This window comes from Variovorax sp. (genome assembly GCF_035634955.1).
Taxonomy (GTDB): Bacteria; Pseudomonadota; Gammaproteobacteria; order Burkholderiales; family Burkholderiaceae_C; genus Variovorax.
The window spans coordinates 56,495-144,845 of record NZ_DASQBZ010000010.1 but is presented as its reverse complement, the minus strand read 5'-3'; the positions used below and the strand labels follow the sequence as shown (position 1 = coordinate 144,845).

Here is an 88,351-nt window from a genome sequence, read left to right as displayed (position 1 = left end):
GGCGCCGACGAAGCGCACGTCGATGCGGTCCAGGCGCCTGCCGTTGACCAGGATGTCCAGGTTGTAGACGCCGGGGGCCACCTGGTTGGCGCGCGAGAAGCGCGCCACGTCCACGGTCTCGTTCGGGCGCGTGCGCAGGAACGTGGTGGGAAACGCAATGTCCTCGGCGGCGGTGGCCGAGGCAGCGGTGGCCGAGGCAGCGGTGGCCGAGGCATCGGCCGTGCTCGTGCTCGTGCTCGTGCTGGTGCTGCTACTCGTGCTGGTACTCGTGTTCGCGTCCGCGGGCATCGGAGCGGCCATGACGCCCACCAGCACCGACAGCGCTGACAGCACCGCCGGTGGCGCGGGTGACAACCGGCCCGCGTCGGTGCGCACCCGCGGCGCCTTCAGGCGCGCAGGTGGCAGACGATGACGGGACCGGAGCTTCATGCTTGTGTTCCTGGTGGGTGCGTGCACCGGCACGCAGCCGTCCTCGCGGGCGTGCCGCAAGGCAGCGGCCGCACGGATCGGCAACGGGAAAAACGACGGTTCAGGCGATGCGCGGATCGCTATGCCGGCCGGGCGCCGGCGGGCCGCAGCGCAGCGCTACCTGGCGCTGATCGGCGCCTCGCCGGGCAGGGCCGCGGCGTGGTCGCTGATGGCCACGTAGTGCACCTTGGCGCCCGCGTCGGCGCCGGCCAGGTCGGGAATGCGCAGCACCGTGGCGCCTTCGGGGGCCACCATGCCGCCCATGTCGTTCTTGAACGTGCGGCTGCCGTCCTCGACGCCGAACTCGCTGAAGGACACGTGGTAGGGCGTGGGGTTGGTCACCCGCAGCGCCTGGCCCTTGCCGTCGGGCGCGGGCACCAGTTGCCAGGTCAGCTTGGCCGGTGCGTCCTCGGGCCTGCCGTCGAGCCGGGCCGGGCGCACGAAGATCTTGATGCGCGTGCGAAACGCAAACTGCAGCGTATTCGCGCGCGAGGCCTTGGCCGACTTGGGCGGAATGTCCAGCACGTTGAGCCAGAACACCGACTCGCGGTCGCTTGGCAATGCCTCGCCCGTGTACATGATGCGCAGCGTCTGCGACTTCTGCGGCTCCATGCGAAAGATCGGCGGCGTCACCACGAACGGCACCTTCGACTGGCCCGGGTCGGCATCGGTCTTGCCGTCGTCCACCCACACCTGCACCAGCGACGGCGCGCGGCTGTCGTTGTCGACCTTGACGTTGACCTCGCGCTCGGCCATCGGGTAGATCACCCGGGTCCCGCCGATGGTGACGCTGGCGTGGGCAGGCCCGGCCAGCAGCGCACCAGCGAGCGCCGCGGCGAAAAGGAAGCGGGTTGGCAACTTCAAGTCAATCTCCCTGGAACTGAAAAATCGAACACGTCGGGGCGCCCCACGCGGGGCGCCCTGCCCCTGGCCGGCTCGGGCTTATTGATAGTCCATCGTGTATTGCACGGAGGTGTCGACCGCGCCGGCGGTGGCGGCGCCGGTGGCGTAGTACTGGCCGTAGTAGGTCAGGTCGGCATTGGTGGCCAGGATCGCCGCGCCGTTGAGGGCGACGTCGTTGTTCGAATTGGTCGTGATGTTGATCGGCTGGAAGTTGCTGTTGAGCAACTGCACCTGCACGTTGTTGGCGCCGCCGACGCCGGCCTGGTTGACCAGGTTGCCGCTGGTCGGGTCCACCGTCGGGCCGTTCTCGAACCGGGCGACGACCTTGGTGGCCGAACCGGTGCAGCCGCTGAGCGAGAAGACGATGTCGGACGGGCCCGACACGCCGGCAGTGTCGCCGGTGTTGACCAGCGAACCGGCGGACACCGTCGGGAGCGTCACCGTCACGTCGGCTGGCGTGCCGGAGGCTGCGCCGTTGATCGAGCAGGTGCTGTCCGTGACGCTGCCGATGAAGGTGATGGTGCCGTCGGACGCGAAGGCGGCGGATGCGCCCAACAAGCCCAGGGCCAGCGCGACTGCAGTTTTCTTGATCATGTCTTTTCCTTTCAATGAATAGAAGGTTGCGAAGGAGATCTCGGCCCTGCGGGCGTACCGAGATTTTCAATTGCAATTTTTTGTCAATAAAATTGCAACGTTAGCTCCGAGGACGAGGACGACCAGCGGAGATGTATCGCCGCCCTGCGATCAACCACGCATCAATGTATCGATGCCGTTACAAGTTGATTGCAAGGCGGTCGCTTACCCGTGCGGTCCGGAAATCGGACGCTGGCTGCACTGAAAGCGGGCACCCGAAACAATCGCGATCGCGCAGCCGCGAACCGCGTCAGTTCGCTGGCGCGCAGGAGGCGATCGCCTCTTGATACGAGGGAACAACGCCACCCGAAAGGGTTGGCGACAGGCCGGCCAGCAAGCCGTACCAGAGATTCAACGGCGACGGCCGCCGCTGATGCATCAATGGTTGCTTATTGAGGCTCAATTCGCTGCTTGCAGTAAAGGTTGCGCCCTTCATTGCATCTCCCTTGAAACCAGTATTGCCACGAACTTCGTAATCGTAGCATTCAGGAACGATAGGTAACAAGAGAACTTGACACTTCCAGACGGAAATTGATAAGTCGCGAATAGGTTTACTTTTGACGAAACCCTCCGTGATTGTTAATCAAACGTCACGCAAATCGCATTTGCGAGTAAATTAACAATTCATTTAGATTTGGAGAGGCATTTGCATCGCGATCGATGCGCGGCCGGGCGTCGCGCCAGGTCGAGTCGGCGCGCCGGCGGCGAGGGAGAAATGCAACAGTGGGCGCGCCCATGTGCGTCCGGCGGCCTGCTGCCGCCTGCTGGACGATCAAGCCCAAAGGCCGTCAGCGGTGCGGCAGCTTGCGTTCTTGCGGATCCTGCGGATCGAAGCGCGCGCCGTCGGGTCGTCGCTTGCCCCTGAGCGAGCCGTGTTCATGGGCGTAGACCCAGGTGAACTCGGCGCCCAGCAGGAAGATCTGCGCCGAGTAGTACACCCAGACCAGCACCACCACCAGCGAGCCCGCAGCACCGAAGCCGGAGGCGACACTGCTCTTGCCGATGTACAGGCCGATGAGTTGCTTGCCCACCGAGAACAGCAGCGACGTGACGGCCGCGCCCACCCACACGTCGCCCCACTCCACCTTTGCGCGCGGCATCAGCCGGTAGATGGCGGCGAAGCCGACGGTGCTGATGATGAAGCCGAACACGAAGTTCACGACCTGGCCCAGCATCGCCCAGCCGCCGAACACCGGCTCCCACCACTTGCTGAGCGCCGCGAAGGCTGCGCTGGCGACGAGCGACACGGCCAGCAGGAAGCCGATGCCCAGGATCAGCCCGAACGACAGCAGGCGCGTGTGCACCATCTTCCAGACGCCGCCGCTGCGGTCGCGGGCCGGCGCCCGCCAGATGCGGTCGAGCGCGTCCTGCAACTCGCGAAACACGGTGGTGGCGCCCAGCACCAACAGCAGCAGCCCGGTGACGGTGGCGATGATGCCTTCGGCCGGCTTGTTGACCGAACTGAGCAGGCCCTGGATTGCCGACGCCCCCTGGGCGCCCATGAGTCCCGAGAGCTGGTCGAAGATGGCACCGCGGGCCGCCGCCTCGCCGAACACCAGCCCGGCCACGGAGATGACGATCAGCAGCAGCGGCGCGATGGAAAACACGGTGTAGTAGGCCAGGGCCGCGCCCATGCTCGGCGCGTAGTCGTCCAGCCACGACGTGACGGCCTTCTTGCACAGATCGAAGAGTTCTCTCAAGGTCATCGGCCTAGTGTCCCGTGTGCTGCATCGGCTTGCAACCTGGCGCCCGGCGCATTGGCGCGTCGCGGCCTATGATCGCGCCGCCATGCACCCGACTCCCGACGATCCAGCGCACGACCCGCACCCGCGCCCCCAATCCATCGGCGATCTGTTCTGGACGTTCACATGGATCGCCATGCAAGGCTTCGGCGGCGTGCTGGCCATCGTGCAGCGCGCCCTGGTCGAGCAAAAGCGCTGGCTCACGCAGGACGAGTTCGTCGAGGAATGGGCCGTGGCCCAGGTGCTGCCCGGCCCGAACGTGATCAACCTGGCGCTGATCCTGGGCGACCGCTACTTCGGCTGGCGCGGCGCCGTGTCGGCGCTGGCCGGCATGCTGGCTTTTCCGACGGTGCTGGTCCTGCTGCTGGCGCTGGTGTATTCGCATTTCGCGGCCGATCCGCGCCTGGAGGGCGCGCTGCGCGGCATGGGCGCGGTGGCCAGCGGGCTCATCGCCGCCACCGCCATCAAGCTGGTTCCCACGCTGCGGCGGCATCCGCTCGGCCGGCCGGTCGGACTGGGCTTCATGGCGCTGGTGTTCGTGGCCGTGGCACTGCTGCACTGGCCCTTGCTCGCGGTGCTGGCGCTGTTCGGCGGCGTGGCCTGCGCGTGGACCTGGCGGCGGCTACCGGCATGAGCATCCACCTGTCGCCCATGGACTGGCTGGGGCTGTTCGCCCAGTACATGTTCCTCTCGCTCATCTCCATCAGCGGCGCCATCACCACCGTGCCGGACATGCACCGCTACCTGGTCGGGCAGCACGGCTGGCTGACCGATGCGCAGTTCACCTCTTCGGTGGCGATCGCGCAGGCGGCGCCCGGCCCGAACGTGCTCTTCGTCGCGTTGATGGGCTGGAACGTCGGGCTCAATGCCGGCGGCGGGGCGGCTGCAGGCATGCACGCGTGGCCGCTCGGCCTGCTGGGGCTGGCCGTGACGCTGGTGGGCATCATGCTGCCGAGCACCACGCTGACCTACATGGCCACGCGCTGGGGCCATCGCAACCGCGACCGGCGCGGTGTGCGCGCCTTCAAGCAGGGCATGGTGCCGGTCGTGATCGGCCTGCTGCTGGCCACCGCATGGGTGCTGGCCGCGGGCAACGGCGCCGCCTCCGCCACGCCGTGGCATCTGTGGCTGCTGACGGCGGTGGCCGCCTTCGTGGTCTGGCGCACCCGCGTGCACCTGCTGTGGCTGCTTGGCGCGGGCGCGCTGCTCGGTGTCTTCGGCCTGGTCTGATCGACTCGTACTTCAAGGAGAAAGTGATGCAACTGCGTTCCCTCGGCCGCTCCGGCCTGCAGGTGTCGCCGCTGGCCTTCGGCGGCAATGTGTTCGGCTGGACGGTGGACGAAGCCATGTCCTTCCGCCTGCTCGATGCCTGGCTCGACGCCGGCTTCAACTTCGTGGACACGGCCGACGTGTATTCCGCCTGGGTGCCTGGCCACACCGGCGGCGAGTCCGAGACACTCATCGGCAAGTGGCTGCGAAAGAGCGGCCGGCGCAACCAGGTGGTGCTGGCCACCAAGGTCGGCAAGCCGATGGGCGAAGGCAGGAAGGGCCTGTCGCCCGCCTACATCCGTCAAGCGGTCGACGCCTCGCTGCGGCGGCTGCAATGCGATCACATCGACCTGTACCAGTCGCATGACGACGACAGCGACACGCCGCTGGAAGACACGCTCGGCGCCTTCGGCGACCTGATCCGCGCAGGCAAGGTGCGCGCCATCGGCGCCTCCAACTACAGCGCGCCGCGCCTGGCCGAGGCGCTGGACGTGGCCGAACGCGCCGGCCTGCCGCGCTACGAATCGCTGCAGCCGCTCTACAACCTTTACGACCGCAAGGTGTTCGAGGAGGCGCTGGAGCCGCTGTGCCTGGAGCGCGGCGTGGGCGTCATCAACTTCTACGCGCTGGCGGCCGGGTTCCTGACCGGCAAGTACCGCAGCGAAGCCGATGCGGCCAAGAGTGCACGCGGCGCCAAGACCACCGCCACGTACCTCAATCCGCGCGGCCTGCGCATCCTCGCCGCCCTGGATGCGGCGGCCGCGCAGCATGGCGCAACGCCGGGCCAGATCGCCATTGCGTGGCAGATCGCCCGCCCGTCGATCACCGCGCCGATCGCCAGCGCCACGTCGCCGGCGCAATTGCAGGAACTGGTGGCCGCGGCCGAACTGAAGCTCGATGCCGCCACCCTTGCCGCGCTGGATGCAGCCAGCGCCGAGGAGTAGCGCCATGGCCACGCCGGAAGATGCAGCCCTGGCGCCGCCGCGCCTGGAGCACTTCGCCCACCTTCAGGTCGACGTCGCCGCGCCGGTGGTGCTCGGCCATGGGCCACAGGGCCTGCGCCGTGTGGTGCCGATCCTCGGCGGGCGCGCCCAGGGCCAGGGCTGGACGGCACGCGTGCTGCCCGGCGGAAGCGACTTCCAGCTGTTTCGCAGCGAGACGATGTCGGAGCTCGACGCGCGCTATGCGCTGGAGACCGACGCCGGCGACATGGTCTACGTGCGCAACCGCGCCATCCGCTCGGCGCCCGCGGACGTGATGGCCGCGCTGATGCGCGGCGAACCGGTGGACCCGGCGCAGATCTACTTTCGCTGCACGCCCGGCTTCGAGACCGCGTCGCAATCGCTGGCCTGGATCAACGAACGGCTGTTCCTGGGCGTGGGCATGCGCCGGCCCGAGCAGGTGCTGATCCGCGCCTTCACCGTGCTGTAGACGGACGGCCGCGCCGGGCGGCCCGCGCCCTGCGCTGGCGTCAGTTCAGCGAGATGCCCTTGTCGCGGATCACCTTGCCCCACTTGTCGTAGTCGCCGCGGATGCGCGCGGCCATGCCCGCCGGATCCTCGTAGTGGCCGATGGCGCCTGCGGTGAGCAGCTTGTCCTGCACATCCTTGTCCGCCAGGATCGCCTTGACCTCCGCGCTGACGCGGTTGACCGCCTCGGCCGGCGTGCCGGCAGGCGCCAGCAGGCCGCCCCAGGAGACCGCCTCGAAATCCTTGAAGCCCTGCTCGGCCACGGTCGGCACGTCCGGCAGCTGGACGACGCGCTGCGGCGAGCCCACGGCGATGGCGCGCAGCTTGCCCGCCTTGATGTGCGGAAGCGCCGCGACCAGGTCGGCATACATCACCGGCACCTGGCCGCCCAGCAGATCGGTCACGGCCGGCGTGCCGCCCTTGTAGCCGATGTGCTGCATGTCGAAGCCGCCCATCTGCTTGAGCAGTTCCATGCTCAGGTGCCCGAAACTTCCGGGGCCCGAGCTGGTATAGTTGAGATGGCCTTTCTCGGCCTTGGCCTTGGCGATCAGGTCCGGCAGCGTCTTGACGTCCGGCAGCACCGTGGGATTGACCACCACGACGATCGGCAGGTCGTACACGGTGGCCACCGGGGCGAAGTCCTTGACCACGTCATATGGCGTGGACTTGTACAAGTGGGCCGCCAGCAGCGTCGGCGTGGCCAGCATCATGAACGTGTAGCCGTCCGGCGCGCTCTTGGCGACGAAAGCGGCAGCGATGGTGCCGGACGCGCCGGCGCGGTTCTCGACCACCACCGCCTGCTTCAGGCGCTCGCCCAGTTGCTGGCCGATCACGCGCGAGGCGGTGTCGGTCGGGCCGCCCGGCGGGAAAGGAACGATCAGCTTGATCGGCTTGGCAGGCCAGGCCTGCGACAGGGCCGGGCCGGCGAAGGCCAGGGCCAGCGTGCCGGCCGCGGCGGCAATGAGTTGGCGGCGGTGCAAACGTGACAGCGTCATCTGATGCTCTTTGGTTGTTCGGTCGAAAGGAAGATTCAAAGCACGCCGGCCTGGCGCAGCGCGTCGATGGCGGCGGCGTCCATGCCGAGCACGCCGCCCAGCACCTGGTCGGTGTCCTGGGCCAGCAGCGGCGGCGCGCTGCGCACGGGCATGCGTTGGCCGTCGATGCGGTACGGTGGCGCGAGCACCTGCACGCGCCCGGTTTCGGGATTGGGCATTTCGGTGACCAGGCCGGCCTCGGTGCTGCGGCGCGACTGCAGCGCCTCCAGCAGCCCCAGCACCTCGCCGCACGGAATGCCCGCGGCGGCAAGGCGCTCGAGCAGCAGCGCGCGCGGCCGGCTCGCCAGTTCGGCGCGCAGCTGCGGCAGCAGCTCGTGCCGGTGCTTCGAGCGGCCCACGTTGGTGGCGAACCGTTCGTCCGCGGCAAGGTCGGGGCGCTCGATCACCTCGGTGCAGAAGCGCTGGAACTGCGCGTTGTTGCCCACGGTGATCACCACCGGCCCGTCCGCCGCATCGAACACGCCGTACGGCACGATGGACGGATGCGCGTTGCCGTACTTGGGCGGATCGCCGCCCATCAGCAGCGCCTCCATGCCGTAGTAGGACGTGATCATCAGGCCGCAGTCGTACAGCGCCATTTCCACGTGACGGCCCACGCCGGTGCGCTGGCGGTCGAACAGCGCCGCGAGGATGGCCTGCGCCGAATACATGCCGGTGAACATGTCCACCGCGGCCACGCCGAACTTCAGGGGTCCCTGGCCTTCCTCGCCGGACAGTGCCATCAGCCCGGCCTCGCCCTGCACCACCAGGTCATAGCCCGGACGCGCAGCCTCGGGTCCGTCGGTGCGGTAGCCGGTGATCGAGCAGTACACCAGGGCGGGGTTGACCGCCTTGAGCTGCTCGTAGCCCAGGCCCATCTTGTCGATGCCGCCGAACTTGAAGTTCTGGATGACCACGTCGCATCTGGCGGCCAGGTCGCGCACCAGCTTCTGGCCCTCGGGCTTTTGCAGGTCCACGCCGACCGACTGCTTGTTGCGGTTGGCACTGTTGAAGTACGCGGTATTGCGCGATCCCACGCGCTGGCCCCAGTCGCGGGTGTCGTCGCCGCGGCCGGGATGCTCGATCTTGATGACCTCGGCACCGAGGTCGCCCAGCGCCTGGGCGCACATGGGCCCGGCAAGGACGCGCGACAGGTCGAGCACGCGAACGCCTTCCAGCGGCAAGCGTGCGGCGGACGGATGGCTCATGGCTTTCCCCGCAGGCTGGCAAAGTCGGCGCTTCGCTTGCCCAGGAACGCGGCGATGCCCTCGGCGGATTCGCTGTCGCCCTGCGACTCGACCATGAACTGCGCCTCGCGGTCGAGCTGCGCGTCGAGCGAAGCAGAGACCGACTCGCGGCACAGCGCCTTGATGCGTGCCATGGCGCGCTCAGGGCCGCCGGCCAGTCGCGTGGCCAGGGCCACCGCTTCTGCGTCGGCGCCACCAGGCTCGGTCAGGCGGTTGACCACGCCCAGCGCGTGCAGTCGCTCTGCGCCGATGCGGTCGCCGGTCAGGCACAGTTCTGTCAGCAACTGGCGCGGCAGCACCTGCGCCAGGAAGGACGTGGCACCGCCATCGGGCGTGAGGCCGACCTTGACGTAGGCCACCGAGAAGGTGGCGTCGCGCGCGGCCACGAGCAGATCGCAACCCATCGCCAGCGACAGGCCCGCGCCAGCGGCGCCGCCTTCCACGGCTGCCACGACCGGCTTGGGAAAGTCGCGCAGCAGGCGCACCAGCCCATGCAGCCCTTCGAGGATGCCGCGGCGTACTTCGGGCGGGTGTTCGCGCCGGGTGGCCAGCACGTTGAGGTCGCCGCCCGAGCAGAAGTAGCCGTCGGCGCCGGTCAGCACCACGGCGCCGACCGAAGGCTGGCGCCTGGCGTCCTCGAGCGCTTCGCGCAGCGCGTCGTAAAGGCCGGCGCTGATGGCATTGCGCTTGCCCGGCGTGTGGATGGCAAGCACCAGCACGGGGCCTTCGCGGCGCAGGAGGATCGGGGGTACGGTGGAGTCGGTCATCTTCCGGGTCCTGTTGGTTTCGATCAGGCGGCCAGCCGGCCGAGTGCGATATAGCGGGCCAGGTGATGGTCCTCGTCGCCGAACTGATGGTCGATCATGACCAGCCGCTTGGCGTAGTGCGGCAGCGGCAGCTCCCAGGTCATGCCGATGCCGCCATGCAACTGGATGCTCTCCTCGGCCACCAGCGCGCCGATGCGGCCGATGCTGTACTTGGCGGCCGACAGCGCCTTCTCGCGCGCCACGCGTTCGCTTGCGATGGCCGCGGCGGCGTTGATCACGGCCGAACGGGCCTGCTCCACTTCGAGCAACAGGTCGGCCATGCGGTGCTGCAGCGCCTGGAAGCTGCCGATCGGCACACCGAACTGCTTGCGGGTGCGCAGGTATTCCAGCGTGTCGCGCTTGGCCACCTCCATGGCGCCGAGCGCCTCGGCGCACAGCGCCAGCACGCCCCAGCCGGTCGCGTGCTCCAGGATGTCCGCGCCCTGCCCTTGCCCGCCGAGCAGTGCGCCGGCCGGCAGGCGCACGGCGTCGAGCGTGACCTCGGCCGCACGGCCGCCGTCGATGCGGCCGTAGCCACGGCGCGAGAGCCCGGCGGCGTCCGCGGGCACCAGGAACAGCGAGATGCCTTGCGCCTCGTCGACCGCGCCGCCGGTGCGGGCCGAAACCAGCAGCAGGCCGGCCTGGTCGCCCAGCGGCACGACCGCCTTGGCGCCGCTGAGGATCCAGTCGTCGCCCTCGCGCTCGGCACGGGCAGCCACGCGCGTGGCTTCATGGTGCGAGTCCGGCTCCTCGTGCGCCAGGGCAGCCACCAGGCTGCCGTCGATGATGCCGGCCAGCGCTTCCTTCTGCGCGTGGTTGCCGGCGTGCGCGATGGCACGGCCGACGACCAGCGCGCCGAGGAAGGGCTCGACCACCAGGCCGCGGCCGAGGCTCTCGAAGACCACCGCCACGTCGAAGCCGCTGCCGCCGAAGCCGCCCACGTCCTCGGGGAACAACGCGCCGATGGCGCCGATCTCGGCCAGCTGCGCCCAGTGCGCGGGCGAGAAGCCTTGCTCGCTGCTGGCGATGCGGTCGCGTTCGGCGAATGCGTACTGCTCGGCAATGTAGCGATCGAGCGAGTCCGCCAGCATGCGCCGGTCTTGCGTGTGTTCGAAGTTCATGACGTTCGCTCCCTCACAGTCCGAGGATCATCTTGGAGATGATGTTTTTCTGGATCTCGTTGGATCCGCCGAAGATCGACAGCTTGCGGTTGTTGAAGTATTGCGCCGCCAGCGGCGCGGCCTCGGGCGGGCCGACCGGCTCCTCGTCGAATCCGTCGTGCAGCGCCGCCTCGATGAACGGCTGAGCGTACGGCCCCATGGCGCGCCGCGCCAGCGACGACAGCTCCTGGCGGATCTCGGTGCCGCGGATCTTGAGCATGGAGCTTTCCGCGCCGGGCACTCCGCCGCCCGCGACGGCGGCGATCACGCGCAGGTTGGTGGTCTTCATGTTCTCCAGGTCGATCTCGACGCGCGCCATGCGTGCAGCGAACAACGGGTCCTCGGCCAGCGGCCGACCGTTGCGCCGGACCGTGGCGGCGATGCGCTTGAGCTTCTCCAGCGCGGCCATCGAGAAGCCGACGCCGGCGATGTTGGTGCGCTCGTAGGTCAGCAGGTACTTGGCGTAGGTCCAGCCCTTGTCCTGCTCGCCCACCAGGTTCTCGGCGGGCACGCGCACGTCGGTGAAGAACACCTCGTTGACCTCGTGCTCGCCGTCGAGCGTGATGATGGGGCGCACCTCAACGCCGGGCGAGTTCATGTCCACCAGCAGGAAGCTGATGCCCGACTGCGCCTTGGCTTCCTTGTTGGTGCGCACCAGGCAAAAGATCATGTTGGCGAAGTGGCCCAGGGTGGTCCAGGTCTTCTGCCCGTTGACGATGTAGTGGTCGCCCTGCGCGTCGGTCTTGCGCACGGCGCTGGTCTTGACCGACGCCAGGTCCGAGCCCGAGCCGGGCTCGGAGTAGCCCTGGCACCACCAGTCGCTGCCGTCGAGGATGCGCGGCAGCCAATGCTTCTTCTGCGCTTCGCTGCCGTACTTGATCAGCACCGGCCCGAGCATGCTCAGGCCGAACGGCACGATGCGCGGCGCGCCGGCCAGCGCGCACTCGGTCTCGAAGATGAACTTCTGGACCGCGCTCCAGCCCGGGCCGCCCCATTCCCGGGGCCAATGGTTGGCCAGCCAGCCGCGTTCGTTCAGGATCGCGTGCCACTGCACGATGTCGTCGCGCGTGAGCAGCACCCCGTTCCTTGCCTTGTCCGACAGCCGGCTGGGCAGCTTGTCGCGCAGGAACTGCAGGACTTCGGCGCGGAAGGCCTCTTCCTCGGCGGTGAAATTCAGGTCCATGGCAAGTGACTCAGAAGATTTCGAACAGTCCGGCCGCGCCCATGCCACCGGCGATGCACATCGTCACGACGGCCCACTTGGCCTTGCGGCGGCGGCCTTCGAGCAGGATGTGGCCCGCCAGCCGCGCGCCGGTCATGCCGAACGGGTGGCCGATGGAGATGGCGCCGCCGTCGACGTTCAGGCGCTCGGACGGAATGCCGAGCTTGTCCTGGCAGTAGATCGACTGCGAGGCGAAGGCTTCGTTGAGCTCCCACAGGTCGATGTCCTCGACCTTCAGGCCATGGCGCGCCAGCAGCTTGGGCACGGCGAAGACCGGGCCGATGCCCATCTCGTCGGGCTCGCATCCGGCCACGGCGAAGCCGCGGAAGGCGCCCAGCGGCGACAGGCCGAGGCGCTCGGCCTCCTTGGCCTCCATCATCACGCAGGCGCTGGCGCCGTCCGACAACTGCGAGGCGTTGCCGGCGGTGATGAACTGGTCCGGCCCCTTGACCGGCGCCAGCTTGGCCAGCCCTTCGTAGGTGGTGCCGGCGCGGTTGCAGGTGTCGTGGTCGATGGTGACTTCGCGCTTGCTGACCTTGCCGGTTTCCTTGTCGGTGACCGCCATGACGGTGGTGACCGGCACGATCTCTTCCTTGTAGCGGCCAGCCTCCTGCGCCTCGGCGGTCTTGCGCTGGCTTTCGACGGAGAAGCGGTCCTGCGCCTCGCGGCTGATGCCGTAGCGGCGCGCCACGATGTCGGCGGTGTCGATCATCTCCATGTACAGCGCCGGCTTGTGCTCGACGATCCACGGGTCCATTCCGTTCTGGCCATCCTCGCGGGTGCGGATGCCCGAGATGCTCTCCACGCCGCCGGCGATCATGGCCGGCGCGCCGTCCACCACGATGCGCCCGGCCGCCACGGCGATCGCCTGCAGGCCGGAGGCGCAGAAGCGGTTGATGGTGGTGCCGGCGATCGAAAGCGGCAGTTCGGAACGGATGATGGCCTGGCGCGCGACGTTGCGGCCGGTGATGCCCTCGGGGTAGCCGCAGCCGAGGATCGCGTCCTCGATCAGCGCCGGATCGATGCCGGCGCGGTCTACCGCGGCGCGTACCGCGAACGAGGCCAGCGTCGGCCCGGAGGTGATGTTGAGTTCGCCGCGGTGCGACTTGGTCAGCGGGGTGCGGGCGGTGGAAACGATGACGGCCTGGCGCATGGGGAAGTCTCCTGGGGGTTGGTTCGGGTGGAGCGACGCCCTCCTCCCACGAGGATGGGGCGCGCGGGGTGATGCGTTTTCAGCCCTTGGCAGGCTGGTTCAGGGACGAGAAATCCTTGCCTTCGGCCACCAGCTTCTCGAGCAACGGCGAGGGCTTCCAGAACAGCGGGTCTTCCTTGGCGAAACGCCGGATGTCGTCCAGGATCCGGGGCAGGCCCACCGTGTCGGCGTACTTCATGGGGCCGCCGCGGTGGCGCGGGAATCCGTAGCCGTAGAGGAAGGTCACGTCCACGTCGAGCGGACGCAGCGCAATGCCCTGGTGCACGACGTTGGCGCCTTCGTTGATCATGGCCGCCATGTAGCGCGCCATGATTTCCTCGGGCGTGAAGCGGCGCGGCGCCATGCCGGCGCGCTCGCGCTCGGCATCGACGATGGCCAGCACTTCCGGGTCTTCCTGGCCGGCGCGCGCGCCCTGCGGGTACAGGTACCAGCCGCGACCGGTCTTCTGGCCGAACCAGCCGCGCTCGCAGATGCGGTCGGCAATCTGCACGTAGCGGGCGTTGGGGTCGCGCGTGGCGGCCTTGCGCTTGCGCGTCGCCCAGCCGATGTCGCCGCCGGCGAGGTCCGACACCTGGAACGGCCCCATCGGGTAGCCGAAGGCGCGCACCGCGGCGTCGATCTCGTAGGGGCTGGCGCCGTCCTCCATCAGGTAGTCGGCGGCCTGGCGGTACACGGCCAGGATGCGGTTGCCGATGAACCCGTCGCACACGCCGGCGCGCACCGGCACCTTCTTGAGCCGCTTGGCCAGCGCGAAGGCGGTGGCCACCACGTCCGGCGCCACCTTGGCCGGCACCACGATCTCCAGCAGCTTCATGATGTTGGCCGGCGAGAAGAAGTGCAGCCCGATGACGTCCTGCGCGCGCGGGATGCTGGCGGCAATGGCGTCGATGTCCAGGTACGAGGTATTGGTGGCGAGCACGGCGCCCTTCTTGCACACGCGGTCGAGCTCGGCGAACACAGCCTTCTTCACCTCGATGTCCTCGAACACCGCCTCGATGACCAGGTCGACGTCGCCGAAGGCCTCGTAGCTCGTCGAGCCGGTGAATCGCGCCATCACCGCGGACTTGGCGTCCGCGCTCATCCGGCCCTTGGCGATCAGGCCGTCGTAGACCTTCTCGACGTTGGCCCGGCCGCGCGCGATGGACGCATCGTCTCGCTCGACCATCACCACCGGCAGGCCGGCGTCGAGTGCCGACACCGCGATGCCCGCGCCCATGGTGCCACCGCCGACGATGCCGATGCGCTCGATCGGCCGCGGCTGCGCCGCCTTGGCCTCGGGCACTTTGGCGACTTCGCGCTCGGCGAAGAAGGCATGGATCAGACCGGCGCGTTGCGGGCTGTCGATGCAGGCCATGAAGGCCTCGCGCTCGCGCCTGATGGCTTCGTCGACGGGCTGATCGAGCGCGGTCTGCACCGCATCGACGATCTTGCCCGGCGAGAACAGGCCGCGCGACTTCTTCGCCACGTCGGCCCTGGCGGCGTCGATGGCGGCTTGCGCGGCGGCACGGTCCGCCATGCCCTGCGCATCGCGGGTGCGGCGCACCGGGGCAGCCTGCGCCAGCAGCTCGTTGGCATACGCCAGGCCGGCGGCCAGCGCATCGTCGCCGTCGGCCAGGCGGTCGACCAGGCCCAGCGCCAGCGCTTCCTTGGCCTTCACGTGGCGGCCGGTGAGCATCAGGTCCAGTGCGGCCGGCGCGCCGACCAGCAGCGGCGCGCGCACGGTGCCGCCGGCGCCGGGCATCAGGCCCAGCTGGACTTCTGGCAGGCCGGCCTTCAGGTCGCCCAGCGCGATGCGGTAGTGGGCCGCCAGGGCGATCTCCAGGCCGCCGCCGAGGGCCGCGCCGCGCAAGGCCGCGATGACGGGTTTGCCGCTGGCCTCGATCCGGTTGCAGACCTCGGGCAGCGACGGCGGCTGGGGCGCCTGGCCGAATTCGCGGATGTCGGCGCCAGCGATGAAGTTGGCCCCTTCACCCACGAGCAGGATGGCCTGCACGGCAGCGTCCGCATCGGCGGCCTGCACGGCCGCCAGCAAGCCGGCGCGCACCGCGCTCGACAGCGCATTCACCGGGGGGTTGTCGATGGTGATGCAGGCCACGGGACCTTGCGTGCGGCTGCGCACCACGGAATCAGGCGTCGTCATGTCTTGTCTCCGGCAAAAGGAAATCCAAGGCCGCCGGGGCGCCGGCAGCGGGTCCCGCATTCTGATCTGCCCACTGTCCAACGACAATTGAGAACCTGTTTGACATACTGTCAATTCCAATTTGACAATAGCACCTGCCGATGGACTTGAACGCCCTGACCCTGCTGGTGGAGATCGTGGAGGCCGGCAACCTCAGCGAAGCCGCCCGGCGGCTGCGCATGAGCCGCGCCAACGTGAGCTTCCGGCTGGCCCAGTTCGAGCGCAGCCTGGGCCAGCAGTTGCTGCGCCGCACCACGCGACGGATCGAGCCGACCGAGATCGGCCAGCGCCTGTACGCGCACGGCTGCGCCATCCGCGACGAACTGCTGGCCGCGCGCGATTCGGTGGCCGCCCTCGGCCAGGGGCTGCAGGGGCAGGTGCGCCTTTCCGTGCCCAGCGGTTACGGCCAACTGGTCATGTCGGACTGGCTGATTGCCTTCAAGCGCGCCTACCCGGGCATCGTGCTGGACGTGATGTTCGAAAACCGCGTGGAAGACCTGCTGCGCGACGAAGTGGACATCGCGGTGCGCGTGATGGCCGCGCCGCCGCAGAACCTGGTGGCGCGCGACATGGGGCCGGTGCACTACGTGGCCTGCGCGGCCAGCGGCTGGGCGCGCGAACACGGCATGCCGGTACAGCTGGAGGACCTGCGCGCCGCGCCGCTGATCACCTCATCGGTGCAAGGGCGCCAGGTGCGGGTGTCGGCCTACCTGGAGCAGGAGCGGCACCAGGTGCTGATCGAGCCGACCATCATCTCGGAGAATTTCCTGTTCCTGCGCCAGGCCATCCTCGCCGGGCTGGGCGTGGGCATCGTGCCTGACTACGTGGTCGCGCCGGAGGTGGAGACCGGCGAGGTGGTCACGGCGCTCAACGAATGGCGCCTGAGCATCTTCGGCGTGCACATGTACATGCTCTACATGCCGGGCCGCCACCGCACGCGGGCGATCACCACCTTCATCGAGTTCATGCTGGAGCGGGCGGGCGAGGCCGGGCGGCGGCACTAGCGGCCGCGGAACTGCCGGCAGGCCTAGTTGTCTTCCGGCAGCGAAGGAATGTCGCCCATCGCCTCGTCGTTGCGCAGCGCATTGGCGGCCTTGAGCACGCCGATCGACAGGCCTTCGCCCTGTCCGGCGAAGCCGCCGGCGATGCCTTCGAGCACGTCGCCCAGCGGGCCGTCGCCCTCCTCCCGCGCCGACAGGCTCAGGTTGAGGACGCGGGCCGCCATCTGGCGGTAGCTCACCACGCCGGAATGCTCCAGCAGCGCGACCAGGTCCAGGTACAGCGCCAGCTGGAGATCGAACACCAGCTTGTCGGTGATCTTGAGGCCATCGAGGTTGTCGTGATGTTGCATCTTGCTTGCTCTCGCGGATGGGTACTGAAAATCGGTGCGGCGCCTCAGGCCTGCGCCGCCCGGCGCTGGCGCATCGCCTCGTACAGGCACACGCCGCTGGCGACCGAGACGTTCAGGCTTTCCACCGCCCCGGCCATCGGGATGCTGACCAGTTCGTCGCAGCGCTTGCGGGTGAGCTGGCGCATGCCGGTGCCTTCGGCGCCGAGCACCAGCGCCAGCGGGCGATCGAGGTCGGCGTCATAGACGGTGCCCGGCGCATCGTCGCTGGTGCCCACGCACCAGATGTTGCGCTCCTGCAGCTCGGTCAGCGTGCGCGCGAGGTTGGTCACCATGAAGTAGGGCATGGTCTCGGCCGCGCCGCTGGCGACCTTGGCCACTGTGGCGTTGATGCCGGCGGCATTGTCCTTGGGGGCGATCACCGCATGGGCGCCGGCGCCATCGGCCACCCGAAGGCAGGCACCCAGGTTGTGCGGGTCGGTCACGCCGTCGAGCACCAGCAGCAACGGCACCTTGCCGGCGGCCTCCAGTTCGTCGAGCAGGTCGTCGAGCGAACGGGCCAGCTCGATCGGGTGAACGCGCGCGGCCACGCCCTGGTGGCCGTGGCTGCCGGCCAGGCGAGCCAGCCGCACGCCGTCGGACTCGATCAGGCGCGCTCCGGCCTCCTGTGCGCGGTGCACGAACTGGCGCATGCGGGCATCGCGGCGGCTCGGGTCGAAATACACCTCGATCACCGAGGCCGGCGCCGACTTGAGGCGCACGCCCACTGCGTGGAAGCCGAAGATCACTTTGGGGGAAGACATATTCGCCGCATTATCGACGCCGGGCCGCAGCTGCCGGTGTCAGACGCCGACCTCCTCGCCCGCCGCGACCCGCCCGGCCTCGATGGTGATGCGCCGCTCGCAGCGCGCGGCAATGCCGCGGTCGTGGGTCACCAGCACCAGCGTCGTGCCCAGTTCGCGGTTGAGGTCGAACATCAGGCGCATCACCTGCTCGCCGGTGGCGAAGTCCAGGCTTCCGGTGGGCTCGTCGGCCAGCAGCAGCGCCGGCTGCACGACGAAGGCCCGCGCCAGCGCGACGCGCTGCTGCTCGCCGCCTGACAGCACCTTGGGGTAGTGGCCCAGGCGCTGGCCGAGGCCCACGCGGGCCAGCATCTCGGCGGCGGCCGGCCTTGCATCGCGCCGGTTGGCCAGTTCCAGCGGCAGCATCACGTTCTCGAGCGCGGTGAGGTTGCCCAGCAGCTGGAAGCTCTGGAACACGAAGCCGACCTTCTGCGCGCGCAGCGCGGCACGCGCGTCCTCGTCCATGGCGAACAGGTCCTGGCCCGCCAGTCGGACTGTGCCGCGCGTGGGCGTGTCCAGCCCGGCGATGATCGACAGCAGCGTGCTCTTGCCGGACCCCGACGCTCCCACGATGGCCGCGGTCTGGCGCGCGCCCAGGGTGAAGTCGATGTCCTGCAGAATGTCAAGCGTGCCGGTGGAATCGGACACCGACTTGAACACGTGCTCGACCGCCACGATGGCGTCGCCGGGCTGGACGTCTGCTGAAGGGATTGAGGACATGAAGGCTTCGATGAGGAGATGGGACCGGCGCCACTTTATCGTGGCCGGCGCGGCGGCGGCCCTTGCGGGTCTCTCGCGGGCGCAGGCCACCCGGCCGGGCGACCAGTCGGCGGTCATCCTGGTCGTGGGCGATTCGCTCAGCGCCGAATACGGCCTCAAGCGCGGCGAGGGCTGGGTCCCGCTGATGGAAAAGCGCATCGAGCAGCAGAAGATCGCGGCCAGGGTGGTCAATGCGAGCATCAGCGGCGACACCAGCTCAGGCGGCCGCTCGCGTCTGCCCGCCCTGCTGTCGAAGCACCAGCCCACGCACGTGGTGCTGGAGCTGGGCGCAAACGACGCATTGCGCGGCCTGCCGATCCAGGGCACGGAGGACAACCTCACGGCCATGACGCGCGCTGCGCAGGCCGCCGGGGCAAAGGTGCTGCTGGTCGGGATCCAGGTGCCGCCCAACTACGGCAGCGACTACACCCGCCGCTTTGCCGCGATGTTCCGCACCGTGGCCGACAAGACGAACGCGGCGCTGGTGCCGTTCCTGCTGGACGGCGTGGCCGACGCCCCCGATCCGGCGCCGCTGTTCCAGGCCGACCGCATCCATCCCAACGCCACGGCGCAGCCGCGGATCCTGGACAACGTCTGGCCGCAACTGCGCAAGCTTCTCTAGTACCGGCGCGCACGCAGCGCGTCTGACCTCCTCCGCCCCGCTTTACCGCAGCCGCAGGCCGCGGGCGTGCGCGTGCGCGTGCGCGTGCGCACCTGCTTGCCAGCCGCGGATGATGCATGCAGAATTCGTCGTTCTTGGTTTTGAATGAACGTTCACCCCGTTGAACGAAAGAATGATGAGTGACGTCAAGAGCGCGCGACGCGTGCTGGACATCCTTCGGTTCTTCTCCGAGGAGAAGGCCCCTGCCTCGCTGGCGCGCGTCGCGGCAGCGCTGGAGCTTCCGAAATCGAGCTGCCTGGGACTGCTGGAGACGCTCGTGGGCGAAGGCTATGCCTATCACGCGGATGGCCGCTACTACCTTACCGGCCGCTGGGCCCGCGAGGCCGAGCAGGTCGCCCGCCACGACCGGCTGGCGCCGCGCTGCCGCGGCGCATTGCAGGCCCTGGGCGAGCAATTGGGCGAGACGGTGATCCTTGCCCAGTTGTCGCAACGCAAGGTGGTGTACCTGGATGTGATCGAGGGCAACCATGTGCTGCGCTTCTCCGCCTTCGTGGGCCAGCGCAAGCCCATTCACGCAGCCGCTTCCGGACGGGCCCTGCTCGGCATGCACGACGACGCGGAGATCCGCCGCATCGCCGAATCGCTCGAATACGCAGCCTTCACGCATGCCACCCTGGCAACGCCTGATGCGCTCGTCAAGGCGGTGCACGCCGGGCAGCGGCGCGGGTGGCACGTCAACCTCGGCGAGCACCAGGCCGACACGGTCTCGATCGCTGCGGGCTTCCTGCTCGACGGCACGCCCCTGGCATTCGTGGCCGGCGCGCCGCTGAGCCGCACCCGGCACCAGGTGGACGCGATGGGCGCGGCCGTCAGGGACGCCGCCGCCGCCTTCGGCAACTGAACCCTCATATCAAGGAGATAGAAATGGCAGGCTTGTATTTCGAGCAGTTCGAAGTGGACCAGGTGTTCGAGCACGAGTGGACTCGCACCGTCACCGAGATGGACAACGTGCTGTTCAGCACGCTGACCATGAACGTGCAGCCGCTGCACATCGATCATCATTTCTCGGCGAAGACCGAATTCGGCAAGCCCATCGTCAACAGCCTGTTCACGCTGGGCCTGGTGATCGGCATGTCCGTGAACGACACCACCTTCCGGACCACCGTCGCGAACCTCGGCATGAGCGACACGCGCTTCCCGGCGCCGGTCTTTGCGGGCGACACGATCCGCGTACGCACGAAGGTCCTGGCAAAGCGCGAGAGCAAGTCCCGGCCGGCGGCCGGCATCGTCGAATTCGAGCACGTCGGCCTCAACCAGGACGACGTCGCGATCTGCGTCTGCCGACGGGCGGCGCTCATGCACAAGGCACCTGCCGGGGCCGCCGCATGAACGCGTCGATGCTGTTCGTGCCGGGGATCGCCCGGGACAAGTTCGTCAAGGCATGCCAAAGCGAGGCCGGCGCGCTGATTCTCGACCTGGAGGATTCCGTCGCCGGCGACAGGAAGGCCGACGCCAGGGCCGCCGTGGTCGACATGCTGCGCCAGGGCTCGGGCCGGCAAACCTTGTGGGTGCGGGTCAATCCGCAGGCATCCGGCCTGCTCCTGCAGGACCTGGCCGCGGTCCTGCCGGCGCGGCCCTTCGGCATCATGCTGCCCAAGTGCTGCGGGCGCGAATCGCTGCTGCAGGTGGCGGCCTATCTCGACGCGCTCGAGGTGGCCCATGGCATCGAGCCCGGACAGACGCGCCTCCTGCCGATCGTGACGGAGACCGCGGCCTCGCTGTTCCGGCTGGGCGAACTGGCCGGCGCCACGCCGCGCCTGTGGGGCATGGCCTGGGGCGCCGAAGACCTGGCCACCGACGTCGGCTCCTTGTCGAACGCGGATGCGCAGGGCTATACGGAGCCCTTCAGACTGGCGCGGTCGCTGTGCCTGTTCGCCGCTGCCGCCGCGGGCGTGCGGCCGGTCGATACCGTGTGCGTGGCCTTGCGCGACGAAGCCCGCGTGCTCAAGGAATCGCAGGACGCCTGCCGCGACGGGTTTGTCGCGAAGATGGCCATCCACCCGGCGCAGCTGGCGCCCATCAACGAAGGGTTCACGCCCTCGCCCGAGCGTGTCGAGTGGGCGCGGCGCGTGGTGGCCGCGTTCCAGGCGAACCCGGGCCTGGCCGCGCACCAGCTGGACGGGAAGATGATCGACGAACCGCACCTCAAGCTGGCTCGCCGCATCCTGGAAGGCAATCGGTGATGGCCGGCGCGCTCGCCGGCGTTCGCGTGCTGGACATGACCACCGTGGGCATGGGGCCCATGGCGACGCAGCTGCTCGGCGACTTCGGCGCCGACGTCGTCAAGGTCGAGCCCATGGAGGGCGACATCTTCCGCCACGTGATGCCGCAAAAGCACGCGGGCATGAGCCACGCGTACCTGAACCTCAACCGTAACAAGCGAAGCGTCCAGCTGGGCATGAAGGCGCCGGGCGACCATGACCGGCTGATGGCGCTCCTGGCCGACAGCGACGTCTTCATCTCGAACATGCGCGCGCCTGCCCTGCGACGCCTTGGCCTCGACGCCGAGACGCTGCTGGCGCGCTTTCCGCGGCTGATCCATTGCAGCTGCTACGGGTACTCGGAAAGCGGCCCCTACGCCGGCCGGCCAGCGATCGACGACACGATCCAGGCCGCCTGCGGCCTCGCGTGGCTTCAGGGCGGCGCCGGCCAGGACGCGCCGGCGTACGTCAAATCGGTGGTGGCCGACAAGGCGGTGGCGCTGTACGTCACCTCGGCCCTGGGCGCGGCGCTCTATGCGCGCGAGAAGACCGGCGAGGGCCAGGCCATCGAGGTGCCGATGTTCGAATGCATGGTGTCCTTCATGGCCGTCGAGCATCTGGCCGGCCGTACGTTCGTGCCGCCTCAGGGCCCGGCCGGCTACACGCGCCTGCTCAACGAGTTCCGACGGCCGTTTCGCACGAAGGACGGCTACCTCACCGTGGTGCCCTACACCGACGGCCAGTGGCACCGCTTCTTCGAACTGGTCGGCGAACCGGCACTGGCCGACGACGAGCGCTACCGGACGCAGGCCGCGCGAAGCCACCACTTCGGCGAGCTGTACGCCTACGCGGAACGGATGGTGGCATCGAAACCCACGGCCGAATGGCTGGCCTTGCTGGAGAGCGCCGACATCCCCTTCGCCCGCGTCAACTCCATCGACGACCTGCTGGTCGACCCCCACCTGCAGTCCGTGGGCTTCTGGCGGGAGGTGGAGCACCCGACCGAGGGCCGCCTCATGCAGGCGGGCCTGCCCGTGCACTTTTCCCGCACCCCGGCCACCGTCCGCCGCCATGCACCCGCTCTGGGCGAGCACAACGCGGCGCTTCTGGCCGGACGCCCATCCAACGACAAGGAGACGACATGAACAAACTATTCATCACGCTGGCCGCTGCCGCGGCGCTCGCTGCCGCGCCATTGGCCAGCGCGCAGGACTATCCCGCCAAGCCCATCAGGTTCGTGGTGGGCTTTCCGGCGGGCAGCAGCATCGACACCGTCTCGCGGGTGGTGCTCGACGACATCCGCGAGCGAACCGGCGCGACCATCGTGGTGGAGAACCGGCCTGGGGCGCTCGGGGCGCTGGGCATCGAGAACGTCCAGCGCGCCGCTGCCGACGGCTATACGCTCATGCCCAGCTCCAGCGCCACCCATTCGTCCGGGCCCGGCCTGTCGGTCGCGCTGCAGCGGCTCGACCCTGTCAAGGCGCTCACGCACGTCGGGCGCGTGGCCCGATTCGACATCGCGGTGGTCACCCGCGCAGCCGGCTCGTACGGCACCGCCCGCGCGCTGGTCGACGCAGCCAAGGCCAAGCCGGACGCCCTGACCTATGGCTACGGTTCGGGAACGGGCCAAGTCAGTTCGGCCGCGTTCAGCAGCGCGACGGGCATCCAGGTTCGGCCGATTCCCTACAAGGGCCAACCGGCCGCCATCACCGACATGCTGGGCGGGCAGATCGATTTCGTCAGCTCCGACCTGGGCGCCGTGCTGCCGTTCGTCCGGCAAGGCTCGCTCAAGGCGATCGCGCTGCTGGCGGAACGCCGATCGAGCATGCTGCCTGACGTTCCTACCGTGGGAGAACTCGGCTTCAAGCCGGTCGAACTCAGCGGCTGGCTCGGCATCGATGGTCCGGCCAACCTGCCGCCCGAGGTGACCGCATGGTGGACCGCGCAACTCAAGACCAGCCTGGCCGACAAGAATGTCCAGGAAAAGATGCGCTCGCTCGGCATGGAGGCCTGGCCGCTCGCGGGCAGCGAGTTCGGACAATTCGTGGATGCTCAGCAGGCGCTCTGGGGCGCCCACGTGCGCGACGCCGGCATCAAGCCCGAGTGACGAACGCGCCGTCCGTCGGGGCCGGCGGCCCCGGCACGGCTCAGAGCGCGTCCAGCGCCTGCGCGAGGTCGGCCCGCAGATCCTCGACCGCCTCCAGACCGATGGAGAAGCGCACCAGCGTGCCCTTGTGCGGCCAGGGCGCGACCGCGGCGTCGCGCATCAGGCTGATGTCGTAGGGCACCACCAGGCTGATCGGGCCGCCCCAGGAATAACCGAGGCGGAACAGTTGCAGCGCATCGCAGAAGGCATCGACCTGCTCGGTGCCGAATCGCTCGTCGAACACTACCGAGAACAGCCCCGCCGCGAGGTCGGTCGCGCCGCACAGCGCGCGCCAGTTCTCGTGGCCGGGCGAATCCGGCAGGGCCGGATGCAGCACCTGGGCGATCTCGTCGCGCTGCTGGAGCCATTGCGCCAACGCGCGCGCGCTCTGGTCGTGCGCCTGGTAGCGCAATGCGACGCTGGGCAACGAGCGCATGATCGCCTGCACGTCGTCGACGCCCACGCCCAGCCCAAGCCGCATGTGCGTGAGTTTGATCTTCAGGTGCAACGCCGGGTCGCGCGTGACCACGCTGCCCATCAGGACGTCGCCGCCGCCGCTCGGATACTTGGTCAGGGCGTGCACCGACACGTCCACCCCCCAGCCCTCGCCTTCCAGGTCGAAAGGGCAGAACGCCAGGCCGGCGCCCCAGGTGTTGTCCAGCGCACTGGTCACGCCGCGGTCGCGGCACAGTTGGGCAAGCGCCGAGACGTCCGGGAACTCCATGGTCACCGAGCCGGCCGCCTCGATCCACACCAGCCGGGTGCGCGGCGAGAGCTTGGCGGCCAGGTCCGACGGATCCATGGCGTCGTACAGCCGGTGCGTGATGCCGTAGTTGGCCAGCTCGCCCGCGGCCAGCGCCTTGTTGGGGCCATAGACGTTGTCCGGCAGCAGGACCTCGTCGCCGGCCTTGAGCAAAGCGAGCGACACCAACGAGATGGCGGCCAGGCCGCTGGACGCCAGCAGGCATTCGGTGCCACCCTCGAGCGCGGCCAGGCGCTCTTCGAGCATGAAGGTGGTCGGCGTTCCGTGCAGGCCGTAGGTGTAGCCCGCCTTGGTCTTCCAGTCGCGTGCGCGCATCGCGGCGACGTCGCTGAAGAACACCGTCGACGCCTTGTAGACGCCCGGTTGCGGTGCCGCGAAACTCGCCGGAGGCGCGTACGGATGATGGATGAGGTCGGTGATGGGCTTGCTCATGGCCCGATGCTAACCCTGCAGCTGCAAGCGGTTCTGCAGAGAACTTCCTTATGCCGCTTTTCATGCGACGGGTTCACAATCGGCCTGCAACGCCCCTCCCGGGTGCCGCGAGGAGAGTCATGGCACGAGAGATGTTTCCCTACCTGTGCGTCAACGACGCGAACGCCGCCGTGGAGTTCTACGGCAAGGTATTCGGCATGACCGAGAAATTCCGGCTGACCGAGCCGGGCGGCCGAATCGGCCACGTGGAGCTGGACTTCGATGGCGCGACGCTGATGCTCAGCGAGGAATACCCAGAATACGGCATCCGCGGACCTCGCTCGGTGGGCGCCACCACGGTGACGATCCACCTGCATGTCGACGACGCCGACGCGGTCGTCGCCCGCGCGCTGGCGGCCGGCGCCACCTCGCACATGCCGCTGGCCGACCAGTTCTACGGCGAACGCTCCGGCAGCTTCTTCGACCCGTTCGGCCACCGCTGGAACGTCGGCCATTCGATCGAGGAAGTCAGCCCGGAAGAGATGCAAAAGCGCTACGAAGCGTCGACTTGAGCGCCGGACGGCCGCGCCCTGTTTCGCACAGGGCCGCAACCACGCAAGCGGCGCTGCCCGGGGTGCGGGCGCGGCCGCTGCGCATTTCCTACACCGACCACTTCTCCAGCAGCTTCTCGGCGCCCATGGAGTCGTAGCCCTCGAACGGCTGGTGGATCCATGGGTTGGTGGCGAGAAACTCGACCGAGTAGTCGGCGGTGAAGGTGGACAGTTCCTTGGTCCAGATCACCGCGCTGCGCAGTTCGGTGATCGGCTTGTAGTTGTTGCGCAGCATGTCCATGACGGCATGCAGCGTGTGGCCCGAATCGGCGAGGTCGTCGACCAGCAGCACCTTGCCGGCGATCTCGCCCTTGGGCGTGGTGATGTAGCGGGCGATGTCCAGGTGGCCCTGCTTGGTGCCCGCCTCGGCCCGGTACGAGCTGGTCGACATGATCGCCAGCGGCTTGTCGAAAATGCGCGAGAGCACGTCGCCCGGCCGCATGCCGCCGCGCGCCAGGCACAGGATGGTGTCGAACTCCCAGCCCGACTGATAGATCTTGATCGCGAGCTTCTCGATCAGGTTGTGGTATTCGTCATAGCTGACGTACAGGTGCTTGCCGTCTTCGGTCAACATGGGATGGTGGCCTTTTTCGAAACTCGTCGTGGTGGGTCGGGGCAGTGTCGGCTTTCAGTCGGCCAGGTACGGGTGGCGCATCATGATCGTGTGATCCCGATCCGGGCTGGTGGACACGACGTGGATGGGCACGCCGGTCACCTGTTCGATCCGCTGCAGATAGAGCCGCGCATTCATCGGCAGCTTGTCGTACTGGGTGACGCCGACGGTGCTTTCGCTCCAGCCTTCGAGCGTCTCGTAGACGGGCGTGCAGCGCTCGATCTCGTCGGCGCCCATGGGCAGGATGTCGGTGTACTCGCCGTCGAGCGTGTAGCCGGTGCACAGCTTGATCTCTTCCAGCCCGTCCATCACGTCGAGCTTGGTGATGCACAGGCCCGACAGCCCGTTGACCTGCGCCGAGCGCTTGAGCAGCGCGGCGTCGAACCAGCCGCAGCGCCGGCTGCGCCCGGTGGTCACGCCCTTTTCGGCGCCCACGGTCGACAGGTGGTAGCCGACCGTGCCGGGCGTGGCCCAGTCGAGTTCGGTGGGGAACGGGCCGCCGCCGACGCGGGTGCAGTAGGCCTTCGTGATGCCCAGCACGTAATGCAGCATGCCCGGGCCCACGCCGGAGCCCGCCGCCGCGTTGCCGGCCACGCAGTTGCTGGAGGTGACGTACGGATAGGTGCCGTGGTCCACGTCGAGCAGCGTGCCCTGGGCGCCTTCGAACAGCAGGTTCTCGCCATGCCGGTGCGCTTCGTTCAGTTCGCGCGAGACGTCGGCCATCATGGGCTTGAGCAGCTCTGCATGGCGCATCGCCTCGTTGTAGACGGTGTCGAAATCGACCGCTTCGGCACCCAGGACTTCCACCAGCACGTGGTTGTGCAGTTCAAGCAGCACGCGCAGCTTGGCGGCAAAGCGCTCGGGGTGCTTCAGGTCCTGCACGCGCAGGGCGCGGCGGGCGATCTTGTCCTCGTAGGCCGGGCCAATGCCGCGGCCGGTAGTGCCGATCTTCTCGACGCCGCCCTTCTCGCGGTAGGCCTCGCGCGCCAGATCGAGCGCCGCATGGAACGGCAGGATCAGCGGGCATGCCTCGCTGATGCGCAGCCGCGAGCGCACTTCGACACCGGCCTTCTCCAGGCCTTCGATTTCCTCGAACAGCTTGGCCGCCGACAGCACCACACCGTTGCCGATGTAGCACTTGATGCCCGGGCGCATGACGCCGCTTGGAATCAGGTGCAGCGCGGTCTTGACGCCGTTGATCACCAGCGTATGGCCCGCGTTGTGCCCGCCCTGGAAGCGGACCACGCCCTGGGCGCTTTCCGTCAGCCAGTCGACCAGCTTGCCTTTGCCTTCGTCGCCCCATTGGGTTCCGACGACGACCACGTTTCTTCCAGTGGTTGCGCTCATGTTCACGTTCCGGATTGCTGAGTCAGATGGATTTCACTTGCCATTGGCCGTCCTGCTCTGTGAGCTCGCGGTCGCAATGGAATTCGTCGATTTCGCTGTCGTGGCCAGGCAGCACGCACACGACCGTCTCGCCCTGCTCGCGCAGGCCGGCGATGGCGGCACGCAGGCCGGCCGCATCCCGCCAGGGGGCGCGGATGGCGGCGCGCAACGGGCGCGGTGGCAGCACGCCGACGAGTTCGCGCACGTCCAGGCTGAAGCCGACCGCGGGGCGGTTGCGGCCGAAGACGGCACCGACCTCGTCGTAGCGGCCGCCGCGCACCAGCGCGCCGGCCGCGCCTGGCACATAGATGCCGAAGCGCATGCCGCTGTAGTAGGCCCAGCCGCGAAGGTCGGCCAGGTCGAAGCTGATGGCCGCCCCATCGACCAGACGGGCCATGCGGCGCAGTTCGTCGAGCGCGGTGGCCACGCCGGGCAGGTGGCCGATTCGGCGTTGCGCCTCGTCCAGCACGGCGGCGTCGCCATAGAGTTCGATCAGGCCGCGCAGGCCATCGCGCGAGGCGGCCGGGAAGTCCTTCGTGAGCGCCCGCAGTTCGCTGGCGTCCTTGGCCGCCAGGGCGGCGTGCACGCGGCCCAAGACCAGCGGATCGACGGTGGCGCCGGCAAGCAGCGCACGCACGATGCGCGCGTCGGCCATGTCGAGGATGACACCGTCCCGGATGCCGGCGGCGCGCAGGCAGTCGAGGGCCAGGCGCAGGCTCTCGATGTCGGCCTCGATGCCGGCATGGCCGTACGTCTCGGCCCCGAACTGCAGGGGTTCACGCGTGGCGTGCGGGCGATCCGGCCGCGTGTGCAGGACCGGGCCGCAGTAGCACAGGCGCGTGACGCCCTGGCGGTTGAGCAGGTGGGCATCGATGCGGGCCACCTGCGGCGTGGTGTCGGCGCGCAGGCCGAGCGAGCGACCCGACAGCTGGTCGACCAGCTTGAAAGTCTGCAGGCCCAGCGCCTCGCCGGTGCCGGACAACAGTGATTCCAGGTGCTCCAGCAGGGGCGGCATGACCAGCTCGTAGCCGTAGCCACGGGCGGTGTCGAGGAGTTGGCGTCGGAGTTCCTCGATGTGGCGGGCCTCGGAAGGCAGCACATCGGCGATGTGATCCGGAAGGACCCAGGCGGACATGTGAAGACGAAGGAACTTGTGTCCCTGCGGTTAAAACAGGGATTCTACAGGGGTGGTGCGGGCCCGGGACCGGACTAGCTGCCGGTCAGCCAGAACAGCATCAGCCCCAGCACGATGCTGCACAGGCCGAAGAAGCGCAATTGGCCGTCGCGCAGCTGCATCAGCTGCGAGAAGCCGCGGCGCCAGCTGCCCGGTGAGAGGAACGGCAACAGCCCTTCGATGACCAGGACCAGGCCCAGCGCGCTCCAGAAGATGTCGCTCACGCGCAGTCCTGCCGCATGCCTCGGTTGACGGCCCGCACTTCAGCGCCGTGGCGCCGCGCCGGATTGCGCTGAGCCGGCCCCCTGCATGGCGCCGAAGAATTCCGAGCTGCGCGGATCGATCACGAGCAGGTCGCCCTTCTTGGCGAACGACTGCCGGTAGGCCTCCAGGCTGCGGTAGAACTGCGCGAACTGCGGATCGCGGCCGAACGAATCGGCAAAGATAGAGTTGGCCTGTGCGTCGCCCTGCCCCTTGATGTTCTGGGCATCGCGGTAGGCGTTGGAGATGGTTACCTCGCGCTGCCGGTCGGCATCGGCGCGAATCTTCTCGCCGTCGGCGAAGCCGGTCGAGCGAAGTTCGTTGGCCACGCGCTTGCGCTCGGCCTCCATCCGGCGGTAGACCGACTCGGTGATGTCCTCGACGTAGTCCACGCGGGTGATGCGCACATCGACCACGTCGATGCCCCACGGCTTGGCGCCCTTGACCACGCCCAGCACCTCGTGCTTGACGTCTTCCATCAGCTGTTCGCGGCGCACCGAGATGAGATCCTTCACGGTGCGCTTGTTGACGTTTTCCTGGAACGCGTTGCGCACGACACGGTTGAGCTGGCTGGCACCGGTGTTCTCGTCCAGCCCCACGTTGCGGATGTAGGCGGACGGGTCGGTGATGCGCCAGCGCACGTACCAGTCGATCACCACACGTTGCTTCTCGGCCGTCAGCATGGGCTCGGTGTCGACGCTCGACAGCATCAGCAGCCGCTTGTCGATGTACGACACGTTCTGGAAGGGTGGCGGGAGCTTGAAGTTCAACCCCGGCTCGGTGATGACCGACTTGATCTGTCCCAGTGCATAGACCACGCCGAACTGGCGCTGGTCGACCACGAAGAGCGTCGAGCTCAACAGCATGAGCGCGATCAGTATGGAGGTAGCAATGAATCCGATTCTGTTCATATTCTGCAGCGCCTGTCTTTGCCCGGCTCAGCGGGTATCACGGTCGCGCGAGCGGCCGTCGCGGATACGCGAATCGTTGTTGGCCGGATAAGCGGGCGGCGCCGGCGTGGCACCGGAGGATGCGGTCGCGCTGCTGTCGCCGGCCGCGCTGGCGCCAGCGGCCTGGCCGGACTGCTGAATCAGCTTGTCCAGCGGCAGATACAGCAGGTTCGAACCTTGCCGAGAATCGATCAGCACCTTGGAGGTATTGGCGTAGATCTGCTGCATCGCGTCGATGTACATCCGGTCGCGCGTGACCTGCGGCGCCTTCTGGTACTCGGCCAGCACCTGCTCGAAGCGTTGCGCATCACCCTGGGCGGACGCGACCACCCGAGCCTTGTAGGCCTGCGCCTCCTCGATCAGGCGGGAAGCGGCACCAGTGGCGCGCGGCACCACGTCGTTGGCATACGCCTGGGCCTCGTTCTTGGCGCGCTCGCGCTCCTGGCCGGCCTTGAGCACGTCGTCGAAGGCGGCCTGCACCTGCTCGGGCGGTCGTACGCCGCCTTGCTGCAGGTTGATGTTCACCACTTCGACGCCCACCTTGTAGCGGTCCAGGATGTTCTGCATCAGGGCGCGCACGCGCGGGGCGATCTGGTCGCGCTCATCGGCCATGGCAGCATCCATCTTCATCTTGCCGACCACTTCGCGCACCGCCGTTTCGGCCACCTGCACCACCGTTTCGGAAGGCGCCTTCGATTCGTAGAGGTAGGCGCGCGCATCGCTGAGGCGGTATTGCACGGCGAACTTGATCTCGACGATGTTCTCGTCCTCGGTCAGCATGGCCGACTCGCGCAGCCCGGTGGAGCGCACGATCGCGTCACGGCCGACGTCGGTCGAGCGGATCTGGGTCACCACGACGACCTCGTGGCGCTGGATCGGGTAAGGCAGGCGCCAGTTGAAACCGGCTCCCACGGTCGACTTGTAGCGGCCGAACTGGGTGATGACGGCCTGCGAGCCTTCCTGCACGATGAAAAAGCCGGTGCTCAGCCAGATCAGCAGGGCCACGATGACCACGAGGGCCAGGCCGAAGCCGGCGTTCTTCATCTCGGGCTTGAAACCACCGCCATTGCCGTTGCCGCCGCCGTTTCCGCCGGAAGACGGCCGCTGCGCGCCGCGCCCGCCGAACAGGCCGCCAAGCTTGCGGTTGAAGTCGCGCCAGAGTTCGTCGAGATCCGGCGGTCCCTGGTTGGGCCCCTGGCCGCGAGGCCGCTCCGGCGGCCGGCCGGGCGGGTCGGCGTCGGGACGGTTGCCGGAGGGGCGATCCCCCTCGGATGAAGCTCCCTCGTCGCCGCGACCCCACCGGCCATCGTTCAGGTTGAACATGCCGTAGAACCGTCTCCACAATGGCTTAGCGATCATTCGTATTCTTTTCTTACGTCTAACAGTGAATGGCGTCCGATTGTGCCAATCAATGCGCTGGATCATGCAATGGCGCAGCGTCAGCCAGGGACTTCGAGGCCATCGCCTCGACCACGCGCTTTGCCAGCTCCTCGCGCAACAGCGCCAACCCCTCGCCCGTACGTGCGCTGACGAAGATCCGGGTCAACCAACGCCCGTCGACCTCCACGTGGTCGCGTGACTGCGCCGGGCGGCGCTCGGGCTCGATCGCGTCGAGCTTGTTGAACACCAGCACCTGCGGCACCTCACCCGCGCCGATTTCGTCGAGCACCGAGCGCACCTCATCCATTTGCTCCGGGTGATGCGGGTTCGAGGCGTCCACGACGTGCAGGAGCAGGTCGGCGTCGACCGCCTCCTGGAGGGTGGCCTTGAAGGCATCGACCAGGCCGTGGGGGAGCTCGCGGATGAAGCCCACCGTGTCCGAGATCGAGACCTGCCTGCCCGCCTCGCCCAGGTACAGGTGCCGGGTGGTGGTGTCCAGGGTGGCGAACAGTTGGTCGGCCGCGTAGGCGCGGGCCTTGACCAGGGCGTTGAACAGCGACGACTTGCCCGCGTTGGTGTACCCCACCAGCGAGATGTTGAAGGTCTCCCGGCGCTCGCGCTGGCGCCGCTGGGTGCCGCGCTGGCGCTGCACCTTGGCCAGCCGCTCGCGCGTGCGGCGGATGGCCTCGCCGATCATCCGCCGGTCCAGCTCGATCTGGGTTTCGCCCGGGCCGCCGCGCGCACCGATGCCGCCGCGCTGCCGCTCCAGGTGCGACCAGCGGCGCACCAGCCGGGTGCTCAGGTACTGCAGCCGGGCGAGCTCCACCTGGAGCTTGCCTTCGTGGCTGCGGGCGCGCTGGGCGAATATCTCGAGGATGAGGAAGGTGCGGTCATAGACCGCCGTGCCGATGGCGCGCTCGAGGTTGCGCTGCTGCGCCGGGCTGAGCGGCTGGTCGAATATGACCTCGCTTGCGCGGTGCATCTCGGCCAGTTCGCGGATTTCGGCCGCCTTGCCACTGCCGACGAAGAGGGCGGCGTCAGGCGCCTTGCGCTTGCAGCTCAGGCGAGCCACCGGTTCGAGCCCGGCAGTCTGCGCGAGCAGGCCGAGTTCCTCGAGCTCGCCGTCGAAATGCGGCAGCCCGAAATCCACGCCGACCAGGATGGCGGCGCCTTCGACTCGAGGAATCAGTTCGGACAATCGGAGTGAGGCGCTTGGGGGCGGGCGCGGCGTCGGCCTGCCGCGCCTGCCCGGTCAGGCAGCTGCGTCGTCCTGTTCGGCCGCCGAGAAGTTGACGGCGCGGCCGGGCACGATGGTCGAGATGGCGTGCTTGTAGACCATCTGGGTCACGGTGTTGCGCAGGAGGACGACGTACTGATCGAAGGATTCGATCTGTCCCTGGAGCTTGATGCCGTTGACCAGGTAGATCGACACCGGGACGTGTTCCCGGCGCAGCGTATTGAGAAACGGGTCTTGCAGAAGTTGCCCTTTATTGCTCACGATATTCTCCGTGTTCAAGAAGTTGTTGTTGGACGTCGAACCTTATCACAGGGTTTCCGCAGTGCAGCAGATTGGTCCAAAGGCCTTTTAAAAATAACGGGACTGCGGCGGCGGCCGGTCAGCCGTTCTTTTCGGCAAACGGATTGTGGGACGTCTTGAACTCGATGCGCAATGGCGTGCCGACGAGGTCGAATTCCTTGCGAAAACGTCCTTCCAGGAAGCGCCGGTAGGCGTCGGTGACATGCTCGAGCGAATTGCCGTGGATGATGATCACCGGCGGATTCATCCCGCCCTGGTGCGCATAGCGCAGCTTGGGGCGGTACATGCCGGACTTCTTGGGCGCCTGGAACTGCACCGCTTCCAGCAGCAATCGCGTGAGCACCGGCGTGGACATCTTGCGGTTGGCCGCCCGGTGCGCCTGGACGATGGCCTGCCAGACCGGGCCCAGGCCCTGGCGCTTGGTTGCCGAGATGAAATGCAGCGAAGCGAACTTCAAAAACGGCAGCCGGCTCTCGATCTGCCGGTTGACCTGCTCGCGCTGGTAACTGTCGACCGCATCCCACTTGTTGATGGCGATCACCACCGCCCGCCCGCTTTCGAGCGCATATCCGGCGATGTGCGCGTCCTGGTCGGTCACGCCCTGCGTGGCGTCGAGCAGGAGCAGGACGACGTTGGCCGACTCGATGGCCTGCAGCGTCTTTACCACCGAGAACTTCTCGATCGCCTCGAACACCTTGCCCTTTCGGCGCAGGCCGGCGGTGTCGATCAGCTCGAAGCGCTGGCCGTTGCGCTCGAACGGCACGGTGATGGCGTCGCGGGTGGTGCCCGGCATGTCGAAGGCCACCAGGCGCTCCTCGCCCAGCCAGGTGTTGATGAGGGTCGACTTGCCGACGTTGGGGCGGCCCGCCACTGCCAGGCGGATCGGCCGGGACTCGGCGTCCACGTCTTCGTCGTCCTCTGGCTCGGGCAGGTTCAGCGGTTCCAGCGCCAGCTCGACGAGTTCGCGCACGCCCTGCCCATGTGCGGCCGACACGGCATAGACCTCGCCGAAGCCCAGCTCGTAGAAATCGACCAGCCGGGCGCTGCTCGCCATGCCTTCGGCCTTGTTGGCCGCCAGCAGGCACGGCTTGCCCAGGCGCCGCAGTTCGTTGGCGATGTCGTGGTCCTGCGCGGACAGCCCTTCCCGGGCATCCACCACGAAGATGACCACGTCCGCCTCGGCCACTGCTTGCCGGGTCTGCTTGGCCATCTCCTTGAAGATGCCGCTGCCGGCGTCGGGCTCGAAACCGCCGGTGTCGATCACGATGTATTCGCGGCTGCCGGCGCGTCCATTGCCGTAGTGCCGGTCGCGGGTCAGGCCCGCGAAGTCGGCAACGATGGCGTCGCGGGTCTTGGTGAGCCTGTTGAACAGCGTCGACTTGCCCACGTTGGGCCGCCCGACCAGGGCGATAACCGGCTTCATGCGGTTTCCTTTGTTTTGCTCAGCGTCGCTGTTGTTGTGCTCAGGGCCCGGCCCCGAGCTATTTGGGCCGGTAGCCGAAGACGCCACCCTTGGCGGTCACGACCACCAGGGTATTGGCCGCCACCACGGGGTCGGCCACGATGGCCGATCCGTCCGGCGACACGCGCGCGAGCAGCTTGCCGTCCGCGCGATCCAGGAACAGGAGGTTGCCGCCGTCCTCGCCGATGATCAGCGTGCGCCCCGCCGCCAGCGGAGCGGTCAGTTGACGGTACTTGAACGCGTCATTGCTCCATTGCTGCTCGCCGTCGCGCCGGCGCCAGGACAGCACGACGCCGTTCTGCTCGACGCCATAGAGGGTGTTCTCGTCGCCGCTGACGCCCACCGAACCGGTGGCCGGCTTCGTCCACAGCAGGACGCCGCGGTTGGCGTCGACGCAGCCGACGTTCGCGTAGTAGGCACGCGCGCAGATGGTGCCGCCCGCGACGCTGATGGTGCCGGTCAGGTCGGCCAGGCGCTCGACGTCGTTGGTGCCGCGGGGCGACGCGATGGGCGCCTCCCAGCGCGAGGCGCCATTCGTGGCGGCCATCGAGACCAGCCTCGCGCCGACGCCGGCCACCAGCGCGTCGTCCACCGCCTGCAGGACACCCGGGCGCTTGAGGACCAGTGCGTCGGCATTGCGGGTCTGCGTCCAGAGCCGGCGTCCGCTCTGGCCGTCCCATGCGGAGGTGGTCCGATCGGCCGTCTGCACGAAAATGCGCCGTCCGGCCACCAGCGGTGGCGTGAAGGTCTCGGCGCCGAGATTCTTCTTCCACAGGACGTGCCCACCCTGCAGCGCCACGAGGTCGTTGTCGCGGGTGACGACGGCCGAGAGCGTGCCGTCGCTGCCCACCCCGGCGTTCAACGGGGCTCCGACGTCGACGCGCCACAACTCCTTGCCCGTGCGCGCATCGATGGCCATGACCGTGCCCTTGTCGCCGCCCGCGACGGCGACGACGTCGTCCGAGACGTCCGTCACCAGCGGAAACTCGACGTCGGGGAGCTTGAAAGACCAGGCCTGCGTCACCCCCATGATTTCGGGGCTCTTTGGCAGTTCCGCCGGCTTGGGCTTGGACGTGCCGCAAGCTGCCAGGACGAGCGCCGACAGGACGACGGCGGCGCCGCGGCGCAGGCGCGCGTCGGACAGGAATCGCTGGATCTTCATGGTGCGTTGGGTCACGGGCAGGTAAACGGTCATTCTGGTCGACGATCGGATGGCCCGATCAAGGCGCGGGCTTGAGCGTGGCAGGGTCGACGCCGACGGCGTTGAGCTTGATCTCAACCATGCGCCGATAGCCATCCTGCGGGCCCAGGCCACGCCAGGCCAGCTCGTACGCGGAGCGGGCCTGCTCACGCTTGCCCTGGGCCAGGTAGATATCGCCCTTGCGATCGGCCACCAGCGGCTGGAACTCGGCCGGCACGGGCGCGTCGAGTTGCCGCAGCGCGTCGTCGTAGGCCTTGGCCTGCATCAGCTCGGCGGCCAGCCGCAGCCGGGCGACCGCCTGGTAGCCGGCGTCGGAAGCCTTCTCGGCGACCCAGGTCAGCGCGGCCTGGGACGCTTGCACGTTGCCCTTGTCGCGCAGCGCCTTGGCAGCCAGCAGCCCGGCTTGAGGGGCATAGGCGGTGCCGCCGAACTTGTCCTTCATGTCGGCCAGGACGCGCTCGACGCGAGCCACGTCGCCGCCGTCGGCCGCGCGCTTCATCTCGTCGTAGAGCGCGGCGGCACCTGCCGCCTGGCTGCGCTGGTAGTACTGCCAGCCCTGCCAGCCGATGACGCCCAGGGCCACCACCACCAGCACGCCGGTGATGAGGTTGCCCCAGGTGGCCCAGAAGTGCTTGAGCCGGTCGAGTTGTTCCTGTTCTTCGAGATCGAGATGGGTTGCCATGCGCTGTCAGTCGTTGGGAGCCGAAGATTGTAGGTGGGACGCCAGGCCGGCCAGATCGGCCAGCGGACGCGCCACTTGCTCGCCCTTGCCGTCGCGCAGCGACTTGAGTCCCAGTTCGCCGCGCGCGAGTTCGTCGGCGCCGAAAATCAGGGCGAAAGCCGCGCCACTGGCGTCGGCTTTCTTGAACTGTGATTTGAAGCTGCCCTGTCCGTCGGGCCCGGCGGCGTGCATCTGCACCCGCACGCCGAGCTCGCGCAGTTGGGTCAGGGTGCGCAGCGCCACCGGCATGGCCGCCGCGTCCGGCACCACTGCGTAGGCGTGCGGGACTGGCGTGGGGACCTGGGCGCCCTGCTCCTCGAGCAGGGCCAGCACGCGTTCGATGCCCAGCGCCCACCCGACGGCGGGCGCCGGCTTGCCGCCGATCTGGACGATGAGGTCGTCATATCGGCCGCCGCCGCAGACCGTTCCCTGCGAGCCCAGCCGGTCGGTGACGAACTCGAAAACCGTCAGGTTGTAGTAGTCGAGGCCGCGCACCAGCCGCGGATTGATGGTGTAGGCGATGCCGTTTGCCTTGAGGATGGCCTGCACGCCTTCGAAGTGCGCCAGCGACTGCGGGCCGAGGAAGTCGAGCAGGCGCGGAGCGCCCTCCACCAGCGACTGCATCGCGGGGTTCTTGGTGTCCAGCACCCGCAGTGGGTTGCTGTGCAGTCGCCGCCGCGCTTCCTCATCGAGCTGGTCGGCGTGGCTCTCCAGGTAGGCGATCAGGCGGGCCCGGTGCTGCGCCCGCTCGGCCGGCTGGCCCAGGCTGTTGAGCTCCAGGCGCACGTCGGTCAGGGCGATCGCCTTCCACAGCGATTGCGCCAGCAGGATGAGTTCGCCATCGACGTCCGGCCCGGCGAAGCCCAGCGCCTCGGCTCCGATCTGGTGGAACTGCCGATAGCGGCCTCGCTGCGGCTTTTCGCGACGGAACATCGGCCCCATGTAGTACAGCCGCTTGCCGCCGTCGTACAGGAGGTTGTGCTCGACCACCGCGCGCACCAGGCCGGCGGTGTTCTCCGGCCGCATGGTCAGGTGCTCGGCCTGGCCATGCTTGTCGGAACGGTCCTCGAAGGAATACATCTCCTTCTCGACGATGTCGGTCACCTCGCCGATGCCGCGCACGAAAAGCTGCGTGTGCTCCAGGATCGGCGTGCGGACGTTGCGATAGGCGAAGCGCGCCATCTGCTCGCGCACCGTGGCCTCCAGCCACTCCCAGCGGGCGGACTCCGGCGGCAGGATGTCATTCATGCCCTTGACGGCGGTCAACTTCTCGGGCCTGGCCGCCTTGGGCTGCGTCTGGGAAGGAAAAACGGGCGCCTGCGCGCCCGGTACTGGCTCTTTGGACATGCGTTGTTCAGGCCGGATCGAGGGCTTGGGTGTGCTGGCCGAAGCGCCGCTCGACGTAGCGCTCGACCAGTTCATGGAATTCCTGGGCAATGTTGTCGCCGCGCAGGGTGAGGGCCTTTTCTCCGTCGATGAAGACCGGTGCGGCCGGAGCCTCCCCGTTGCCCGGCAGGCTGATGCCGATGTCGGCATGCTTGCTCTCGCCGGGACCGTTGACGATGCATCCCATCACCGCGACTTTCATGGCTTCGACGCCCGGGTACTTGTTTCGCCACACTGGCATCTGACGGCGCAGGAAGTCGTCGATCGTCTTGGCCAGCTCCTGGAAGGTGGTGCTGGTGGTGCGCCCGCACCCCGGACAGGCAGTGACGCTGGGCACGAACACCCGCAGGCCGAGCGCCTGCAGGATCTCGGAAGCGATGACCACTTCCTGCGTGCGCGATTCGCCCGGCTGCGGCGTCAGCGAGACGCGGATCGTGTCGCCGATGCCCTCCTGCAGCAGGATCCCCAGCGCAACGGAAGAAGCCACCGTGCCCTTGGTGCCCATGCCGGCCTCGGTCAACCCCAGGTGCAGCGGATAGTCGCAGCGGCGCGCGAGTTCGCGGTAGACCGAGATCAGGTCCTGCACGCCGCTGACCTTGCAGCTGAGGATGATCTGCTCGGGGCGCATGCCCATCGATTCGGCCAGATGGGCCGAGCCGATGGCCGAACTGACCAGCGCCTCGTACATGACGTGCCTGGCATCCCAGGGCTCGGGGCGGCGGCTGTTGGTGTCCATCAGTCCGGCCAGGAGTTCCTGGTCCAGGCTGCCCCAGTTGACGCCGATGCGCACGACCTTGTCCCAGCGCATCGCCGCCTCGATCATCTGGCCGAACTGGCGGTCGCGCTTGTCGCCCTTGCCCACGTTGCCAGGGTTGATGCGGTATTTGGAAAGCGCCTGGGCGCAGTCGGGAAACTCGGTCAACAGCCGGTGGCCGTTGTAGTGGAAGTCGCCGACCAGCGGGACATCGACGCCCATGCGGTCGAGCTGTTCGCGGATGTAGGGCACCTGCTGCGCCGCTTCCGGGGTGTTGACCGTGATGCGCACCATCTCGGAGCCTGCCTGGGCGAGTTCCTTGACCTGGATCGCGGTCCCGATGGCATCGACCGTGTCGGTGTTGGTCATGGACTGCAGCCTCACCGGCGCGTCGCCACCGACCGTGACCACACGCGGGCCCCAGACGACACGTGCCTGGCGGGAGCGGCGCGGGCGCGGGGCCGCGGCCTCGATCGGCAGTCCGGACTCGCCCGCGAAGGGGTCTGCGACACGGTCGCGCTCGGCTGCGACGTTGCTCATTGCTTCACCTCGAAACGGGCCACACCGCCCGAGCGCGTGATCGGCGCAAGGTCGAACGGCTTTCCGTGCACCTGCACCTCGACACCCGAAGCACGGCCGATCACCACTGCCAGCGGAAGCGTGCCCGCCACCCCGACGTTCTCGCCCGGCTGGACAAGGCGCCGCAGCAACTGCTTGCCATCGGCGTCGGTCACGGAAACCCAGGTCTCGGCCCGCGCGGTGAACGCCAGCACCGAATCGGGAGCGGTTGCGCTGCTGGCGGCCGCGCCGCCGGTGGCCGGGGCGGGCGCAGTCGGCGACGGCCGGGCCGCGCCGGCAGCTCCGATCGCCGGCGGGGTCGCAGGCGCGGCGCCCGCGACTGGCGCCGAGCCGGCTGGCGACGTCGCCGTCGCTCCATTCGGCGCAGCCATTGCTCCGACTGCCGCAGTCGCCGATCCGGACGGCGCCTGCTGCGCCGGCGACGCCGCGGCCGGAGCGTTCACCGGCGCGGCCGGCGCTATCGCGGAAGGGCTGCCGGCAACCGTTGTCTGCGCAGCGCCGGTTTCGGCGGCAGGCGACGCCTCGGCAGGCGCGCCGGCCTCGCCACCACGCGACAAGGCGCGGTCGATTGCCGCAGAGAACTGGTCCAGCTTGGCCTGCGGCATCCACACCATGAGCGCAGCGCCGATGAGGAGCAATGCAACCACGACGACCAGGATGCGCGAGCCCGCGCCCCCGCCGCTGGAGCGCGCCGGCGCCGCCCGGAAGGTGGCGCTCTTGGCGCGGAAGTTGGCGCCGCTCAGCCCCGGCTGGCGCGCTCCCGGCAGCTTCTCGAGCACCGGCTTGGCATCGATGCGCAGGGCCCGGCAAATACTGGCGGCCAAGGCGCGCGCGAAGACCGGGTCTGGCAAGCCCTCCATGTCGCCCGCCTCCAGCGCCTCAATCTTCTGGACCGGCACCTTCAAGGCGGCCGCGACGACGGCGACATCGATCCCGTGCGCCTCGCGCGCTGCGCGCAGCATGTCGCCGGCGGTCTGCAGGCTGGTGTCGCCGGTCACCAAGGGCGCGGCGGCCGAAGCGCCGAATTCGCTCGCTCGCTCAATCATTGAAATTCCCACGCTCGTAGGCCAGCGCTTCGCGTGATTGCGGGAACCGCTGCACCAGTTGCGTGCCGAGCTGGCCCACCGCTTCGCTGTTGTTCAGCTGGCGCTCGACCTTGACGCCCAGCCACAGCGATTCGGCCGTTGCCGCCTGGCTGTTGTTGACGCGGCGGATGTAGAACTGGGCGCGGGCCCATTCCTGGCGCTGGGCCAGCAGCAGCGCCAGGTTGTAGCCGACGATCGGGTTGGCCGAGTCCATTTCGTAGGCGCGCGCGAGGTCCCGTTCGGCCTCGGCGGGCCGTCCGGCCTGCATCTCGCACACGCCCATCGTCATGAGGGTCTTGGCCTGATCGGTGTAGCCCGGCGCGTTCAGGGCGGCCTGGAACTGGCCGACGGCGTCTGCGTAGCGCTTCTGCTGGCACAGCAGCCAGCCATAGTTGTGCATCGCGTTGCCGTCGCGCGGGTTGATCGAGATCGCGCGCCTGAAGCTGTCCTCGGCCAGGCCGGGATCGTCAAGGCGCATGTACACCAGTCCGCGCAGGTTGTAGGCCTCGCCGTAGCTGGGGTCGATGACCAGCGCCTGCTTGACCTCGTCGAGCGCCACCGTGGTCTGGCCCTGCTGGAAATACCCCATGGCGAGTTCCAGCCGCAGGCGTGCCCGCTTGCGCGCCTGCCCTTCGTCCGATGCGGTGGCGATCGGCTGCTCGGCACCCGTGCCCAGGCTCGGGCTCGGTCCCCGGCTGGCGCAACCTGCCAACGATACGGCGATTGCCGCGACCAGCACCACGCGCGGCAATGCAACACGAACGGTCGAAGGGGAAAAGCTCATCGGGTCAGGGCTCCTGGCTTCGCTGGGTTGGGGCCCGCCGGGCCGCTGGATGAATGACGATGCGCCGCTCGCCCTGCGCCTCGCGGCGCTTGGCCATGCGCTCGGCGGCCCGGGTGCGGTCCTTGACGTCGCCGGCCAGCTGGCCGCAAGCGGCGTCGATGTCGTCCCCGCGCGTCTTGCGCACGGTCGTGATGATGCCGGCCTCGCTGATCAGCTTGGCGAAGGCCTGCACGCGCGCGGCCGGCGATCGCACCAGGCCGGATGCCGGAAACGGGTTGAAGGGAATCAGGTTGAACTTGCAGGACACGCCCTGCCCCGCGTGCCGCTTCGCCAGCTCGATCAGCTGCCGCGCGTGCTCCGGCTGGTCGTTCACGCCGTCGAGCATGCAGTACTCGAAAGTGATGAAGTCGCGCGGGGCGTGCGCCAGGTAGCGGTTGCAGGCGTCGAGCAACTCGGCGATCGGGTACTTGCGGTTGAGCGGGACCAGGTCGTCGCGCAACGTGTCGTTGGGCGCATGGAGCGACACCGCCAGCGCGACCGGGCAGTCCGCCCCGAGCCGGTCCATCATGGGCACGACGCCAGAGGTGGACACCGTCACCCGGCGGCGCGACAGGCCATACGCGTTGTCGTCCAGCATGGTGCGAAGCGCCGGCACGAGCGCGCCATAGTTTTGCAGGGGCTCGCCCATGCCCATCATCACGACGTTCGAGATGATTCGCTCGTCACGGCCCAGGTGCCGGCGCAGGAAATGCTCGGCGAACCACAGCTGGGCGACGATTTCGCCGGTGGTCAGGTTGCGCGAGAAGCCCTGGTGCCCGGTCGAGCAGAAGCGGCAGCCGACGGCGCAGCCCGCCTGCGAGGACACGCACAGCGTGCCGCGGTCGTCCTCGGGAATGAATACGGCCTCGACGGCGTTGCCGTCGCCGACGTCGAACAGCCACTTGATCGTGCCGTCCTTCGATTCGTGTTGCGTCAGAACCGCGAGGCCCTCGACATGGGCGGCGCCGGCGAGCTTCTCGCGCAGCGACTTGGCCAGGTCGGTCATGCGGGCGAAATCGCTTTCGCCGCGCTGGTGAATCCAGCGAAACAGCTGGGTGGCGCGAAAACGCTTCTCACCGAGCCGTTCGCAGAACGCGGCCAACCCCTCCAAGTCGAAGTCGAGCAGGTTGGCCGTTGTCATTGCGTCGCAGGCGCGCCGATCAGCGCGCGTAGATGTTCTGGCCGGGGAAGAAGAAGGCGATCTCGACGGCGGCCGTCTCGGGCGCGTCGGAACCGTGCACGGCGTTGGCGTCGATGCTCTCGGCGAAGTCGGCGCGAATGGTGTCCGGAGCTGCCTTCTTCGGGTCGGTGGCGCCCATCAGGTCGCGGTTCTTGGCGATGGCGTTGTCACCTTCGAGAACCTGCACGAACACCGGGCCGGAGATCATGAAGTCGACCAAGTCCTTGAAGAAGGGGCGCTCCTTGTGCACGGCGTAGAACTGCTCGGCTTCTGCGCGCGACAGGTGCACCAGCTTGGCGGCGGCGATCTTCAGGCCGGCCGCTTCGAAGCGGGAGATGATCTTGCCGATGACGTTCTTGGCGACGGCGTCGGGCTTGATGATGGAAAGAGTGCGTTCGAGTGCCATTTTCTTGCTTCCTGAGCGTTAACTTTGGTCTACGGAATTCTTTTCAGAAGATTTTTCGCCAAGGCGACACGCCCGCCCACGGGCGGCCGACGCATCTTGACAAAGCCTCCAATTCTAACTGCGGCGCCAGTTTCGAAGGATGGACGTACAGCCCGGCGTGGAAGTTCCCGCCGCGCCCGCGGAACGCTCGCCGCCCCGGTGCGCCTCGGGCGCACATGACCGGCCTTGCAGCGAGGTCTTAGCGGCCCCGCCGGCGGTTCGAGCCGCCGCGCCGGTTGCCGCCGCCACCACCGCTCGGGCCGCCGCCGCTCGGGCCACCGCCACGATTTTCGCGACGCTGGCGCTGCAGGCTGTCGGCGCCGATGTAGCCCAGCGAGGTCTTCATCGGATCGGGCTGGGCCGCGCCGCCTCCGCCGCCACCACCGCCACCACCGCCGCGATTGCCGCCTCGGCGCTGCCCGCCCGGGCTGCCCTGCGCGCCACCGGAAAGGTCCATGCCCGGGCCGCGATTGCGTCCACCCCGTCCACGCCGCCCGTCACCGGCCGGGTTGGCCATGGGATTGCCCCCGTCGGGGCGCGGCCCGCCGCCGCCGTTGCGGCGCCTCTTGCGGTTGTTGCGGCCATCGCCGCCGCCACCGCTGCGCTGCTGCGGCGCACGCGAGCCGGGCTGGACGCCGGCGGCGCTGAACAACGACTGGATGTCGCGGTCGTCGAGCTCCATCCAGGCACCGCGCTTGAGGCCGCGGGGCAACACCATGGCGCCATACCGGATGCGGATGAGACGGCTGACGCCGTGGCCCACCGCTTCGCACATGCGCCGGACCTCGCGGTTGCGCCCCTCGGAAATGGTGACGCGGTACCAGCAATTGGCGCCTTCTCCGCCACCGTCCTCGATGCTGCCGAAGCGGGCCATGCCATCGTCCAGGCGCACGCCGTCGAGCAGCTTCTGCTTTTCCTCGTTGCTCAGCGCCCCGAGCACGCGCACGGCGTACTCGCGCTCCAGCCCGAAGCGAGGGTGCATCAGCTGGTTCGCCAGCTCGCCCGAGCTGGTAAAGAGCAGCAGGCCTTCGGTGTTCAGGTCGAGCCGGCCGACCGATTGCCACTTGCCCTGCTGAAGGCGCGGCAGCTTGCGAAACACCGTCGGCCGATTCTGCGGATCGTCGTGCGTCACGACTTCACCGGCAGGCTTGTGGTAGGCGATCACCCTCGCCGGCGGCGGCGCGATCCGGTAGCGGATGGGCTTGCCATTGACCTTGACCTGGTCGCCGTACTGGATGCGCTGGCCGATATGCGCCGGCTCGTTGTTCACCGATATGCGGCCCTGCAGGATGAGCTGCTCCATCTCGAGACGCGACCCCAGCCCAGCCTGGGCCAGCACCTTGTGCAGCTTGGGCGAATCGGCCTCGGGCAGAAGGACGCGCTTGATCGGCGCCACGCCGGGGTCGGTCTCGTCCGCGTCGAAGCGCCCCGACACCACGTCGTCGAACCGGATCGGTTCGGTGGGCGGCGCATTGCGTGCCTCGCGCAAGGCTGCGCGACGGGCGCGGTCCAGATCGTCCTCTTCGTCGTCGAGCAGGTCTTCGTCGTCCTCGTCCTCGTCGTCCCCGCGCTCGTCCGCCGCGGTTTCATGCTCGACAGGGGAGACGGGCTCGGGCCGGACATCCGGCTCAGGCTCCTGGACGTCGGCCGTCGGCTGTTCCGCGGCTTCGACTTCGACTGCCTCCGGCGGCGCGGCGACGTCGGCAGGCTCCTGCGTCGATGCAGCGCTTTCAGGCTTCGCCGCCTTGGTCGCCGAACGGCGCCGCGGGCGCGGCGCCGCAGCCTCGGCTGCCGGCGTCGGCGCAGCAGCATCACCTTGCGCGTCGGCCGACGGTGCCTCGGCCGCGTCGCCCTCGGCCGCGGCCTTGCTTCGCCGTGGGCGGCGCGGGCGCTTGGCCGCGTCGTTGCCCGCTCCGTCCGGCGCGCCGGCTTGCGCGGCGCCCTCTGGTGTCGCGGGCGCCTGGGCGGCGGATGCGGCGGCGGCAGGTGTCGCGCCTTCAGTCGCCAGGACGGGGTTTTCGGGATCTACAGGGGTCATGACTGGGTTCCGGAAGGCGCTACGCCGGGGATGTCGTCGTCCGCAGCATCGTCGCGCGGATCGGAGGTATCGGAGTTCGGGATAAGGGCCTGAGGGACGGCGGCATCGTCGTCAATGGGCGGGGCCTGCTCGACAGCGGCCTGCTGCGGTTCGGCGGCTTGCTCGTCGGCCAGCTCGACCGCCTCGTCGATCGGCAGGGCTCCCTGGTCCTGCACCAGGGCGTCCATCATCGCGGTCTGCCCGGCAGGAGATTCGATGAGCGGCAACTGGTCCAGCGAGGCCAGCCCGAGATCGTCGAGGAACTGCCGGGTGGTGGCATAGAGTGCCGGCCGGCCGACGGTCTCGCGGTGCCCGATCACCTCGACCCACCCGCGATCTTCCAGTTGCTTGAGGATCTGCGAGTTGATCGTGACGCCGCGGATGTCTTCCATGTCGCCACGCGTGACCGGTTGGCGATAGGCAATGATGGCCAACGTCTCGAGGGCCGCACGGGTGTAGCGCGGCGGCTTCTCGGGATGGAGCCGATCCAGGTGGTCGCGCATCTCGGGCCGGCTCTGGAACCGCCAGCCGCTGGCCACGCCGACCAGTTCCAGGCCGCGCTGCGACCACTCGTCCTGCAGTTCCTGCAGAAGGGTCTTGACCGTGTCGGCACCCAGCTCGTCGTCGAACAGTACGCGCAACTCGCGCACCGGCAGCGGCTGGCTCGAACAGATCAATGCGGTTTCGAGAATGCGCTTGGCATCCGCCGTATTCATGGTTCGCGAATTCCGGGATGTATTCACGCGCCTTTCGCAGGCGCGTTCAGGGGAAACTCAGCTTGGCGCTGCCACCGGTGCCAGTGCAGCAGGAACCGGCGCGCCAGGGGCGCCGGCACGGCCCTGCAGGCCGTTACGAGGCATTGTAGTGCAGGCCCCATGCCGCCATGCCTGCGCGCATGTCCGGCGGCGGCTCGGAGTCGAAACGGAGGGCCTTGCCGGTCACCGGATGCGCAAATGCGAGCCGGAACGCATGCAGCGCCTGGCGCTGCAGTTCAGGCGTCGGCTGCCCGCCGTACAGCGTGTCGCCGACCAGGGGATGGCCGATCGACGCCATGTGGACACGTATCTGGTGCGTCCGCCCGGTTTCCAGGGTGCAGCGCACGAGGCAGCCGGCGCCCGCGCTGTCGAGGCAATCGATCAACGTGCGCGCCGGCTTGCCCGAATGGCGGGCGAGGTCCACTACCGCCATGCGCAGGCGGTTGCGCGGGTCTCGCCCGATCGGGGCGTCGACATGGCGCGACCCGCCCTGCCAGCTCCGATGGGCCAGGGCCAGGTACTGGCGCGTCACCTCTCGTGCGGCGATGCGACTGACCAGCGCGTCCATTGTCGCGCGGGTCCGCGCCACCACCATCAGGCCGCTGGTGTCCCGGTCGAGGCGGTGCACGATGCCGGCGCGCGGCAGCAAGGCCGCCTTGGTGTCGAGAGCCAGCAGCCCGTTCAGCAGCGTCCCGCTCCAATGACCAGGCGCCGGATGCACGACCAGCCCGACGGGCTTGTCGATGACGCGCAGGTGCTCGTCCTCGTACACCACCGTCAACGGCATGTCCTCCGGCTTGAAGGCCTGGCTCTGCGCCGTGGGCCGCAACTCGATCTGGCCCTCCTGGCCGACGCGCACCGCCAGCGAAGGCTTGGCGACTGCGGCGCCGCCGAGCAGCACGGCGCCGGCCTCGATGAGCTGGCGCAGGTAGTTGCGCGAGAACTCGGGAACAAGCTCGGCCAGGGCCTTGTCGAGGCGATGACCGTGCAGGGCCGGCTCGATGCGGAAGAGGCGCACTTCGCTCGACGCGGTGGGGTCGGCATCGACCCAGCCAGCCACGGGGTCGGCCTCGGCTGCCAGGGGGTCGGCCGATATAATGGGAGGCTCGTCGTTCACGAAGGCATTGGCTTAGATGTTGCTGCGCTCCAAATTATCGGTGGTCCCGCGCTGGGCCGCGTTCCCCGCGGCCGCGATCGTGGCGGCCCTGATGGCGGGCTGCGCGAGCGAGCCCGACAAGACGGCCAACTGGAGCCCCAACAAGATCTACAGCGAAGCCAAGGACGAGTCCAGCTCGGGCGCGTACGACAAGGCCGTGCCGCTGTACGAAAAGCTCGAGGGCCGCGCCGCCGGGACGCCGCTGGCGCAGCAGGCGCAGCTGGAGAAGGCCTACGCCCAGTACAAGGGCGGCGAAAAGGCGGCCGCCGTCGCCACGCTCGACCGCTTCATGAAGCTGCACCCGGCGAGCCCGGCATACGACTACGCGCTCTACATGCGCGGCGTCGTCAACTTCAACGACGACCTGGGCATGTTCTCGGGCCTCACCCGGCAGGACCTTTCCGAACGCGACCAGAAGGCCGCCAAGGAATCGTTCGAGTCGTTCAAGGAGCTGGTCACCCGCTTCCCCGAGTCGCGCTACACGCCCGACGCGCGGGCGCGCATGAACTACATCGTGAACTCGCTGGCCCAGTACGAGGTTCACGTGGCCCGCTACTACTACTCGCGCGGCGCCTATCTCGCCGCCGTCAACCGTGCGCAGCTGGCCATCTCGGACTACCGCGAAGTGCCGGCCGTCGAAGAAGCGCTCTACATCATGGTGCGTTCATACGACGCCCTGGGCCTGACGCAACTGCGCGACGACACCCAGCGCGTGCTCACCACCAACTACCCCAACAGCGCCTATCTTGCGCGCGGCTTCCGGGCGAACGACAAGTCCTGGTGGCAGCTGTGGTAACCAGCCCGGCCTGGTCGCGCTGAACCGGGCTGGTTCAAACTGAAGACGGCTGGTCCTGCGCGGCCAGCATCCAGGGGTCTGGCTCTTCGGCCAGCAGATCGTCCAGGGCCGCGCCGAAATCCGCGTCATTGTCGATGCGGCGCATCGCCGGCACGGCAGCCAGCAGGCGCCTGCCGTAGCCCATGCTCACCAGCCGTGTGTCGCAGATCACCAGAACGCCCTTGTCGGACTCCCGCCGGATCAGCCGGCCGGCTCCCTGCTTGAGCGCAATCGCCGCCTCGGGGATGAAGTAGTCGTTGAATGGACTGCGCCCCTGCGCCTCCAGTCGGCGTCCGCGCGCCTCGACCAGCGGGTCGTTTGGCGGCGGGAACGGCAGTTTGTCGATGACCACCAGTTGCAGGGCGTCGCCGGGCGCATCGAAGCCTTCCCAGAACGACGCCGTGGCCACCAGCACGCAGCCAGCCTTGCCGTGCCGGGCGCCTTCGCGGAAGCGATCCATCAGCACCCGCTTGGGCAGTTCGCCCTGGACCAGGACTTCGAGCGGCGACGTCGCGTCGGCCGAAAAGCGGCGCGACAAGTCCTCGCCGATGCTGCGCAAGGCACGGTTGGTGGTGGTCAGCACCAGCGTGCGCCCGCCCAGGCGCGTCGCACCTTGCGCCGCCACCCGGGCCACCTGCGCGGCATGGGACGGATCCTGCGGCCGCGGGAAATCGCGCGGAACGTACAACGCCGCCTGGCTGGCATAGTCGAACGGACTGGACACGCGCAGCACGCGCGCGTCCTCCAAGCCGCAGGGCTCGGTAAACCAACGCAGCCGGGCATCGTCGCCGAGCGTGGCACTGGTGAAGATCCAGCTGCGGCGGTCGGCGTCCGCGCCTTCTGGCCCGCCCGACTCGCCGGGCTCTGCCCCCTCGCCGGCATCATCGCGCGTGCGCAGCACACGGCTGCGGATGGCGTCGGCGATGTCCAGCGGCGACTCCATCAACCGGATCTGCTGGCCGACGTCGACCCATCGCACCGATTCTGGCGCGCAAGGCAGCGCGAATCGCGCGGTTCGCCGCGCCAGTTCGAGCGCACGCTCGTACAGGCGCACGAAATCCGGCGACAGCTCGCTGACCGTACCCAAGCCGTCCGCTGCTGCTTCGAAGGCCTGCTGGAGTTGCTCCAGCCCGGCCTGCCACGCGGCGGCGTCCAGGGTCTCGGGCGCCGTCTCGTTCCAGCGCAGCTTGGTGCCGGGCCATTGCCGACCCGCCACCAGGCGCAGTTCCCGAGCTGCGTGATCGACGCCACCGGACAGCTGCGTCCAGTCGACCAGGCCGCGGGCCTGCTGCAGGCCGGCCGCCAGCATGTCGCGCGCGAAATCGAGTGCCTGAGCGCTGCCCAGCTGCACCCCGAGGAACTGGATGCCGGTCTCGTTGAGCTGGTGGGCTTCGTCGAATATCGCCACCCGAACGGTGGGCAGGAGTTCGGCCATGCCGGATTCGCGCACGGCCAGGTCGGCAAAGAAAAGGTGATGGTTGACCACCACCACGTCGGCGGCGAGGGCCTCGCGCCGCGCCTGGTTGACGTGGCACTGGCGGAATTTCGGACACTGGGCGCCCAGGCAGTTCTCCCGGGTGGAAGTCACCAGCGGAATGAGCGGGGAGCGTTCGTCCAGTCCGGGCAGTTCGGCCAGGTCGCCGCTGCGGGTTGCTTGGGCCCACTGTTCGATCTTGCCCAGCGCGCGTGCGGTGCCACGGTCATCGGGGCCGTCGCGCCGCGCCAGCTCCAGCCGGTGCAGGCACAGGTAGCTTGCGCGCCCCTTGAGCAGCGCCGTGCGCACCGGCAGCGCCAAGGCCTCCACCAGGCGCGGCAGGTCGCGGGCGAACAGCTGGTCCTGCAGCGCCTTGGTCGCCGTGGAAATGAGCACGCGCTCGCCGCTGAGCAACGCGGGCACGAGGTATGAGAAGGTCTTGCCGACGCCGGTGCCGGCCTCGACCACCAGTTGTCCGCCGGCGTCGATGGCCTCGGCCACCGCCAGCGCCATCTCGGTCTGCCCGTCACGCTCGCGGAAATGCTCGGTCGCCGTTGACAGCACGCCGGCCGGCGCGAACGCCTCGCGCACTCGGTCTTGCAGGGACATCAGGCGGCACTCACGGTATGGCGCGGCGCTGGCCGTGCATCAGGCCGGCTCCTGTGGATCGAGTTCCCGCTCGATCCGCTCGATACGATCGCGCAGCGCCAGGCGGCGCTTCTTGAGACGGCGCAGCAGGAGTTCGTCAGTGGGCACGGCATCGGCAAGGCGATCGATGGTGGCATCCAGGTCCGCATGCTCGATGCGGCATTCGATCAGCTGGCGGGCCAGGGAGTGAAGATTGGAGTCCAAAGTTGCGCCGCGCAGACACCTTGTGAGTCGCGGCCCCGGTTCGCTTGATAATAGTGCAAGACCCACCGGTCCCTGCACAGCGCGTCGCGCGCCTTCGGCCTCCGGTGCGACCCCCATCACACACCGGCACGCTACGCACCGATGACACGAGGCTTCCGACTCGCCGCCGCCAGCGGGCTGCACCAAGGCGACCGCCCCTACCAGCAGGACCAGGTGCTGACGCTGGCTCATCCTCGGGCCAACGGGTGCGTCATGGGGCTGGTCGCCGACGGCATGGGCGGGCGCAGCGGCGGGCGCAAGGCATCCGACCAGGTGCTGATGACCGCGCGCCAGCTGTTTGCCAAGTATGCGCCCGGCAAGGACTCGGCGGCGCAGTTGCTGACCCAGCTGGTCAACGACTCCCACATGGTCATCAAGCTGACAGCAGTGTCCGCCGAACAGGAGCCGCACAGCACGGTGGCCGCGTTCATCATGGACCCGAACGGCGCCTGCACCTGGATCCACGTCGGCGACTCGCGCATCTACCACTTCCGCGACGGCCGCATGGTCACCCGCACGCGCGACCACTCCTATGTGCAGGCGCTTTTCGACAGGGGTGAGATCGCCGAGGAAGAGATGGACATCCATCCACAGGCCAACATTCTCCTCGGCTGCCTGGGCATGACGACCAGCGAGCCGCCGATCGAGACGCATCACGTCGCTCAGCTCCAGCCGGGCGACGCCTTGCTGGCCTGCAGCGACGGCTTGTGGCACTACTTCCTGCCCGAGGAGATGGGCGCGGTGATCGCCGAGCGCACGCCCCGGGAGGCGGTGGGTTTGTTGGTGGACGAGGCGCGCATCCGGGCGCGCGGCGCCGGCGACAACATTTCGCTGGCGGTGCTGAAGCTCGATCACCTGCCCAAGGACGCGAGCCGATAGGCCCTGTCGTCCGCGCGGCCGACGTTCAAGGTGGCGGCGGAGGCAGCGGCGCAGCGCGCGGCTTGGTCCGCTGAGCGTTGCGCGCATCGAGATCGGCGCGCTCCCTGCGTGCCGCTTCGACCTTTTCCTCGTAGCGCGCGCGCTCGACGGCATCCTGCTGGCGACGCTCTTGGCGCTGGGTGTCTTCAGCTGCGTTGGCCCGCTGCTTGTCTTCCCAGTCGCGGCGGCTGGCCGCCGCGTCGGCCTGGCGCTGCTGGCGGCTGGCGGCCTGCTCGGCGGCTCGCCGATCGCGCTCCTGCTGGTCCTGCAGGGCCTTGCGCTGGTGCTCCTGCGCGTCGAAAGAGGACGATTTCGCATTGGCCGCCTCCAGGCGCTTCAGCGCGGCGTCGCCGCGCCGCTGCCGCTCCGCGTCATTGATGGCGGCTTCCTGGCGGTCCAGTTCCTCGACCTCGACCCGGCGCCGGCGGCGGCTCTCGTTCAGGCAATCGTTGACGGCGAATCGGCTGTAGCAGGCTTGCCGTTCCTTGCCGTAGCGAGTCTCGATCTTCCCGCGCTCGGCGGCGATCCGGTCGTGTTGCGCCTTTTCGCTGGCCTGCAGGGCGGCCTCGGCGGCCGCCTCGGGCGGCGCGCCGGCACCCGCATTCGCGTCCTGCGCGCACGCCGGCATGGCCAACAGGGCAAGGATGACTGCAGGAAGGTATCGGATCATGTGATGCGCGTGTCCACCGCGCGGCGCTCCAGCGCCAGGAACTCGGCCGACCGCATTTCGTGCAAACGCGAAATGGTACGCGGAAACTCATGCGCCAACGGCCCTTCCGTGTAGAGCTCCTCGGGCGGCACCGCGGCCGACATGATGAGCTTGACGCGACGGTCGTAGAGCACATCCACCAGCAGGGTGAAGCGCCGTGCCTCGGACGCCATGCGCACCGGCATGTGGGGGACGTCGGACAGCAGCACGGTGTGGAACTGGGTGGCGATCTCGAGGTAGTCGTTCTGCGAGCGCGGGCCGCCACACAGCGTACGGAAGTCGAACCACACCACGCCGCCGGCACGCCGGCGTGCACGGATCTCGCGCGACTCGATGTGCAGGACGGGGTCCTCGTCAGCGGTCTCGGCCAGGCGGTCGAAGGCCTCGGTCATTTCGCGGTCCGCTTCCGGGCCGCCGGGCGTGAGGTACAGCCTCACCGCCTCCAGCGTCCGGCGCCGGTAGTCGGTCCCGTTGTCCACGTTGACCACTTCCAGGTTCTGGTTGAGCAGCTGGATGGCCGGCAGGATCCGGTCGCGGTGCAGTCCGTCCGGATACAGATCGTCAGGCTTGAAGTTGGACGTGGTGACGAAGCCCACGCCGTTGTCGAACAGCGCCACCAGCAGGCGATGCAGGATCATTGCATCGGTGATGTCGGCGACGTGGAACTCGTCGAAGCAGATCAGCCGGTATCGCCTGGCGATGCGCCGGCCCAGCTCGTCGAGCGGATTGACTGTGCCCTGCAGATCGGCCAATTCCCTGTGCACCTCGCGCATGAACTCATGAAAGTGCAGGCGCGTCTTGCGCTTGACGGGTACCGCTTCGTAGAAGCAGTCCATCAGGAAGCTCTTGCCGCGCCCCACCCCGCCGTACATGTAGACGCCGCGCGGAATGTCGGGCCGGTTCAGAAGCTTCTTGATGGCGTTGGAGCGGCGCGACTTGTAGGCCACCCACTCCTGGCAGCACCGCTCGAGCGCGTCGATGGCGCGAAGTTGCGCGGGATCGCTTGCGAAACCCCGCGCCTTGAGCTCCGTCTCGTAGACGGAACGCACCGAATGGGCGCTGCTGCCTGCCACGCGCCGGTCAGAAGTTCAGAGTGCGCTTGTCGACCGCCAGCGCGGCTTCCTTGGTCGCTTCGCTCAGGGACGGGTGCGCGTGGCAGATGCGCGCGATGTCCTCGCTGCTGGCCTTGAACTCCATGGCGACGACCGCCTCGGAAATCAGCTCGCTGGCCATCGGACCGACGATGTGCACGCCCAGGATCTCGTCCGTGGCCGCATCGGCCAGGAACTTCACCATGCCGGTGGTGTCGCCCAGGGCCCGCGCGCGGCCATTGGCCATGAACGGGAACGTGCCGGCCTTGTACTTCACGCCATCGGCCTTGAGCTGCTGCTCGGTGCGCCCCACCCACGCGATCTCGGGGCTGGTATAGATCACCCAGGGGATCGTGTTGAAGTTGACGTGGCCATGCTGGCCCGCGATGCGCTCGGCCACCGCGACACCTTCTTCTTCGGCCTTGTGGGCCAGCATGGGGCCGCGCACCACGTCGCCGATGGCCCACACGCCAGGCAGATTGGTCTTGCACTCGTCATCGACCACGATGGCGCCGCGCTCGTCCAGCTTCAGGCCCACCGCCTCTGCGGCCAGCCCGGTGGTGTTGGGCACGCGGCCGATCGAGACGATCAGCTTGTCGACCTCCAGCGCCTGGTCCTCGCCCTTGGCGTTCTGGTAGGCGACGGAAACGCCCTTCTTGGTCGACTTGATCTCGCCGACCTTCACGCCGAGCTCGACCTTCAGCCCCTGCTTGTCGAAAGCCTTCTTGGCTTCCTTGGCAATCTGCTCGTCCACCGCGCCGAGGAACACGGGGAGCGCCTCGAGCACGGTCACGTCCGCGCCCAGGCGACGCCAGACCGAGCCCATCTCGAGGCCGATGACGCCGGAACCGATCAGCGCGAGCTTCTTGGGAACCGCGCCGATGCGCAGCGCGCCGTCGTTGCTCAGGACGTTCTCTTCGTCGAACGGCACGCCAGGCAGCGCGCGGGCGTTGGAGCCGGTCGCGATCACGATCTGCTTGCCCGACAGCGTCTCCTCGGCAGCGCCGGCCACCTTGATCTCGTAGCCGCCCTCGGCCGCCTTCACGAACGATCCGCGGCCATGGAAGAAGCTGACCTTGTTCTTCTTGAAGAGGAACTGGATGCCGTCGTTGTTCTGCTTGACGACGGTGTTCTTGCGCCCCAGCATCTTGCCGATGTCCAGGCCCAGGCCCTTGACCTCGATGCCATGGTCCGCGAAATGCTTGGAGGCGTGCTCGTAGTGCTCGGACGACTGCAGCAGCGCCTTGGAAGGAATGCATCCCACGTTGGTGCAGGTGCCGCCCAGGGCGGGACCGCCCTTTTCGTTCTTCCACTCGTCGATGCAGGCGACCGAGAAGCCCAGTTGCGCCGCACGGATGGCGGCGATGTAGCCGCCGGGGCCGCCACCGATGACGACGACGTCGAATTGCTTGTTGCTCATGTGTTGACGCCCTCGCTCAGATGCCGAACAGCAGACGCGCCGGATCTTCCAGGGCTTCCTTCATGGCGACGAGGCCAAGGACGGCTTCGCGGCCGTCGATGATGCGGTGGTCGTAGCTCATGGCCAGGTAGTTCATCGGGCGCACCACGATCTGGCCGTTCTCGACGACGGCGCGATCCTTCGTGGCGTGCACGCCCAGGATGGCCGATTGCGGCGGGTTGATGATCGGCGTGGACAGCATCGAGCCGAACGTTCCGCCATTGGAGATCGAGAAGGTACCGCCGGTCATGTCCTCGATGCCCAGCTTGCCCTCTTGTGCCTTCTTGCCGAACTCGGCGATCTTCTTCTCGATGTCGGAAAAGCTCATCTGGTCGGCATTGCGCAGGATCGGCACCACCAGGCCGCGCGGCGAGCCGACGGCAATGCCGATGTCGAAGTAGCCGTGGTAGACGATGTCGTTGCCGTCGACCGAGGCGTTGAGCACCGGGTACTTCTTGAGGGCATGCACGGCCGCCTTCACGAAGAAACTCATGAAGCCGAGCTTGGTGCCGTGCTCCTTGGTGAACGAATCCTGGAACTTCTTGCGCATGTCCATGACCGGCGCCATGTTCACCTCGTTGAAGGTGGTCAGGATGGCGTTGGTGGACTGGGACTGCAGCAGGCGCTCGGCGATGCGCGCGCGCAGGCGGCTCATCGGGACGCGCTGCTCCGGGCGATTGGCCAGCTCGGCGCTGGCCGAGGGGGCCTGCACCTGCGGCAGTGCCGTCTTCGGCGCACCGGTGGGAATCTGCACGGCAGGCGCCACCGAGGGGGTGCCCGCGCCGCGCGCCACGGCCGAGATGACGTCACCCTTGGTGACGCGGCCGTCCTTGCCGGTGCCGGATACGTCGGCCACGGTGAGGTTGTTGTCCGCCAGCAGCTTGGCCGCCGCCGGCATGGCAACGTCGCCCTTGCCGCCGCCCGCAGAGGTTGCCGGAGCTGCGGCCGCCGGTGCCGCCGCGGCAGCTGCCGGTGCGCCAGCAGCGGGTGCCGGCGCTGCCGCACCAGCCTTGGCCGCCGTGTCGATCCGGGCGATGAGCTGGTCGGCCGCAACGGTGGCGCCGTCGGCCTCGACGATCTCGGACAGCACGCCGGCCGCCGGTGCCGGCACCTCGAGCACGACCTTGTCGGTCTCGATCTCGATCAGGATCTCGTCGATGGCGACCGCTTCACCCGGCTTTTTCTTCCATTGCAGCAGGGTGGCCTCGGCCACGGATTCGGACAGTTGGGGAACCTTGACTTCTACGATAGACATTTGATGTGTTCTTTCCGCTTCGCTTTGCTCTTATGGGGCAGCGCGTTGGTTGTTCTTACTTGGTCAGCACGAAGCCCTTGAGCTTGGCGAAGGCGGCATCGACCAGCGCCTTCTGTTGTTCCTGATGCAGGTGCGAGTAGCCCACGGCCGGCGAGGCCGAAGCGGCGCGGCCGGCATAACCCAGCTTCTGCCCTTCGCTCATGTTCTCGTGGATCTGGTGCTGCACGAAGAACCAGGCACCCTGGTTCTGCGGCTCGTCCTGGCACCACACCACGTCGGCCAGGTTGGGGTACTTCTTCAGTTCGGCGGCAAACGCGCGGTGCGGGAACGGATACAGCTGCTCGACGCGCAGGATGGCGACGTCGTCGCGGCCGGACTCGGCCCGCTTCTTGGCCAGGTCGTAGTACACCTTGCCCGAGCACGCGATCACGCGCTTGACCTTGTCGGCCTTGAGGTCGCCACTGTCGGGAATGACCGTCTGGAAGCCGCCCTTGGTGAACTCGGACAGCGGAGAAGTCGCGTCCTTGTTGCGCAGCAGCGACTTGGGAGTCATGATGACCAGCGGCTTGCGCAGGTTGCGCACCATCTGGCGGCGCAGCACGTGGAAGATCTGGCTGGCCGTGGTCGGCTGCACGATCTGCATGTTGGTGTCCGCGGCCAGCTGCATGAAGCGCTCCAGGCGTGCCGAGCTGTGCTCGGGCCCTTGCCCTTCGTAGCCGTGCGGCAGCATCAGCGTGATGCCGTTGACGCGGCCCCACTTCACTTCGCCCGACGCAATGAACTGGTCGATCACGACTTGCGCACCGTTGACGAAGTCGCCGAACTGCGCTTCCCAGATCACCAGGGTGTTCGGGTCGTTCGAGGCGTAGCCGTACTCGTAAGCGAGCACGGCTTCTTCCGACAGGATGGAGTCGATGACGACGAACGGTGCCTGATGTTCGGCAACGTTCTGCAGCGGCACGTAGGTGCCGACGTCGAACTTCTCGCGCTTCTGGTCGTGCAGGACGGCATGGCGGTGCGTGAACGTGCCGCGGCCGCTGTCCTCGCCCGACAGGCGCACGGGATAGCCGCTGGACACCAGCGATGCAAACGCCATGTGCTCGCCCATGCCCCAGTCGATGTTGGACTCGCCCCGGCCCATGGCCGCGCGGTCGTCGAGGACCTTCTTGACCAGCGGATGCACCGTGAAGTTGTCGGGCACGGTGGTGATGCGTTCGGCCAGCCGCTTCCACTCGGACGTCGGGATGGCCGTGTCGGCGGCATCGGTCCACTTCTTGCCCAGGAACGGGCTCCAGTCGACGGCGTACTTGCTCTTGAAGTTGGTCAGCACCGGATCGACCGTGTGCTTGCCGGCGTCCATGGCGGCGCGGTACGCCTTGACCATATCGTCTCCCAGCGACTCGCCCAGGCCTTGCGCGGCCAGCTTGTCGGCGTACAGCTTGCGGGTGCCGGGGTGCTGGGCGATCTTCTTGTACATCAACGGCTGGGTGAGCGAGGGCGTGTCCTGCTCGTTATGGCCCAGCTTGCGGAAGCAGATGATGTCGACCACCACGTCCTTGTGGAACTCCATGCGGAACTCCAGCGCCAGCTGGGTTGCCAGCACGACGGCCTCGGGGTCGTCGCCGTTCACGTGCAGCACGGGGGCGTCGATCATCTTGACGATGTCGGTGCAATACAGCGTCGAGCGGCTGTCGCGCGGATCGCTGGTGGTGAAGCCGATCTGGTTGTTGATGACGATGTGAACCGTACCGCCGGTGTAGTAGCCACGCGTTTCGGCCAGCGCCAGGGTCTCCATCACGACGCCCTGGCCGGCAAAGGCGGCGTCGCCATGCACGAGCACCGGAAGCACCTGCTTGCCGTCGTCGTCGCCGCGGCGGTCCATGCGGGCGCGCACCGAGCCCTCGACCACCGGGTTGACGATTTCCAGGTGCGAGGGGTTGAAGGCCAGGCTCAGGTGGACCGGGCCGCCAGGGGTGGTCACGTCCGAGCTGAAGCCCTGGTGATACTTGACGTCGCCCGAGGGAAGTTCTTCGGGCGCCGTGTGGTCGAACTCGGCGAACAGGTCCTTGGGCATCTTGCCCAGCGTGTTGACGAGCACGTTCAGCCGGCCGCGGTGGGCCATGCCGATGACGATCTCCTGGACGCCGCGGGCGCCGGCCTGCTCGATCAGCTCGTCCATCGAGACGATGAAGCTCTCGCCGCCTTCGAGCGAGAAGCGCTTCTGGCCGACGTACTTGGTGTGCAGGAAGCGCTCCAGGCCCTCTGCCGCGGTAAGGCGGTCGAGCACGCGCTTCTTGTCGTCGGTGCTCAGCTGCGGGTTGGTGCGTGCGCTTTCCAGGCGCTGCTGCCACCAGCGCTTCTGGTTCTGGTCGGTGATGTACATGTACTCGGCGCCGATGGAACCGCAGTACGTCTCGCGCAGCGCGTTGAGCAGGTCGCGCAAAGACATGGTGTCCTTGCCGAAGAAGGTGTTGCTCGTGTTGAACACCGTCTCGAGGTCACCGTCGGTGAAGCCGTAGAACGACGGCTCCAGTTCGGGAATGGCGGGGCGCTCGACCCGCTTGAGCGGGTCCAGGTCGGCCCAGCGGGCGCCGACGTTGCGATAGGCCGCGATCAGCTGCTGGACGGCGGTGCGCTTGCGGCCCAGTTCGGAATCGGCGCCACTCGCCTGGACCACCTGCTTGGTGCCCTGTTTGGCCAGTTCGGCAAAGGCGTTGATGACCGGCTGGTGCGGCACATCGCGGCTGTTGGAGCCGTCGGCCGCGGGCACGTGCTGCAGCGCGTCGAAGTAGGCGCGCCAGTTGTCGGGCACGCTGGTGGGGTTGGCGAGGTAGTTCTCGTACATCTCTTCGACATACGGCGCATTGCCGCCGAAGAGGTAGGAGTTGCCTTGATAGGCCGTATAGACGCCCGCGCCGGACGTCTGATTCGAATCGCTCATGTCGCGCTGACCTTCGCTCCCCTGCAGGGAGCATGAGTTGGTTGCAAAACCTCCCGCGACACGGCTGAACCGATTGGCGGATGCGAACTGTGGCTGGAAGGGCCTGAATTCAGCCCGCTATTGTGCCACTTCGCGCCTCGCAGCGTCCGGAGGGCCGGCCAGCCGGCGCCCGTGCCTGCTCATCCCAGAACCGATTGACGGATCTGCTGCAGGCTGGCCGGGTCGTCCATCGTGCTGAGGTCGCCCGGGTCGCGCTGCTCGCACACCGCCTGGATGGCGCGGCGCAGCAGCTTGCCGCTGCGCGTCTTGGGCAGCGCCGCCACGAATCGCACGCGGGCGGGCCGCGCGACGGCGCCCAACTGGTCGTTGACGTGCTTCATCACTTCGCCTTCGAGCGCCATCGCACGGGTATCGTCGCCCAATGCACCCGCATCCCTTGGCACGACGAAGGCCACGGCAACCTGGCCCTTGACAGCGTCGGCGACGCCGACGACGGCCACTTCCGCCACCTGCGCATGGCCGGCGATGCATTCCTCGATTTCGCGCGTGCCGAGCCGGTGGCCGGCCACGTTGATGACGTCATCGGTCCGCCCGAGGATGAAGAAGTAACCGTCCGCGTCTCGGATGCCCCAGTCGAAGGTGGAATAGACCATGCGGCCCGGGATGCTTTTCCAGTAGGTGTCCACGAACCGGGCGTCGTCCTTCCAGATCGTCTGCATGAAGCCGGGAGGCGTCGGCCCTTCGATGACGACCACGCCCTTCTGGCCGGGTTCCGTCAGTTCCGCCCCGGTGTCCTCGTGCACGATCTTGACCTTGAAGCCGTACATCGGCACGCCGGGACTGCCCAGCTTGGCTCGCTGGCGCTCCACGCCATTGGCTAGCGTGACGATCGGCCAGCCCGACTCGGTCTGCCAATAGTTGTCGATGATCGGCACGCCCAGGCCATCTCCGATCCAGCGCGCCGTCGGTTCGTCCAGCGGTTCGCCCGCCAGGAACAACGCGCGCAGGCTCGACAGGTCGTACTTGCGCAAGAGCGCCTGGTCCTGCTTCTTGAGCACCCGCACGGCCGTGGGCGCGCTGAACATCACCGAGACCTTGTACTTCTCGATCAGGCGCCACCAGATGCCGCCGTCTGGTTGGCCATCCATGCCCTGCGTTGGCAGGCCTTCGTACATCAGTGTCGCCATGCCCGCCAGCAGCGGACCATAGACGATGTAACTGTGTCCCACCACCCAGCCGATGTCGCTCGTGCAGAAATAGGTTTCGCCCGCATGCCCGTCGAAGATGTGCCGCATGCTCGCGGCCAGTGCCACGGCGTAACCGCCGACGTCCCGCTGCACGCCTTTGGGCCGCCCGGTGGTGCCGCTCGTGTAGATGGTGTAGCTGATGTCGGTGGCGTCAAGCCAGGTACAGGGCACATCGACGTCGCCCAGGCCGGCCGCGACTTCATCGGCCAGGTGGTCGCGGCCGTCGACGAGCGCCATGGGCGCGAGCCTGCGGTCGGTCAGCAGAACAGCCTCCGGCTTGTGAGCCGACAGGCGGATCGCCTCGTCGAGCAGCGGCTTGTACGCCATGACCTTGCCGCCGCGCGAGCCAGCGTCGCTGCTGACGATGACCTTGGGCGCGGCGTCCTCGATGCGCGACGCCAACGCCACGCTGGCAAAGCCACCGAACACCACGCAGTGAATGGCACCGATGCGCGCGCAGGCCAGCATGGCGAAAGCGGCTTCGGGAATCATCGGCATGTAGATCAACACCCGATCGCCCTTGGCCACGCCAAGCGCCTTCAGACTGGCCGCAGTCCGCACGACCTGCTCGTGCAACTGCCGGTAGGTGTAGGTGCGCTCGGTGCCGGTCTCGGTCGAGACGTGGATGAGCGCAGCCTGGTCGGCCCGCTGGGCCAGGTGCCGGTCGACCGCGTTGTGGCACAGGTTCGTGGTGCCACCAGCGAACCACTTCACGAACGGCGGGTCATCTGCATCCAGGATCCGCTTTGGCGGCGTTTGCCAATCGATCAATGCGGCCTGCTCCGACCAGAACGCCTCGGGGGTCTCGATCGAGCGGGCGTAAAACGCGGCGTAGCTGCTGTTCATCTCGGTGTGTCTCCAACTTGTCGTTCTTAGTGGGGCGCGGTCAGCGAATGAGCGCGAGCGCTTCGCGGAACGCCGGGTGCTCGGCGCTGCGCAGCCATTCGAAGGCCACCATTTCAGTGGTCACGAGTTCGGCTCCGGCGCCGGCAAGGCGGTCGAACGCCGCGTCGCGATTGCGCTCGGTGCGCGAGCCGCACGCGTCCGTCACCACCCAAACCTCGAACTCGTCCTCGATCAGGTCGAGCGCAGTCTGCAACAGGCATACGTGTGTCTCGCAGCCCGCGATGACGACGGCGTCGCGCGCTGGCGCCGCCTCGGCAGGGCCTTTCTGCAGATGCCGGGGCAGGCTGCGCGCATTGCCGCGCGGCGCTGGCGGCTGCGGCGGGCGCAGCCACTCGCCCAGGCCCTCCTCTACCGCACTGAAATGCATCTTGCTCAGCACCCGTTGGCACAGCGATCGGACCTCTGGCGCCACCGGGCCGAGGCCGGAGGGATTTTCCTCGGTGCCCCAGGTCGGTACCTTCATGAGCCGAGCCAGTTCGCCGAGCCGCACGGCATTGCGCACGACGGCCTGCGCGTCGTGAATGGCGGGCATCAGGCGCGCCTGGTAGTCGACCAGGACGAGTTGTGATTGAGCGACGTCGAGCAGCATCTTTGAACCTGGCTGGATAGCGGAAATCAGGCACCGGGCCACGCGCAATTGTCCGCGGCCCGGCGAAAAGCTGCGACCCTACCACCGACCGGGTGCGCGCCAACCCGCGATGGAGGGCGGATTGCTATGGCTGCAGCCTGATCAGTTTGCCGTCCGCCTGGTCGGTCAGTACGTAGAGCAGTCCGTCGGCCCCCTGGCGCACGTCGCGGATGCGTGCACCGCCGTCCTCCAGCAACTTGTGCTCCGCCACTACCTTGCCACCGCGTAGTTCGATGCGATCGAGATAGCCGAACTTGAGCGAGCCGACGAACAGGTTGCCGCGCCAGGCCTTGCCATATCGGTCGCTGTTGAGAAAAGCCATGCCGGACGGCGCGATCGAAGGCACCCAATAGTGAAGCGGCTGGTCCATGCCGTCCTGGGCCGTGATGCCCTGGCCGATCTTGCCGCCGCCGTAGTTCTCGCCGTAGGTGATCACCGGCCAGCCGTAGTTGTGCCCGGGCTGGAGAACATTGAGTTCGTCGCCGCCCTGCGGACCGTGCTCGATCATCCACACGCGCCCGTCCGGGCCGAGCGCCGCGCCCTGCCCGTTCCGGTGGCCATAGGTCCATATCTCCGGCGCGGCGTCAGCCTTTCCGACGAAGGGGTTGTCGGCCGGAACGCTACCGTCCTTGGCGATGCGCACCACCTTGCCCAGGTGATTTTCAAGCTTCTGGGCGTCCTCCTTGCGGCTGAAGCGGTCGCCGAGCGTGAGGTAGAGCGTCCCGTCCGACGCCTCGACGATTCGGCAACCGAAGTGGTTGCGGCTGGCGACCTTGGGCCGCTGGCTGAACAGCACCTGGACGCCTTCCAGCCGGGAGCGGTCCACGGCCAGTTGCGCCTTTGCCAGCGCCGTGCCGTTCGCCGGCCCGTCGCCATCGGGTTCCGAATAGCAGAAGTAGACCGTCCGATTGACGGCAAAGTTGCTGTCCAGGATCACGTCGAGCAAGCCCCCCTGTCCGCCGATGGCGACTTGCGGCACACCCGGCAGCGGCGCCCCGACCTTGCCGTCGGCATCGACCACCCGCATCCGCCCCAGTCGCTCTGTCACCAGGAAGCGCCCCGAGGGCATGACGGCGACCGCCCACGGATTCTCGAGGCCGCTGGCGACCACCACCGGACGGGGCCCGGCGACGGCCGTCGCAGGCAGTTTTGCCTGCGCGAGAACGACTTGTGCAAAGCCCAGCAGGCATAGGGCGGCAGACAGCGCCCGGAAGATATTCGAGTACTTTGCCATTACTTTGAAAGCAGTTGATGCAAGTTGTTAAAAACATCCTCGATCACTGTTACATCTCCGAAGTCCGCAAGAGTTGCAAAACTTCTTTGCGAACAATGGGATAGATCATTTTCTTGAGACAATAGATCGTTTGACATTACCCGGTGTCATCAATATCCTACGCGTCATGCGTTTTGTCGTCTTACCCGCGCTCCTCGTCTTGGCTTGCAGTCAAGCTCTCGCCGCCCCCACGCAAATCGAACGCAACGACGAAATAGGTCACCTTCTCGTCAACCAGGGCCTGATTGCCCAACTCGACCAGGTTCGCCAGACGGTCAGCGACCGCACGTCCAGTCTCGTGTCCGCGGCAGTCGGATTTCTGGGCGTACCCTACCGGCGCGGCGGCAATTCCGCCGAAACCGGGGTCGATTGCAGCGGACTGGTACGCACTCTATATGACCAGACGCTCGGTTTGGTGCTGCCCCGCCGGGCGGAAGAACAGGCGGCTGCCACCGAGAAGATCGACCGCTCCGACCTGAAGCCAGGCGACCTGGTCTTCTTCAACACCATGCGCCGCGCCTTCAGCCATGTAGGCATCTACATCGGCGACGGGAAGTTCATTCATGCACCGCGAACCGGTGCCTCCGTGCGCATCGAAAGCCTGGAAGGAAGCTACTGGAAGCGTCGTTTCAACGGCGCCCGCCGCGTGCTGGGCATGGACACGGCCGACGCGTCCACGGCCACCGTCGCGCCACGCTGAGCCGGCGCCCCGCCCCAATGAAAAACCCGCCGCCGGCGGGTTTTTCGTTGCTGGCACTGCCCGGAATCAGCGCCGTTGCGGCGGCAGATCCGTGCAGGTGCCATGCGCGGCTTCGGCGGCCATGCCGATGCTTTCGCCGAGCGTCGGGTGCGGGTGGATTGTCTTGCCGATATCCACTTCGTCAGCGCCCAGCTCGATGGCAAGCGCCACTTCGCTGATCAGGTCGCCCGCGTGGGTTCCCACGATGCCGCCGCCAACGATGCGATGCGTCTCGGCATCGAACAGCAGCTTGGTCGTTCCCTCGTCGCGACCGTTGGCAATGGCGCGGCCTGACGCCGTCCAGGGGAACAGCCCCTTCTTGACCTTGATGCCCTGCGCCTTGGCCGCGTCTTCGGTCAATCCGACCCAGGCGACTTCCGGATCGGTGTAGGCCACGCTCGGGATCACCCTCGCCTGGAACGCCGCGCTGGCGAGGGCCTTGTCGCCCAGTTGCTCGCCCGCGATCACCTCGGCAGCCACGTGGCCTTCGTGCACCGCCTTGTGGGCCAGCATGGGCTGCCCGACGATGTCCCCGATGGCGAAGATGTTCGGCACGTTGGTGCGCATCTGGATGTCGACCGGAATGAATCCACGGTCGCTCACCGCAACACCGGCCTTCTCGGCGCCGATCTTCCGGCCGTTCGGGCTGCGTCCCACGGCCTGCAGGACCAGGTCATAGACCTGCGGCTCCTTGGGCGCCTGCTCGCCTTCGAACGTGACGCGGATGCCCTCGCTCGTGGCCTCGGCGCCGACGGTCTTCGTCTTGAGCATGATGTTGTCGAAGCGTGGCGCGTTCATCTTCTGCCACACCTTGACCAAGTCCCGGTCGGCGCCGGTCATCAGGCCATCGAGCATTTCCACCACGTCCAGGCGTGCGCCCAGCGTGGAGTACACCGTGCCCATCTCCAGCCCGATGATGCCGCCGCCGAGGATCAGCATGCGCTTGGGCTCGTGGCCCAGTTCCAGCGCGCCGGTGGAATCGACCACGCGCGGGTCCTTGGGCATGAACGGCAGGCTCACGGCCTGCGATCCGGCGGCGATGATGCAGTTCCTGAAGCGAATCACCTGCTTCTTGCCAGTGAGTTGCTGGCCGTCGCCGCTGCTTTCCTGCACTTCCAGGTGGTGTGCATCCAGGAAGGCGCCGACGCCGCGCACGGTGGTCACCTTGCGCATCTTGGCCATGGCGGTGAGGCCGCCGGTGAGCTTGCCCACCACCTTGTTCTTGTAGCCCAGCAGCTTGGTCCGGTCGATTTTGGGCGCACCGAAGTCCACCCCCAGGTCGGCGAAGTGCTTGACCTCGTCCATCACGCCGGCGACGTGCAGCAGGGCCTTCGACGGAATGCAGCCGACGTTGAGGCAGACGCCGCCCAGCGTGGCGTAGCGCTCGACCAGGATGGTCTTGAGTCCCAGGTCGGCAGAACGGAAGGCGGCCGAGTATCCGCCGGGTCCGGCGCCCAGGACCAGCACGTCGCACTCATGGTCGACACCGCCCGAATAGCTCCCCGCCGGAAGCGGTGCAGCCGCCGGCGCGCTGGCGGGCGCGGGCGCAGGGGACACCGGCGCAGCGGCGGCAGGCGCGGACGCCGGCACAGCGGCAGCGGCACCTGCCTCCGCCTCCACCGTCAGGATGACCGAGCCCTCATGCACCTTGTCGCCGACCTTGACGGACAGCGACTTGACCACGCCGCCCTGGCTGGCCGGGATCTCCATCGACGCCTTGTCCGACTCCACGGTGATCAGCGACTGCTCGGGGACGATGGTGTCGCCGACATTCACCAGCACCTCGATGACCGCCACCTCCGCGAAGTCGCCGATGTCGGGAACCTTGATCTGTTGTTCGCTCATGGGGTCCCCTTACAGCAGGATGCGGCGATAGTCCGCCAGCACCTGGGTCAGGTAGGCGTTGAAGCGAGCCGCCGAGGCGCCATCGATGACGCGGTGGTCATAAGACAGCGACAGCGGCAGGGTCAGCCGGGGAACGAACTGCTTGCCGTCCCACACCGGCTTCATGGCGCTCTTGGACAGCCCCAGGATGGCCACCTCGGGCGCGTTGATGATCGGCGTGAAATGCGTACCGCCGATGCCACCCAGGGAGCTGATCGAGAAGCAGCCGCCCTGCATGTCGGCCGACCCGAGCTTGCCGTCGCGGGCCTTCTTGGCCAGCTCGCCCATTTCCTGGCTGATCTGCAGGATGCCCTTCTTGTCGGCATCCTTGAGCACCGGCACCACCAGGCCGTTGGGCGTGTCGGCTGCAAAGCCGATGTTGAAGTAGCGCTTGTAGACCAGTGCGTCGCCATCCAGGCTGGCGTTGAACTCGGGGAACTTCTTCAGCGCAGCGACCACGGCCTTGATGACGAAGGCCAGCATCGTCACCTTGACGCCGGACTTCTCGTTCTCCTTGTTGGTCGAGACGCGGAAGGCTTCCAGCTCTGTGATGTCGGCCTCGTCGTTGTTCGTGACGTGCGGGATCATCACCCAGTTGCGGTGCAGGTTGGCACCGCTGATCTTCTTGATGCGCGACAGCTCCTTGCGCTCGACGTCGCCGAACTTGGCGAAGTCGACCTTGGGCCACGGCAGCAGGTCCAGGCCGGCGCCGCCGCCGGCGGCCTGGCTTGCGCCGGCTCCGGCCTTCGTCGTCGCCGCGCCGCTCATCACGGCGCGGGTGAAGTTCTGGATGTCTTCCTGCGTGATGCGGCCCTTCGGGCCGGTGCCCTTGACCTCGTCCAGCGGCACGCCAAGCTCGCGGGCGAACTTGCGCACCGAAGGCGAGGCATGCGGCAGTTGCCCGCTCGGCGCCACGGTCGGGTCATGCGGCGGCGCGGTGGCCGGCGCGGGCGCTGCGGCAGGCGCGCTTGCCGCGCTTGCCGTGGTGGCCGGGGCCGAAGCCGAAACAGGGGACGCCGCTGTCGCCGGCGCCGCCGCCGGCGCTGCCGAGGCGGCGCCTTCCAGCACGGCGACCAGGTCGCCGATGTTGAGCTTGTCGCCCACCTTCACCGCCACCGTCTTGACCGTGCCGGCCGCCGGCGACGGGATCTCCATCGAGGCCTTGTCCGACTCGACGGTGATCAGCGATTGCTCCGCCGCCACGCTGTCGCCCGGCTTGATCAGCACCTCGATCACCGCGACGTCCTTGAAGTCCCCGATGTCGGGCAACTTGACCTCGAGCGAACCGCCGGCAGCCGGGGCGGGCGCGGCGGCGGCTTCAGGTGCCGGGGCCGGTGCTGGAGAAGGCGCCGCCGCCGGTGGCGGCGCCGATGCGGCGGGCGCGGGCGCGGCGCCCTCGCCCTCACCCTCGAGCAGCAGCACAACGCTGCCTTCGCGCACCTTGCTGCCGACGTCGACCTTGAGCTCCTTCACCACGCCTGCGGCGGTGGAAGGAATTTCCATCGAGGCCTTGTCGGACTCGACCGTGATGAGCGACTGGTCGACTGCAATCGTGTCACCTGCCTTGACCAGCACTTCGATGACGGCCACGTCGTCGAAGTCCCCGATGTCCGGGACCTTGACTTCCATCAATGCCATAACTGTCTCCCGCCCTGAAGGCGATTGTTGGTTGTTGAGCGAACGCCTTCTTACGCGTAGAGCGGATTGATCTTTTCGATGTCGATGCCGTATTTCTTGATGGCGTCGGTCACCTTGTCCACCGGCAGCGCGCCGTCCTCGGCCAGGGCCTTGAGCGCGGCCACGACGATGAAGTGACGGTTGACCTCGAAATGCTCACGCAGCTTGCTGCGAAAGTCGCTACGGCCGAACCCGTCGGTGCCCAGCACCTTGAAATTGCGGCCCTTGGGAACGAAGGCGCGGATCTGGTCGGCGTAGTTCTTCATGTAGTCGGTCGACGCGATCACCGGACCGCCCTCGCCCAACTGCTGGGCCACGAAGGGCACGCGCGGTGCCTCGGTCGGATGCAGGAGGTTCCAGCGCTCGCAGTCGGCGCCGTCGCGGGCGAGCTCGTTGAAGCTCGGGCAGCTCCAGATGCGGGCGGCAACGCCCCAGTCCTGCTCGAGCAGTTCCTGCGCGTGGAAGGCTTCGCGCAGGATGGTGCCGCTGCCCAGCAGGTCGACCACCGGCGCCGCCTTGCCCTTGGCACCCTTGGCCTTGATCTCGGGGGCCTGCTTGCAGATGTACATGCCCTTGATGATCTGCTCCTCGGTGCCAGGCTGCAGGCCCGGCATGGGGTAGTTCTCGTTGAGCAGGGTCAGGTAGTAGTAGACGTTGTCCTGCTTCTCGACCATGCGCTTGAGGCCGTGATGCAGGATCACGCCCACCTCGTGCGCGAAGGTCGGGTCGTAGCTCACGCAGTTGGGGATGGTGCCCGCCAGGATGTGGCTGTGGCCGTCCTCGTGCTGCAGGCCCTCGCCGTTGAGCGTGGTGCGCCCGGAGGTACCGCCGAGCAGGAAGCCGCGCGCCTGCATGTCGCCGGCGGCCCAGGCCAGGTCGCCCACGCGCTGGAAGCCGAACATCGAGTAGTACACGTAGAACGGCACCATGATCCGGTTGCTGGTGCTGTAGCTGGTGGCCGCGGCAATCCAGCTGGACATGCCGCCGGCCTCGTTGATACCTTCCTGCAGGATCTGGCCGGACTTGTCCTCCTTGTAGTACATGACCTGGTCCTTGTCGACCGGGGTGTACTGCTGGCCATCGGGGTTGTAGATGCCCACCTGGCGGAACAGCCCTTCCATGCCGAAGGTACGCGCCTCGTCCACCAGGATCGGCACCACGCGCGGCCCCAGCGCCTTGTCACGCAGGAGTTGCGTCAGGAAGCGAACGTAGGCCTGGGTGGTCGAGATCTCGCGTCCCTCGGCGGTGGGCTCCAGCACGGCCTTGAAGGTCTCGAGCGACGGCACGGTGAAGCTCTCGTCGGCCTTGGTCCGGCGCTGCGGCAAGTAGCCGCCCAAAGCCTTGCGACGCTCGTGCAGGTACTTCATCTCCGGCGTGTCGTCGGCCGGCTTGTAGAACGGCAGGTCGGCGATCTGGCTGTCGGGGATCGGGATGTTGAAGCGGTCGCGGAAGGCCTTGATGTCCTCGTCGCCGAGCTTCTTCGTCTGGTGGACGGTGTTCTTGCCCTCGCCGATCTTGCCCATGCCGAAGCCCTTGACGGTCTTGATGAGCAGCACCGTGGGCTGGCCCTTGTGGCTGACCGCGGCATGGAAGGCGGCATACACCTTCTGCGCGTCGTGGCCGCCGCGCCGCAGCTGCCAGATCTCGTCGTCGCTCATGTTCTCGACCATCTTGGCGGTGCGGGGATCGCGGCCGAAGAAATGCTTGCGAACATAGGCGCCGTCGTTGGCCTTGAAGGCCTGGTAGTCGCCGTCGTTGGTCTCCATCATGATCTTGCGCAGCGCGCCGTCCTTGTCGCGCGCAAGCAGCGGATCCCAGTTGCTGCCCCACACCAGCTTGATGACGTTCCAGCCGGAGCCGCGGAACTCGCCTTCGAGTTCCTGGATGATCTTGCCGTTGCCGCGCACCGGGCCGTCAAGGCGTTGCAGGTTGCAATTGATGACGAACACGAGGTTGTCCAGCCGCTCGCGTGCAGCCAGGCTGATGGCACCGAGCGATTCCACCTCGTCCATCTCGCCGTCGCCGCAGAAGACCCAGACCTTGCGGTTGGCCGTGTCGGCAATGCCGCGGGCGTGCAGGTACTTGAGGAAACGGGCCTGGTAGATGGCCATCAGGGGCCCCAGGCCCATCGAGACCGTCGGGAACTGCCAGAAGTCCGGCATCAGCTTGGGGTGCGGATAGCTCGACAAGCCCTGGCCGCCAACTTCCTGGCGGAAATTGACCAGCTGCTCCTCGGTCAGGCGACCTTCGAGGTAGGCGCGGGCGTAGATGCCGGGCGAGACGTGACCCTGGATATACAGGCAGTCGCCACCGTGCTTCTCGCTTTCGGCGTGCCAGAAGTGGTTGAACCCGGCACCGAACATCGTGGCCAGCGACGCAAACGACCCGATGTGGCCGCCCAGGTCACCGCCTTCGGGCGGGTGGTGGCGGTTGGCCCTGACCACCATCGCCATCGCGTTCCATCGCATGTAGGAGCGCAGCCGCTCCTCGATCTCGAAGTTGCCCGGCGAGCGCTCTTCCTGGTCCGCCTCGATCGTGTTGACGTAGGCGGTATTGGCCGAGAAAGGCTTGTCGATGCTGTTCTGCCGGGCATGCTCGAGCAGCTGCTCCAGGAGGAAGTGGGCGCGGTCCCTGCCCTCGGACTGAATCACGGCGGACAGGGCGTCCATCCATTCGCGGGTTTCCTGGGCATCCGCGTCATTGGCTGCCGCGCCGACGTTCTCGGGGTTTGCCGACATGCTTTTGTCTCCTTGATGGATGTGGCTCTAATTTAGTGCCCGGTTGAAGTTGCGCGGGAGTTTCCCACAAAAAAAGCCAATTTCAAATAGTGCTTTTTCAATCCACAATATGAAATTCAACTCAATGGAAAGGCCGATGGCCGGTGCGTGCTCAATCGCGCCGTTTGCGCCTCCCCTACACTTCCGCAATGGCGTCCCCGCTCTTGCCCAAGGACGCGCAGCCCAAGGCTCGCGCGCCACTGTCTCCGTTCGCTCTCTGGCGACGCTGGTGGCGTCGCCAGACGCCGAGAATCCAGGACGCCCTGGCGATGCTGGCCCCGCTGGCCGCGGTGCTGCTGTTCCTGGCCGCTATCGTGGCCGCGTTCTGGTACTTGCGCGCCGAGGAACTGGAGCGCGAACAGGAGTCGGTCAAGCGCGACGTCGAATACGCGCAGCAGCAATTGCGCCTGCGCCTGCTCGAGCGCCAGGAGCAGCTCATGCGCATCGCCCGCGACGCCGGCACGCGCGAGATCGATGCCGCCGAGTTCACCAGCCGGGCGGAGTCGCTGTCCAGCCAGTACCCTGAACTGCAGGCCATCAGCTGGATCGACGACCGGCGGCGCTTCCTCGCGGTGTACTCCGCACCAAGCGTGCATCCGGCCCAGCAGCACCTGCTGGGCGACGTTCTGAGGCCCGGCGACATCGAGACCAACTATGCGCTGGCGCGGGAGTTGCGCCAACCGGTGTTCTCGCAGCCCGCCGCGGGCGCCGACGTCCCAGCCAGCGTCCTGCAACTGCACATACCGATGTTCGACCAGGGACTCTTCGCCGGGGTCGTGCTCGGCGAGTTCTCCGTCGACGCCCTGCTGCGCTACGGAATTCCGCCCGAGGTCTCGGCGCGCTATGCGGTCTCGCTCCTCGACGGCAAGGGCAAGCTGATCGCGGGCAACACGGTCAACCCGGTGGAGCCCCCGGTTCATTTCCTGCCGTGGTCGAAGAAGGTCAAGGAGTACGAGGTACCGGTCTCGCCGGTGGGCAACGGGCTGAACCTGCGCGGCCAGGGGTACCGCACCTCCCAGGGCCTCGTCGGCAACGGCCTGTTCTGGCTCGTGATGGCACTGAGCGTGCTCACCAGCTGGATCCTGATCGGCAATTGGCGCCACACGCGCAGACGACAGGCGGCACAGGAAGCGCTGGTGGCCGAAACCAACTTCCGTCGCGCCATGGAAAACTCCATGCCCACCGGCATGCGCGTGCTCGACCTGGATGGCCGCATCTCCTACGTCAATGCCGCATTCTGCGCGATGACCGGCTGGGACGAGGACGAGCTGGTCGGCCAGTCGCCGCCCTTTCCCTACTGGCTCGAGGCCGATCGCGAGATCATGAACGAGCGGCTGGAAGAAGAACTGCACGGCCGCTCCCTGCCGGGGGGCTTCCAGGTGCGGGTCAAGCGCAAGAACGGCACGGTCTTCAACGCGCGCCTTTACGTATCGCCACTCATCGATGCGCGCGGACACCAGACCGGCTGGATGACGTCGATGACCGACATCACCGAGCCGACCCGCATCCGCGAACAGTTGTCGGCCTCGTACGAGCGCTTCACCACGGTGCTCGAGGCGCTGGACGCCGCCATCTCGGTGGCGCCCATCGGCAGCGAGGAACTGCTGTTCGCCAACAAGCTATACCGCCTCTGGTTCGGCTCCAACACGGTGGGTCACCTGAGCATGGTGGCCCAGGCCGGCGTGCCTCCGGCCACGACACACGACGACGCACTGGATGAAGTCGATGCATTTGCCGGCCTCCCCATCGACACGCTGACCGGCGCGCAGCCGGCCAACAACGAGATCTTCGTCACCGACCTGGGCAAGTGGCTCGAAGTGCGCTCGCGCTACCTGACCTGGGTCGACGGCCGGCTGGCCCAAATGGTCATCGCCACCGACATCACGCCCCGCCGCGACGCCGAGGACCAATACGCCCAGCAGGCCGACCGCGCGCAAGCCGCGAGCCGGCTGATCACCATGGGCGAAATGGCTTCCAGCGTTGCGCACGAACTGAACCAGCCACTGGCGGCGATCACCAACTATTGCAACGGCATGGTCTCGCGCATACGCGGCCAGCAGATCGATGCCGACTCTCTGTTGTCGGCACTCGAGAAAACCTCTCGCCAGGCGCAGCGCGCCGGGCAGATCATCCAGCGCATCCGCACCTTCGTGAAGCGCAGCGAACCCAACCGTACCGCCGCAGACGCCGCCACGATGGTCGGCGAGGCCGTGGAACTCGCCGGCATCGAACTGCGTCGGCGCAACGTGCGGTTGAACCACTACGTGGCAGCGCGACTTCCGGTTCTGCAGGTCGACCCGATCCTGATCGAGCAGGTGCTCGTCAACCTGCTGCGCAACGCGGCCGAGGCGATCGACCTGGCGCAGCGCCCGCCGGCGCGCCGAAGCGTCGAACTGCGCGTGCTGCCCCGCACGGTCGACGGCCACCCGGCGGTGGAGTTCTCGGTGCAGGACACCGGCCTTGGCCTGGCACCCGAAGTCATGGAGCGGCTGTACGAGGCATTCTTCTCGACCAAGCCCGAAGGCATGGGCATCGGCCTCAACCTGTGTCGCACCATCGTGGAGTCGCACCGGGGCCGGATGCAGGCGGAGAACATCTACAATGGAACGGAGATAGTCGGGTGCCGTTTCTCGTTCTGGATTCCGGTACTCGACTCCATGCATTCATTGGCAAGCGACGAGGCAAAGGTACCTGCATGAGTTTGATCCCGAAAAAAGGTACGGTGTATGTCGTCGACGACGACGAGGCCGTGCGCGATTCGCTGCAATGGCTGCTCGAGGGCAAGGACTACCGGGTCCGGTGCTTCGACTCCGCAGAATCGTTCCTCTCCCGCTACGACCCGCGCGAGGTCGCCTGCCTGATCGTCGACATCCGCATGGGCGGCATGACCGGCCTCGAGCTGCAGGACAAGCTCATCGAGCGGCGCTCGCCGCTGCCGATCGTGGTCATCACCGGCCACGGCGACGTGCCGATGGCCGTCGACTCGATGAAGAAGGGTGCGATGGATTTCATCCAGAAGCCCTTCAACGACGAAGACCTCGTTACTCTGGTCGAGCGCATGCTCGAACATGCCCGCGAGACCTTCGCCCAGCACCAGCAATCGGCCAGCCGCGACGCCCTGCTGTCCAAGCTGACCGGCCGCGAGGCGCAGGTGCTCGAGCGAATCGTTGCCGGCCGCCTGAACAAGCAGATCGCCGACGACCTGGGCATCAGCATCAAGACCGTTGAGGCGCACCGCGCCAACATCATGGAGAAGCTCAACGCCAACACGGTGGCCGACCTGCTCAAGATCGCATTGGGACAGGCCGCGCCGACAGCCAAGGCCTGAGCACCATCCCATCCGAGACGCCCGCCCAGGCACTGAGCGGGCGTTTTGCATTCCGGCTCCGAAAGGCACATACCTATGACAGCCCAAATCATCGACGGCAACGCCCTGGCCCGCACCATCCGCGACGAGGTCGCCAGCCGCACCGCGGCGCTCAAGGCACGGGGCGTGCAGCCGCACCTGCGCATCATCCTGGTCGGCGAAGACCCCGCCAGCCAGGTCTATACGCGGCACAAGGTGAACGACAGCACCGCCACCGGTCTCGACGCGCGGCTCGAGACCTACCCGGCCAGCCTGAGCGAAGCCGACCTGCTGGCCCGCATCCATGAGCTCAACGACGACGGCACCGTGCACGGCATTCTCGTGCAGCTGCCGCTGCCTCCGCACATGGACAGCCAGAAGGTCATCGAGACGATCTCGCCGGCCAAGGACGTCGACGGCTTCCACATCGCCAGCGCCGGCGCCCTGATGACCGGCGCGCCGGGCTTTCGTCCGTGCACGCCATACGGCTGCATGAAGATGATCGAATCCATCGGCTACCCGTTGCGCGGCAAGCATGCGGTGGTCATCGGGCGCAGCAATATCGTGGGCAAGCCAATGGCGATGATGCTGCTGGCGCACAGCGCCACGGTCACCATCTGCCACAGCGCCACGGCAGACCTGGGGGCCATCACGCGCCAGGCCGACGTTGTCGTCGCGGCAGTCGGCAAGCGCAACGTGCTCACCGCCGACATGGTCAAACCCGGCGCAGTGGTGATCGACGTCGGCATGAACCGAAACGAAGAGGGCAAGCTGTGCGGGGATGTCGACTTCGACGCCGTACGCCAGGTAGCGGGCTGGATCACGCCGGTGCCAGGAGGCGTCGGGCCGATGACCCGCGCCATGCTGCTGGTCAACACCCTGGAAGCGGCCGAGCGCCAGTCGGCCTGAGCGGTAGCGGCGCGCCAGTTCCCCCTCGCGCCGGCGGGGCGACGGCTTCTGGCATTCTTGGGCCTCGGCCGCGCCGCTTGCCTTGACATCTCCAGCCAACACCCCAACTGTCCGCCATGAGCAATCCTCTTCTCGACTTCGCCGACCTGCCCCTGTTCGACCAGATCCAGCCGGAGCACATCGCGCCGGCGATCGACCAGTTGCTCGCGCAGTCCGAAGCCGCGCTGCAAGAAGTCACGCAACCGCAGTTCCCGGCCGACTGGCGCGCCATTGCGCGCGTGCTCGACGTGGCCACCGAGCGTCTGGGGCGGGCCTGGGGAGCCGTCGGGCACCTCAACGCCGTGGCCGACACACCGGCGCTGCGCGCTGCCTATAACGAGGCCATGCCGCGCGTGACCGCCTTCTGGACGCGCCTGGGCTCCGACGAGCGCCTGTACGCCAAGTACAAGGCGATCGACCCCACCGTCCTCGATGCCGAGCAGCGACAGGCCCTGTCCAACGCGATGCGCAATTTCGTGCTCGGCGGCGCGGAACTGCAAGGCGCCGCCAAGGAGCGCTTCGCGCAGATCCAGGAACGCTCCGCCGAACTCAGCCAGAAGTTCAGCGAGAACGCCCTTGACGCGACCGACGCCTTTGCCTACTACGGCACGAAGGAAGAACTCGACGGCGTACCGCAGGACGTGGTCGCGACGGCCCGTGCCGCCGCGCAGGCGGAGGACAAGCCGGGCTACAAGCTCACACTGAAGATGCCGTCGTACCTGCCGGTGATGCAGTTCGCCCGCAGCAGCGCGCTGCGTGAGACGCTGTACCGCGCGTATGCCACGCGCGCGAGCGAACTGGGCGACCCGGCCTTCGACAACACCGCCCTGATCGGCGAGATTCTGGCGTTGCGCCAGGAGGAAGCCCAGTTGCTGGGCCTTCCCAATTTCGGCGAACTCTCGCTGGTGCCCAAGATGGCCGGCTCGGCCAAGGAAGTGACCGACTTCCTGCGCGACCTCGCAGCCAAGGCCCGCCCGTTCGCCCTGCAGGACCTCGCGGATCTGCGTGCCTTCGCGGCCGAGCAGTTGGGCATCGCGGACCCGCAGCCTTGGGACTGGAGCTACATCGGAGAGAAGCTCAAGGAAAGCCGCTACGCCTTCAGCGAGCAGGAGGTCAAGGCGTACTTCACCGCACCCAAGGTGCTTGCGGGCCTGTTCAAGATCGTCGAGACGCTGTTCGAAGTCTCGATCCGCCGCGACACCGCGCCGGTGTGGAATCCCGGCGTCGAGTTCTATCGCATCGAGCGCAGCACCGCGCAAGGCATGCAGAAGGTCGGCCAGTTCTACCTCGACCCGGCCGCGCGCCCGGGCAAGCGCGGCGGCGCCTGGATGGACGACGTGCGCGCCCGCTGGCTGCGACCGGACGACAACCGCGTGCAGACGCCGGTCGCCCAGATGGTGTGCAATTTCGCCGATGGTGTCGAAGGCAAGCCGCCGCTGCTCACCCATGACGACGTGATCACGCTGTTCCACGAATTCGGGCATGGCCTGCACCACATGCTGACCCAGGTGAACGAGCGCGACGTCTCCGGCATCAGCGGCGTGGAGTGGGACGCAGTCGAACTGCCCAGCCAGTTCATGGAGAATTTCTGCTGGGAATGGGAAGTGCTGCGCCACATGACCGCCCACGTCGATACCGGCGAGCCGCTACCGCGCGCACTGTTCGACAAGATGATCGCAGCCAAGAACTTCCAGAGCGGGCTGCAAACCCTGCGCCAGATCGAGTTCTCGCTGTTCGACATGCTGCTGCACACCGAATACGACGCGGCCAAGGCGCAGCCCGGCGACGTCATGGCGCTGCTCGGCAAGGTGCGCAGCGAAGTGGCGGTCATGCCCTCCGCGCCGTTCAGCCGCACCCCCAACACCTTCACCCATATCTTTTCCGGCGGGTACGCGGCCGGGTACTACAGCTACAAGTGGGCAGAGGTACTGAGCGCAGATGCCTACGCCGCGTTCGAGGAAAGCACGGATGCCGACGGCCGGCCCAGCGTCGAGACCGGTCGCCGCTATCGCACGGCCATCCTGGAAGCCGGCGGCAGCCGCCCCGCCATCGAATCGTTCAAGGCCTTCCGCGGCCGTGCGCCGGAACTGGATGCCCTGCTGCGCCATCAGGGCATGGTCGCGCACGCCAGCAAGGCTGCCTGACGACGAACAGGAAGCGGACGACGCGACGCCTGAGTGGCGTTTTCGCGTCGTCGACCGGCAATCGTTGCACGGTGGCAGCCTGCGCGGCGACAACGCTTGGCATACTCTGCCCATGCCTTGCTCCGTTCTTCCTTTCGCCAGGCCGTGGCGCGGCACCCTGACCCTCGGCGCCGTCGCGCTGACCTTGGCTTGCGCCCCGACGTGGGCGCAGCAGGTCTATCGACAGGTTGACGGCAGCGGTCGCGTGACCTTCACGGACAAGCCCCCGTCGGCGCAAGGCGGCGCGGTTGCCGCATCTGGCAGTGCATCCAGCGGGAGCGACGACGGGGCGGCTCTACCCTACGCGCTGCGGCAGGTGGTGCAGCGCTACCCTGTCACCCTGTACACGCGCAGCGATTGCCAGCCTTGCGACGCAGGGCGCAGTCTGCTTGTCACGCGCGGAGTACCCTACACGGAACGCACGATCGCCACGCCGCAAGACGGGGCCGCCTTGCAACGCCTGACCGGGCAGAACGGCCTGCCGGTGGTCACCATCGGCAGCCAACAGCTGCTTGGGTTCCTCGACGGCGAGTGGAGCCAATACCTCGACGCCGCGGGCTACCCGCCGAGCTCGCAGTTGCCACCCGGCTACCGCCAGAGTGCGCCGGCGCCTCTCGTAGCCGTCGCTGCGCCTCCGGTCGACGCCCAGGCGCCGGCCGCCAGCCCCGTAGCCCCCGCGGCGCCGCCCCCCGCGCCCGTGCAAGGGCCCACCCCCGAGAATCCCGCGGGCATTCGCTTCTAGCAGCGCCCCAAGCGCGAACCCGGCGGCCGGCGCTGCGCCGTTCGCTCGCCGATCAGAACGTCAGCGTTTCCACCCCGCTGGGCGTGCCCAGCAGGCACACCTGCGCGCGCTGAAACGCGAATACGCCCACGGTCAGCACGCCCGGCCACTGGCTCACGGTCAACTCGAACTCCCGCGGCTGCTCGATGCGCAGCCCGGACACGTCCACGATGTGCTGCCCGTTGTCGGTCACCAGTGGCGCGCCGTCTTTCAGGCGCACCCGCCCCACGCCGCCGAGCGCCGCAAACTGTCGGATCACTCGGGAAGTCGCCATTGGCACCACTTCCACCGGCAGCGCGAAGGCGCCCAGCGTCTGCACTCGCTTGGAGGCATCGGCAATGCACACGAAGCGGCGCGACTGGGCTGCGACGATCTTCTCGCGCGTGAGTGCGGCTCCGCCGCCCTTGATCATGTGGCCGCCGCCATCGATCTCATCGGCGCCATCGATGTAGACGCCCAATTCCTCCACGTCATTGCAATCGAACACCTCGATGCCGAGGGCCCGCAGGCGTTCGGTGGAAGCGTTGGAACTGGACACCGCGCCACGGATGGTGCCCTTGACGTCGGCCAATGCCTCGATGAACTTATTGACGGTGGACCCGGTACCCACTCCGATGATCGTGCCGGGCTCGACGTAGGCCAGCGCCGCGCGCGCGACTTGCGCCTTGAGTTCATCCTGGGTCGGGGCTGGGGTGTTCATTGGGGGACAATCCTGGTCTTTACTGCAAGAAGTCTCCGATTATCCGATGTCGCTCGTTCCCTACGGATTGGCCCGCCCCTTCCTGTTCGGCCTGGATGCCGAACAGGCCCACGAGATCACACTGGAGGCGCTGGCCCGTACCCAGAATACGCCGCTGGCATGCCTGTACTCACGGGCACGGGTGGACGATCCGGTGGCGTTGGCAGGACTGAGGTTTCCCAATCGCATCGGCCTGGCCGCCGGCCTGGACAAGAACGCCCGCTGCATCGACGCCTTCGCCGCCATGGGCTTCGGCTTTGCCGAAGTCGGCACCGTGACGCCGAAGGGCCAGCCCGGCAACCCGCGGCCGCGCATCTTTCGCCTGCCCGAACGCGAGGCGCTGATCAATCGCCTCGGGTTCAACAATGAAGGGCTGGACGCATTCCTGCGCAACGTGCAGCAGGCGCGCTTTCGCCGGCATGGCGCGCGCGCGCCCATGCTGCTGGGCCTGAACATCGGCAAGAACGCCGCGACGCCGATCGAGCGCGCGGCGGACGACTACCTGGCCTGCATGGACGGCGTCTACGGCCACGCCGACTACGTCACCATCAATATCTCCAGCCCGAACACGGCCAACCTGCGCAGCTTGCAGGGCGACGAGGCGCTTGACGGCCTTCTCAGCGCAATCGCCGAGCGTCGGGAGATATTGAACGCTGCAAGTGGCCGCCGGGTGCCCCTCTTTGTGAAGATCGCCCCTGACCTCGACGAAGCGCAGGTTGGCCTGATCGCCGCGACCTTGAAGCGCACCGGCATGGACGGCGTCATTGCGACCAACACCACATTGTCACGGGATGCCGTGGCAGGCCTGCGCCACGCCGACGAGGCAGGCGGCCTGTCCGGCGCGCCCGTGCGCGACGCCAGCAACCGGGTGATCGGCCAGCTGCGCGCCGCTCTCGGTCCGCACTTTCCGATCGTCGGCGTGGGCGGCGTGATGAGCGCGAACGATGCACGAGACAAGATCGCGGCCGGCGCCGACCTGGTGCAGATCTACACCGGCCTCATCTACAAGGGGCCGGCACTGGTGCGTGAAGCGGCCCAGGCGCTGGCGCGCAGCGGCGCCCGCCCCTGAGCCTACCGCCGCTTCGCTACTGGCGCATCCGCCAGATGATCGGGGCCAGCCAGGTCGCCAGCCGCACGACGCGCCGCGGCTTGACGGCAGCAACGACGGCAGCAGCGACCGCTGCCGTGGCGACCGGATGCTCGCGCACGAGTTCCGTCAGCGTGGCACTCAGGTCGTTGTCCTGTCGCGCCGCCCCGGAGCCCGGCGGTGGATGCTGCAAGGTCCTGATGCGCTCGCGCTGGCGTTCCATGCGCGCGAGCAGTTCCTCGCGCGTCGCCGGACGAGGCTGGCGCAGTGCGCGGTTGGCGGGCCGGCTGCCGATCTGGGCCTGAACCCAGTGCCAGTCACGCGCGAACTGGAGTTGCACGTCTTCGATGGCTGGCGACTTGCGATGCAGCACGCGCCACATCCAGGTGACACAGACGATCCAGACGACGCCCCATGCAGCAGCCACGGCCCACGCAGCGGTGGCGCGTTGCGGCGTTTCCCAGAAATGGACGACGACCGCCACGGACAACAGCGCAACCGCGACCGTGGTCAAACCCATCACGGCGACGACAAGCAGCAGCAGAAGCCGCACGCGGTCGCGCTCGCCCTCCCAGGCAAAGCGCAGCAGTTGCGCGCGGTCCTCCGCCGCCAGGGCGCTCTCGCCGGCGGCAATCTTGACTTTCTGGATCCGCCGGCTCAGCCCGGTCACTGCCAACAGGCGACTGGTAACCGGGTTCATTCCCTCGCCCCCTTGCCTCCGGCAAGCGCGGCACGCTCGCGGACCCGCGGCAATGGAAGGCCGCCCGGCCGCACGCCGGACGGTCTCTGCGTCTTAGCGCCGGCCAATCAGCAGACCCACCAGAACGCCCACCGCCAGAGCGGCACCGGCGATCTGCCACGGTTCGTCATGGGCGTAGGCGTTGGCGGTGCCGGCCGCCTCGCGCGCCTTCTTGGCCGCCAGCTTGCCCTTTTCGGAGGCGAGTTCACGGGCAATGGCCAGCTTGGCGTCGACGCGTTGGCGCAGCGCCTTCACGCGAGGAATCGAACCGAGTTCTTCGCTCGACAACACACCGCGCACGTCGTTGGCGATATCTTCCACGACCTGGTTGGCTGCTGCCTCGAGGTTGGCGGTAGATGTAGACATTTTGTATCCTCCTTGCTTAACCGGTGACAAACCGACAGTCATTTCCACGACACGTGATGTCATGGCCCAGAAGTGCATGTTACATGCGTCTACCGTTATTCGAGCATGTCGGCGACACATCGGGCGATCTCGAGACTGCTGGTCAGGCCCGGCGACTCGATGCCGAACAGGTTCACCAATCCACGCACGCCGTGCTGTTCGACGCCCTGGATGACAAAGTCCGCGGCGGGCTCTCCCGGGCCCGAAATCTTGGGCCGGATGCCGGCATATCCGGCGCTGAGCGCCCCATCCGGCAAGGCCGGCCAGTACTTGCGCACCTCGGCGTAGAAAGCGTCGCCGCGTGCGGGCTCGACGACAAGGTCGTCCGGCGAGTCCACCCATTGCACGTCCGGCCCGAACTTCGCCTGGCCACCCAGGTCAAGCGTGAGGTGCACGCCAAGGCCGCCCGGTTCAGGTACGGGATAGATCAATCTGCCAAAAGGTGCACGCCCTCCAAGAACGAAGTAACTGCCCTTGGCAAAGTAGGCTTGGGGCACGGCGGTCGGCGGCAGCCCTTCGAACGCGCGCGCGAGCGCCGGCGCTCCCAGGCCGGCCGCATTGACCAGCCGAGCGCAGCGCAGCGCTGTGCCGTCGGCCGTTTCGAGTTCGATCGCGCCGCCATGAAGGCGCACCCCCACGACGGGTGACTTGAACGCCACGACGCCACCGGCGTTCTCGAGATCTCCCTGAAGCGCCAGCATGAAGGCATGGCTGTCGATGATGCCGGTGCTGGGCGAGTGCACCGCCGCCACACAGCTCAGCTGCGGCTCCATCGACACGGCTTCGTCGCGGTCCAGCAGCACGAGATCGTCGACGCCATTCGCGCGCGCCTTCGCCATGATGGATTCGAGATCAGCCAGCTGGGACGGCTGCGTCGCGACAATCAGCTTTCCGCAGCGCCGATGGCCGATGCCGCGTTCGGCAGCGTAGGCGTACAACGCATGGCGCCCCGCCACGCAAAGGCGCGCCTTGAGCGAGCCCTGCGGATAGTAGATGCCGGCGTGAATAACTTCGCTGTTGCGCGAACTGGTGCCGGTTCCGATGGCGCCTTCGCTTTCGAGCACCAGCACCTCATGTCCGGCAAGAGCCAGCGCGCGGGCAACAGCCAGCCCGACAACCCCTGCCCCAATGACCACGCTATCGATCTGTTCCATGCAGCGAGCTTAAGGCCTGCAACCGTACCGTTGGCCCCAGGCTCAGACGGCTGCGCCGACGCGCGCAAATCCACCTGCGCCGCTCGGAAAGAAGCGCTGCGCTAACATCTCCCGCCGTGAATCGCCTGTCGCCGGTACCAGCCCCGCCCTTGTGGCTCCTCGTGCTGGTCACCCTCAGCGGCACGCTGGCCATGCACATGTTCGTGCCCGCGCTGGGCGAGGCGGCTCGGGACCTGGCCACCAGCCCGGCCGCCATCCAGTCGACCATCACGCTCTACATCGTCGGACTGGCCCTGGGCCAACTCGTCTACGGACCCGTTTCCGACCACATCGGCCGCCGGCCAACGCTGCTGTTCGGCCTTGGCCTGTTCGCCCTGGCTGGCCTGGTCTGCATGCTCGCTCAGTCGGTGGGGCTGCTCGTCGCAGCGCGCTTCATGCAGGCGCTGGGCGGCTGCGCCGGCCTGCTGCTGGCACGCGCGATAGTGCGCGACACCGCCAGCCCGCAGGACACGATGCGCCGGCTGGCCACCATGCAATTGATCACCATGGTCGGGCCCGGCCTGGCGCCGCTGATCGGCGGGCTCGTCGTCACGGCCCTGGGCTGGCGATGGATCTTCGCGATCTTCGTGTTGTTGGGTGTAGCCGGCTTCGTGGCTACGTGGCGCATGCTCCCGGAGACTCGCGCACCGCGGCAGTCAGGCGCCGCTTCACGGTCGGTGATGGCGGACTACGGGATCCTGCTGCGTTCGCCGGCCTTTCTCGGCTGTGTGATCGGCGGTGGTTGTGCAACGGCGTCGTTCTACGCATTCGTTGCCGCCGCACCGTTCCTGCTGGGCGAGCGATTCGGCCAGCCGGTGACGATGGTCGGCGCCTGCCTGGCCCTGCTGATCGTCGGCGTCTCGATCGGCAACTTTGCCTCGGCACGGCTGGCCGCCCGCGGCCGGCTCACGCGCATCATGCTGGCGGGCAACACGCTCAGCACGGCTTGCGCAGCGGCCCTCATGCTGCAACTGGCGCACGGGCCGGCCAGCGTCACCAGCGTGATGGCGACCATGTTCCTCTACTGCGTCGGCGCCGGCATCTGCAGCCCTGCCGTCATCACCAAGGCGATGAGTATCCAGCCGTCAGTGGCTGGCTCGGCTTCCGGCATCTATGGCAGTGGGCAAATGGCGATCGGAGCGATCAGCACCGCCGCAGTCGGTCTCGGCCATGATCACGGCGTCATGGCCGCGGCCGTGCTGCTCGCAGCCTCCATCGTTGCACAGTTGAGCTTTCGCATCGTGCGCCGCACCGCACCGGACGTCGGCCTCGGCGCGGCCTGACATTACTTGGCGAACAACTGGCTCATGTCCTTGAAGGCCTTGAACTCCAGGGCATTTCCGCAGGGATCGAGCAGGAACATCGTGGCCTGCTCGCCCACCTGACCCTTGAAGCGCACGTACGGCTCGATGACAAACGGAGTGTCGAACGACTTGAGGCGCTCGGCCAGCGCCTCCCACTGAGCCCAGTCGAGCACGATGCCGAAATGCGGCACCGGCACGTCATGTCCGTCGACCGCGTTGGTATGGGCGCTCTCCTGGGACGGCGTGATCGGATGCGCATGAATCACCAGTTGGTGCCCGTAGAAGTTGAAGTCCACCCACTGTTCGCTGGAACGACCCTCTTCCAGACCGAACACTTCGCCATAGAAACGGCGCGCCGCGGGAAGGTCGTGAACGGGAATGGCGAGGTGAAACGGGGAAAGTTGCATGGCGGGCTCCGCGGGTCGTGGGATGGCGACGAGAGACCTGCAAGGACGAACTCCCGCCGCAGCTTGAAAGCCTTGAATGGTAGTGCGGCAACGCACGCCAAGGCGCCCGCAGGGCTTTGAACGCCTGCCGGATGCAGCTTGCTGCTGATGAGGGAACGTATGAATGGTGGGCGGTAGTGGGATCGAACCACTGACCCCTGCAGTGTGAATGCAGTGCTCTACCCCTGAGCTAACCGCCCGAGCCGCTGCAGGCCGCGGCCTGCAGGGAGCTGGATCATCGCGCTTGGCGCCGTTGGATTATCGAGCGATTCTCGATTCACCCAGCGCGTTGTGCGAAGCCTTAGATTATAGACACATTTTGGACGGCTTCGGCGCGAAAGAGCGTTTTTCCGTTGCTGGACTTGTCCAGCTGCAGCAGGATCTCGTCGTGCAGGGCCATCTCCTGCACATTGGCCGTAATGATCGGCAGCGAGAAGCTGCGCAGGTCCACGTCCAGCACCCTGCCCTGCTCCGGCTCGTTGCTGCCGACGTCGATCAGCAGTGCGTCCTGGCCGCGCGTCAGGTTGATGTAGACGTCCGCCAGCAGTTGCGCATCGAGCTTGGCGCCGTGGAACGTGCGGTTGGATCGGTCGATACCGAACCGGTCGCAAAGTGCATCGAGCGAATTGCGCTTGCCCGGATACACCGCCTTGGCCATGGCCAGCGTGTCGGTGATGTCAGCGACGTAGTGGCGCAGAGGCTTGAGGCCGGCGCGCTCGAACTCCTTGTTCAGGAACCCGACGTCGAACGCCGCGTTGTGGATGATCAGTTCGGCCCCGCCGAGATAGTCGGCGATCTCTTGCGCGCAAAGTGCGAACTTGGGCTTGTCCGACAGGAATTCGGTGGTCAGCCCGTGCACCTTGAGCGCGTCTTCGTGACTGTCGCGCTCCGGGTTGAAATACAGGTGCAGGTCGTTGCCGGTGAGCTTGCGGCTGTAGAGCTCGACGCAGCCCAATTCGATGACACGGTCGCCGTCCTCGGCCGAAAGGCCGGTGGTCTCGGTATCCAGAACGATAAGTCGGCTCATGCGTATCTAGTGATTTTCCTTGGCATGGTTGATCGAGTACTTGGGAATCTCGATGGTCACGTCGTCCTGCGCGAGGATGGCCTGGCAGCTCAGGCGCGACTGAGGCGTCAAGCCCCACGCGCGGTCGAGCAGATCGTCTTCGGCCTCGTCGGACTCGTTGAGCGAGGCGAAGCCTTCGCGCACGATCACGTGGCAGGTGGTGCAGGCACAACTCATCTCGCAGGCGTGCTCGATCGGGATGTCATTGTCGAGCAGCGCCTCGCAGATCGAGGTGCCGGCTGGCGCGCTTACCTCTGCGCCTGTCGGGCAGTACTCGGCGTGCGGAAGAATCTTGATGGTGGGCATGAAAAGAACTTGGAAACGCTCAGAGAGACTCGATCGCACGACCCGACAAGGCCCGGGCAATGCCCTGGTTCATTCGGCGCGCCGCAAACGCCTCCGTACCGTCCGCCAGGGCCTTGACCGCGGCGTCGATGGCGGCGGCATCGGTCGACCCCCGCGCGCGGTCCACGTCCTGCATCAGCGTCTCGATCCGGGCGCGTTCATCAGCCGCGAGCAGCGCATTTCCATCGGCGTCGAGCGCGCTGCGGGTCGCCAGCAGCATGCGTTCGGCTTCCACGCGCGCCTCGATCAAGGCACGGGCCGCCACGTCCTGCGACGCCGTACTGAAGCTCTCTTGCAGCATGCGCGCGATCTGGTCGTCCGACAGTCCGTAGGACGGCTTGACCGTCACGCCGGCCTCGACGCCGCTGGTCTGCTCCCGGGCGCTGACGCTCAGCAGTCCGTCGGCGTCGACGGTGAATGTGACGCGAATTCGCGCCGCGCCGGCGGCCATCGGCGGAATACCGCGCAACGTGAAACGCGCCAGGCTCCGGCAATCGGCCACGAGGTCGCGCTCGCCCTGCACGACATGCAGGGCCAGGGCGGTCTGGCCATCCTGGTAGGTGGTGAAGTCCTGTGCCATGGCGGTCGGGATGGTGGTATTTCGCGGCACGATGCGCTCCACCAGCCCCCCCATGGTTTCCAGTCCGAGCGACAGCGGGATCACGTCCAGCAGTAGCAGGTCGTCGCTGCCTCCGTTGCCGGCCAGCTGATTGGCCTGGACGGCGGCGCCCAGCGCCACCACCTCGTCCGGATTCAGGTCGACGAAGGGCTCCCGTCCGAAGAATTCGGCCACGGCGCGGCGCACCTGCGGCATGCGCGTAGCGCCTCCCACCAGGACCACACCCTGCAACTCGTCGGCCTTCAGTCCGGCATCGCGCATCGCCTTGCGGGCCGCAGCCAGCGTGCGGGCGGTGAGCGGTTGCGTCGCCTGCTCGAAGTCGCTGCGCGTCAATGCATGCTCGATACGGGTGCTGGACAACTGCGCGACCAGCGTGGTGGCGTCGGCGTCGGTCAGGGATTCCTTGGCCGCACGCGCGGCGATCATCAATGCTGCCTTGTCGGCGTCGCCCGCCAGCGTCAGGCCTGTGCGCGCCATCACCAGGTCGGCCAGCGCGTGGTCGTAGTCGTCGCCGCCCAGTGCGGAGTCGCCACCCGTGGCGATGACTTCGAAAACGCCCTGGGTCAGGCGCAGGATGGAAACGTCGAACGTGCCGCCGCCCAGATCGTAGACCGCATAGATGCCCTCGGCCGCGTTGTCCAGTCCGTAGGCAATGGCGGCGGCAGTCGGCTCGCTGATCAGGCGCAATACGTTCAGGCCGGCCAGTTGCGCCGCATCCTTGGTCGCCTGCCGCTGTCCTTCGTCGAAATAGGCCGGTACGGTGATGACGGCGCCATAGAGGTCTTGGTCGAAGGTGTCTTCGGCGCGATACCGCAGTGTGGCGAGAATCTCGGCGCTGACTTCGACCGGCGACTTCAGGCCCGCGCGCGTGCGCACCTGCACCATGCCGCCCTGGCCTTCGGCCTCGGCAAGTTCATACGGCAGCGCATCGCGCCGCGCGATGTCGGCCAGGCCACGCCCCATCAGTCGCTTGGCTGACGTGATGGTGTTGGCCGGATCGGTGCCGCGCGCCGCCAAGGCGTCGTGGCCCACCTGGCGCCGGTCGCCTTCGAGGTAGCGCACCGCCGAGGGCAGAAGCATGCGGCCCTGGTCATCGGGCAGGCATTCAGCCACTCCGCTGCGCACCGCCGCCACCAGCGAATGCGTGGTGCCGAGATCGATGCCCACGGCAATGCGACGCTGGTGCGGATCCGGCGCCTGGCCGGGTTCGGAAATCTGAAGTAGTGCCATTGGAGCTATTGTCCCAATCGGTCGAGGCGAAGCTCGACATCGCCCGCAATGCGCTCAATGAACATGAGGGCTCTGACCTGCGCGGCAGCGCCGGCAAAATCGCCTTTTTCGTCGATCTGCCAGTCGAGGGTCGACAAGGCGCGGCGGCGCGCATCGTCGACTTCGTCATGCAGCGCCTGGAGGCTGGCGACATCGTGCGCGTCGTCGAGTTGCTCGCGCCAGGCCATCTGCTGCACGAGAAAGTCCGGCGGCATTGCGGTGTTCTGCTCGGCATCGACAGGCGCCCCGTTAAGCTTGCACAGGTAGGCGGCGCGGCGCACGGGGTCCTTCAGACGCTGGTAGGCCTCGTTGATGCGCACCGACCATTGCATCGCCACGCGCTGGGCGGCGGCGCCCTGCGCAGCATACCGGTCGGGATGTGCCTCGCGCAGCAGGTCTTTCCATCGTGCGTCCAGCACCGAGCGCTCCTGCGCGAATGTGGCCGGCAGGTCGAATATCTCGAAATCGGTGGCGTCTAGTTGCATGGAAAGCAGAAAAAAGCCGCCAACAAGTCTTGATGGCGGCTTGGGCGCGGGGCCGGCGGCGTCAGATCCTGAAGCTCTCGCCGCAGCCGCAGCGGTCGCGTTCGTTCGGGTTGTTGAACTTGAAGCCCTCGTTGAGGCCTTCGCGCACGAAGTCCAGTTGCGTGCCGTCGATGTACGCCAGGCTCTTCGGGTCCACCATCACCTTCACGCCATGGTCCTCGAACATCACGTCTTCCGGCGAAGCCTCGTCCACATACTCGAGCTTGTAGGCCAGGCCCGAGCACCCAGTGGTCTTGACGCCCAGGCGCACGCCCAGGCCCTTGCCACGCTTGGCGAGGTACTTGTTGACGTGGCGCGCTGCAGCCTCCGTAAGCGTGACCGTCATCTTCAATGCGTGGCCTCGGCAACCGTCGTCGCGGCGCCGTGCTTCTGCTTGTAGTCGCTCACGGCCGCCTTGATGGCGTCCTCGGCCAGGATGGAGCAGTGGATCTTGACCGGCGGCAGAGCCAGTTCCTCGGCGATCTGCGCGTTCTTGAGCGCTGCCGCCTCGTCCAGCGTCTTGCCCTTGACCCATTCGGTCACGAGCGAGGACGAAGCGATGGCCGAGCCGCAGCCGTAGGTCTTGAAGCGCGCGTCCTCGATCACACCGGTTTCCGGGTTGACCTTGATCTGCAGCTTCATGACGTCGCCGCAAGCCGGCGCGCCCACCATGCCGGTGCCGACGCTGTCGTCGCCCTTGTCGAACGAGCCGACGTTGCGGGGGTTCTCGTAGTGGTCGATGACCTTGGATGAATATGCCATGGGGTACCTCTATCTCGTTGTGTCGTGCTCGGCCGTCAATGCGCCGACCATTGGATGGTGCTGAGATCGACGCCGTCCTTGAACATCTCCCACAGCGGGCTGAGTTCGCGCAGCTTGGCCACGTTGTGACGGATGGTCGAGACGGCGTAGTCGATTTCTTCCTCGGTGGTGAAGCGGCCGATCGTCATACGCAGGCTGCTATGCGCCAGTTCGTCGCTGCGGCCGAGGGCGCGCAGCACGTAGCTGGGCTCTAGGCTGGCCGACGTGCAGGCCGAACCGCTCGACACCGCCAGGCCCTTGATGCCCATGATCAGCGATTCGCCTTCCACGAAGTTGAAGCTGATGTTCAGGTTGTGCGGCACGCGCTGCTCGAGGTCGCCGTTGATGAAGACCTGCTCGATGTCCTTCAGTCCGTCCAGCAGGCGCTTCTGCAGCGCACGGGCCTTGGCGACGTCTTGCGCCATTTCTTCACGCGCCAGACGGAAGGCTTCGCCCATGCCCACGATCTGGTGGGTCGGTAACGTGCCGGAGCGCATGCCACGTTCGTGGCCACCGCCGTGCATCTGCGCCTCGAGGCGAATGCGCGGCTTGCGGCGCACGTACAGCGCTCCGATGCCCTTGGGGCCGTAGGTCTTGTGCGATGCCAGGCTCATCAGGTCGACCGGCAGCTTGGCCAGGTCGATCTCCACCTTGCCGGTCGCCTGCGCGGCGTCGACGTGGAAGATGACACCCTTTTCGCGGCACAGTTTGCCGATGGCCGTGATGTCCTGGATCACGCCGATCTCGTTGTTGACCAGCATGACGCTTGCCAGCACCGTGTCCGGCCGGATGGCGGCCGCAAAGGCGTCCAGGTCTAGCAGGCCGTCCTCTCGTACGTCCAGGTAAGTCACCTCGAAGCCCTGGCGCTCCAGTTCGCGCATCGTGTCGAGCACTGCCTTGTGCTCGGTCTTGACCGTGATCAGGTGCTTGCCCTTGCCCTGGTAGAAATGTGCGGCACCCTTGATCGCCAGGTTGTTCGATTCGGTGGCACCCGATGTCCAGACGATTTCCCGCGGATCGGCGCCTACCAGTTCGGCCACGTAGCCGCGCGCCTTCTCGACCGCCTCTTCGGCTTCCCAGCCCCAGGCATGGCTGCGCGACGCCGGATTGCCGTAGTGCTCGCGCAACCAGGGAATCATCGCGTCGACCACGCGGGGGTCGACCGGCGTGGTGGCGCCGTAGTCGAGATAGATGGGGAAATGAGGAGTGACGTCCATGGCTGGCTCGTGCTGGCGTGGAAATGGTTCGGTTGATCAGGCGCCAGGGCACCCGGCCCGAAGGCCCAGTGCCGCGCCCTGCTTCACATCAAGACTTGGCGAAAACGTTGCCCAGCGCGAAAACCGAGTTGGGCGCGTTGACGCGGATCGGCTTGACGACCGGCTGCGAGGAGATCGCGCGCTTGACTGCCGGCTTGTTCTCGACCGTGACGCCCTTGGCGAGCTGGTCGTCCACAAGCTTCTGCAGGGTGACGGAATCCAGAAATTCCACCATGCGCTGGTTGAGCGAGGCCCACAACTCGTGCGTCATGCAACGACCGGCTTCGCCCAGGCAATTTTCCTTGCCCCCGCACTGGGTGGCGTCGATCGGTTCGTCGACCGACACGATGATGTCGGCCACGGTGATCTCGGTCGCCTTGCGGCCCAGCGAATAGCCACCACCGGGCCCGCGCGTCGATTCGACCAGTTCATGGCGACGCAGCTTGCCGAACAGTTGCTCCAGGTAGGAAAGCGAAATCTGCTGCCGTTGGCTGATTGCAGCCAGCGTGACCGGGCCAGAGTTCTGGCGCAGCGCCAGATCGATCATGGCTGTGACCGCAAAA

General features: G+C 67.5%; 84 protein-coding genes and 1 tRNA gene (1 of these 85 only partly in view). 22 read left to right on the top strand and 63 right to left on the bottom strand.

Going from position 1 to position 88,351, the window contains the following annotated elements; genetic code table 11:
- The 5 genes from VES41_RS04655 to VES41_RS04635 all read right to left on the bottom strand — a co-directional run.
- A partial coding sequence (locus VES41_RS04655; protein WP_324813602.1) for a FimD/PapC N-terminal domain-containing protein occupies nt 1-429 on the bottom strand: 429 nt, incomplete at its 3' end.
- 156 nt (nt 430-585) lie between these two features.
- Nucleotides 586-1,332 carry a fimbrial biogenesis chaperone gene (locus VES41_RS04650; RefSeq protein ID WP_324813600.1) on the bottom strand — a complete coding sequence of 249 codons (747 nt, stop codon included), beginning with the start codon at nt 1,330-1,332 and terminating at the stop codon, nt 586-588.
- Between the two features lie 78 nt (nt 1,333-1,410).
- On the bottom strand, nt 1,411-1,965 hold the full coding sequence (locus tag VES41_RS04645) for a fimbrial protein (protein WP_324813597.1): 555 nt from the start codon (nt 1,963-1,965) through the stop codon (nt 1,411-1,413).
- Nucleotides 1,966-2,254: 289 nt separating this feature from the next.
- Complete coding sequence (locus VES41_RS04640; protein ID WP_324813595.1) at nt 2,255-2,440, bottom strand: hypothetical protein; 186 nt, start codon at nt 2,438-2,440, stop codon at nt 2,255-2,257.
- A gap of 352 nt (nt 2,441-2,792) precedes the next feature.
- Nucleotides 2,793-3,710: a YihY/virulence factor BrkB family protein gene (locus VES41_RS04635; RefSeq protein ID WP_324813593.1), complete on the bottom strand. Its 918-nt coding sequence runs from the start codon at nt 3,708-3,710 to the stop codon at nt 2,793-2,795.
- 82 nt (nt 3,711-3,792) lie between these two features.
- On the opposite strand from VES41_RS04635, the gene VES41_RS04630 reads away from it, so the two are divergent.
- The 4 genes from VES41_RS04630 to VES41_RS04615 are packed head-to-tail and all read left to right on the top strand — an operon-like array spanning nt 3,793 to nt 6,446.
- A complete protein-coding gene (locus VES41_RS04630) occupies nt 3,793-4,380 on the top strand; it encodes a chromate transporter (RefSeq protein WP_324813591.1) in 588 nt (195 codons plus the stop codon).
- On the top strand, nt 4,377-4,976 hold the full coding sequence (locus VES41_RS04625; RefSeq protein WP_324813588.1) for a chromate transporter: 600 nt from the start codon (nt 4,377-4,379) through the stop codon (nt 4,974-4,976). Before VES41_RS04630 ends, VES41_RS04625 begins: the two co-directional genes overlap by 4 nt.
- A 26-nt stretch (nt 4,977-5,002) precedes the next feature.
- On the top strand, nt 5,003-5,959 hold the full coding sequence (locus tag VES41_RS04620) for an aldo/keto reductase (RefSeq protein ID WP_324813586.1): 957 nt from the start codon (nt 5,003-5,005) through the stop codon (nt 5,957-5,959).
- A 4-nt stretch (nt 5,960-5,963) separates the two neighbouring features.
- The gene (locus VES41_RS04615) at nt 5,964-6,446 is read left to right on the top strand and encodes a DUF3237 domain-containing protein (RefSeq protein ID WP_324813582.1); all 483 of its coding nucleotides are present in this window, start codon (nt 5,964-5,966) and stop codon (nt 6,444-6,446) included.
- Nucleotides 6,447-6,486: 40 nt separating this feature from the next.
- On the opposite strand, the gene VES41_RS04610 is transcribed toward VES41_RS04615, so the two are convergent.
- The 7 genes from VES41_RS04610 to VES41_RS04580 all read right to left on the bottom strand — a co-directional run bounded on the left by VES41_RS04610 (nt 6,487) and on the right by VES41_RS04580 (nt 15,306).
- The gene (locus VES41_RS04610) at nt 6,487-7,479 is read right to left on the bottom strand and encodes a tripartite tricarboxylate transporter substrate binding protein (protein WP_324813579.1); all 993 of its coding nucleotides are present in this window, start codon (nt 7,477-7,479) and stop codon (nt 6,487-6,489) included.
- Between the two features lie 35 nt (nt 7,480-7,514).
- Nucleotides 7,515-8,726: a CaiB/BaiF CoA-transferase family protein gene (locus VES41_RS04605; protein ID WP_324813578.1), complete on the bottom strand. Its 1,212-nt coding sequence runs from the start codon at nt 8,724-8,726 to the stop codon at nt 7,515-7,517.
- Nucleotides 8,723-9,532: an oxepin-CoA hydrolase, alternative type gene (locus tag VES41_RS04600; RefSeq protein ID WP_324813575.1), complete on the bottom strand. Its 810-nt coding sequence runs from the start codon at nt 9,530-9,532 to the stop codon at nt 8,723-8,725. Before VES41_RS04600 ends, VES41_RS04605 begins: the two co-directional genes overlap by 4 nt.
- A 23-nt stretch (nt 9,533-9,555) precedes the next feature.
- A complete protein-coding gene (locus tag VES41_RS04595) occupies nt 9,556-10,692 on the bottom strand; it encodes an acyl-CoA dehydrogenase family protein (RefSeq protein WP_324813571.1) in 1,137 nt (378 codons plus the stop codon).
- A 13-nt stretch (nt 10,693-10,705) separates the two neighbouring features.
- Nucleotides 10,706-11,914 (bottom strand): acyl-CoA dehydrogenase family protein, encoded by a 1,209-nt coding sequence (locus VES41_RS04590; protein ID WP_324813568.1) that lies wholly within the window; start codon nt 11,912-11,914, stop codon nt 10,706-10,708.
- A 10-nt stretch (nt 11,915-11,924) separates the two neighbouring features.
- Nucleotides 11,925-13,106 (bottom strand): acetyl-CoA C-acyltransferase, encoded by a 1,182-nt coding sequence (locus VES41_RS04585; protein ID WP_324813565.1) that lies wholly within the window; start codon nt 13,104-13,106, stop codon nt 11,925-11,927.
- Nucleotides 13,107-13,185: 79 nt separating this feature from the next.
- Nucleotides 13,186-15,306: a 3-hydroxyacyl-CoA dehydrogenase NAD-binding domain-containing protein gene (locus VES41_RS04580; protein WP_324813562.1), complete on the bottom strand. Its 2,121-nt coding sequence runs from the start codon at nt 15,304-15,306 to the stop codon at nt 13,186-13,188.
- Nucleotides 15,307-15,446: 140 nt separating this feature from the next.
- On the opposite strand from VES41_RS04580, the gene VES41_RS04575 reads away from it, so the two are divergent.
- On the top strand, nt 15,447-16,349 hold the full coding sequence (locus VES41_RS04575; protein WP_324813560.1) for a LysR family transcriptional regulator: 903 nt from the start codon (nt 15,447-15,449) through the stop codon (nt 16,347-16,349).
- A 23-nt stretch (nt 16,350-16,372) separates the two neighbouring features.
- On the opposite strand, the gene VES41_RS04570 is transcribed toward VES41_RS04575, so the two are convergent.
- Genes VES41_RS04570 through VES41_RS04560 form a run of 3 tightly spaced genes read right to left on the bottom strand, consistent with a single transcriptional unit; the run spans nt 16,373 to nt 18,255 of the window.
- On the bottom strand, nt 16,373-16,696 hold the full coding sequence (locus VES41_RS04570) for a hypothetical protein (RefSeq protein WP_324813557.1): 324 nt from the start codon (nt 16,694-16,696) through the stop codon (nt 16,373-16,375).
- A 44-nt stretch (nt 16,697-16,740) separates the two neighbouring features.
- Nucleotides 16,741-17,496 carry a 23S rRNA (guanosine(2251)-2'-O)-methyltransferase RlmB gene (rlmB, locus tag VES41_RS04565; protein WP_324813555.1) on the bottom strand — a complete coding sequence of 252 codons (756 nt, stop codon included), beginning with the start codon at nt 17,494-17,496 and terminating at the stop codon, nt 16,741-16,743.
- Between the two features lie 39 nt (nt 17,497-17,535).
- The gene (locus VES41_RS04560) at nt 17,536-18,255 is read right to left on the bottom strand and encodes an ABC transporter ATP-binding protein (RefSeq protein WP_324813551.1); all 720 of its coding nucleotides are present in this window, start codon (nt 18,253-18,255) and stop codon (nt 17,536-17,538) included.
- Between VES41_RS04560 and VES41_RS04555 the strand changes: the two genes are divergently transcribed.
- The 6 genes from VES41_RS04555 (at nt 18,254) to VES41_RS04530 (ending at nt 23,284) form a co-directional block, all read left to right on the top strand.
- Nucleotides 18,254-18,916: an arylesterase gene (locus tag VES41_RS04555; protein ID WP_324813549.1), complete on the top strand. Its 663-nt coding sequence runs from the start codon at nt 18,254-18,256 to the stop codon at nt 18,914-18,916. The genes VES41_RS04560 and VES41_RS04555 overlap by 2 nt on opposite strands.
- A 175-nt stretch (nt 18,917-19,091) precedes the next feature.
- The gene (locus VES41_RS04550) at nt 19,092-19,817 is read left to right on the top strand and encodes an IclR family transcriptional regulator (protein ID WP_324813546.1); all 726 of its coding nucleotides are present in this window, start codon (nt 19,092-19,094) and stop codon (nt 19,815-19,817) included.
- Between the two features lie 23 nt (nt 19,818-19,840).
- On the top strand, nt 19,841-20,305 hold the full coding sequence (locus VES41_RS04545) for a MaoC family dehydratase (protein ID WP_324813544.1): 465 nt from the start codon (nt 19,841-19,843) through the stop codon (nt 20,303-20,305).
- Nucleotides 20,302-21,159, top strand: coding sequence for a CoA ester lyase (locus tag VES41_RS04540; RefSeq protein WP_324813542.1), 858 nt, complete (start codon nt 20,302-20,304; stop codon nt 21,157-21,159). The genes VES41_RS04545 and VES41_RS04540 overlap by 4 nt, the downstream gene beginning before the upstream one ends.
- Complete coding sequence (locus VES41_RS04535) at nt 21,159-22,322, top strand: CoA transferase (protein WP_324813540.1); 1,164 nt, start codon at nt 21,159-21,161, stop codon at nt 22,320-22,322. The genes VES41_RS04540 and VES41_RS04535 overlap by 1 nt, the downstream gene beginning before the upstream one ends.
- Nucleotides 22,319-23,284 carry a tripartite tricarboxylate transporter substrate binding protein gene (locus tag VES41_RS04530; RefSeq protein ID WP_324813538.1) on the top strand — a complete coding sequence of 322 codons (966 nt, stop codon included), beginning with the start codon at nt 22,319-22,321 and terminating at the stop codon, nt 23,282-23,284. The genes VES41_RS04535 and VES41_RS04530 overlap by 4 nt, the downstream gene beginning before the upstream one ends.
- A 40-nt stretch (nt 23,285-23,324) precedes the next feature.
- On the opposite strand, the gene VES41_RS04525 is transcribed toward VES41_RS04530, so the two are convergent.
- Entirely contained in the window at nt 23,325-24,518 is a 1,194-nt protein-coding gene (locus VES41_RS04525) for a PLP-dependent transferase (RefSeq protein ID WP_324813536.1), read from the bottom strand.
- Between the two features lie 119 nt (nt 24,519-24,637).
- Here VES41_RS04525 and VES41_RS04520 point away from each other — a divergent pair, with 119 nt between their 5' ends.
- Nucleotides 24,638-25,069: a VOC family protein gene (locus tag VES41_RS04520; RefSeq protein WP_324813534.1), complete on the top strand. Its 432-nt coding sequence runs from the start codon at nt 24,638-24,640 to the stop codon at nt 25,067-25,069.
- A gap of 88 nt (nt 25,070-25,157) precedes the next feature.
- Here VES41_RS04520 and VES41_RS04515 read toward each other — a convergent pair whose 3' ends face one another.
- The 20 genes from VES41_RS04515 to VES41_RS04420 form a co-directional block, all read right to left on the bottom strand.
- On the bottom strand, nt 25,158-25,682 hold the full coding sequence (locus tag VES41_RS04515) for a phosphoribosyltransferase (protein ID WP_324813531.1): 525 nt from the start codon (nt 25,680-25,682) through the stop codon (nt 25,158-25,160).
- A gap of 54 nt (nt 25,683-25,736) precedes the next feature.
- Nucleotides 25,737-27,068 (bottom strand): adenylosuccinate synthase, encoded by a 1,332-nt coding sequence (locus tag VES41_RS04510; protein ID WP_324813529.1) that lies wholly within the window; start codon nt 27,066-27,068, stop codon nt 25,737-25,739.
- 22 nt (nt 27,069-27,090) lie between these two features.
- The gene (locus VES41_RS04505; RefSeq protein ID WP_324813527.1) at nt 27,091-28,242 is read right to left on the bottom strand and encodes an ATP phosphoribosyltransferase regulatory subunit; all 1,152 of its coding nucleotides are present in this window, start codon (nt 28,240-28,242) and stop codon (nt 27,091-27,093) included.
- Between the two features lie 74 nt (nt 28,243-28,316).
- Nucleotides 28,317-28,505 carry a DUF2065 domain-containing protein gene (locus VES41_RS04500; protein WP_324813525.1) on the bottom strand — a complete coding sequence of 63 codons (189 nt, stop codon included), beginning with the start codon at nt 28,503-28,505 and terminating at the stop codon, nt 28,317-28,319.
- Nucleotides 28,506-28,544: 39 nt separating this feature from the next.
- Nucleotides 28,545-29,453: a protease modulator HflC gene (locus VES41_RS04495; protein WP_324813523.1), complete on the bottom strand. Its 909-nt coding sequence runs from the start codon at nt 29,451-29,453 to the stop codon at nt 28,545-28,547.
- Nucleotides 29,454-29,480: 27 nt separating this feature from the next.
- Nucleotides 29,481-30,815: an FtsH protease activity modulator HflK gene (hflK, locus tag VES41_RS04490; RefSeq protein WP_324813618.1), complete on the bottom strand. Its 1,335-nt coding sequence runs from the start codon at nt 30,813-30,815 to the stop codon at nt 29,481-29,483.
- Between the two features lie 85 nt (nt 30,816-30,900).
- Nucleotides 30,901-32,070 carry a GTPase HflX gene (hflX, locus tag VES41_RS04485; RefSeq protein WP_324813519.1) on the bottom strand — a complete coding sequence of 390 codons (1,170 nt, stop codon included), beginning with the start codon at nt 32,068-32,070 and terminating at the stop codon, nt 30,901-30,903.
- A 54-nt stretch (nt 32,071-32,124) separates the two neighbouring features.
- Nucleotides 32,125-32,370: an RNA chaperone Hfq gene (hfq, locus tag VES41_RS04480; RefSeq protein WP_324813517.1), complete on the bottom strand. Its 246-nt coding sequence runs from the start codon at nt 32,368-32,370 to the stop codon at nt 32,125-32,127.
- Between the two features lie 118 nt (nt 32,371-32,488).
- On the bottom strand, nt 32,489-33,832 hold the full coding sequence (gene der, locus VES41_RS04475; RefSeq protein WP_324813515.1) for a ribosome biogenesis GTPase Der: 1,344 nt from the start codon (nt 33,830-33,832) through the stop codon (nt 32,489-32,491).
- Between the two features lie 58 nt (nt 33,833-33,890).
- Complete coding sequence (bamB, locus tag VES41_RS04470) at nt 33,891-35,033, bottom strand: outer membrane protein assembly factor BamB (protein WP_414719025.1); 1,143 nt, start codon at nt 35,031-35,033, stop codon at nt 33,891-33,893.
- A 58-nt stretch (nt 35,034-35,091) separates the two neighbouring features.
- Nucleotides 35,092-35,754, bottom strand: coding sequence for a tetratricopeptide repeat protein (locus VES41_RS04465; RefSeq protein ID WP_324813510.1), 663 nt, complete (start codon nt 35,752-35,754; stop codon nt 35,092-35,094).
- Between the two features lie 6 nt (nt 35,755-35,760).
- Nucleotides 35,761-37,041 carry a histidine--tRNA ligase gene (hisS, locus tag VES41_RS04460; RefSeq protein ID WP_324813615.1) on the bottom strand — a complete coding sequence of 427 codons (1,281 nt, stop codon included), beginning with the start codon at nt 37,039-37,041 and terminating at the stop codon, nt 35,761-35,763.
- A 106-nt stretch (nt 37,042-37,147) separates the two neighbouring features.
- Nucleotides 37,148-38,473 (bottom strand): flavodoxin-dependent (E)-4-hydroxy-3-methylbut-2-enyl-diphosphate synthase, encoded by a 1,326-nt coding sequence (gene ispG, locus VES41_RS04455; RefSeq protein WP_324813508.1) that lies wholly within the window; start codon nt 38,471-38,473, stop codon nt 37,148-37,150.
- On the bottom strand, nt 38,470-39,558 hold the full coding sequence (locus VES41_RS04450) for a helix-turn-helix domain-containing protein (protein WP_324813506.1): 1,089 nt from the start codon (nt 39,556-39,558) through the stop codon (nt 38,470-38,472). The genes ispG and VES41_RS04450 overlap by 4 nt, the downstream gene beginning before the upstream one ends.
- Nucleotides 39,551-40,381 (bottom strand): type IV pilus biogenesis/stability protein PilW, encoded by an 831-nt coding sequence (gene pilW, locus VES41_RS04445; RefSeq protein WP_324813504.1) that lies wholly within the window; start codon nt 40,379-40,381, stop codon nt 39,551-39,553. Before pilW ends, VES41_RS04450 begins: the two co-directional genes overlap by 8 nt.
- A 4-nt stretch (nt 40,382-40,385) precedes the next feature.
- Complete coding sequence (rlmN, locus tag VES41_RS04440) at nt 40,386-41,561, bottom strand: 23S rRNA (adenine(2503)-C(2))-methyltransferase RlmN (protein WP_324813501.1); 1,176 nt, start codon at nt 41,559-41,561, stop codon at nt 40,386-40,388.
- Nucleotides 41,562-41,580: 19 nt separating this feature from the next.
- A complete protein-coding gene (gene ndk, locus VES41_RS04435) occupies nt 41,581-42,006 on the bottom strand; it encodes a nucleoside-diphosphate kinase (protein ID WP_324813498.1) in 426 nt (141 codons plus the stop codon).
- Nucleotides 42,007-42,244: 238 nt separating this feature from the next.
- The gene (locus VES41_RS04430) at nt 42,245-44,083 is read right to left on the bottom strand and encodes a pseudouridine synthase (protein ID WP_324813496.1); all 1,839 of its coding nucleotides are present in this window, start codon (nt 44,081-44,083) and stop codon (nt 42,245-42,247) included.
- A complete protein-coding gene (scpB, locus tag VES41_RS04425) occupies nt 44,080-44,838 on the bottom strand; it encodes an SMC-Scp complex subunit ScpB (RefSeq protein WP_324813494.1) in 759 nt (252 codons plus the stop codon). Before scpB ends, VES41_RS04430 begins: the two co-directional genes overlap by 4 nt.
- Nucleotides 44,839-44,971: 133 nt before the next feature.
- On the bottom strand, nt 44,972-45,973 hold the full coding sequence (locus tag VES41_RS04420; RefSeq protein ID WP_414719024.1) for an RluA family pseudouridine synthase: 1,002 nt from the start codon (nt 45,971-45,973) through the stop codon (nt 44,972-44,974).
- A gap of 40 nt (nt 45,974-46,013) precedes the next feature.
- On the opposite strand from VES41_RS04420, the gene VES41_RS04415 reads away from it, so the two are divergent.
- On the top strand, nt 46,014-46,829 hold the full coding sequence (locus tag VES41_RS04415; RefSeq protein ID WP_414719023.1) for an outer membrane protein assembly factor BamD: 816 nt from the start codon (nt 46,014-46,016) through the stop codon (nt 46,827-46,829).
- A gap of 34 nt (nt 46,830-46,863) precedes the next feature.
- Here VES41_RS04415 and VES41_RS04410 read toward each other — a convergent pair whose 3' ends face one another.
- Complete coding sequence (locus VES41_RS04410) at nt 46,864-48,951, bottom strand: ATP-dependent DNA helicase (RefSeq protein WP_324813488.1); 2,088 nt, start codon at nt 48,949-48,951, stop codon at nt 46,864-46,866.
- Nucleotides 48,952-48,990: 39 nt separating this feature from the next.
- Nucleotides 48,991-49,194: a DUF465 domain-containing protein gene (locus VES41_RS04405; protein WP_324813486.1), complete on the bottom strand. Its 204-nt coding sequence runs from the start codon at nt 49,192-49,194 to the stop codon at nt 48,991-48,993.
- Between the two features lie 141 nt (nt 49,195-49,335).
- Between VES41_RS04405 and VES41_RS04400 the strand changes: the two genes are divergently transcribed.
- A complete protein-coding gene (locus VES41_RS04400) occupies nt 49,336-50,112 on the top strand; it encodes a PP2C family protein-serine/threonine phosphatase (RefSeq protein WP_324813484.1) in 777 nt (258 codons plus the stop codon).
- Between the two features lie 25 nt (nt 50,113-50,137).
- On the opposite strand, the gene VES41_RS04395 is transcribed toward VES41_RS04400, so the two are convergent.
- The 8 genes from VES41_RS04395 to VES41_RS04360 form a co-directional block, all read right to left on the bottom strand.
- Entirely contained in the window at nt 50,138-50,785 is a 648-nt protein-coding gene (locus VES41_RS04395; protein ID WP_324813482.1) for a hypothetical protein, read from the bottom strand.
- Between the two features lie 32 nt (nt 50,786-50,817).
- A complete protein-coding gene (gene zapE, locus VES41_RS04390; protein WP_324813480.1) occupies nt 50,818-51,933 on the bottom strand; it encodes a cell division protein ZapE in 1,116 nt (371 codons plus the stop codon).
- A gap of 7 nt (nt 51,934-51,940) precedes the next feature.
- Entirely contained in the window at nt 51,941-53,371 is a 1,431-nt protein-coding gene (lpdA, locus tag VES41_RS04385; protein WP_324813478.1) for a dihydrolipoyl dehydrogenase, read from the bottom strand.
- A 16-nt stretch (nt 53,372-53,387) separates the two neighbouring features.
- Nucleotides 53,388-54,665: a 2-oxoglutarate dehydrogenase complex dihydrolipoyllysine-residue succinyltransferase gene (gene odhB, locus VES41_RS04380; RefSeq protein ID WP_324813476.1), complete on the bottom strand. Its 1,278-nt coding sequence runs from the start codon at nt 54,663-54,665 to the stop codon at nt 53,388-53,390.
- A gap of 55 nt (nt 54,666-54,720) precedes the next feature.
- Nucleotides 54,721-57,606, bottom strand: coding sequence for a 2-oxoglutarate dehydrogenase E1 component (locus VES41_RS04375; protein WP_324813474.1), 2,886 nt, complete (start codon nt 57,604-57,606; stop codon nt 54,721-54,723).
- A gap of 179 nt (nt 57,607-57,785) precedes the next feature.
- Nucleotides 57,786-59,699, bottom strand: coding sequence for a propionate--CoA ligase (locus VES41_RS04370; RefSeq protein WP_324813472.1), 1,914 nt, complete (start codon nt 59,697-59,699; stop codon nt 57,786-57,788).
- A 40-nt stretch (nt 59,700-59,739) separates the two neighbouring features.
- Entirely contained in the window at nt 59,740-60,348 is a 609-nt protein-coding gene (locus VES41_RS04365; protein ID WP_324813470.1) for an isochorismatase family protein, read from the bottom strand.
- 124 nt (nt 60,349-60,472) lie between these two features.
- On the bottom strand, nt 60,473-61,621 hold the full coding sequence (locus VES41_RS04360; protein ID WP_324813467.1) for a PQQ-dependent sugar dehydrogenase: 1,149 nt from the start codon (nt 61,619-61,621) through the stop codon (nt 60,473-60,475).
- A gap of 166 nt (nt 61,622-61,787) precedes the next feature.
- Here VES41_RS04360 and VES41_RS04355 point away from each other — a divergent pair, with 166 nt between their 5' ends.
- A complete protein-coding gene (locus VES41_RS04355; RefSeq protein ID WP_324813610.1) occupies nt 61,788-62,360 on the top strand; it encodes a C40 family peptidase in 573 nt (190 codons plus the stop codon).
- Between the two features lie 66 nt (nt 62,361-62,426).
- On the opposite strand, the gene lpdA (VES41_RS04350) is transcribed toward VES41_RS04355, so the two are convergent.
- From lpdA (VES41_RS04350) to aceE, 3 genes are read right to left on the bottom strand one after another with little or no spacing between them, the layout of a single operon-like run.
- Nucleotides 62,427-64,244 carry a dihydrolipoyl dehydrogenase gene (lpdA, locus tag VES41_RS04350; RefSeq protein WP_324813464.1) on the bottom strand — a complete coding sequence of 606 codons (1,818 nt, stop codon included), beginning with the start codon at nt 64,242-64,244 and terminating at the stop codon, nt 62,427-62,429.
- A 9-nt stretch (nt 64,245-64,253) separates the two neighbouring features.
- Nucleotides 64,254-65,921 (bottom strand): dihydrolipoyllysine-residue acetyltransferase, encoded by a 1,668-nt coding sequence (gene aceF / locus VES41_RS04345; RefSeq protein ID WP_324813461.1) that lies wholly within the window; start codon nt 65,919-65,921, stop codon nt 64,254-64,256.
- Nucleotides 65,922-65,971: 50 nt separating this feature from the next.
- Nucleotides 65,972-68,698 (bottom strand): pyruvate dehydrogenase (acetyl-transferring), homodimeric type, encoded by a 2,727-nt coding sequence (gene aceE / locus VES41_RS04340; RefSeq protein ID WP_324813458.1) that lies wholly within the window; start codon nt 68,696-68,698, stop codon nt 65,972-65,974.
- A gap of 188 nt (nt 68,699-68,886) precedes the next feature.
- Here aceE and VES41_RS04335 point away from each other — a divergent pair, with 188 nt between their 5' ends.
- The 5 genes from VES41_RS04335 (at nt 68,887) to VES41_RS04315 (ending at nt 75,956) form a co-directional block, all read left to right on the top strand.
- Nucleotides 68,887-71,436, top strand: a complete 2,550-nt coding sequence (locus VES41_RS04335; protein ID WP_324813456.1) for a PAS domain S-box protein — start codon at nt 68,887-68,889, stop codon at nt 71,434-71,436.
- Nucleotides 71,433-72,065, top strand: a complete 633-nt coding sequence (locus VES41_RS04330) for a response regulator transcription factor (RefSeq protein ID WP_324813454.1) — start codon at nt 71,433-71,435, stop codon at nt 72,063-72,065. Before VES41_RS04335 ends, VES41_RS04330 begins: the two co-directional genes overlap by 4 nt.
- 75 nt (nt 72,066-72,140) lie before the next feature.
- A complete protein-coding gene (folD, locus tag VES41_RS04325) occupies nt 72,141-72,992 on the top strand; it encodes a bifunctional methylenetetrahydrofolate dehydrogenase/methenyltetrahydrofolate cyclohydrolase FolD (protein ID WP_324813451.1) in 852 nt (283 codons plus the stop codon).
- Nucleotides 72,993-73,108: 116 nt separating this feature from the next.
- Complete coding sequence (locus VES41_RS04320) at nt 73,109-75,175, top strand: M3 family metallopeptidase (RefSeq protein ID WP_324813449.1); 2,067 nt, start codon at nt 73,109-73,111, stop codon at nt 75,173-75,175.
- A gap of 112 nt (nt 75,176-75,287) precedes the next feature.
- The gene (locus VES41_RS04315; protein WP_324813446.1) at nt 75,288-75,956 is read left to right on the top strand and encodes a glutaredoxin domain-containing protein; all 669 of its coding nucleotides are present in this window, start codon (nt 75,288-75,290) and stop codon (nt 75,954-75,956) included.
- Nucleotides 75,957-76,008: 52 nt separating this feature from the next.
- On the opposite strand, the gene rpiA is transcribed toward VES41_RS04315, so the two are convergent.
- A complete protein-coding gene (rpiA, locus tag VES41_RS04310; protein WP_324813444.1) occupies nt 76,009-76,695 on the bottom strand; it encodes a ribose-5-phosphate isomerase RpiA in 687 nt (228 codons plus the stop codon).
- Nucleotides 76,696-76,741: 46 nt separating this feature from the next.
- On the opposite strand from rpiA, the gene VES41_RS04305 reads away from it, so the two are divergent.
- Complete coding sequence (locus tag VES41_RS04305) at nt 76,742-77,803, top strand: quinone-dependent dihydroorotate dehydrogenase (protein WP_324813442.1); 1,062 nt, start codon at nt 76,742-76,744, stop codon at nt 77,801-77,803.
- Nucleotides 77,804-77,819: 16 nt separating this feature from the next.
- On the opposite strand, the gene VES41_RS04300 is transcribed toward VES41_RS04305, so the two are convergent.
- The 3 genes from VES41_RS04300 to VES41_RS04290 form a co-directional block, all read right to left on the bottom strand.
- Nucleotides 77,820-78,521: a phage holin family protein gene (locus VES41_RS04300; RefSeq protein ID WP_324813439.1), complete on the bottom strand. Its 702-nt coding sequence runs from the start codon at nt 78,519-78,521 to the stop codon at nt 77,820-77,822.
- Between the two features lie 93 nt (nt 78,522-78,614).
- Nucleotides 78,615-78,926, bottom strand: coding sequence for a DUF883 family protein (locus VES41_RS04295; protein WP_324813437.1), 312 nt, complete (start codon nt 78,924-78,926; stop codon nt 78,615-78,617).
- A 95-nt stretch (nt 78,927-79,021) separates the two neighbouring features.
- Nucleotides 79,022-80,119 carry an NAD(P)/FAD-dependent oxidoreductase gene (locus VES41_RS04290; protein ID WP_324813435.1) on the bottom strand — a complete coding sequence of 366 codons (1,098 nt, stop codon included), beginning with the start codon at nt 80,117-80,119 and terminating at the stop codon, nt 79,022-79,024.
- Between the two features lie 149 nt (nt 80,120-80,268).
- Here VES41_RS04290 and VES41_RS04285 point away from each other — a divergent pair, with 149 nt between their 5' ends.
- The gene (locus tag VES41_RS04285; RefSeq protein ID WP_324813433.1) at nt 80,269-81,441 is read left to right on the top strand and encodes a multidrug effflux MFS transporter; all 1,173 of its coding nucleotides are present in this window, start codon (nt 80,269-80,271) and stop codon (nt 81,439-81,441) included.
- A 2-nt stretch (nt 81,442-81,443) separates the two neighbouring features.
- On the opposite strand, the gene VES41_RS04280 is transcribed toward VES41_RS04285, so the two are convergent.
- From VES41_RS04280 to iscR, 10 genes are all read right to left on the bottom strand, one after another.
- A complete protein-coding gene (locus VES41_RS04280) occupies nt 81,444-81,869 on the bottom strand; it encodes a VOC family protein (protein WP_324813431.1) in 426 nt (141 codons plus the stop codon).
- 164 nt (nt 81,870-82,033) lie between these two features.
- A tRNA-Val gene (locus VES41_RS04275) sits at nt 82,034-82,108 on the bottom strand.
- A gap of 101 nt (nt 82,109-82,209) precedes the next feature.
- Nucleotides 82,210-82,935: a DNA polymerase III subunit epsilon gene (gene dnaQ, locus VES41_RS04270; RefSeq protein ID WP_324813429.1), complete on the bottom strand. Its 726-nt coding sequence runs from the start codon at nt 82,933-82,935 to the stop codon at nt 82,210-82,212.
- A gap of 6 nt (nt 82,936-82,941) precedes the next feature.
- Nucleotides 82,942-83,280 carry an ISC system 2Fe-2S type ferredoxin gene (fdx, locus tag VES41_RS04265; RefSeq protein WP_324813426.1) on the bottom strand — a complete coding sequence of 113 codons (339 nt, stop codon included), beginning with the start codon at nt 83,278-83,280 and terminating at the stop codon, nt 82,942-82,944.
- Between the two features lie 19 nt (nt 83,281-83,299).
- Nucleotides 83,300-85,168 carry a Fe-S protein assembly chaperone HscA gene (hscA, locus tag VES41_RS04260; protein ID WP_324813424.1) on the bottom strand — a complete coding sequence of 623 codons (1,869 nt, stop codon included), beginning with the start codon at nt 85,166-85,168 and terminating at the stop codon, nt 83,300-83,302.
- A 5-nt stretch (nt 85,169-85,173) separates the two neighbouring features.
- A complete protein-coding gene (gene hscB / locus VES41_RS04255; RefSeq protein WP_324813421.1) occupies nt 85,174-85,692 on the bottom strand; it encodes a Fe-S protein assembly co-chaperone HscB in 519 nt (172 codons plus the stop codon).
- Between the two features lie 61 nt (nt 85,693-85,753).
- A complete protein-coding gene (gene iscA, locus VES41_RS04250; protein WP_324813418.1) occupies nt 85,754-86,077 on the bottom strand; it encodes an iron-sulfur cluster assembly protein IscA in 324 nt (107 codons plus the stop codon).
- A gap of 2 nt (nt 86,078-86,079) precedes the next feature.
- Complete coding sequence (gene iscU, locus VES41_RS04245) at nt 86,080-86,493, bottom strand: Fe-S cluster assembly scaffold IscU (protein ID WP_324813416.1); 414 nt, start codon at nt 86,491-86,493, stop codon at nt 86,080-86,082.
- A 35-nt stretch (nt 86,494-86,528) separates the two neighbouring features.
- Nucleotides 86,529-87,749 (bottom strand): IscS subfamily cysteine desulfurase, encoded by a 1,221-nt coding sequence (locus VES41_RS04240; RefSeq protein ID WP_324813413.1) that lies wholly within the window; start codon nt 87,747-87,749, stop codon nt 86,529-86,531.
- Between the two features lie 88 nt (nt 87,750-87,837).
- A protein-coding gene (gene iscR, locus VES41_RS04235) for a Fe-S cluster assembly transcriptional regulator IscR (protein WP_324813410.1) crosses the window boundary here: on the bottom strand, nt 87,838-88,351 show its 3' portion. It continues 23 nt past the right edge of the window; only the last 514 of its 537 coding nucleotides appear in the window; the start codon falls outside the window, past its right edge — the gene reads right to left on this strand; its stop codon occupies nt 87,838-87,840.

What these genes read in the sequence shown, in the direction of transcription:
- fdx (WP_324813426.1), bottom strand. Translation starts at nt 83,280, where the DNA reads ATGCCCACCATCAAGATTCTTCCGCACGCCGAGTACTGCCCGACAGGC.
- iscU (WP_324813416.1), bottom strand. Translation starts at nt 86,493, where the DNA reads ATGGCATATTCATCCAAGGTCATCGACCACTACGAGAACCCCCGCAAC.
- hisS (WP_324813615.1), bottom strand. Translation starts at nt 37,041, where the DNA reads ATGAATGACATCCTGCCGCCGGAGTCCGCCCGCTGGGAGTGGCTGGAG.
- VES41_RS04495 (WP_324813523.1), bottom strand. Translation starts at nt 29,453, where the DNA reads ATGAACAGAATCGGATTCATTGCTACCTCCATACTGATCGCGCTCATG.
- scpB (WP_324813494.1), bottom strand. Translation starts at nt 44,838, where the DNA reads ATGAATACGGCGGATGCCAAGCGCATTCTCGAAACCGCATTGATCTGT.
- VES41_RS04365 (WP_324813470.1), bottom strand. Translation starts at nt 60,348, where the DNA reads ATGCTGCTCGACGTCGCTCAATCACAACTCGTCCTGGTCGACTACCAG.
- lpdA (WP_324813464.1), bottom strand. Translation starts at nt 64,244, where the DNA reads ATGAGCGAACAACAGATCAAGGTTCCCGACATCGGCGACTTCGCGGAG.
- VES41_RS04530 (WP_324813538.1), top strand. Translation starts at nt 22,319, where the DNA reads ATGAACAAACTATTCATCACGCTGGCCGCTGCCGCGGCGCTCGCTGCC.
- VES41_RS04510 (WP_324813529.1), bottom strand. Translation starts at nt 27,068, where the DNA reads ATGAGCGCAACCACTGGAAGAAACGTGGTCGTCGTCGGAACCCAATGG.
- hscA (WP_324813424.1), bottom strand. Translation starts at nt 85,168, where the DNA reads ATGGCACTACTTCAGATTTCCGAACCCGGCCAGGCGCCGGATCCGCAC.
- VES41_RS04540 (WP_324813542.1), top strand. Translation starts at nt 20,302, where the DNA reads ATGAACGCGTCGATGCTGTTCGTGCCGGGGATCGCCCGGGACAAGTTC.
- VES41_RS04600 (WP_324813575.1), bottom strand. Translation starts at nt 9,532, where the DNA reads ATGACCGACTCCACCGTACCCCCGATCCTCCTGCGCCGCGAAGGCCCC.
- VES41_RS04635 (WP_324813593.1), bottom strand. Translation starts at nt 3,710, where the DNA reads ATGACCTTGAGAGAACTCTTCGATCTGTGCAAGAAGGCCGTCACGTCG.
- aceE (WP_324813458.1), bottom strand. Translation starts at nt 68,698, where the DNA reads ATGTCGGCAAACCCCGAGAACGTCGGCGCGGCAGCCAATGACGCGGAT.
- VES41_RS04280 (WP_324813431.1), bottom strand. Translation starts at nt 81,869, where the DNA reads ATGCAACTTTCCCCGTTTCACCTCGCCATTCCCGTTCACGACCTTCCC.
- VES41_RS04315 (WP_324813446.1), top strand. Translation starts at nt 75,288, where the DNA reads ATGCCTTGCTCCGTTCTTCCTTTCGCCAGGCCGTGGCGCGGCACCCTG.
- VES41_RS04305 (WP_324813442.1), top strand. Translation starts at nt 76,742, where the DNA reads ATGTCGCTCGTTCCCTACGGATTGGCCCGCCCCTTCCTGTTCGGCCTG.
- VES41_RS04240 (WP_324813413.1), bottom strand. Translation starts at nt 87,749, where the DNA reads ATGGACGTCACTCCTCATTTCCCCATCTATCTCGACTACGGCGCCACC.
- aceF (WP_324813461.1), bottom strand. Translation starts at nt 65,921, where the DNA reads ATGGCATTGATGGAAGTCAAGGTCCCGGACATCGGGGACTTCGACGAC.
- VES41_RS04575 (WP_324813560.1), top strand. Translation starts at nt 15,447, where the DNA reads ATGGACTTGAACGCCCTGACCCTGCTGGTGGAGATCGTGGAGGCCGGC.
- VES41_RS04595 (WP_324813571.1), bottom strand. Translation starts at nt 10,692, where the DNA reads ATGAACTTCGAACACACGCAAGACCGGCGCATGCTGGCGGACTCGCTC.
- ispG (WP_324813508.1), bottom strand. Translation starts at nt 38,473, where the DNA reads ATGAGCAACGTCGCAGCCGAGCGCGACCGTGTCGCAGACCCCTTCGCG.
- VES41_RS04430 (WP_324813496.1), bottom strand. Translation starts at nt 44,083, where the DNA reads ATGACCCCTGTAGATCCCGAAAACCCCGTCCTGGCGACTGAAGGCGCG.
- VES41_RS04465 (WP_324813510.1), bottom strand. Translation starts at nt 35,754, where the DNA reads ATGGCAACCCATCTCGATCTCGAAGAACAGGAACAACTCGACCGGCTC.
- VES41_RS04550 (WP_324813546.1), top strand. Translation starts at nt 19,092, where the DNA reads ATGAGTGACGTCAAGAGCGCGCGACGCGTGCTGGACATCCTTCGGTTC.
- der (WP_324813515.1), bottom strand. Translation starts at nt 33,832, where the DNA reads ATGAAGCCGGTTATCGCCCTGGTCGGGCGGCCCAACGTGGGCAAGTCG.
- VES41_RS04585 (WP_324813565.1), bottom strand. Translation starts at nt 13,106, where the DNA reads ATGCGCCAGGCCGTCATCGTTTCCACCGCCCGCACCCCGCTGACCAAG.
- VES41_RS04515 (WP_324813531.1), bottom strand. Translation starts at nt 25,682, where the DNA reads ATGTTGACCGAAGACGGCAAGCACCTGTACGTCAGCTATGACGAATAC.
- VES41_RS04450 (WP_324813506.1), bottom strand. Translation starts at nt 39,558, where the DNA reads ATGATTGAGCGAGCGAGCGAATTCGGCGCTTCGGCCGCCGCGCCCTTG.
- rlmN (WP_324813501.1), bottom strand. Translation starts at nt 41,561, where the DNA reads ATGACAACGGCCAACCTGCTCGACTTCGACTTGGAGGGGTTGGCCGCG.
- VES41_RS04615 (WP_324813582.1), top strand. Translation starts at nt 5,964, where the DNA reads ATGGCCACGCCGGAAGATGCAGCCCTGGCGCCGCCGCGCCTGGAGCAC.
- VES41_RS04370 (WP_324813472.1), bottom strand. Translation starts at nt 59,699, where the DNA reads ATGAACAGCAGCTACGCCGCGTTTTACGCCCGCTCGATCGAGACCCCC.
- VES41_RS04555 (WP_324813549.1), top strand. Translation starts at nt 18,254, where the DNA reads ATGAAGGCTTCGATGAGGAGATGGGACCGGCGCCACTTTATCGTGGCC.
- VES41_RS04505 (WP_324813527.1), bottom strand. Translation starts at nt 28,242, where the DNA reads ATGTCCGCCTGGGTCCTTCCGGATCACATCGCCGATGTGCTGCCTTCC.
- VES41_RS04640 (WP_324813595.1), bottom strand. Translation starts at nt 2,440, where the DNA reads ATGAAGGGCGCAACCTTTACTGCAAGCAGCGAATTGAGCCTCAATAAG.
- VES41_RS04375 (WP_324813474.1), bottom strand. Translation starts at nt 57,606, where the DNA reads ATGAGCGATTCGAATCAGACGTCCGGCGCGGGCGTCTATACGGCCTAT.
- VES41_RS04630 (WP_324813591.1), top strand. Translation starts at nt 3,793, where the DNA reads ATGCACCCGACTCCCGACGATCCAGCGCACGACCCGCACCCGCGCCCC.
- odhB (WP_324813476.1), bottom strand. Translation starts at nt 54,665, where the DNA reads ATGTCTATCGTAGAAGTCAAGGTTCCCCAACTGTCCGAATCCGTGGCC.
- VES41_RS04400 (WP_324813484.1), top strand. Translation starts at nt 49,336, where the DNA reads ATGACACGAGGCTTCCGACTCGCCGCCGCCAGCGGGCTGCACCAAGGC.
- VES41_RS04545 (WP_324813544.1), top strand. Translation starts at nt 19,841, where the DNA reads ATGGCAGGCTTGTATTTCGAGCAGTTCGAAGTGGACCAGGTGTTCGAG.
- VES41_RS04360 (WP_324813467.1), bottom strand. Translation starts at nt 61,621, where the DNA reads ATGGCAAAGTACTCGAATATCTTCCGGGCGCTGTCTGCCGCCCTATGC.
- VES41_RS04295 (WP_324813437.1), bottom strand. Translation starts at nt 78,926, where the DNA reads ATGTCTACATCTACCGCCAACCTCGAGGCAGCAGCCAACCAGGTCGTG.
- VES41_RS04620 (WP_324813586.1), top strand. Translation starts at nt 5,003, where the DNA reads ATGCAACTGCGTTCCCTCGGCCGCTCCGGCCTGCAGGTGTCGCCGCTG.
- VES41_RS04355 (WP_324813610.1), top strand. Translation starts at nt 61,788, where the DNA reads ATGCGTTTTGTCGTCTTACCCGCGCTCCTCGTCTTGGCTTGCAGTCAA.
- VES41_RS04625 (WP_324813588.1), top strand. Translation starts at nt 4,377, where the DNA reads ATGAGCATCCACCTGTCGCCCATGGACTGGCTGGGGCTGTTCGCCCAG.
- rpiA (WP_324813444.1), bottom strand. Translation starts at nt 76,695, where the DNA reads ATGAACACCCCAGCCCCGACCCAGGATGAACTCAAGGCGCAAGTCGCG.
- lpdA (WP_324813478.1), bottom strand. Translation starts at nt 53,371, where the DNA reads ATGAGCAACAAGCAATTCGACGTCGTCGTCATCGGTGGCGGCCCCGGC.
- VES41_RS04525 (WP_324813536.1), bottom strand. Translation starts at nt 24,518, where the DNA reads ATGAGCAAGCCCATCACCGACCTCATCCATCATCCGTACGCGCCTCCG.
- VES41_RS04410 (WP_324813488.1), bottom strand. Translation starts at nt 48,951, where the DNA reads ATGTCCCTGCAAGACCGAGTGCGCGAGGCGTTCGCGCCGGCCGGCGTG.
- VES41_RS04535 (WP_324813540.1), top strand. Translation starts at nt 21,159, where the DNA reads ATGGCCGGCGCGCTCGCCGGCGTTCGCGTGCTGGACATGACCACCGTG.
- hflK (WP_324813618.1), bottom strand. Translation starts at nt 30,815, where the DNA reads ATGTTCAACCTGAACGATGGCCGGTGGGGTCGCGGCGACGAGGGAGCT.
- VES41_RS04610 (WP_324813579.1), bottom strand. Translation starts at nt 7,479, where the DNA reads ATGACGCTGTCACGTTTGCACCGCCGCCAACTCATTGCCGCCGCGGCC.
- hscB (WP_324813421.1), bottom strand. Translation starts at nt 85,692, where the DNA reads ATGCAACTAGACGCCACCGATTTCGAGATATTCGACCTGCCGGCCACA.
- VES41_RS04520 (WP_324813534.1), top strand. Translation starts at nt 24,638, where the DNA reads ATGGCACGAGAGATGTTTCCCTACCTGTGCGTCAACGACGCGAACGCC.
- VES41_RS04645 (WP_324813597.1), bottom strand. Translation starts at nt 1,965, where the DNA reads ATGATCAAGAAAACTGCAGTCGCGCTGGCCCTGGGCTTGTTGGGCGCA.
- dnaQ (WP_324813429.1), bottom strand. Translation starts at nt 82,935, where the DNA reads ATGAGCCGACTTATCGTTCTGGATACCGAGACCACCGGCCTTTCGGCC.
- VES41_RS04300 (WP_324813439.1), bottom strand. Translation starts at nt 78,521, where the DNA reads ATGAACCCGGTTACCAGTCGCCTGTTGGCAGTGACCGGGCTGAGCCGG.
- VES41_RS04580 (WP_324813562.1), bottom strand. Translation starts at nt 15,306, where the DNA reads ATGACGACGCCTGATTCCGTGGTGCGCAGCCGCACGCAAGGTCCCGTG.
- VES41_RS04590 (WP_324813568.1), bottom strand. Translation starts at nt 11,914, where the DNA reads ATGGACCTGAATTTCACCGCCGAGGAAGAGGCCTTCCGCGCCGAAGTC.
- VES41_RS04290 (WP_324813435.1), bottom strand. Translation starts at nt 80,119, where the DNA reads ATGGAACAGATCGATAGCGTGGTCATTGGGGCAGGGGTTGTCGGGCTG.
- VES41_RS04330 (WP_324813454.1), top strand. Translation starts at nt 71,433, where the DNA reads ATGAGTTTGATCCCGAAAAAAGGTACGGTGTATGTCGTCGACGACGAC.
- rlmB (WP_324813555.1), bottom strand. Translation starts at nt 17,496, where the DNA reads ATGTCTTCCCCCAAAGTGATCTTCGGCTTCCACGCAGTGGGCGTGCGC.
- iscA (WP_324813418.1), bottom strand. Translation starts at nt 86,077, where the DNA reads ATGACGGTCACGCTTACGGAGGCTGCAGCGCGCCACGTCAACAAGTAC.
- VES41_RS04560 (WP_324813551.1), bottom strand. Translation starts at nt 18,255, where the DNA reads ATGTCCTCAATCCCTTCAGCAGACGTCCAGCCCGGCGACGCCATCGTG.
- VES41_RS04320 (WP_324813449.1), top strand. Translation starts at nt 73,109, where the DNA reads ATGAGCAATCCTCTTCTCGACTTCGCCGACCTGCCCCTGTTCGACCAG.
- VES41_RS04605 (WP_324813578.1), bottom strand. Translation starts at nt 8,726, where the DNA reads ATGAGCCATCCGTCCGCCGCACGCTTGCCGCTGGAAGGCGTTCGCGTG.
- folD (WP_324813451.1), top strand. Translation starts at nt 72,141, where the DNA reads ATGACAGCCCAAATCATCGACGGCAACGCCCTGGCCCGCACCATCCGC.
- ndk (WP_324813498.1), bottom strand. Translation starts at nt 42,006, where the DNA reads ATGGCACTCGAACGCACTCTTTCCATCATCAAGCCCGACGCCGTCGCC.
- VES41_RS04335 (WP_324813456.1), top strand. Translation starts at nt 68,887, where the DNA reads ATGGCGTCCCCGCTCTTGCCCAAGGACGCGCAGCCCAAGGCTCGCGCG.
- pilW (WP_324813504.1), bottom strand. Translation starts at nt 40,381, where the DNA reads ATGAGCTTTTCCCCTTCGACCGTTCGTGTTGCATTGCCGCGCGTGGTG.
- VES41_RS04570 (WP_324813557.1), bottom strand. Translation starts at nt 16,696, where the DNA reads ATGCAACATCACGACAACCTCGATGGCCTCAAGATCACCGACAAGCTG.
- bamB (WP_414719025.1), bottom strand. Translation starts at nt 35,033, where the DNA reads ATGAAGATCCAGCGATTCCTGTCCGACGCGCGCCTGCGCCGCGGCGCC.